General features: G+C 62.8%; 104 protein-coding genes and 1 tRNA gene (2 of these 105 cut by a window edge). 46 read left to right on the top strand and 59 right to left on the bottom strand.

All coding sequences use genetic code 11. From position 1 onward, the window contains the following. From NKJ26_RS03865 to NKJ26_RS03855, 3 genes are all read left to right on the top strand, one after another. On the top strand, positions 1-1,067 hold the 3' portion of the coding sequence (locus NKJ26_RS03865; protein WP_352693811.1) for a carboxyl transferase domain-containing protein. 541 nt of this gene lie to the left of the window's left edge; 1,067 of the gene's 1,608 nt are visible here — the last part of the coding sequence; its start codon lies off the left edge, out of view; its stop codon occupies positions 1,065-1,067. A 1-nt stretch (position 1,068) separates the two neighbouring features. Beyond that, the gene (locus tag NKJ26_RS03860; RefSeq protein ID WP_352693809.1) at positions 1,069-1,596 is read left to right on the top strand and encodes an O-acetyl-ADP-ribose deacetylase; all 528 of its coding nucleotides are present in this window, start codon (positions 1,069-1,071) and stop codon (positions 1,594-1,596) included. Between the two features lie 126 nt (positions 1,597-1,722). Beyond that, positions 1,723-3,705 carry an acetyl/propionyl/methylcrotonyl-CoA carboxylase subunit alpha gene (locus tag NKJ26_RS03855; protein ID WP_352693807.1) on the top strand — a complete coding sequence of 661 codons (1,983 nt, stop codon included), beginning with the start codon at positions 1,723-1,725 and terminating at the stop codon, positions 3,703-3,705. Positions 3,706-3,787: 82 nt separating this feature from the next. Here NKJ26_RS03855 and NKJ26_RS03850 read toward each other — a convergent pair whose 3' ends face one another. Further along, positions 3,788-4,909 (bottom strand): branched-chain amino acid ABC transporter substrate-binding protein, encoded by a 1,122-nt coding sequence (locus tag NKJ26_RS03850; RefSeq protein WP_352599640.1) that lies wholly within the window; start codon positions 4,907-4,909, stop codon positions 3,788-3,790. A 391-nt stretch (positions 4,910-5,300) separates the two neighbouring features. Then, complete coding sequence (locus NKJ26_RS03845; protein ID WP_027026420.1) at positions 5,301-5,567, bottom strand: SEL1-like repeat protein; 267 nt, start codon at positions 5,565-5,567, stop codon at positions 5,301-5,303. A 453-nt stretch (positions 5,568-6,020) separates the two neighbouring features. Between NKJ26_RS03845 and NKJ26_RS03840 the strand changes: the two genes are divergently transcribed. The 5 genes from NKJ26_RS03840 (at position 6,021) to NKJ26_RS03820 (ending at position 9,720) form a co-directional block, all read left to right on the top strand. Then, on the top strand, positions 6,021-6,362 hold the full coding sequence (locus tag NKJ26_RS03840; protein ID WP_027026421.1) for a DUF2147 domain-containing protein: 342 nt from the start codon (positions 6,021-6,023) through the stop codon (positions 6,360-6,362). Positions 6,363-6,588: 226 nt separating this feature from the next. Then, complete coding sequence (locus tag NKJ26_RS03835) at positions 6,589-6,744, top strand: hypothetical protein (protein ID WP_352693804.1); 156 nt, start codon at positions 6,589-6,591, stop codon at positions 6,742-6,744. A gap of 40 nt (positions 6,745-6,784) precedes the next feature. Further along, positions 6,785-6,979, top strand: a complete 195-nt coding sequence (locus NKJ26_RS03830) for a hypothetical protein (protein WP_352693802.1) — start codon at positions 6,785-6,787, stop codon at positions 6,977-6,979. A 116-nt stretch (positions 6,980-7,095) separates the two neighbouring features. Continuing rightward, positions 7,096-8,556: an AMP nucleosidase gene (locus NKJ26_RS03825; protein WP_352693800.1), complete on the top strand. Its 1,461-nt coding sequence runs from the start codon at positions 7,096-7,098 to the stop codon at positions 8,554-8,556. 153 nt (positions 8,557-8,709) lie between these two features. Continuing rightward, a complete protein-coding gene (locus tag NKJ26_RS03820; protein ID WP_352693798.1) occupies positions 8,710-9,720 on the top strand; it encodes an endonuclease/exonuclease/phosphatase family protein in 1,011 nt (336 codons plus the stop codon). Positions 9,721-9,740: 20 nt separating this feature from the next. Here the strand turns inward: NKJ26_RS03820 and NKJ26_RS03815 are convergent, their stop codons facing one another. Beyond that, positions 9,741-10,337, bottom strand: coding sequence for a DUF922 domain-containing Zn-dependent protease (locus NKJ26_RS03815; RefSeq protein ID WP_352599630.1), 597 nt, complete (start codon positions 10,335-10,337; stop codon positions 9,741-9,743). A 214-nt stretch (positions 10,338-10,551) separates the two neighbouring features. Next, on the bottom strand, positions 10,552-12,231 hold the full coding sequence (locus NKJ26_RS03810; RefSeq protein ID WP_352693796.1) for an electron transfer flavoprotein-ubiquinone oxidoreductase: 1,680 nt from the start codon (positions 12,229-12,231) through the stop codon (positions 10,552-10,554). A gap of 219 nt (positions 12,232-12,450) precedes the next feature. Between NKJ26_RS03810 and NKJ26_RS03805 the strand changes: the two genes are divergently transcribed. The 3 genes from NKJ26_RS03805 to NKJ26_RS03795 all read left to right on the top strand — a co-directional run bounded on the left by NKJ26_RS03805 (position 12,451) and on the right by NKJ26_RS03795 (position 15,068). Beyond that, complete coding sequence (locus tag NKJ26_RS03805; RefSeq protein ID WP_352693794.1) at positions 12,451-13,095, top strand: hypothetical protein; 645 nt, start codon at positions 12,451-12,453, stop codon at positions 13,093-13,095. 173 nt (positions 13,096-13,268) lie between these two features. Further along, positions 13,269-14,150, top strand: coding sequence for a uracil-DNA glycosylase (locus NKJ26_RS03800; RefSeq protein WP_352693792.1), 882 nt, complete (start codon positions 13,269-13,271; stop codon positions 14,148-14,150). A 99-nt stretch (positions 14,151-14,249) separates the two neighbouring features. Beyond that, positions 14,250-15,068 (top strand): helix-turn-helix domain-containing protein, encoded by an 819-nt coding sequence (locus NKJ26_RS03795; RefSeq protein ID WP_352693790.1) that lies wholly within the window; start codon positions 14,250-14,252, stop codon positions 15,066-15,068. Positions 15,069-15,084: 16 nt separating this feature from the next. Here the strand turns inward: NKJ26_RS03795 and NKJ26_RS03790 are convergent, their stop codons facing one another. Both NKJ26_RS03790 and NKJ26_RS03785 read right to left on the bottom strand, forming a co-directional pair. After that, positions 15,085-15,987, bottom strand: a complete 903-nt coding sequence (locus NKJ26_RS03790; protein ID WP_352693855.1) for a DMT family transporter — start codon at positions 15,985-15,987, stop codon at positions 15,085-15,087. Between the two features lie 71 nt (positions 15,988-16,058). Then, complete coding sequence (locus NKJ26_RS03785) at positions 16,059-18,365, bottom strand: xanthine dehydrogenase family protein molybdopterin-binding subunit (protein ID WP_352693788.1); 2,307 nt, start codon at positions 18,363-18,365, stop codon at positions 16,059-16,061. 150 nt (positions 18,366-18,515) lie between these two features. Here NKJ26_RS03785 and pepN point away from each other — a divergent pair, with 150 nt between their 5' ends. Both pepN and NKJ26_RS03775 read left to right on the top strand, forming a co-directional pair. Next, positions 18,516-21,161, top strand: coding sequence for an aminopeptidase N (gene pepN / locus NKJ26_RS03780; protein ID WP_352693786.1), 2,646 nt, complete (start codon positions 18,516-18,518; stop codon positions 21,159-21,161). Between the two features lie 194 nt (positions 21,162-21,355). After that, a complete protein-coding gene (locus NKJ26_RS03775; RefSeq protein ID WP_352599612.1) occupies positions 21,356-23,677 on the top strand; it encodes a PAS domain-containing sensor histidine kinase in 2,322 nt (773 codons plus the stop codon). A 43-nt stretch (positions 23,678-23,720) separates the two neighbouring features. On the opposite strand, the gene NKJ26_RS03770 is transcribed toward NKJ26_RS03775, so the two are convergent. The 19 genes from NKJ26_RS03770 to NKJ26_RS03680 form a co-directional block, all read right to left on the bottom strand. Then, positions 23,721-24,209, bottom strand: coding sequence for an EF-hand domain-containing protein (locus NKJ26_RS03770; RefSeq protein WP_352693784.1), 489 nt, complete (start codon positions 24,207-24,209; stop codon positions 23,721-23,723). Positions 24,210-24,359: 150 nt separating this feature from the next. Further along, positions 24,360-27,314 carry a bifunctional [glutamine synthetase] adenylyltransferase/[glutamine synthetase]-adenylyl-L-tyrosine phosphorylase gene (locus NKJ26_RS03765; RefSeq protein WP_352693783.1) on the bottom strand — a complete coding sequence of 985 codons (2,955 nt, stop codon included), beginning with the start codon at positions 27,312-27,314 and terminating at the stop codon, positions 24,360-24,362. Next, the gene (locus tag NKJ26_RS03760; RefSeq protein ID WP_352693781.1) at positions 27,314-28,789 is read right to left on the bottom strand and encodes a sensor histidine kinase; all 1,476 of its coding nucleotides are present in this window, start codon (positions 28,787-28,789) and stop codon (positions 27,314-27,316) included. Before NKJ26_RS03760 ends, NKJ26_RS03765 begins: the two co-directional genes overlap by 1 nt. Before the next feature lie 8 nt (positions 28,790-28,797). Continuing rightward, on the bottom strand, positions 28,798-29,472 hold the full coding sequence (locus NKJ26_RS03755) for a response regulator transcription factor (RefSeq protein WP_352599604.1): 675 nt from the start codon (positions 29,470-29,472) through the stop codon (positions 28,798-28,800). A 352-nt stretch (positions 29,473-29,824) separates the two neighbouring features. Further along, complete coding sequence (locus NKJ26_RS03750) at positions 29,825-31,372, bottom strand: Do family serine endopeptidase (RefSeq protein ID WP_352693778.1); 1,548 nt, start codon at positions 31,370-31,372, stop codon at positions 29,825-29,827. Positions 31,373-31,503: 131 nt separating this feature from the next. Further along, a complete protein-coding gene (locus NKJ26_RS03745) occupies positions 31,504-31,971 on the bottom strand; it encodes a cytochrome c-type biogenesis protein (protein ID WP_352599600.1) in 468 nt (155 codons plus the stop codon). After that, complete coding sequence (locus NKJ26_RS03740; RefSeq protein WP_352693776.1) at positions 31,968-33,959, bottom strand: heme lyase CcmF/NrfE family subunit; 1,992 nt, start codon at positions 33,957-33,959, stop codon at positions 31,968-31,970. Before NKJ26_RS03740 ends, NKJ26_RS03745 begins: the two co-directional genes overlap by 4 nt. Positions 33,960-33,991: 32 nt before the next feature. Continuing rightward, entirely contained in the window at positions 33,992-34,435 is a 444-nt protein-coding gene (gene ccmE, locus NKJ26_RS03735; protein WP_352693774.1) for a cytochrome c maturation protein CcmE, read from the bottom strand. Positions 34,436-34,443: 8 nt separating this feature from the next. Continuing rightward, entirely contained in the window at positions 34,444-35,580 is a 1,137-nt protein-coding gene (ccmI, locus tag NKJ26_RS03730) for a c-type cytochrome biogenesis protein CcmI (RefSeq protein WP_352693772.1), read from the bottom strand. A gap of 129 nt (positions 35,581-35,709) precedes the next feature. After that, entirely contained in the window at positions 35,710-36,147 is a 438-nt protein-coding gene (locus tag NKJ26_RS03725) for an RT0821/Lpp0805 family surface protein (RefSeq protein ID WP_352599759.1), read from the bottom strand. A gap of 187 nt (positions 36,148-36,334) precedes the next feature. Then, positions 36,335-37,768: an ATP-binding protein gene (locus NKJ26_RS03720; RefSeq protein ID WP_352599590.1), complete on the bottom strand. Its 1,434-nt coding sequence runs from the start codon at positions 37,766-37,768 to the stop codon at positions 36,335-36,337. After that, positions 37,752-38,417, bottom strand: a complete 666-nt coding sequence (locus NKJ26_RS03715; protein ID WP_027022797.1) for a response regulator transcription factor — start codon at positions 38,415-38,417, stop codon at positions 37,752-37,754. The genes NKJ26_RS03720 and NKJ26_RS03715 overlap by 17 nt, the downstream gene beginning before the upstream one ends. 69 nt (positions 38,418-38,486) lie before the next feature. Continuing rightward, a complete protein-coding gene (locus NKJ26_RS03710; protein ID WP_352599587.1) occupies positions 38,487-38,786 on the bottom strand; it encodes a hypothetical protein in 300 nt (99 codons plus the stop codon). Between the two features lie 266 nt (positions 38,787-39,052). Then, a complete protein-coding gene (locus NKJ26_RS03705; RefSeq protein WP_352599585.1) occupies positions 39,053-39,460 on the bottom strand; it encodes a DUF3168 domain-containing protein in 408 nt (135 codons plus the stop codon). Positions 39,461-39,598: 138 nt separating this feature from the next. Next, positions 39,599-40,405, bottom strand: coding sequence for an ABC transporter permease (locus NKJ26_RS03700; protein ID WP_352599583.1), 807 nt, complete (start codon positions 40,403-40,405; stop codon positions 39,599-39,601). Between the two features lie 2 nt (positions 40,406-40,407). Continuing rightward, the gene (locus NKJ26_RS03695) at positions 40,408-41,241 is read right to left on the bottom strand and encodes an ABC transporter permease (RefSeq protein WP_352693769.1); all 834 of its coding nucleotides are present in this window, start codon (positions 41,239-41,241) and stop codon (positions 40,408-40,410) included. A gap of 22 nt (positions 41,242-41,263) precedes the next feature. Further along, entirely contained in the window at positions 41,264-42,379 is a 1,116-nt protein-coding gene (locus tag NKJ26_RS03690) for an ABC transporter substrate-binding protein (protein ID WP_352599578.1), read from the bottom strand. A 72-nt stretch (positions 42,380-42,451) separates the two neighbouring features. Further along, the gene (locus tag NKJ26_RS03685; RefSeq protein WP_352599575.1) at positions 42,452-43,546 is read right to left on the bottom strand and encodes an ABC transporter ATP-binding protein; all 1,095 of its coding nucleotides are present in this window, start codon (positions 43,544-43,546) and stop codon (positions 42,452-42,454) included. 119 nt (positions 43,547-43,665) lie between these two features. Beyond that, positions 43,666-44,562, bottom strand: coding sequence for a LysR substrate-binding domain-containing protein (locus NKJ26_RS03680; protein ID WP_352599573.1), 897 nt, complete (start codon positions 44,560-44,562; stop codon positions 43,666-43,668). Between the two features lie 77 nt (positions 44,563-44,639). Between NKJ26_RS03680 and NKJ26_RS03675 the strand changes: the two genes are divergently transcribed. The 14 genes from NKJ26_RS03675 (at position 44,640) to NKJ26_RS03610 (ending at position 59,501) form a co-directional block, all read left to right on the top strand. Beyond that, complete coding sequence (locus NKJ26_RS03675) at positions 44,640-46,268, top strand: zinc-binding metallopeptidase family protein (protein WP_352693766.1); 1,629 nt, start codon at positions 44,640-44,642, stop codon at positions 46,266-46,268. Further along, a complete protein-coding gene (locus tag NKJ26_RS03670) occupies positions 46,255-47,187 on the top strand; it encodes a dimethylarginine dimethylaminohydrolase family protein (protein WP_352693764.1) in 933 nt (310 codons plus the stop codon). Before NKJ26_RS03675 ends, NKJ26_RS03670 begins: the two co-directional genes overlap by 14 nt. A 160-nt stretch (positions 47,188-47,347) precedes the next feature. Beyond that, a complete protein-coding gene (locus tag NKJ26_RS03665) occupies positions 47,348-47,965 on the top strand; it encodes a cupin domain-containing protein (RefSeq protein ID WP_352693762.1) in 618 nt (205 codons plus the stop codon). 138 nt (positions 47,966-48,103) lie between these two features. Next, the gene (locus NKJ26_RS03660) at positions 48,104-49,045 is read left to right on the top strand and encodes an ABC transporter substrate-binding protein (RefSeq protein WP_352693760.1); all 942 of its coding nucleotides are present in this window, start codon (positions 48,104-48,106) and stop codon (positions 49,043-49,045) included. A gap of 98 nt (positions 49,046-49,143) precedes the next feature. After that, positions 49,144-49,944, top strand: a complete 801-nt coding sequence (locus NKJ26_RS03655) for an ATP-binding cassette domain-containing protein (RefSeq protein WP_502903078.1) — start codon at positions 49,144-49,146, stop codon at positions 49,942-49,944. Continuing rightward, positions 49,941-50,954 (top strand): ABC transporter permease, encoded by a 1,014-nt coding sequence (locus NKJ26_RS03650; RefSeq protein WP_352693756.1) that lies wholly within the window; start codon positions 49,941-49,943, stop codon positions 50,952-50,954. The genes NKJ26_RS03655 and NKJ26_RS03650 overlap by 4 nt, the downstream gene beginning before the upstream one ends. Position 50,955: 1 nt before the next feature. After that, complete coding sequence (locus NKJ26_RS03645) at positions 50,956-52,044, top strand: phosphotriesterase family protein (protein WP_352693754.1); 1,089 nt, start codon at positions 50,956-50,958, stop codon at positions 52,042-52,044. A 30-nt stretch (positions 52,045-52,074) separates the two neighbouring features. Next, complete coding sequence (locus NKJ26_RS03640) at positions 52,075-52,845, top strand: glutamine amidotransferase (protein WP_027022812.1); 771 nt, start codon at positions 52,075-52,077, stop codon at positions 52,843-52,845. 2 nt (positions 52,846-52,847) lie between these two features. Further along, complete coding sequence (locus NKJ26_RS03635) at positions 52,848-53,759, top strand: ribokinase (RefSeq protein ID WP_352693752.1); 912 nt, start codon at positions 52,848-52,850, stop codon at positions 53,757-53,759. Beyond that, positions 53,756-54,604 carry a BtpA/SgcQ family protein gene (locus tag NKJ26_RS03630; protein WP_027022814.1) on the top strand — a complete coding sequence of 283 codons (849 nt, stop codon included), beginning with the start codon at positions 53,756-53,758 and terminating at the stop codon, positions 54,602-54,604. The genes NKJ26_RS03635 and NKJ26_RS03630 overlap by 4 nt, the downstream gene beginning before the upstream one ends. Further along, positions 54,601-55,845: a Zn-dependent hydrolase gene (locus tag NKJ26_RS03625; RefSeq protein WP_352693750.1), complete on the top strand. Its 1,245-nt coding sequence runs from the start codon at positions 54,601-54,603 to the stop codon at positions 55,843-55,845. The genes NKJ26_RS03630 and NKJ26_RS03625 overlap by 4 nt, the downstream gene beginning before the upstream one ends. Before the next feature lie 252 nt (positions 55,846-56,097). Further along, positions 56,098-58,251 carry a transglycosylase domain-containing protein gene (locus NKJ26_RS03620; RefSeq protein WP_352693749.1) on the top strand — a complete coding sequence of 718 codons (2,154 nt, stop codon included), beginning with the start codon at positions 56,098-56,100 and terminating at the stop codon, positions 58,249-58,251. Between the two features lie 103 nt (positions 58,252-58,354). Next, positions 58,355-58,939, top strand: coding sequence for a DUF1214 domain-containing protein (locus NKJ26_RS03615; RefSeq protein ID WP_352693747.1), 585 nt, complete (start codon positions 58,355-58,357; stop codon positions 58,937-58,939). Beyond that, positions 58,932-59,501 carry a DUF1254 domain-containing protein gene (locus tag NKJ26_RS03610; RefSeq protein WP_352693745.1) on the top strand — a complete coding sequence of 190 codons (570 nt, stop codon included), beginning with the start codon at positions 58,932-58,934 and terminating at the stop codon, positions 59,499-59,501. The genes NKJ26_RS03615 and NKJ26_RS03610 overlap by 8 nt, the downstream gene beginning before the upstream one ends. Positions 59,502-59,617: 116 nt before the next feature. Here the strand turns inward: NKJ26_RS03610 and NKJ26_RS03605 are convergent, their stop codons facing one another. Beyond that, positions 59,618-59,803 (bottom strand): hypothetical protein, encoded by a 186-nt coding sequence (locus tag NKJ26_RS03605; RefSeq protein WP_352599542.1) that lies wholly within the window; start codon positions 59,801-59,803, stop codon positions 59,618-59,620. 211 nt (positions 59,804-60,014) lie between these two features. Here NKJ26_RS03605 and NKJ26_RS03600 point away from each other — a divergent pair, with 211 nt between their 5' ends. Then, a complete protein-coding gene (locus NKJ26_RS03600; protein ID WP_352693743.1) occupies positions 60,015-61,043 on the top strand; it encodes a hypothetical protein in 1,029 nt (342 codons plus the stop codon). Here the strand turns inward: NKJ26_RS03600 and NKJ26_RS03595 are convergent. From NKJ26_RS03595 to NKJ26_RS03585, 3 genes are all read right to left on the bottom strand, one after another. Continuing rightward, on the bottom strand, positions 61,021-61,368 hold the full coding sequence (locus tag NKJ26_RS03595) for a DUF1491 family protein (RefSeq protein ID WP_352693741.1): 348 nt from the start codon (positions 61,366-61,368) through the stop codon (positions 61,021-61,023). The genes NKJ26_RS03600 and NKJ26_RS03595 overlap by 23 nt on opposite strands. Before the next feature lie 72 nt (positions 61,369-61,440). Continuing rightward, complete coding sequence (locus tag NKJ26_RS03590) at positions 61,441-62,202, bottom strand: peptidoglycan-binding domain-containing protein (RefSeq protein ID WP_352693739.1); 762 nt, start codon at positions 62,200-62,202, stop codon at positions 61,441-61,443. Further along, a complete protein-coding gene (locus NKJ26_RS03585) occupies positions 62,177-63,925 on the bottom strand; it encodes a sensor histidine kinase (protein WP_352693853.1) in 1,749 nt (582 codons plus the stop codon). The genes NKJ26_RS03590 and NKJ26_RS03585 overlap by 26 nt, the downstream gene beginning before the upstream one ends. Before the next feature lie 535 nt (positions 63,926-64,460). Here NKJ26_RS03585 and NKJ26_RS03580 point away from each other — a divergent pair. Further along, the gene (locus NKJ26_RS03580; RefSeq protein ID WP_027022824.1) at positions 64,461-64,814 is read left to right on the top strand and encodes a DUF5330 domain-containing protein; all 354 of its coding nucleotides are present in this window, start codon (positions 64,461-64,463) and stop codon (positions 64,812-64,814) included. 101 nt (positions 64,815-64,915) lie between these two features. Then, complete coding sequence (locus NKJ26_RS03575; protein WP_352599532.1) at positions 64,916-65,344, top strand: SufE family protein; 429 nt, start codon at positions 64,916-64,918, stop codon at positions 65,342-65,344. Between the two features lie 128 nt (positions 65,345-65,472). Here the strand turns inward: NKJ26_RS03575 and NKJ26_RS03570 are convergent, their stop codons facing one another. Together NKJ26_RS03570 and NKJ26_RS03565 are read right to left on the bottom strand one after the other, a co-directional pair. Beyond that, entirely contained in the window at positions 65,473-65,898 is a 426-nt protein-coding gene (locus NKJ26_RS03570) for a Ros/MucR family transcriptional regulator (RefSeq protein ID WP_352599530.1), read from the bottom strand. Between the two features lie 416 nt (positions 65,899-66,314). Further along, positions 66,315-66,683 (bottom strand): SH3 domain-containing protein, encoded by a 369-nt coding sequence (locus NKJ26_RS03565; RefSeq protein WP_352693851.1) that lies wholly within the window; start codon positions 66,681-66,683, stop codon positions 66,315-66,317. A gap of 116 nt (positions 66,684-66,799) precedes the next feature. Here NKJ26_RS03565 and NKJ26_RS03560 point away from each other — a divergent pair, with 116 nt between their 5' ends. From NKJ26_RS03560 to NKJ26_RS03550, 3 genes are all read left to right on the top strand, one after another. Further along, a complete protein-coding gene (locus tag NKJ26_RS03560; protein WP_352693736.1) occupies positions 66,800-68,923 on the top strand; it encodes a S9 family peptidase in 2,124 nt (707 codons plus the stop codon). After that, a complete protein-coding gene (locus NKJ26_RS03555) occupies positions 68,920-69,546 on the top strand; it encodes a LysE family translocator (protein ID WP_352599526.1) in 627 nt (208 codons plus the stop codon). The genes NKJ26_RS03560 and NKJ26_RS03555 overlap by 4 nt, the downstream gene beginning before the upstream one ends. A gap of 150 nt (positions 69,547-69,696) precedes the next feature. Next, complete coding sequence (locus NKJ26_RS03550; protein ID WP_352599524.1) at positions 69,697-70,098, top strand: SET domain-containing protein; 402 nt, start codon at positions 69,697-69,699, stop codon at positions 70,096-70,098. On the opposite strand, the gene NKJ26_RS03545 is transcribed toward NKJ26_RS03550, so the two are convergent. The 4 genes from NKJ26_RS03545 to NKJ26_RS03530 all read right to left on the bottom strand — a co-directional run bounded on the left by NKJ26_RS03545 (position 70,095) and on the right by NKJ26_RS03530 (position 73,652). After that, the gene (locus NKJ26_RS03545; RefSeq protein WP_352693733.1) at positions 70,095-71,051 is read right to left on the bottom strand and encodes a cytochrome c; all 957 of its coding nucleotides are present in this window, start codon (positions 71,049-71,051) and stop codon (positions 70,095-70,097) included. The two genes, NKJ26_RS03550 and NKJ26_RS03545, sit on opposite strands and share 4 nt — an antisense overlap. A gap of 14 nt (positions 71,052-71,065) precedes the next feature. After that, positions 71,066-71,503 (bottom strand): c-type cytochrome, encoded by a 438-nt coding sequence (locus NKJ26_RS03540; RefSeq protein WP_352599520.1) that lies wholly within the window; start codon positions 71,501-71,503, stop codon positions 71,066-71,068. Positions 71,504-71,751: 248 nt separating this feature from the next. Further along, positions 71,752-72,354, bottom strand: a complete 603-nt coding sequence (locus NKJ26_RS03535; protein ID WP_352693731.1) for a superoxide dismutase — start codon at positions 72,352-72,354, stop codon at positions 71,752-71,754. Positions 72,355-72,773: 419 nt separating this feature from the next. Continuing rightward, complete coding sequence (locus NKJ26_RS03530; protein WP_352693729.1) at positions 72,774-73,652, bottom strand: branched-chain amino acid aminotransferase; 879 nt, start codon at positions 73,650-73,652, stop codon at positions 72,774-72,776. A 156-nt stretch (positions 73,653-73,808) separates the two neighbouring features. Here NKJ26_RS03530 and NKJ26_RS03525 point away from each other — a divergent pair, with 156 nt between their 5' ends. Next, complete coding sequence (locus NKJ26_RS03525) at positions 73,809-74,471, top strand: haloacid dehalogenase type II (protein WP_352693849.1); 663 nt, start codon at positions 73,809-73,811, stop codon at positions 74,469-74,471. Between the two features lie 224 nt (positions 74,472-74,695). Next, positions 74,696-75,526 (top strand): L,D-transpeptidase, encoded by an 831-nt coding sequence (locus NKJ26_RS03520; protein ID WP_352693727.1) that lies wholly within the window; start codon positions 74,696-74,698, stop codon positions 75,524-75,526. A gap of 140 nt (positions 75,527-75,666) precedes the next feature. On the opposite strand, the gene NKJ26_RS03515 is transcribed toward NKJ26_RS03520, so the two are convergent. Next, positions 75,667-77,214: a helicase HerA-like C-terminal domain-containing protein gene (locus NKJ26_RS03515; protein WP_352599514.1), complete on the bottom strand. Its 1,548-nt coding sequence runs from the start codon at positions 77,212-77,214 to the stop codon at positions 75,667-75,669. A gap of 279 nt (positions 77,215-77,493) precedes the next feature. Here NKJ26_RS03515 and NKJ26_RS03510 point away from each other — a divergent pair, with 279 nt between their 5' ends. The 4 genes from NKJ26_RS03510 (at position 77,494) to NKJ26_RS03495 (ending at position 81,735) form a co-directional block, all read left to right on the top strand. After that, positions 77,494-78,936 carry a methylmalonyl-CoA mutase subunit beta gene (locus NKJ26_RS03510; protein ID WP_352693725.1) on the top strand — a complete coding sequence of 481 codons (1,443 nt, stop codon included), beginning with the start codon at positions 77,494-77,496 and terminating at the stop codon, positions 78,934-78,936. Next, positions 78,933-81,053 carry a methylmalonyl-CoA mutase gene (gene scpA / locus NKJ26_RS03505; RefSeq protein ID WP_352693723.1) on the top strand — a complete coding sequence of 707 codons (2,121 nt, stop codon included), beginning with the start codon at positions 78,933-78,935 and terminating at the stop codon, positions 81,051-81,053. The genes NKJ26_RS03510 and scpA overlap by 4 nt, the downstream gene beginning before the upstream one ends. Positions 81,054-81,127: 74 nt before the next feature. After that, a complete protein-coding gene (locus NKJ26_RS03500; protein WP_352693721.1) occupies positions 81,128-81,349 on the top strand; it encodes an AbrB/MazE/SpoVT family DNA-binding domain-containing protein in 222 nt (73 codons plus the stop codon). Beyond that, positions 81,346-81,735: a type II toxin-antitoxin system death-on-curing family toxin gene (locus NKJ26_RS03495; protein WP_352693719.1), complete on the top strand. Its 390-nt coding sequence runs from the start codon at positions 81,346-81,348 to the stop codon at positions 81,733-81,735. Before NKJ26_RS03500 ends, NKJ26_RS03495 begins: the two co-directional genes overlap by 4 nt. Here NKJ26_RS03495 and greA read toward each other — a convergent pair. Next, on the bottom strand, positions 81,732-82,205 hold the full coding sequence (gene greA, locus NKJ26_RS03490; protein ID WP_352693717.1) for a transcription elongation factor GreA: 474 nt from the start codon (positions 82,203-82,205) through the stop codon (positions 81,732-81,734). The two genes, NKJ26_RS03495 and greA, sit on opposite strands and share 4 nt — an antisense overlap. Positions 82,206-82,323: 118 nt before the next feature. Between greA and NKJ26_RS03485 the strand changes: the two genes are divergently transcribed. Next, on the top strand, positions 82,324-83,700 hold the full coding sequence (locus NKJ26_RS03485; protein ID WP_352693715.1) for a TIGR03808 family TAT-translocated repetitive protein: 1,377 nt from the start codon (positions 82,324-82,326) through the stop codon (positions 83,698-83,700). A gap of 10 nt (positions 83,701-83,710) precedes the next feature. On the opposite strand, the gene NKJ26_RS03480 is transcribed toward NKJ26_RS03485, so the two are convergent. Further along, the gene (locus NKJ26_RS03480; protein WP_352693713.1) at positions 83,711-84,715 is read right to left on the bottom strand and encodes an asparaginase; all 1,005 of its coding nucleotides are present in this window, start codon (positions 84,713-84,715) and stop codon (positions 83,711-83,713) included. Positions 84,716-84,839: 124 nt separating this feature from the next. Beyond that, positions 84,840-86,006: an acetyl-CoA acetyltransferase gene (locus NKJ26_RS03475; RefSeq protein WP_352693711.1), complete on the bottom strand. Its 1,167-nt coding sequence runs from the start codon at positions 86,004-86,006 to the stop codon at positions 84,840-84,842. 198 nt (positions 86,007-86,204) lie between these two features. Between NKJ26_RS03475 and betI the strand changes: the two genes are divergently transcribed. Genes betI through betB form a run of 5 tightly spaced genes read left to right on the top strand, consistent with a single transcriptional unit; the run spans position 86,205 to position 92,506 of the window. Then, positions 86,205-86,795, top strand: coding sequence for a choline-binding transcriptional repressor BetI (gene betI / locus NKJ26_RS03470; RefSeq protein ID WP_352693709.1), 591 nt, complete (start codon positions 86,205-86,207; stop codon positions 86,793-86,795). Further along, complete coding sequence (betC, locus tag NKJ26_RS03465; protein ID WP_352693708.1) at positions 86,792-88,321, top strand: choline-sulfatase; 1,530 nt, start codon at positions 86,792-86,794, stop codon at positions 88,319-88,321. Before betI ends, betC begins: the two co-directional genes overlap by 4 nt. Further along, positions 88,318-89,328, top strand: coding sequence for a threonine/serine dehydratase family protein (locus NKJ26_RS03460; protein WP_352693706.1), 1,011 nt, complete (start codon positions 88,318-88,320; stop codon positions 89,326-89,328). The genes betC and NKJ26_RS03460 overlap by 4 nt, the downstream gene beginning before the upstream one ends. Positions 89,329-89,331: 3 nt before the next feature. Further along, a complete protein-coding gene (gene betA / locus NKJ26_RS03455; RefSeq protein WP_352693704.1) occupies positions 89,332-90,984 on the top strand; it encodes a choline dehydrogenase in 1,653 nt (550 codons plus the stop codon). Between the two features lie 58 nt (positions 90,985-91,042). After that, complete coding sequence (gene betB, locus NKJ26_RS03450; protein ID WP_352693703.1) at positions 91,043-92,506, top strand: betaine-aldehyde dehydrogenase; 1,464 nt, start codon at positions 91,043-91,045, stop codon at positions 92,504-92,506. 190 nt (positions 92,507-92,696) lie between these two features. On the opposite strand, the gene NKJ26_RS03445 is transcribed toward betB, so the two are convergent. Next, positions 92,697-94,937 carry an AGE family epimerase/isomerase gene (locus tag NKJ26_RS03445; RefSeq protein ID WP_352693701.1) on the bottom strand — a complete coding sequence of 747 codons (2,241 nt, stop codon included), beginning with the start codon at positions 94,935-94,937 and terminating at the stop codon, positions 92,697-92,699. An 11-nt stretch (positions 94,938-94,948) separates the two neighbouring features. Next, entirely contained in the window at positions 94,949-96,469 is a 1,521-nt protein-coding gene (locus tag NKJ26_RS03440) for a phosphomannomutase/phosphoglucomutase (RefSeq protein ID WP_352693700.1), read from the bottom strand. A gap of 198 nt (positions 96,470-96,667) precedes the next feature. Here NKJ26_RS03440 and NKJ26_RS03435 point away from each other — a divergent pair. Beyond that, a tRNA-Pro gene (locus NKJ26_RS03435) sits at positions 96,668-96,744 on the top strand. A gap of 60 nt (positions 96,745-96,804) precedes the next feature. Here NKJ26_RS03435 and NKJ26_RS03430 read toward each other — a convergent pair. The 18 genes from NKJ26_RS03430 to NKJ26_RS03345 all read right to left on the bottom strand — a co-directional run. Beyond that, the gene (locus NKJ26_RS03430) at positions 96,805-97,179 is read right to left on the bottom strand and encodes a hypothetical protein (RefSeq protein ID WP_352693699.1); all 375 of its coding nucleotides are present in this window, start codon (positions 97,177-97,179) and stop codon (positions 96,805-96,807) included. Continuing rightward, complete coding sequence (locus NKJ26_RS03425; RefSeq protein WP_352693697.1) at positions 97,176-97,544, bottom strand: hypothetical protein; 369 nt, start codon at positions 97,542-97,544, stop codon at positions 97,176-97,178. Before NKJ26_RS03425 ends, NKJ26_RS03430 begins: the two co-directional genes overlap by 4 nt. 271 nt (positions 97,545-97,815) lie before the next feature. Next, complete coding sequence (locus NKJ26_RS03420; RefSeq protein WP_352693695.1) at positions 97,816-98,970, bottom strand: phage late control D family protein; 1,155 nt, start codon at positions 98,968-98,970, stop codon at positions 97,816-97,818. Positions 98,971-98,973: 3 nt separating this feature from the next. Continuing rightward, positions 98,974-99,189: a tail protein X gene (locus NKJ26_RS03415; RefSeq protein WP_352693693.1), complete on the bottom strand. Its 216-nt coding sequence runs from the start codon at positions 99,187-99,189 to the stop codon at positions 98,974-98,976. Between the two features lies 1 nt (position 99,190). Next, complete coding sequence (locus tag NKJ26_RS03410) at positions 99,191-99,634, bottom strand: phage tail protein (RefSeq protein WP_352693692.1); 444 nt, start codon at positions 99,632-99,634, stop codon at positions 99,191-99,193. Then, positions 99,634-101,808, bottom strand: a complete 2,175-nt coding sequence (locus tag NKJ26_RS03405) for a phage tail tape measure protein (protein ID WP_352693691.1) — start codon at positions 101,806-101,808, stop codon at positions 99,634-99,636. The genes NKJ26_RS03410 and NKJ26_RS03405 overlap by 1 nt, the downstream gene beginning before the upstream one ends. Positions 101,809-101,916: 108 nt before the next feature. Beyond that, a complete protein-coding gene (locus NKJ26_RS03400; protein WP_352693689.1) occupies positions 101,917-102,222 on the bottom strand; it encodes a phage tail assembly protein in 306 nt (101 codons plus the stop codon). Positions 102,223-102,238: 16 nt separating this feature from the next. Next, positions 102,239-102,742: a phage major tail tube protein gene (locus NKJ26_RS03395; RefSeq protein ID WP_352693687.1), complete on the bottom strand. Its 504-nt coding sequence runs from the start codon at positions 102,740-102,742 to the stop codon at positions 102,239-102,241. Positions 102,743-102,813: 71 nt separating this feature from the next. Next, positions 102,814-104,262, bottom strand: coding sequence for a phage tail sheath subtilisin-like domain-containing protein (locus tag NKJ26_RS03390; protein ID WP_352693685.1), 1,449 nt, complete (start codon positions 104,260-104,262; stop codon positions 102,814-102,816). A gap of 132 nt (positions 104,263-104,394) precedes the next feature. Continuing rightward, positions 104,395-104,820 (bottom strand): hypothetical protein, encoded by a 426-nt coding sequence (locus tag NKJ26_RS03385; protein ID WP_352693684.1) that lies wholly within the window; start codon positions 104,818-104,820, stop codon positions 104,395-104,397. A 1-nt stretch (position 104,821) separates the two neighbouring features. Next, positions 104,822-106,207, bottom strand: a complete 1,386-nt coding sequence (locus NKJ26_RS03380; RefSeq protein ID WP_352693682.1) for a pyocin knob domain-containing protein — start codon at positions 106,205-106,207, stop codon at positions 104,822-104,824. Positions 106,208-106,280: 73 nt separating this feature from the next. After that, complete coding sequence (locus tag NKJ26_RS03375; protein WP_352693680.1) at positions 106,281-109,556, bottom strand: DUF4815 domain-containing protein; 3,276 nt, start codon at positions 109,554-109,556, stop codon at positions 106,281-106,283. 8 nt (positions 109,557-109,564) lie between these two features. Continuing rightward, the gene (locus tag NKJ26_RS03370; RefSeq protein ID WP_352693678.1) at positions 109,565-110,689 is read right to left on the bottom strand and encodes a phage tail protein; all 1,125 of its coding nucleotides are present in this window, start codon (positions 110,687-110,689) and stop codon (positions 109,565-109,567) included. Continuing rightward, positions 110,689-111,468 (bottom strand): baseplate J/gp47 family protein, encoded by a 780-nt coding sequence (locus tag NKJ26_RS03365; RefSeq protein ID WP_352693676.1) that lies wholly within the window; start codon positions 111,466-111,468, stop codon positions 110,689-110,691. Before NKJ26_RS03365 ends, NKJ26_RS03370 begins: the two co-directional genes overlap by 1 nt. A 93-nt stretch (positions 111,469-111,561) precedes the next feature. After that, a complete protein-coding gene (locus tag NKJ26_RS03360; RefSeq protein WP_352693674.1) occupies positions 111,562-111,927 on the bottom strand; it encodes a GPW/gp25 family protein in 366 nt (121 codons plus the stop codon). Next, entirely contained in the window at positions 111,920-112,105 is a 186-nt protein-coding gene (locus NKJ26_RS03355; RefSeq protein ID WP_352693672.1) for a hypothetical protein, read from the bottom strand. The genes NKJ26_RS03360 and NKJ26_RS03355 overlap by 8 nt, the downstream gene beginning before the upstream one ends. A 10-nt stretch (positions 112,106-112,115) precedes the next feature. After that, the gene (locus NKJ26_RS03350; RefSeq protein WP_352693670.1) at positions 112,116-112,673 is read right to left on the bottom strand and encodes a phage baseplate assembly protein V; all 558 of its coding nucleotides are present in this window, start codon (positions 112,671-112,673) and stop codon (positions 112,116-112,118) included. Positions 112,674-112,686: 13 nt separating this feature from the next. Beyond that, on the bottom strand, positions 112,687-113,632 hold the 3' portion of the coding sequence (locus NKJ26_RS03345; RefSeq protein ID WP_352693668.1) for an SGNH/GDSL hydrolase family protein. It continues 311 nt past the right edge of the window; 946 of the gene's 1,257 nt are visible here — the last part of the coding sequence; its start codon lies off the right edge, out of view; its stop codon occupies positions 112,687-112,689.

Genomic DNA, 113,632 nt, shown 5'->3' with positions numbered 1-113,632 from the left:
TCGCCTGCGTCATGGGCTCCTGCACGGCGGGCGGCGCCTATGTGCCGGCGATGTCGGACGAGACGATCATGGTGCGCAACCAGGCGACCATCTTTCTCGGCGGGCCGCCGCTGGTGAAGGCAGCCACCGGCGAGGACGTCAGCGCCGAAGACCTTGGCGGCGCGGATGTGCATACCAGGCTGTCCGGCGTCGCCGACTACTATGCGCTGGACGACGAGCATGCCCTGGCCATTTGCCGACGCATCGTCAAAAATCTGAATCGGAACAAGACTGTGAACCTGGCCTTGCAGAAATCGATTCCGCCGCTTCATCAAGCGGACGAGCTCTACGGCATCGTGCCGACTGATCTGCGCCAGCCCTACGACGTGCGCGAAGTGATCGCGCGTATTGTCGACGGCTCCGAATTCGACGAGTTCAAGCAGAACTACGGCACGACGCTGGTCACCGGCTTTGCCCACCTCCACGGCATGCCGGTCGGCATCATCGCCAATAGCGGCGTGCTGTTTTCCGAAAGCGCGTTGAAGGGCGCGCACTTCATCGAGTTGTGCTGCCAGCGCAGGATTCCGCTGGTCTTCCTGCAGAACATCACCGGCTTCATGGTCGGCCGAAAATACGAGGCCGGCGGCATCGCCAAGGACGGCGCCAAGCTGGTGATGGCCGTTGCCACCGCCAAGGTGCCGAAGGTGACCGTCATCATCGGCGGTTCGTTCGGCGCCGGCAATTACGGCATGTGCGGCCGCGCCTACTCGCCGCGCTTCCTGTGGATGTGGCCAAATGCGCGCATCTCGGTGATGGGCGGTGAGCAGGCGGCGACGGTGCTTGCCATGGTCAAGCGCGAAGGCATCGAACGCAAGGGCGGAGAATGGAGCGCCGAGGAGGAAGCCAAGTTCAAGAAGCCGATCCTGATGAAATACGAGCATGAAGGCCATCCGCTCTACTCGTCCGCCCGTCTTTGGGACGACGGCATCATCGATCCGGCGAAGACGCGCGAGGTGCTGGCACTCAGCCTGTCCGCCGCGCTCAACACCGAGATCGAGGAGACACGCTTCGGCGTGTTCCGGATGTGAGATGAGCGCGGCGCAGGACAGGATTCGCATCCACACCGGCGACATCACGAAGCTGGATGTCGACGCCATCGTCAACGCCGCCAACACCTCGCTGCTCGGTGGCGGCGGGGTCGATGGCGCCATTCACAGGGCAGCAGGACCGGAGCTCCTGGACGAATGCCGGATGCTGAATGGGTGCAAGGTCGGCGAAGCCAAGATCACCGACGGGTACAGGCTGCCCGCACGCCACGTCATCCACACGGTCGGACCGGTCTGGCAAGGTGGCAACGAGGGCGAAGCCGAACTACTGGCCTCCTGCTATGTCAAGTCGCTTGAACTCGCCGCTGCCAATGACTGCCGCACGGTGGCGTTTCCGGCAATTTCGACCGGTGTTTACCGCTACCCGAAAGATGAGGCGACGAAGATCGCCGTCCGTACGGTCAGCACGTTCATCGAAGAGCAAAACATGCCGGAAACTGTCATTTTCTGCTGCTTCGACGAGCCAATGGCGCAACTATATCGTGCCGTTGCTTCCGGTGGTGGAGGCTAGACTTATGGACAGGAGCGCTATTTCAGTCATCGCAGGTAAGGTTCGTGACATCGGACAGCTAGGCTGGCGGGACAGCGCGAAGGAACGTCTCCCTAACCTGAAGCACTCTCTGGCTGCGGAGGCACCATGTTCGCCAAGATCCTGATCGCCAATCGGGGCGAGATCGCTTGCCGTGTCATCCGCACGGCCCGCAAGCTCGGCGTGCGCACCGTGGCCGTCTATTCGGATGCCGACACGAAATCCCTGCATGTCGAGATGGCTGACGAGGCGGTGCATATCGGCCCCTCGCCCGTCGGCGAAAGCTATTTGCGCGGCGACAGGATTGTCGCTGCTGCCCTGGCGACGGGCGCCGAAGCGATCCATCCGGGTTATGGCTTCCTGTCGGAAAACCCCGATTTCGTCGGCCAGGTGGTGGCGGCGGGGCTGATTTTCATTGGTCCGTCAGCGGCCTCGATCCGTGCCATGGGGCTCAAGGATGCCGCCAAGCGGCTGATGGAGAAGGCCGGGGTACCAGTTGTACCGGGCTATCACGGCGAGGCGCAGGAGATCGTGTTGCTTGCCTCCAAGGCGCGCGAGATCGGCTATCCCGTACTGATCAAGGCACGCGCTGGCGGCGGCGGCAAGGGCATGCGGCGCGTCGAGCATCCAGATAATTTTTCCGAAGCATTGTCCAGCGCGCGGCGCGAGGCGAAGGCCGCCTTTGGCGACGACCATGTGCTGGTCGAGAAATATGTCGACAAGCCACGACATATCGAAGTGCAGGTCTTCGGCGACAGCTTCGGCAATGTGGTGCATCTCTTTGAGCGCGACTGCTCGGCGCAGCGCCGCCATCAGAAGGTGATCGAGGAGGCGCCTGCCCCCGGCATGACACCGGCACTGCGCAAGGCGATGACCGACGCGGCAGTGAAGGCCGCCAAGGCCATAAACTATTCCGGCGCCGGCACGATCGAGTTCATCGTCGATGCCTCGCAGGGCCTGCAGGCCGACCGCTTCTGGTTCATGGAAATGAACACCCGTCTGCAGGTCGAGCACCCAGTCACCGAGATGGTCACCGGCACCGATCTTGTCGAGTGGCAGTTACGGGTCGCCAGCGGCGAAAAGCTGCCGAAGACGCAGAGCGAGATCGCGCTTGGCGGTCATGCCTTCGAGGCGCGCATCTATGCCGAGGATGCGGCAAGGGGCTTCCTGCCGGCGACCGGCACGCTGCACCATCTCAAATTTCCCGAAACGGCCCCCGAAGGTGCGTCTATTCGCATCGAGACTGGCGTGCGGGCCGGCGATGCCATTTCGCCCTACTACGATCCGATGATCGCAAAACTGGTCGTGCACGCAAAGGACAGGAAGGCGGCACTGGAAGCGCTCGGCGAAGCGTTGTCACGAACCGAGATCGCCGGCTCCACCGTCAACACCGCTTTTCTCGCAGCTCTTGCCGCCGATCCGGATTTTTGCGCGGGCAATGTCGATACCGGCCTGATCGGCAGGCACCAGCCAGCGCTGACCGAGGTCGCGCCACCGAATGGAGAAACCGTTGCTGCAGCCGCCGTTGCAGCGTCGAGTGCCGGAGTATCGCCGCCAACCGACGATCCCTGGTCATCCCTTGCCGGCTATGCGCATTTCCACAGCGTGGCGCGGCGTACGCGGCTGAAGTTCGGCGAAGACGACATTTTGGCAAAGGTGTCGGTGCGGCCGGACGGACATTTCCAAGTGGCGCTGGACACACCATATGACAGCGCCAATTCGCATGATTTGCGCGCAGCGCCACGCCTCGCCCACTGGCCAGGCCACATCACCGTATTCGAAGGCGCCGTTGGCTATACTTTCGCCGTACCGGACCCGCTGGCCAGAACCGACGAGGCCGCGGCAGCCTCCGGCAGCCTGCGCGCGCCGATGCCAGGGCTGGTCAAACTAGTCCGCGCGGCAAAGGGCGACGCCGTGATCAGGGGGCAGCCGCTGCTGATCCTCGAGGCGATGAAGATGGAGCATACCATCGCCGCTCCGCATGACGGGGTGATCGCCGAAATCGCCACGGAAGGAGCGCAGGTCACTGACGGAACGGTGCTGGTGCGGTTCGTCGAGGAACAGGGTGCCTCGACCGCGGTTGCGGGCTGACAGCCGGAACGGACGGTCGGCCGCAAAGAAAATGGCCGGGACGAACCCGGCCATTTCTCAAGCTGTTTGGTCGCCGGAGCGACTACTGCGCGATCGGCGCGTACTTGCCGTCATGCCACTGGTTGATGTCGTAGCTGGCATTCTTGAGGTCACCCTTCTCGTCGAAGGTGACATCGCCAACAACGGTGCTGATCGGCGTGCCGTTCTTCAACGCTTCGGCAACCTTGGCCGGATCGTCACTGCCCGCGCGCTTGATGCCCTCGGCGAAAGCCTGGATGGTGGCGTAGGAGAACAGCGTGAAGCCTTCCGGCACGAAGCCGCCCGCCTTGATCTTCTCGACAGCCGCCTTGGCTTCGGGCTTTGCCTGCGGATCCGACGGGAACACGAACATCGTGCCCTCACCGGCCGGGCCGGCAACCTGCCAGAATTCCGGCGAAGCGATGGAGTCCGGCATGATCAGCTGGAACTTGAGGTTCTGTTCCGCCGACTGACGCAGGATCAGGCCAGCTTCAGGGTGGTAGCCGCCGAAATAGACGACGTCGGCCTTGAGATCCTTGAGCTTTGTGACGAGCGCCGAATAGTCCTTCTCGCCAGGATTGATGGCGTCATAATACACTTCCTTGAGGCCGCCGGCGTTCATGGTTGCCCTTACGGCATCCGCCACGCCCTGACCGTAAGCGCTCTTGTCGTGCAGGACGACGACGTTCTTGCCGGCATATTTCTTGGCGATCCACGGGCCGATGAATGCGCCTTGTGCATCGTCACGCGTGTAGAGACGCATGATTGTCGCCCAGCCGGCCTTGGCCGCGGCATCGGTCAGCACCGGGTTCGAGGAAGCGGGGCTCATCATCAGGGCACCGGCTTCGGCATAGACAGCCGAGGCTGGGATGCTCGAGCCCGAGCAGGCATGTCCGTCGATGAACTTGACGCCGTTGGCGACGATGCGGTTGGCGACCGATACGGCCTGCTTGGGATCACACTGATCATCCTCGATATCGAGCTTGACCTGGCGCCCTTCGATGCCGCCCGCCGCGTTGATGGCGTCCGCAGCAGCCTGTGCGCCCTGCTTGAACTGATCGCCGATTGTGGCGAGCTGTCCGGTCATCGGGCCGACCACCGAGAAAGTAATGTCCTCGGCGAATGCGGCCGGCGCACTCATCATCAGGCCGAAAACGGCCGCGCTCAAAATACTCAATTTTTTCATTGTGGTGTAACTCCTCCACTCACGCGCGGCCGCCCCGGCCACGCTTCTTCCAGAGAGGCGGGACAATTTCATCGTTCATTGGGCCTGTCTAGGCGCATTGGCGCCGCTCGATTGGGCCTGCAAAAGACGTTTCAGCAAAGCAAAAGCCGCGCCAGTCTTGTTTCGGCTGGTCGCGGCCTTGCCTGTCGAGCCGTTTCCCAAGTGCCCCCGCACCCAGACCCCAACTCGCCTTCCCTGTCTTCCCGGCCGGCTGGAAGCCGGATTGTTGCACGGCTTGGATTCTACCTGCCGCGTTCTCGTTTTTGTAGTCGACTGTCTTACGCAGCCTATCCCTGTTCTGGCCCGACCGTCTGGTGCGGCCTTGGCCAAGCCTTCCCTATCCTGGCGGAACTCAGTGCATGGTCATCCATTCGCGGGCTTCGCGCAGCGCCTTGGCGATCTCGATCTTCGACATGGCCGCCGACAGTTCCGAGCGCAGTTCCGCGGCGCGCGCCGAGCCCTTGATGGCGGCGATGTTGAACCATTTGTGGGCCGCGACGACGTCGGTCTCGCAATCGCGGCCGGTCGCATACATCATGCCCAATTCGAAAAGAATGTCGGCCTGGGCAGTTGCCCCCATGGCGCCGAAGCCTGCTTCAAGCATTTCAAAACGTGCCATTTTTCAATCCCCTTGTTCTGGCCCTGTCCGGCTCCCGAGAGCTGCCTCCGTTTGTCTGTCCGGGCCGCTCCTTCGATGCTTTCGAGAATGCCGGCTAGGCTTGAATCCGTCGTTAAATGGCGTGCTTAATTTGGAGAAAACAAAGCTAAAACAATAGGTAAACGTCGAAATTCGTTAAGGATACGAAGCCAGCAATTCAGCTGGTTTTCGCCAAATTTGACGAAAATTTTCGCGCCCGGAAGCAACACTCTGCTAACCACGGGAAACAAACGGCATGCAGGGATCGTTTCATATCCGCGCTGGCGTGGCGCATTCAGGCCGCTTCAGAAATCCCCAACTCTTCCCCTGCGGCACCCGCTTTTGTTTTGCCGGGAGCTGGATTAGCTTACGTTTGCGTAAGCGGCAGACCGGCGAGGCGGAGCATCCTGCCGGATATCCAAAGGGAGGAAGATCATGTTGCGAAAAGTGAGGCTGGCCCTTGCGGCCACCTTCATCATGACCGGTGCGGCGTGGGCCGATCCGATCGAAGGCAATTGGAAGACGCAAGCGGGCGATACCGCGGCCATTGCTGGCGGCGGCGCGTTTTCCATCACCCTCAAATCCGGCAAATATGCCGGCAAGACCATCGGCTCGCTCAAGGCGGCCGGCGACAACAAATATGCCGGCAGCATCACCGACCCGGCAAACGACAAGACCTATTCGGGCAAGGCAACCCTGTCGGGCACCTCGCTCAAGATGAGCGGCTGCGTGCTCGGCGGACTGATCTGCAAGAGCCAGACTTGGCACAAGCTCTGATCGACCCTATCTCTGCGACCTGACGACGGGGCTCCTTGCGGGGCCCCGTTTTCGTTTCATCGACATGTGATGCACTGGTGTTCGATGTTCCGGCCGGAGGATGTCCAGACCGACCCCGGCCATTCGGATCCCGTCAATCAATTTGAACCGCAGATGAACGCCGGCATCAGAGCCGGTTCAGAGGCGTTAGGGCATTCTCCGGCGTGTTGAAGGAGACACGAACCCAATGCTCGCCCGCCGCTTCACCATCGTCTGCCTGTTGATGAGCCTGTTTGGAATATTCTTCGCCATCCTCGTCGCCGAAGCGGGCCGTCCGGCCCGCTCCTGGGACGGGGCCACAGGGATCTGCCGCTTCGCCTGCCCTGCCAGCCTTCGCCACTGAAACAGAGAACTGAGACCTCGAAAAGAAAAGCTAAGACATCATGGACCGCATCGCCGCCAACGCCCTCAAGACCCTCCGGCTCCTGCCGCGGGCGGCGCTTATCCTGATGCTCTTGGCAGCTCCGGTCCTGGCCGTGCCGATGATGCGCGCCGATGCCGGCTCGACGATCGAGGCGCCGGCCCTTAGGAAGTCCGGCGTCGGCTTCGTGCTGCTGGTCAGCCTGCGGCGGGGATAAAGAAAAATGGCACTTTGGGCGCCTTCGGCCGCCGGCCCCCTCCCAACGGCCCGTCCAAGTCTCTATATTGGGCCATGGAAAAGCGAATCTACCCACAAGCCATCGAATCCGTCGTCATGCCGGAGCCATTTGGCCGGCAGAGCTACAACAGCGCCGAAAAGGCCGTCGCCGCGCTGCAGGCGCTCTACGATCGCAACACCAAGTTCCTGCGCGACTCCTTCGCAGCACTTGCCGCTGGCGGCGACAGCAGCAAGCGCTACCGGGCGTTCTATCCCGAGATCGGCGTCACCACGAGTTCGTTCACCCAGGTCGACTCGCGCCAGGCTTATGGCCATATGCCGACGCCCGGTCATTTCGCCACCACGATCACCCAGCCCCAACTGTTCTCGACCTATCTCGTGGAGCAGCTTCGCCTGATCATGCGCAATCACGGCGTGCCGGTGACGGTCTCGGAATCGACCACGCCGATCCCGCTGCATTTCGCCTTCCTGGAGGGCACCTACGTCGACGGCGCCGCGGCCGAACGCATAAAGCGGCCGATCCGCGATTTGTTCGACGTGCCGGATCTCGACGGCACCGACGATCAGATCGCCAACGGCACGTTCGAAGTCGCGTTCGGCGAACCCCGGCCGCTGGCGCCGTTCACGGCGCAGCGCATCGACTACTCGCTGCACCGCATGACACATTATACGGCCACCAGCCCGCAGCATTTCCAGAACTTCGTGCTGTTCACCAACTACCAGTTCTACATCGACGAGTTCGTCGCCCGTGCGCGCGCACTGATGGAGAATGGCGGCGACGGCTATGTGGAATTCGTCGAACCGGGCAATGTCGTGACCTGCGCCGGCGGCGGCATGGCAAGCGAGGGCACCCCGCCCGCCCGACTGCCGCAAATGCCGGCCTACCACCTGAAGAAGCCGAACCATGGCGGTATCACCATGGTCAACATCGGCGTCGGCCCCTCCAACGCCAAGACGATCACCGATCATATCGCGGTGCTGAGGCCGCATGCCTGGGTGATGCTCGGCCATTGCGCGGGGCTGCGCAACACACAGGCGCTGGGCGACTATGTGCTGGCGCATGCCTATGTACGCGAGGACCACGTGCTTGACGACGATCTCCCGGTCTGGGTGCCGATCCCGCCGCTGGCCGAGATCCAGGTGGCGCTGCAGGAAGCGGTCGCCGAGGTCACCGGCCTGTCCGGCTATGATCTGAAGCGCATCATGCGTACCGGCACGGTCGCCACCATCGACAACCGCAACTGGGAACTGCGCGACCAGCGTGGACCGGTGCAGCGCCTGTCGCAGTCGCGCGCCATCGCGCTCGACATGGAATCGGCGACCATCGCCGCCAATGGCTTCCGCTTCCGTGTCCCCTACGGCACGCTGCTGTGCGTTTCCGACAAGCCGCTGCATGGCGAGTTGAAGCTGCCAGGCATGGCGACCGAGTTCTACAAACGGCAGGTGGCGCAGCACCTGACGATCGGCATCAAGGCGATGGAGAAACTTGCCGAGATGCCGATGGAGCGGCTGCATTCGCGCAAGCTCAGAAGCTTTTCGGAGACGGCGTTCCAGTAAGAGGTGGCGTTCCAGTAAGAGGTGCTGTGCACTTTGGCCGAGATCGCATTGGGCTTTTGGCCATCTTGATTGAGCCGCATTTTTGCCGATAACCGAGCCAGGACCATCTCCAGCACCGCGTGCAGACCTGACCCGATGAGACGCAGTCGATACATGGCGGCTTCACTGGCATTCATCGCGATGATGATGTTCTCGGTTGCGCTGGTGGCCGGGTTCTTCGGCACGCTGCATCACGCACTCGATTCCTTCGCCCATTTCCGCATCCATCTCGCCGTGCTGATGGCGCTTTGCGCGCTGCCGCTGCTGGCGACGTCGTTTCGCCTTCAGGCGGCCGCGGCTCTGGTCTTTGCCGTGGCAGCTCTTGCCACGACCTCGAACGCGCTGCCTCGTCTATGGCCGGTTCAAGCGGTCGCCAAACCCGCAGACCAGATCGTCTACAGCCTGCTCCAGATGAATCTGCGCTACGACAATCCGACGCCAAAGAAGGTGCTGTCGCTGATCGGCCGGACCAATCCCGACGTGATCACCCTCGACGAGGTCTCGGCGATGTGGACGACCGAGCTTGGTTATATCAGCAGCGCCTATCCATACCGAATCCTCTGTCCCTATCCGAACGGCATATTCGGCGTCGCACTGCTCTCGCGACGGCCGTTTGCCGCCGGAACAGAACCGCGATGCGAGTGGCGCGGCGCGATGGCGATCGCGACCGTCGATTTCGGCGGCACGGGTGTCGACGTTGCCGCCATCCATCTCAGCTGGCCGTGGCCTCGCGAGCAATATTGGCAGATCGGCGAGTTGGCGGGAACACTCTCTTCCCTCGGCGAAACGGCGATCATGGCCGGCGACTGCAACGCCGTGCCGTGGAGCGCGGCGGTGCGCCGTGTCGCTTCGCTCGGCGGGCTGACAATCATGCCGTCAGCGGGACCGACCTGGACCTACATCAAGTTTCCGGATTTCCTGCGGCGTTTCGCCGGCCTGCCTATCGACCAGGTGTTCAGCAAGGGAGCGGTGCTGATCCACGGCGCATCCAGGCTCGAGGAGACCGGCTCCGACCATCTGCCGGTCCTGGTAGAATTCTCACTGCGGCCCGCTGACAAGCAGCCCGAGGATGAAGGCGCGACAGCACTCGCGGCGCGCGACCTGCCCGGCGCGCCGCGCGGCTGACGCACGAACGGATCGCTCCTTCAGCGCTTGCCCACCAGGGCCGCGATCAGATGCTCGACATGCCCGTCGTCCCGATGCTCGCGCGCGTCGAAAGCGTTCTGCCTGGCCTCGTATTTGGCATAGACCGCCCGAATGCGTCGCTGTGCCTCGCGACGTACCTTGTAGCAGGACGGATCCTCGGTGATCTTGAGGCTGGCGAGCGACCTTTCCGTGGCGCGCATCATCTCTCCGGCGATGCGGCCATGCGTTTCCTCATGAGCGCGTACACCGGCGAAAAACCGGTTCCAGCGTCTCTTCAGCACCGGCGTCGTCGACGAAGCAATACGAGGGAAGGTGTAGAGGAGATTGAGCGTGCCGTTGGCCCGCCGAACCCGGCAGAGGCCATTGTCTTGGCCGGTGTCGAGAGTCCAGTCGACGGTATAGGCGGTCTGAGCGATGGCATGCGTCATGAAGCCGTGCTTGGGGCCCTTGCTGTCCATGGCCTCGACGAGGGCAGCGCCCGAGTTTCCCATGATGTCGTAGGTCCGCGTCTGGACCACAGCCTTGGTGCCGGCCAGCGCCTCCGGTGCGCCCAGCGCACCGATGGCGGCAAGACATGTTAGAATTGTCCGGCGCATGGGCCTTCTCCCTATCTGGAGAGGGAACCATAGACCGGCGACCGTTTCAACGGTGCTGCTGTCCTACATGGCGAGATGGACAGGTGCCTTCGCTCGCATTTTTGCTGCCAGCAGTGGAGACAGCCCGGTCGGTGCGGGCTTACATGTTCTGGTAGACCGGGCCTTCGCCGGCTTTTTTGTTGCCGGCGGTCGAGACGGCCCGGTCGGTGGAGGCCTACATGTTCTGGTAGACCGGGCCTTCGCCGCCTTGTGGCGGCACCCAGTTGATGTTCTGGTTCGGGTCCTTGATGTCGCAGGTCTTGCAGTGGACGCAGTTCTGCGCGTTGATGACGAAGCGCACGTCCTTCGCCGCCGGATCCGCGGCGGCATTGCCGTCCTTGTCGACCCACTCGTAGACGCCGGCCGGACAATAACGCGTCGACGGCCCGGCGAAGACATCGTGTTCCGACCGTTTCTGTAGGTCCATGTCGCCAACCAGCAGGTGGACCGGCTCGTTTTCCTCGTGATTGGTGTTGGACAGGAACACCGAGGACAGGCGATCGAAGGTTAGCACGCCGTCTGCTTTCGGATAGGTGATCTTCTTGTGCCGGGCGGCAGGTTCGAGCGTGGCAAAATCGGCCTTGCCGTGTTTCAGCGTGCCGAAGGGCGAGACGCCGAACAGCGTGTTCAGCCACATGTCGAGCCCGCCGAGGCCGACGCCGACAATGGTGCCGAAGCGCGACCATAGCGGCTTGACGTTGCGCACCTTCTTCAAATCCTTGCCGATGTCGGTCGCACGCCACGCCGCTTCGTAGGAGGAAAGCTCGTCATTGGCGCGGCCGGCACCGATCGCCTCGGCGACATGTTCGGCCGCCAGCATTCCGGAAAGCACCGCATTATGCGAACCCTTGATACGCGGCACGTTGACGAAGCCCGCCGCGCAGCCCATCAGCGCACCGCCGGGGAACGACAGTTTCGGCACCGATTGCCAGCCGCCCTCGGTGATGGCGCGAGCGCCATAGCCCAGCCGCTTGGCACCTTCGAACGTGCCTGCGATCGCCGGATGCGTCTTGAAGCGCTGGAATTCCTCGAACGGCGACAGATACGGGTTCTTGTAATTGAGGTGGAGGACGAAGCCGACCGCCACCTGATTGTCCTCCAGATGATAGAGGAACGAGCCGCCGCCGGTCTTCATGTCGAGCGGCCAGCCGAAGGAATGCTGGACAAGGCCCGGCCGGTGGTTCTCCGGCTTGACCTGCCAGAGCTCCTTGAGGCCGAGACCGTACTTGCCGGGCTCGCGGCCATCCGAAAGCTTGTATTTCGCGATCAGTTGCTTGGCGAGCGAGCCGCGGGCGCCCTCGCCGATCAGGACATATTTGCCCATCAGTGCCATGCCCGGCGCGAAGCCGGGGCCATGCGTGCCATCCTTCTCGACGCCCATGTCGCCGGTGATGACACCGGTGACGGCGCCCTCTTCGTTGTACAGCAGGCCGGCGGCGGCAAAGCCCGGATAGATCTCGACGCCAAGCGCCTCCGCCTTGGTCGCCAGCCAGCGGCAGACATTGCCGAGCGAGACGATGTAATTGCCGTGATTGTTCATCAATGGCGGCATCAGGAAGTTGGGCAGCCGGAACGATCCGGCAGGGCCAAGAACGAGGAAGTGATCCTCGGTGACCGGCGTCTTGAATGGATGGCCCTCCTCCTCGCGCCAGCCGGGCAAGAGGCGATCGATGCCGATCGGATCGACGACAGCGCCCGAAAGGATGTGGGCGCCGACTTCGCCCCCCTTTTCCAGCACCACGACGGAAAGCTCGGGATTGACCTGTTTGAGGCGAATGGCGGCGGCGAGGCCGGCCGGGCCGGCGCCGACGACGACCACGTCGAATTCCATGCTTTCGCGTTCGATGTCGCTCATCAACCCCTCCGCACTGGCTTATCCCATTCGGGCATCTTGCTGGCTCCTGCGCTGCATAGCGCATCAATTGGCGACAGGAAACCGGCGCATACGTGACAATGCGGATTTGGCCAAAAAGTCGCGCACCCGAGCGGCACCACGGCTGTTTTGCCCAGCGGGCCCGGTTTCGCTCACGTTTTTAAGTGTTCGGCGGCTTGCTTATCGGCCATACTTCGCGCCATGCGCATTCCTGGGCCAGCCGGCTTCACATCGACGCGCTTTCCATCGACGCCCGGCCGGGCCTGCCGGGCGCTTCTTTTGGCTCTTCTGATGGCGGCACCGACCAGCGTTGCGGCGGACGAGGTGAAGGTCTGGGCGACCGGCGCTTATTCGTTTTCCGACGAGCTCGGCGGCTTCCGCATCACCAGTGTGTCCGGTATCGGGACCAAGGATGATCCGCTGGTCGTCACCGAAGAGCTGAATTCGGCGACGCCGGTCACTTTGACCATCCGCACGGCAAAGCCGATACAGGCCTTTGGCAAGGCCAGCGAGTTCGCCAATGGCATCATGTATATGCGCATCGACGTGCTCAACAACAGCGGCCAGGCCTGGATCGAATTCCAGTTCGAGCTGCAAGAGATACTCGATCGGCCGAGCGTGTTCGGCGACGGGCTGTCATTCGACCAGCGCAACAAGACGCCCGACAACATCCAGTCCAGCAACTTCGCCGATTTCGGCCGCGATTTCGAGCCGTATGATCGTCTGCTGTTCAGGAACGGCAAGGTCGATCCGCTGAAAACCGTCAGTTTCGAATTTCTGATCACCGACTACACGCCGCGTTGGACCTTCTATCTCGTGCAGGATCCGCGCATACCGACGGGGTAAAGCCCGCTCTGAGTGGAAAGCGAATTGGCGAAAGTCGCCGAGGAGAGGCTGGACGCGCAAAGCCCCGCTCCGACCCGCTGGCCATTTCCTCTTCAAGGAGAAGATTGGCTGTCACCACCGCTTTCGCCAATCACAAACTTGCAAATGAGGCTCGCCCGGACGAATGTGCGGACATGACTGCCGCCTCCCCAAACAACAGACCGGACCTTGCCGACCTTTTGGCTTTCTACGCCAGCGCGGGTGTCGATGAGGCGCTTGAAGACCAGCCTGTCAACAGGTTCGCCGAGGCAGCGCCAAGGCCAGCGGAGCGCGCGCCGAGGACGGCGCCCTCGACTGACACCACCGAACCGCCGCCTCGCTCGACGAGCTTGTCCCGCGCCGAGGCCAGCGACAGAGCAAATGCGCCGCCGGCAGCGCGCGTGCTCTCTGCCACAACGGTTCCCGACGAAGCGCAGGCAGCGCTGGCGCGCCAGCTGGCGGCAACGGCTGTGACCCTGGACCAGCTTCGCCAGCACATGGCGGCATTCGACGGCTGCAATCTCAAAGCCACCGCCAAGAACCTCGTATTCGCCGACGGCAATCCGGAGGCCGCCGTGATGCTGGTCGGCGAGGCGCCCGGCCGCGACGAGGACATCGAGGGCCTGCCCTTCGTCGGACGCTCGGGCCGGCTGCTCGACCGCATGCTGGCGGCGATCGGGCTAGATCGGACATCCGTCTACATTGCCAATGTCATTCCCTGGCGACCACCTGGCAATCGCACGCCGACGCCGCACGAAACCGAAATCTGCCGGCCGTTCATCGAGCGGCAAATCGAACTGGTCAATCCCAAGGTGCTGATCAATCTCGGCGGCCCGTCGGCCAAGACCTTGCTCAACACCTCGGAAGGCATCTTGCGGCTACGTGGCAATTGGCGCGTCCATACGACAATGTCCGGCATCGCCATCCCCGCCATGCCGACGCTGCATCCTGCCTATCTGCTCAGGACGCCTGCGCACAAGAAGCTGGCGTGGCGGGACTTTCTTGAGGTGAAGGCGAAGTTGCGAACGCTGGGTTGAAGGCGCGCGAGTAGCCGATCTCCAAAGTTATGAAAATGTCCGCTCCCATGACCTCGCAGGTAATTGAAGTGCCGCCCCTGCCGGCTTAGTCATCCCATCATGACAACCATCCAAACCTCCGCCGGCAGCCTCATTCGCGAATGGCGTACGCGGCGTCGCATGAGCCAGCTCGATCTCGCCATGGAGGCCGAGATCTCGCAGCGGCATCTGAGCTTCGTCGAAAGCGGACGTGCGGCGCCCTCACGCGACATGGTGCTGCATCTGGCCGAGCAACTGGCGATCCCACTCAGGCAACGCAACCAGTTGCTGCTCGCCGCGGGCTTTGCGCCGAGCTTCGGTGAACGGCCCCTCACCGACCCGACGCTGGCGCCAGCGATGGTGGCGGTGGAGATGGTGCTGAAGGGACATGAACCGTTCCCGGCGCTTGCTGTCGACCGGCACTGGAACCTGGTTTCGGCCAATGCCGCCATCGCGCCTTTTCTTGCGGACGTCAGCGAAACTTCGCTGCTGACGGCACCAGTCAACGTGCTGCGCCTCAGCCTGCATCCAGGCGGCATCGCGCCGCGCATCGTCAATCTCGGCGAATGGCGGACGCATCTGCTCGAGCGTCTCAGGCACCAGAATGACGCCACGGGCGATCCGGTGCTGGTCGAACTGGAGCGAGAGCTGCGCAGCTATCCTTCCGGTCTCAAGGGCAGCCGGCCGGCGCCGGTCGAGCCGGACGCCATCGTCCACCCGCTCAGGCTTGCCCATGGTGACCAGGTGCTGTCGTTCATCAGCACCATCACTGTCTTCGGCACACCGCTCGACGTGACGCTGTCGGAACTGGCGATCGAATCCTTTTTCCCGGCCGACGAGCAGACACGGGCGGTGCTGGTGCGGCTGGCGAGCGAGCGTGGCACCATTTGGCCTCGTTGAATCTGGCTCGGCTAGATCAGCCCTGCGGCGGGGCCGCCTTGCGTGTGCGAGTGCGTTCCAAACCCAGCTGGCGTTCGCGCCAGATTATGAAGATGCCGGCGGCAACGACGATCAGGCCACCGGCCAGCGTGTTGAGCGTGGCGATGTCGCCGAAGACGAGATAGCCGACGACGACGCCGAGGATCATCGAGGTATATTCGAAGGGCGCCACCACCGATGCCTCGGCGTGACGATAGGCCGATGTCATCAGGATCTGGCCAAGGCCACCGCAGAAGCCGGCGGCGACAAGAAGAACCGCTTGCACCGACGTCAGCGCCTGCCAGCCGAAGGGCAGCGACAGCAGCGCCATGGCGCTCGCCGTCACCGAGAACCACAATACAATGGTCGCGGTGCGCTCGCTTTGAACGAGGTTGCGCACGAGCAGCATCGCGACGGCCGAGATCGCCGCCGCGACAAGAGCTGCAACGACACCGAGCACTTCCTGATCGTCGAGCGCCTCGTGCGAACTCAGCAGCGTCAGTTCGGGCCAGGAGATGATCAGCACGCCGACCAGACCGACGGCGACCGCGCTCCAGCGGTAAACGCGGATGGCTTCGCCGAGGAACATCGAGCTGAACACCACCACCAGCAGCGGCTGCGCATAGTTCAGCGTGATCGCCTCGGGCAGCGGCAGCCGGGTCAGCGCGAAGAAGCCAAGGCCCATCGCGCAGACACCGACGACACCACGCGCGATGTGGTTGAGCGGGCGCTTGGTAGAAAAGGCCGTGCCAAGGTTCCCCTTGAGGGCGAGGAAGCCGATGATCGGAAAGATGGCGAAAAAGGAGCGGAAGAACACGATCTGGCCCGCCGGCACCGTACCCGCCGCCTTGATGCAGGTGGACATGCAGACGAAGACCGCGACCGAGACGATCTTGAGCATGATGCCGGTGAGCGTGTCGTGCCCGACGGCATGATCGCTGGGCGCGACCGATGAGCTGACCGGACCTGCGGTCACGCTCCCGTGGCTTCCCGGATCGCGGCCCAGATTCGCGCCGGTGTTGCCGGCATCTCGATATGCCGGATGCCATAGGCGCGCCAGAGTGCGTCGGTCACGGCATTGAGGGCCGCCGGTGTCGCGCCGATCGTGCCCGCCTCGCCTGCCCCCTTGATGCCCAGCGCATTGGTTGTGGAAGGCACGTTGCGGGTCTCGAAATGGAAAAACGGGAAATCGTCGGCGCGAGGCATGGCGTAGTCCATGAAACTCGCCGTCAGCAGCTGCCCATCCTCGCCATAGACGGTGTCCTCGGTCAGCGCCTGGCCGATGCCTTGCACGACGCCGCCATGCACCTGACCGGCAAGCAGGAGCGGATTCACGGTGACGCCGAAATCGTCGACGATGGTGTAGCGGACGATCTCGGTGGCGCCGGTATCGGGATCGATCTCGACCTCGCAGATGTGGGTGCCGTTCGGATAAGTGCACTCGTCCTGGACGAACTCGCCGAACCCTTTGAGATCGTCCGGCGTCTTGGCGGCCTTGGCGATGGTTGAAAAATCGATCGTACGGTCGGTGCCGACGATGCGGGCAACTCCATCAGACAATTCGATATCGCCGGCCGAAGCTTCCAGCTCATCGGCGGCGATGCGCTTGATCTTGTTGGCCAGGTCCTCGCCGGCGCGCGAAGCCGAGACGCCGCCGAGCGGGATCGAACGCGAGCCTCCGGTGCCGCCGCCTGCCTTCAATTCGTCGGTGTCGCCCTGGCGGACATGGATCTTGTCGATGTCGAGGTTGAGCTTTTCCGACAGGAACTGCGCGTAGGCGGTGGCGTGTCCCTGCCCGTTGGTCTGGGTGCCGATCTTGAGCGTCACCGTGCCGTCGCCGTTAAGTTCGACAAAGGCTGGTTCGGAGCCGGGAAACGCGCAGGCCTCGATATAGGTCGCCATGCCGATGCCACGGATCTTTCCGCCTGCCTTCGCCTGCTCGAGGCGGTTAGGAAATGCCTTCCATTCCGCCTGTTCGATGGCGCGGTCCATATGGCCGACGAATTCGCCGGTGTCGTACAGGCGGCCGGTCTGGGTGCGGTAGGGAAACTGCTCGGGCCGGATGAAATTGCGGCGGCGGATCTCTTCGACGGGCAGGCCGAGATCATGGGCGCAGGCATCGACCAGCTTTTCGAGCAGGAACGCCGCTTCCGGCCGGCCGGCGCCGCGATAGGCATCGACCGGGCAGGTGTTGGTGTAGAGGCCGGTCACCGAAACGTCGAGCGCCTGGATATCATAGACCCCGGTCGACATGGTGACGCCGATGTAGGGAATAAAAGGGCCGTATTGCGAGACATAGGCGCCGATATTGGCGAGCAGGTTCACCCTCATGCCAAGGAAGCGGCCATCCTTGTCCAGCGCCATTTCGGCCGTCACCGCATTGTCGCGGCCTTGCGCGTCGGTCAAGAAGTGCTCCGTGCGGTCGCCGGCCCATTTCACCGGACGGCCGAGCCGTTTCGCCGCTTCGAGCACCAGGGGATGTTCGCGGTAGACGAAGCTTTTTGGCCCGAAACCGCCGCCGACATCCGGCGTGATGACGCGAATCTGACCCTTTTTGATCTTGAACAGGCCGGCCAGGATATACTGCATGGAATGCACGCCCTGCGACCCCGTGGTCAGCACGAAGCGGTTCTCCTGCGTGTTCCATTCGCCGATCGCCGAGCGCGGCTCCATGTAGTTGCAGACCAGCCGGTTGTTGACGAATTCGATACGGGTGACATGAGCGGCCTTGGCAAAAGCCGCCTCGGTCTTGGCTTTGTCGCCCATGTGGTAGGTAAATGCGCGGTTCGAGCCGAGTTCCGGCCAGACCAGCGGCGTGCCTTCCGCAAGCGCCGTCGCCGTGCCGGATGCGGCGTCCTCGGAGTCGTAGTCGACGTCGATCAGTTCGGCGGCATCCTGCGCCAAAGCGCGGCTGTCGGCGACGACGAAGGCAACGGCGTCGCCGACATAGTTGACACGGTCACGGCAGAGGATCGGAATGTCGCGGGTCGGCGCCTTGGTCCCGTCCGGCTGGTCCTGCATGACGCCGGACCTGAGGTCGCCAAGGTGCGCGAGGTCCTTGCCGGTCAACACCAGATGAACGCCGGGTGCCGCCTTTGCCGCATCGGTCGAACCGATGGTGAAACTTGCCTTGGCGACCGGCGAGCGCAGGACATAACCATGCAGGACGCCGGCTGGCTGAATGTCGTCGGTGTAGCGGCCCTGCCCCTGGATGAAGGCCGTATCCTCGCGCCGCAGCACGGATGCACCCATCCCGAATTTCGGAGTGACGATGGTCATGGATGCCTCGCGATGATGGAAAGGAAGGCCTGAAATAGGCTCTGCCGCAGTTTTGTCGAGGGACCGTTTCGTGTAAAGAGCGCGGGCTTCAAATTTTTTGGATCAGGCCCAACATGCCCGGTCGCTGGAAAAGACAGGAAAAGCCAGGGAATGCGTACCGACACCGGCCAGGTCTTCAAACTCGAGGACTATCGCCCCAGCGACTACCTCATTCCGGAAACGAACCTTGAATTCCGTCTTTCGCCAGACGCCACGATCGTCACCGCAACACTGACGGTCGAGCGTCGTGACGGCATAGCGGCATCGGCGCCGCTGGTACTTGACGGTGACGGGCTGGCGCTCAAGCGCGTCGAAATCGATGGCAGGAAAGCGAAGCCCGCGGATTTGCTGGCGACATCAGACCAACTGACCATCCTCACGCCGCCTGCCGCGAAACGCTTCCAATTGCTGATCGAGACCGAGTTGGCGCCGGCGGGCAACGAAGCGCTGATGGGCCTCTATCGCTCCAGCAACGTTTATTGCACGCAATGCGAGGCCGAGGGCTTTCGCCGCATCACCTATTTCCTCGATCGCCCCGATATCCTATCCGTCTACACCGTGCGGATCGAGGCGCGGCGCAACGAGGCGCCGCTGCTCCTGTCCAACGGCAACCCCGTCGACGGTGGGGACCTCGGCGATGGCTGGCACTTCGCGGTCTGGCATGACCCCTTCCCCAAGCCCTCCTATTTGTTCGCGCTGGTGGCCGGCAATCTCGGCAAGGTCGCCGACAGCTTCGTCACCCTGTCCGGCCGCAAGGTCGAGCTCGGCATCTATGTCGAGCCCGGCAAGGAGAAGCTGGCCGGCTATGCCATGGACGCCCTGAAACGATCAATGAAGTGGGATGAGGAGGCGTTTGGCCGTGAATACGACCTCGACGTCTTCAACATCGTCGCCGTCTCCGACTTCAACATGGGCGCGATGGAGAACAAGGGTCTCAACATCTTCAACGACAAATATGTGCTGGCTGATCAGGAGACCGCGACCGACGCTGATTTCGCCAACATCGAAGCGATCATCGCGCATGAGTATTTCCACAATTGGACAGGCAACAGAATCACTTGCCGCGACTGGTTTCAGCTTTGCCTGAAGGAAGGGCTGACGGTCTTCCGCGACCACGAATTCTCCGCCGACCAGCGCTCGCGGGCGGTCAAGCGCATCGCAGAAGTGCGCACGCTGCGCGCGCATCAGTTTCCCGAGGATCAGGGCCCGCTGGCGCATCCGGTGCGACCGCGCCGCTACCGCGAGATCAACAATTTCTACACGGCGACGGTCTACGAGAAAGGCTCCGAAGTGGTGCGCATGATCCGCACCATTCTTGGGCCGGATGCGTTTCGTGCCGGCATGGACCTCTATTTCGAGCGCCATGACGGCGACGCGGCGACAATCGAAGATTTCATGAAGGTGTTCGAGGATGCGTCGGGTCGCGACCTGTCGCAGTTCGCGCTCTGGTACCAGCAGGCAGGCACGCCAAACCTGACGGTCAGTTCGACGCACAATCCGGCTGCGCAGGAATTCACGCTCGAAATCGAGCAGTCGGTGCCGCCGACGCCCTCCGAAAGCCGCAAGCGGCTGATGCATATCCCGCTCGCCTTCGGCCTGATCGGCGCGAGCGGCAAGCCGGTCGAGTATAGCGGCGTCGAGGGCGCCAGCGTGGAGAACGGCGTCATCCATGTCCGCAAGCGCCGCCACATGGTGCGCTTTTCGGGCGTTGCCGAACGGCCGGTCGTGTCGCTCAATCGCGGTTTTTCGGCGCCGGTAACGCTTTCCATCGAACAGAAGGCCGACGACCAGTTCTTCCTCGCTCGCCATGACAGCGACGCCTTCTCACGCTGGCAGGCTTTCAACACGCTTCTAACCGATGCGCTGATCGCCGCGTTCCGCGAGATTCTCGGCGGTAAACGACCAGTGTTCGCGTCGCGACTGACCGAGCTTGCCGGCGGCATCGCCGGCGACGAAACGCTCGAGCCGGCCTATCGGGCACTGGCGCTGGCGCTACCCGGTGAAGCCGACATTGCCCGCGACATCGGCAGGAATATCGACCCTGATGCCATCCACACGGCCCGCGAGGCGCTGGCATTGGCGATCGGCAGCGCAAATCGCGACGTCTTTTCCAGCCTCCATGACGGCCTCGCCGACAAGGAAGCGTTCAGTCCTGACGCGGCAAGCGCCGGACGGCGTGCTCTTCGCAACGTCCTGCTGGACTATCTCTCACTGCAGCCGGGCGGTGCGGCACTTGCCACCGCGCATTTCCAGTCGGCGAGCAATATGACCGACCGCGCGGCAGCACTCGCCGCACTCGCGCACCGCCATCACGGCTCGTCCGAGGCCATCAAGGCATTGGCGACTTTCGAGACGCAATATGGGGCCGACCCGCTGGTCATGGACAAATGGTTCCAGATCCGGGCGAGCGTGCCTGGGCCGCAAACGGTCGAGACGGTGCGCGCGCTGACCAATCATCCGGCCTTCTCGATGGGCAATCCCAACCGGGTGCGCTCGTTGATCGGCACATTCTCCAGCGCCAACCAGACCGGTTTCCATCGCGCCGACGGCGAAGGCTACCGGTTCTTCGCGCAGACGGTGCTCGAGGTCGAAAAACGCAACCCGCAAGTGGCGGCGAGGCTGGCGACAGCGCTGCGGTCATGGCGTTCGCTCGAACCTGGCCGGCAAGCCAAGGCCAGGGAGGCTCTGCTTTCGATCGGCAATGCAGAAAACCTGTCGGCGGATCTGCGTGATATCGTCGAGCGAACGCTGGCTTAGCCCTTCCCTTTCTCTTTGCGGTAGGAAGGGAAAGGCGCGGCACCTTCGAAAGCGCGTTATTTTAGTCGATTTTTAATCTTTTTTGGCCGGACCACTGGACAAGGCGAATCACCTTTGATTCTTTACTGACGATTCGGAAGTGCGGTGTTTGCCGGATCACCAGACAGCATAGGCAAATTCGGGGAGTGCCATTTATGGCGAAGGCGGACGCGTGGGGCGCGCCCGGTGGGATAGCTTTTACGCGTCGCGAGACGCGAAGCGACGGCCTTGCCGGAAACACGCGGCTCATCGCCGAACCGGCCTACAAGCGGCTTCTGGCCGCCGAGCCGCTGCTGCGCCGATCGATACCGGCTCTCATCATCATCTTCCTGATGGTCATCGCGGCGCTGCGCGTCCTGTCGCTGATGAACGAGCGCGACGACGTGGAGCGCGATGCCAAGGCGATCCTCACTCTGGCGGCTGGCCAGCTGGCCAGTTCGCTTGCCACCACGTCGGATACGCTGCCAGGAGCCATACAGGATCTGCTGGAGACCACCAGCCGCCAAGGCGCTATGGGTCGCAGCCACGTGCTTGTCATCACCGACGACGCCTTCAAGATCACCGCAGTGACCCCGCGCTCGGTGCCCTGGCAGGGCCATTCGCTGGACGGCCTCGTCCAGGGCGGTCAGCCCCTGTTCATGTTCGGTGATCGCGCAGGCGTCATGGAGGTCAACATAGGCGGCCAGGACTGGTATGCGGCCGTCAGCCTGGCCAAGGACAGGAAGGGAGCCGCAGCAGCGCTGGTGCCGCAGGAAGCGGTCTTCGACGCATGGCGAAAAACCGTCTCGCTGAACGTCACGCTGTTCGTGCTGACAGCCGGCGTTCTGATCATCATTCTCTACGCCTATTTCGGACAGGCGGCACGCGCGCAGGCGGCCGACCGCATCTACCTTGAAGCGCATCAGCGCATCGACATGGCACTGGTTCGCGGCCGCTGCGGCCTGTGGGATTGGGACATGGTGCGCGGCAAGATGTACTGGTCGCGCTCGATGTACGACATGCTGGGCTACGAGCCATGCGACACGATGCTGTCCTTCGGCGAGGTCGACGAGATCATCCACCCCGAGGACGGCGACCTGTTCCAGATCGCCAACCGAATAGTCGCACGCGAGATCGACCAGATCGACCAGGTGTTCCGGATGCGGCATGCCGACGGTCAATGGGTTTGGATGCGTGCCCGCGCACAGGTCATGGATCCGGAGGCACCGGAGATCCAGTTGATCGGCATCGCCGTCGACGTCACCGAACAGCGCCATCTGGCGCTGCGTTCGGAGGCGGCCGATCTTCGGCTGAGGACCGCGATCGAGAACATCAACGAATCCTTCGTGCTCTGGGATTCGGCCCAGCGCCTGATCATGTGCAACTCCAAGTACCAGCAGGACAACGGGCTTTCGGATCGCGATGTGATGCCGGGTGTAACGCGCGCGGCCTTGGAAGAACGCATGCTGGCCTTTGCTTCGGAACGGCGCCTCGCCAACACCAATGGGTTGCAAGGCGGCGCCACTTTCGAGCGGCAGCTGTCCGACGGCCGCTGGCTGCAGGTCAATGAACTGAAGACCAGGGACGGCGGCATCGTCTCGGTCGGCTCCGACATCACCCAGATCAAGCTGCACCAGGAAAAGCTGGTCGACAGCGAACGCCGGCTGATGGCGACGATCCATGATCTCAGCCTCGCCCGCCGGGCCGAGGAGGAGCGCTCGCGCGAACTGGTCGACCTCAACCGCAAATACATGAAGGAAACCGAGCGCGCCGAGGCGGCAAATCGGGCCAAATCCGAATTCCTGGCCAACATGTCGCATGAACTGCGCACGCCGCTGAACGCCATTATCGGCTTCTCCGAGCTGATGGAGCAGGGTCTGTTCGGTCCGCTGGGATCGGCACGCTATGAGGAATATGCCACCGACATCAACAGCAGCGGCAAATATCTGCTGGGCGTCATCAACGACATTCTCGATATGTCCAAGATCGAGGCCGGCCAGTTCTCGCTGGACCGCGAACAGATCGATCTCGGCCCGCTGATCAGCGAAACGGTCCGCGTCGTCTCGCTTCAGGCGGCCCAGAAGGCGATCGCCGTGGAGACACGCATCGCCGACGCGTTGACGCTGTTCGCCGATCGCCGCGCGATCAAGCAGATCGTCATCAATCTTCTGTCCAACGCGGTGAAATTCACCGGTCAAGGCGGCCACATATCGGTCAGGGCCCGCAACACATCCGCGGCGCTGGTGCTGACGATCGAAGACAATGGCTGCGGCATCCCGAAGGAGGCGCTCGGCAAGCTCGGGCGTCCCTTCGAGCAGGTGCAGAACCAGTTCTCCAAAAACCATGCCGGATCCGGACTCGGCCTCGCCATCTCCCGCTCACTGGCTGAACTGCAAGGTGGCGCGCTGAAGATCCGCTCGACCGAAGGTGTCGGCACGATCGTGTCGGTGCGCATTCCAGTGAGAAAGCCGCAACCGGCGATCAGGGAAGCAGCCTGAACCAGGCTCCGGTTGACGTTGCCGGAGCCCGGGTCAGCCAATCTCACTGCATGCCGTCGTCGTCGTTGTCGTTGCCTTCGTCGCTCCACTGGCGGTGACGGCCAAAGCGGCGGCCCTTTGGCAGTTCGCCCTTCTCGATCTTGCCGTCATTGTTCCTGTCGATCATGGCGAATATCTTCTTCTCACGACCGGCAATGTCCTCGGTGGTCAGCGTGCCGTCGCCCTTGGTGTCGTAGCGGGCGATGATACGTTTTGCCATCCGCTCGAAACGCGCCTTCTCCAGCGCGTCGGCGAGTTGGGCGACGGTCAGCTTGCCGCCATTGTCGGCAACGAGCTTTTTCAGCCGTGCGTTCATGGCATCGGAAAACTGGTCGAAAGTGATGGTGCCGTTCGAATTCTTCATCGCTTTGTCGAGGCGCATCATCATGCCATCGCGCATTTTCGCGCTGGCATTGTTTTCGGCATAGGCGGTGGTGCCAACGGCGCCGGCAAGGGCTACGAAGGCAAGGGCAAGTTTGGTCGACTTTCTCATGGTCTTCCCCTGTTGCATCGTCACCCCCGATGCCAGAGCGGCGGATCTTCGATCCTGTCGCCGCTCCGTCTCTTTGTTCGAGCATCGGATTTCCCAAAACCGGTTCACACTTTCGGGTCCGATGCTCTGGCCGGAACAACCGCGTCGCGGTCATCCCGTGCGAAGCAAAAGATCAAAATCCTTCCTGACCTTTCGCGACGTCTCTTTGAGGTGTGCCTCCAGCACACCGAAATCCGGCAGGTCGGTGACGGCCAGAAGCAGATCCGAAAGCCCCGGCGGAACGTCGTCGCGTTCGAAGGCGCCGGTCAGGCACAGCCGTGTCATCTGGGTCAGCGCCAGATAAAGCGCATAGGCGTCGCCAAGCTCCTGCCTGACTCCGGCACCGGCAAAGCCAGGCGCGAGACGAGACAGGACCTCGGCCGTGCCGGTGGCACGCGGCCCGGCTTCGATCTGCCCGGTTATGACAGCCACCTGGGCGATGAATTCGAGGTCGATCAGCCCGCCGGGGATCAGCTTGATGTCCCACAGGTCGCGCGGCGGCTTTTCCTTCTCGATCATGGCGCGCATGTCCGAGGCCTCGGAGATCACCTTTGCCGCGTCGCGCGGCTGGCCGAGCAGTGTCGCGACCTCCGTTTCAACTTCGGTGCAAAGCCCGGCATCGCCTGCAACGGCGCGCGCCCGCGACAGTGCCATATGCTCCCAGGTCCAAGCCTCCTGGCGCTGGTATTTTTTGAAGGCATCTATATGGGTGGCCACCGGCCCCTTGTTGCCGGACGGCCGCAGCCGCAGGTCGAGTTCGTAAAGCACCCCCTCCGCGGTCGGCGCGGATACGGCCGATATCAGCCGCTGCGTCATGCGGCTGTAGTAGTGCGACGGCGCCAGCGGCTTTTCGCCATCGGACTCCTCGACGTCCGGATCGTGGTCGTAGAGCAGGATGAGGTCGACATCCGATCCGGCGGTCAGTTCACGGCTGCCGAGCTTGCCCATGCCGAGCAGCGAAACCACACCGCCGGCAACCCTGCCATGCCGGTTTTCGAACTCGGTCATCACGGCCTGCAACGCGGCCTCGATGGTGAGATCGGCCAGATCGGAAAAGGCGCGGCCGGCCCGGGCCGGGTCGATCGAGCCGGCAAGCAGCCGCACACCGATCAGGAATTTCTGCTCGGAGGCAAAGATGCGCAGCCGGTCAAGCACGTCCTCATAGGCTTTGTCGCCTTCGAGGAAGGCGGAAAGCCGTGCCGAGAGATAGGCTCGGTCCGGCAATTCGCTCAGCAAGGCCGGGTCGAGCAGGCCGTCAAAAACGTGCGGCCGGCGCGTGATGATCGCCGCCAGCCGAGGTGCGGCGCCCATGATCGTCGCCATCAGCTTGAGCAATGCCGGGTTCGATTGCAGCAATGAGAACAGCTGGATGCCGGCCGGCAGGCCGGCAAGAAACTCGTCGAAGCGGATCACGGCCTCGTCGGCCCGGCGCGTCTGGCCAAAAGAGCGCAGCAGCGCCGGCGTCAATTCCGTCAGCCGTTCGCGCGCCTCCGCCGACTGGGTGACGCGGTAGCGCCCGAAATGCCAGCCGCGGATGACGCGGCAGATGTCGCTTGGCCGCTGGAAGCCGAGACCATGCAAGGTCCGCAAGGTGTCGGGGTCGTCGACATCGCCGGTGAAGACCAGATTGCCGATGCCCGCCGAAAGCTCCGGCGCTGTTTCGAACAGCGCGGCATAGTGCCGTTCGACCTGCTGCAACGAGGCACGGAACGCTCCGGCAAAGCCTGCCGCATCGGCAAAGCCGAGCATGCGGGCGATGCGCTCCAGCCCTTCGTCGTCTTCCGGCAACGTATGCGTCTGCTCGTCGGCCACCATCTGCACGGCGTGTTCGACGCGGCGCAGGAACCAATACTGGCGGGCGAGCGCATCGCATGCGTCGGCGGTGATCCAGCCACGTGCCGCAAGCTGGCCGAGCATCGGCACGGTCTCGCGGCCGCGCAGTTCCGGGAAGCGGCCGCCGGCGATCAGCTGCTGGGTCTGGACGAAGAACTCGATCTCACGGATGCCACCGCGCCCGAGCTTGACGTTGTGGCCCTTGACGGCGATCTCGCCATGACCCTTGTGAGCGTGGATCTGACGCTTGATCGAGTGGACGTCAGCAATCGCCGCGTAGTCCATGTATTTGCGCCAGATATAGGGCTGGAGTTCCTTGAGGAAGGCAGTACCCGCGGCCAGATCGCCAGCCACCGGCCGCGCCTTGATCATTGCGGCGCGCTCCCAGTTCTGGCCCCGCGCCTCATAGTAGCGTAGCGCGGCTTCGACCGGGATCGCCAGCGGAGTCGAACCTGGATCTGGGCGCAACCTGAGATCGGTGCGGAAGACATAACCGTGCTCTGTGCGGTCCTGCAGAATACGCACCAGGCGTCGCGTCAGGCGCGAAAACAATTCGGTGGCATCGAGCGGGTCGACGACAGCAGGCGCTTCCGGATCGAAGAACACCACGAGATCGATGTCGGAGGAGAAGTTCAGTTCGTGCGCGCCGAGCTTGCCCATGCCGAGCAGGATCCAGCCCGATTGTCGGGACGGATTGTCGAGGTCGGGCAGCTTAAGCTTGCCCTGACCGTGGGCGTCACGCAGCAGGAAGTCGACGGCGGCGCGGGTGCAGGCGTCGGCAAGGTCGCTCAACCGCCGCACAGTCAGCGACGGTTCGGCCTCGCCTGCGAGATCGGCCAGCGCGACCAGGAAATGCGCCTCGGCCTTGCATTGGCGCAGCTCCATCATCAGGCCGGGTTCAGAGACCGCCTTGACCAGCGGCGACTGATCGACCGCAGCGCAGATCGCTTTCAGCCGAGCCTCAATTCCCTGGTCGAAAAGCCTGTCCAGGATCGCGGGCCGGCGACGTGCAATATCGCGCAGGAACGGCGACAGGTCGAAGACCGCGGCCAGGAAATCCTGGCGCTCCCCCTTGCCGGACAGGAATTTGCCCAACCGCGCCAACCCTTCTTCGCGGGCAACGGCAGCGATTTCGGCCAGTTCCTGGCGTGCCCGGCCTTCGTCGAGAGGGGCAAGCGTGGTCGCCGGCTTCAGCAGCCAGTCCGTCGCTGTCCGCTTGGCAACCGCCGCCATCAATGATCCTCCCGTGCGGGGAAACTCATGACCACGGACAGTCCAGGATTGCCCGGCAAGAGATCAAGCCGTCCGTAATGGAACGTCATGACCGCCTTGGCGAGGCTAAGACCAAGACCGGAACCCGGCTGTGAGCGGCTCTTCTCCAGGCGCACGAAACGTTCGGTCACCCGGGCGCGATCGGCATCGTCCGGGATACCCTGGCCGTTATCGGTGACGGAAAGCCTGATCTCTCCATTTGTGCGCTCGAGCGTCACCCGGACCGAGGGCTTGGAAGTCGAATCGGTGGAATATTTGATCGCATTGTCGACGATGTTGGACAGCGCCTGACCGATCAGCTCGCGGTTGCCGTCGACAACGAAGGCGCCGTTCACCTCGGCTTCCAACGAAACGCCAGCCTCTTCCGCCGCCGGCTCGTAGAGTTCGACGACATCGCGCACCGCCACGGCCAGATCGACGCGGCTGGTGCTCTCGGAAGAATATCCAGCCTCCAGCCGAGAGATCATCAGGATGGCGTTGAAGGTCTTTATGAGCTGGTCGGACTCGGTGATCGTGCCTTCCAGCGCCTGGCGGTAGTCGGTGATCCTGTGTTTTCCGGAAAGGGTTGCTTCGGCCCGGTTTCGCAGCCGGGTCAGCGGCGTCTTCAAATCATGCGCTATATTGTCGGAAACCTGCTTCAGACCTTCATTGAGCGTTGCGATCCTCGCCAGCATGGCATTGAGGTTCTCCGAAAGCCGGTCGAACTCGTCACCGGTCCCGGTAACCGGCAGCCTGCCGGAAAGATCCCCGCCCATGATGCGACGACTCGCCTCCGACACGCCGTCGATGCGCTTCAGAGCTGCGCGGCCGACGAAGAACCAGATCAGCAGCCCGCCGAGCCCCATCATGCCGAGCGCCAGCGTCAGGGCGCGGCGGATCACGGCGCGGAACCGTTCAGGCTCGCCCAGATCGCGGCCTACCAGCATGATCATCTGGTTCGGCAGCCGAAGCACCAGGGCAATGGCATTGTGGCCTTTCTCGCCCTGCGCCTGCGTTTCGTTCTGCTCGGGCTGCGTGGTTCCCTGCTCGGCGGACAGGTTGCGCTGGCGCTCGAGTTCTCCCTCGCCAAACCGCTGGTAGGAGAACGGATTGCTGGTCCAGCCTTCATCGTCGAGAACGCCCGGCTCCAGGCTCTGCACGTTGCCGGTCAGGACCTGGCCGTTGGCATCGGCAATCAGATAGAGATTGGCGCCGGGCTGGCGCGAGCGCTGCTCGACCACGCGCACCAGCACCGGCAGGCCGCCGCGCTGGTAGGCCCGGGCCAGACCGAGCACTTCGTCGTTGATGGTCTCTTGCGTCTGCGCGGTCAGCATGCGCGCCGACAGCGAGGTCATGTAGAAGACAAGCAGCACCGCGCAGAGCGCGAATAGCAGCAGATAGAGCGCCGAAAGCCGCGCAGCCGTCGTCTTCATGATGGCGGGCACGGAAAGGGCCATGCCGCCGCCTAGCCGCCCTTCAGCATGTAACCGGCACCACGAATCGTATGCAGGATGGGCTTGTCGAAACCTTTTTCGATCTTGCCGCGCAGCCGCGAGATGTGGACGTCAATGACATTGGTCTGGGGATCGAAATGATAGTCCCAGACGTTTTCCAGCAGCATGGTGCGCGTCACCACCTGGCCGGCATGGCGCATCAGATATTCGAGCAGGCGGAATTCACGCGGCTGCAGCGTGATCTCGCGCGACGCGCGTCGCACCGAATGCGACAGCCTGTCGAGCTCGAGATCGCCAACCCTGTAGACGGTTTCGGCCTCTTTGGCGCTGGCGCGGCGGTTCAGCACCTCGACACGTGCCAGAAGTTCGGAAAAGGCATAGGGCTTGGTCAGATAGTCGTCACCACCGGCGCGCAGGCCGGTGACCCGGTCGTCGACTTCGCCCAGCGCCGACAGGATCAGCACCGGCGTGGTGTTGCCCCTGGAGCGGAGACCGGCAATGACCGACAGGCCGTCGCGGCGCGGCATCATCCGGTCGATGACCATCACGTCATAGTCGCCGGTGTCGGCAAGCGCGAATCCGGTCTCGCCGTCACCGGCGACATGCGCGGTATGACCGGCTTCGGTGAAGGCTTTCTGCAGATAATCCGCAGCTTCGCGATCGTCTTCCATGACGAGAATCTTCATAGGGCCGTTATACGCGATTTCGCTGGAAGGTTGAGTGGCTAGCATCTGCATTTAGCCTTTGCCAAAGCGCATCGCGATCAAGATGATCCGGACCATGCGCGACAAAATCTTTGTTCTCCGGTGTCGTTACGCCGGGCATTTCCAATTCCGGGGCATGCCGCCATCCCGAAATCACCGCGATCCTCGGTCAGCCCCGAGGCGGCTTGGCCGGATCATTGATGTGCGGCAGCGGGCGATGGGAAGCCCGCTGCCGTCGGAGGAGAGCACGATGACTGACTAACGTGCCCGGCTCCATGCTCTTCCATGCGGCGGCTCGGGGGTGTTCAAACCGCCGCATCGGAAAACTCGCTGGTCACCCCTTGGCGACGGGCAGTGCGACGAAGCGATTGGTGTCGTCGCGGGTTATCTGCATCAGCACGGCCTTGCGCCCTGATTTCACCGCTTCGGTCATTGCCTTGGAGACATCGTCGGTGCCGTTGATTTCCATCGAATTGACAGCGGTGATGACGTCGCCCGGCTGGATACCGCGATCGGCGGCATCGCTGTCGGGATCGACATCGGTCACCACCAACCCCTTGCCGTTTTCGGACTTGGTGACGGTGAGACCGAGATCGGCCAGCGTGTCGGGCTTTGCCGGAGCGGCGGGCTGCTGCTGCTCGGACGACGCCTGCTTGTCGCTCGAGGGCAGTTTGCCGAGATCGACCTTGACCGTCTGGCTCTTGCCGTCCCGCCACACGGTGACATCGACCGACTTGCCAGGCGAGTAGGCGCCGATCAGCCGAGCCAGTTCCTTCGGTGAGGCAACATCCTTGCCGTCGACCTGGGTGATCACGTCACCGGCTACGATACCGGCCTTCTTGCCGGGACCATCGTCCTGTGCACTGGACACCAGTGCGCCGTTCTGGGACTTCAGGCCAAGCGATTCGGCAATGTCCGACGTGACCGGCTGGATCTCCACGCCAAGCCAGCCGCGCTGCACGGCGCCGTTCTTCGTCAGGTCCTCCACGACCTGCTTGGCGGTCGAGGCAGGAATGTCGAAGGCGATACCGACGCTGCCGCCGGAAGGCGAGAAGATCGCGGTGTTGATGCCGACCACCTGACCGTTGAGGTTGAAGGTCGGGCCGCCCGAGTTGCCGCGGTTGACCGAGGCGTCGATCTGGAGGAAATCGTCATACGGGCCGGCGCCGATGTCACGGCCGCGCGCCGACACGATGCCGGCGGTTACGGTGCCACCGAGACCGAACGGGTTGCCGACGGCCACCACCCAGTCGCCGACGCGAACCTTGGAATCGTCGGCGAAATCGACATAGGTGAACTTGCCGCCACCCTCGACCTTGAGCACGGCGAGGTCGGTGCGCGGATCGGTGCCGACCAGCTTGGCGTCGAGTTCCTTGCCGTCATTGGTAACCACGGTGAAGGCGCTGCCCTCTTCGACGACGTGGTTGTTGGTTACGAGATAGCCGTCTTCCGAAATGAAGAAGCCGGATCCCTGTGCCACCGGGCGCGGCTGATCGTTGTTGTGGTCGCGGCGTCCAAACCGGCGGTGACCATCATCGTTCTGGCCGCCTTGATCGCCAAAGCCGCGGAATTCCTTGAAGAAGCGGCGCAGCTGCGGATTGTTGGGAAGATTGTCGAGACCGTCCTGATCGTCGGAGCCGTCATCGGCCGTCGGCTGCATCTTGGCCTTCACCTTGACACTGACCACGGCGGGCGAAACCCGCTCGACGACGTCGGCGAAACCAGGAACCTGCGGAGCCTCGACACGCACAGCATCGGCCAGAACAGGGCCTGTCCCACTGGTCAGCGCGCCAACGCCGATCGCGCCGGCGACGGCGACGGAAGCGGCGGCGGCCAGGAGACGCTTGCGGGTGCGGGAATATGAATTGGGGGCGATATTCATGGGTCTCGTATCCTCTTGCAAAGGGACGCGCCTTAATCGGCATCCTCGGAAGAGAGAATTAGAGAGGCGTACATTACGGCGCCATTTCCGATACATGAAACTTTGGTAATGTTTGCAGGCCACCGCAGCCGTCAGTCACGGTGCAGGATCGCGTCCAACGCCGTCTGTTCTTCGGCCGACAGGGATTTTGTCGCCAGATTCCGGCGCGATCGCGCGCCCAGCAAAATAAACGCGCCACCCACCAAAAGCAGCAGGACAGGCGTGCCCCAAAGCAGCGCGTTGCGCAGATCGAAACGGGGCTTCAGCAGCACGAACTCGCCGTAGCGCGAAACCACATAGTCCATCACCTGCTGATCAGTGTCACCGGCGGCGAGGCGCTGACGCACCAGGATACGCAGGTCGCGAGCGAGGTCGGCGTCGGATTCGTCGATCGACTGGTTCTGGCAGACCATGCAGCGCAGGCCTTCGGACAGCGCGCGAGCCCTCGCCTCCAGCGCCGGGTCGGCCAGCATCTCGTCGGGCTTCACCGCTTGCGCCGCGCCGGAGAAGAGCAGCGCCAGCAACAGGACAAGCGAGGTCAGCGAAAGCCTTGCGTTCATGACGTGCCCGCGGGTGTAACGGCGCTCGCCTGCTTGCGGCGGCGCGATGGCGCGCCGACGCGCAGGCGCCTGTCCATCAGCGACATGGCCGCGCCGGCCATCATCATCAGGCCACCGCCCCAGATCAGCGTCACCAACGGTTTCCACCACAAACGCACCACGACCGAGCCATCCTTGCCCTCGTCGCCCAGCGAAATATAAAGCTGGGAAAGGCCAAGGGTCTTGATGCCGGACTCCGTCGTCGTCGTCTGGCGCACCGGATAGAAACGCTTGGCGGAGCTGATTTCGCCGACAGCATTGCCGCTGACACCAATCAGTTCGAAGCGGCCGCGATCCTCGCTGTAGTTCGGTCCCTGGGCAGGATAGAGCCCGACGAAACGTATCGTGCGGCCGGACAGTTCCACCGTCTCGCCGGCACGCATCGAGAGGATCCTTTCGGTGCCGAAGCAAAGCGTGCCGACGATGCCGAGCACGGTCAGGCCGAGGCCAAGATGAGCCAAAGCAGTGCCGAAGACCGAGCGCGGCAAGCCGAGCAGGCGCCGCAACATGACCTTCGCCGCAACATTGCCGAAGCCGGATTTGACCGCAAGATCGGTGAGCGCGCCAAGAATCAGCCAGACGGCAAGGCCCACGCCAAGCGCCGCGAACACCGAAGCACCATCGATCAAAAGGGCAGTGACCAGCGTCGCCAGCAAGGCGGCCCCGAACGCCACCATCAATCGTTGCGCGACAGCGAAGACATCGCCGCGTTTCCAGGCGAGCAGCGGTCCGAACGGAACCACAATCAGCAGCGGCACCATCAGCGGCCCGAAGGTCAGGTTGAAAAACGGCGCGCCGACCGAGATCTTGTCGGCGGAGAAGGCCTCGACTGCGAGCGGATAGAGCGTGCCGACGAGCACGGTGGCGGTAGCCGTGGTCAGGAACAGATTGTTGAGGACAAGCGCGCCTTCGCGCGAAATCGGGTGGAACAGGCCGCCGGCGGCCAGCCGCGAGGCGCGCAGCGCAAACAGCGCCAGCGAGCCGCCGATGAACAGCATCAATATGCACAGGATGAAAATGCCGCGCGTCGGATCGGTGGCGAAGGCATGGACGGAGGTCAGGACGCCCGAGCGCACCAGGAAGGTGCCGAGCAGCGACAGTGAAAAGGTAAGGATGGCGAGCAGCAGCGTCCAGATCTTCAGCGCCGAGCGCTTTTCCATGACGATCGCGGAATGCAGCAGCGCGGTGCCCGCCAACCACGGCATGAACGAAGCGTTCTCGACCGGATCCCAGAACCAGAAACCACCCCAGCCAAGCTCATAGTAAGCCCAGTACGATCCCATGGCGATGCCGCCGGTCAGGAACATCCAGGCGACCAATGTCCATGGCCGCACCCAGCGCGCCCAGGACGCGTCGATGCGGCCTTCGATGAGGGCGGCGACCGAGAAGGAAAAGCAGATCGAAAAGCCGACATAGCCGAGATAGAGCAGCGGCGGATGGACGGCGAGGCCGAGATCCTGCAGGACAGGGTTGAGATCGCGGCCTTCGATCGGTGCCGGATTGAGCCGTACGAAGGGATTGGAGGTTACCAGGATGAACAGGAAAAAAGCGGCGCCGATGGCGCCTTGCACGGCAAGCACATTGGCGCGCAGCGTCGCCGGGAGGTTGGAGCCGAAAGCAGCGACAAGCGCGCCGAAGAAGGTCAGGATCAGCACCCAAAGCAGCATCGAGCCTTCGTGATTGCCCCAGGTTCCGGTGATCTTGTAGATCAGCGGCTGCAGCGAATGCGAGTTCTCCCAGACGTTTTCCAGCGAGAAATCGGAGCTCGCATAAGCACTCGCAAGCGCGGCAAAGGACAGTGCCGTCAGGGCAAAGCCGGTCACGGCGACGGGGCCGCCGACGGCCATCAGGCGCTGGTTGTTCAAGCGCGCGCCAAACAGCGGCACGATCGTCTGCACCAGCGAGAGCGCAAACGCCAGAACCAGGGCGAAATGTCCGGTTTCAACCATGCCCGTAATTCACTCCTATTTCCCTGCCGCGGCTACTCACTCTTGCTCTCCTGCCAGACACCCTTGGCCTTCAGGCCGTCGGCCACCTCCTTGGGCATATAGCGCTCGTCGTGCTTGGCCAGGACGCTGTCGGCAACGAAAACCCCGTCCGGGCCGAAGGTGCCTTCGGTGATGACGCCCTGCTCCTCGCGAAAAAGGTCGGGCAAGATCCCGGTATAGGTGACCTTGACCGTTTTGTGCGTGTCGGTGACCGAAAAGGCGACCGTCGCCCCCTGCCCGCGCTGGATGGTGCCTTTTTCGACCAGACCACCGAGCCGGATGCGCTGGCCGGGCTGGACGCTGGCGGTAGTGAGATCGGCCGGCATGTAGAAATAAGACGCTTTCTGGCCGAGCGCGTAGAAGGTCAGCCCGGTGGCGGCGCCGAGGAAAGCCAGCCCACCCGCGATCACCGACAGCCGTTTCTGCTTGCGCGTCATGTCAGGTCCTACTCCGTCGCCGTCAGGCCGAGCGAGGCGGCGAACGCGGTGAATTTCTTTGCTTCGTCACTGTCGGCTCCGAAGACGGCAATAGCGCGACCCAGTGCGTCACGCGCCTGATCGGGCTTGCCCAGCACGACATAGGAACGAACGAGCCGCATCCATCCTTCCGGATCGCGTGGATTTTGCCGAAGTTTCTCGCCGAGACCAGCCACCATTGTGTTGATCATGGCCTCCCGATCTTGCGGCGACATGGAGGACGCGGCGTCGATATCCGCGGCATCGGGCCCTTTCGCTGCTTCGCCGGCGGCCATTTCGGGGTTGCCGGACTTGGCCAACGCCTGCTCGACAGCCCCGCGCCATGGCGAATCTGGCGGCAGCTTGCCCAGCATTGCCTGCCAGGCGGCAACCGCTTCCTTGACGCGGCCTTCCTGTGCCAAGGCGACAGCCAGGTAGAAGCTGGCTTTCGCATTGGCCGGATCGAGCTTTTGCGCCGCTTCGAAGGCCTTCTGTGCATCGGCCGAAACAATGCCCCCTGCCGCACCGGCAATCGCCTCGCCAAGACCGGCCTGGCGGACGGAGCTGTCGCCGTCGAGGCGAATAGCGTTGCGATAGGCGGCCACCGCGTCGGAGAAGCGCTGCATGCGCAGATAGACCGGCGCCAGTACGTCCCAGCCCCTGCCATCGGAAGGATTGGCGGCGAGATGGGCTTCCGCGCGCGCCACCAATTCGTCGACCGAACTGTCGGCTGGATTCTTGGCCAGCCGCTCGCTCAGCGGCTGTGACGGCAGATCAGGCGAGCCAATCTTGGCGTAGAGACCCCAGCTGACCAGCGGCACCACGAGCACCGCCATCGTCGCGACAAGCTTTGCCGCGACCGACGCCCGGCTGGTGGATGTCTTGCCGGCCGAACCGCTATCGAGGCGAAGGATGCGGCGGGCGATCTCGGCGCGTGCCTCGGTCGCTTCCGCCGGTTGGATCAGGCCACGCGCGGCGTCGCGGTCGAGCTCGGACAATTGATCACGATAGACTTCGAGATCGTGATCGCGGCTCGACGACAAGCCCTTCGCGCCGCCGGCCAGCGGCAGCAGCACCGCCAGGCTCGCACCCAGCGTGAGAATTGCGGCTATGACCCAGAACAGCATGGTTATTCCAATAACGGCAGAGCTCTGCCCTGCCAACACGGGCGTCCTGCGACGCTTTGACGGCAGCCACGCCTGATGTCCTTGATCGACGTCAACCCGGGCCGATCTCGGCTGGATCCGGCCAGAGCGTCAGGTCAACGGCGTCCAGCTGCCGTCGGCGTTGCGGCAAGCGGTTCCGCGGGCCGTCACCCCGGCCCCGCCGGTGAATACGGTCTGCGTGTACTGGCGGCAATCCTGCGAACCGACGCGGTAGGGCTGGGCCGGAACCACCTCGCCATAACGCGAGGCCTGGGCGCCCTTCCACGTCACCTTCTGACCGCTCGTCGTGTATTCGAGCGCCTTGTATTCAGCCTCGAGCGCGCTTCGCTTCTCAGCATCGCTGAGGCCGCTGCCAATCGATCCGCTAACGAGGCCACCGCCCATCGCGGAAATGATCGACGTGGCAACCTTGCCACCGGAAGGAGGCGTCGAGGCCGGCGTCGGCGCAATCGTGGGGCCCTTGCCGCTCAAGGTGGTGCAGCCGGACACGGCCAGCAATGCGGAAATAAGCGCGACGCGAATCTTCATGCCAACAACCGGTTTTCTTGAGTTGAAGCCTGCCATGGATGAGCCGGGTGCCGCGTCATCGGGGAAGTGGGCGTGGCCATAGTGTTGATATTTGTCGGAAATTTGGCCGCTGACAGCCGATCATGGACCAATCGAAATGCCGCCATAACACGCGCCATGCATCGATGTCGATTGGCTTGGGAAAGCATCATTGAAGGCTCCGCAGCCGCACCACGGCCTTCAATCCGCCCATGCCGGACCGTTCGAGCGCCAGAACGCCCCCATATTCGTTGACGAGGTCGGCCACGATGGCAAGTCCCAGGCCCGTTCCCGGCTTTGTCTCGTCCAGGCGCCGTCCCCGCTTCAGCGCTTCGCGCGCCTTGTCCTCGGGAATGCCCGGGCCGTCGTCCTCGATGCTGATCTCGAACAGGCTGGCGGGGTCGTCCTTGCCGGTCGAAGGTACGACCGACACCGACACCGCGCCTTTTGCCCATTTCATCGCGTTTTCGAGCAGATTGCCAAGCAGTTCCTCCAGGTCCTCGCGCTCACCAGCAAAGACGATCTCGCTGGGCGGCAGCGACAGCGACAGACTGGTCTGCGGGTTGAGCTTTTGCAAAACCCGCACCATGCGCTGCACCAGCGGCGCCACAGGCGTGCGGTAGACGACGCTGTCGCGTTGCGCCGCGACGCGGGCACGTTGCAGATAATGATCCACCTGTTTCTGCATGGAAGCAGCCTGATCGGCGATCAATTGCCCCTTGGCGCCGCCAAGCGCGCGGCCCTCGTTGAGCAGCACCGCGAGCGGTGTCTTCAACGAATGGGCGAGATTGCCCACCTGGGTCCGGGAACGCTCGACGATGCGTTTGTTGTTTTCGATCAATGCGTTGGTTTCATTGGCTAATGGTTCTATCTCGGCCGGAAACCGCCCATCGAGTCTTTGCGCGGTACCCTCGCGTACCATGGCGAGTGCGTTCCTCACCCTGCGCAGAGGCTGCAGGCCAAGCAGGATAGCGATCGCGTTGATGGCGATCATGCCGACGCCGAACAGGGACAGATAAGTCAGCAGCCGGCCCTGAAAGGTGGCGATCTCCTGTTCGAGTTCGCTCTGGTTGCCCATGACGCGAAAACGGGCGGCGCGGTTCTTGGCGTCGAGAACGAATTCGCTTTCGAACACTTCGAGTTGCTCGCCGTCGATGCCTTCGGCCGCATAGCTGCGCTGGAAGCTGGAGTTGAAAGGCACCTCGGCAACGCTTGGCGAAGGGATGGTTTTGGTCATCGAGGATGAATGAAGATCGCCATGCACGCCTTCCGAGGCGGGTTCCACCGACCAATACCAGCCCGAACCCGGCTCCGAGAACCGCAGGTCGCCCAGATCGGGCGCGCCGGTGAGCGCTCCCGTGTCGGAAATGCCGATGGAGCCGATCAGGTTGAACAGATGTGCCGAAAGCAGGCTGTCGAAGCCCCGCTCGCTGGCCTGACGGTAGAGCGTGGTGATCAGGGTGAAAATAACCACCAGGGTCAGGATCGCCCAGACCGTGGAAAAGGCGATCACGCGGAACGTCAGCGAACGCGGCCACGAACGCAGCGAAAGCAACGTCCTTACGGTTGGTTTGAGCGGTTCCGAGTTACGCCTCCGGCTCACGCATGCGGTAGCCCATGCCGCGCACGGTTTCGATCATGTCGATGCCCATCTTCTTACGCAGCCGCCCGACAAAGACCTCGATGGTATTGGAATCGCGGTCGAAATCCTGATCGTAGAGATGCTCGACCAGTTCAGTCCGCGAGACGACCTCGCCCATATGGTGCATCAAATAGGCAAGCAGGCGGAATTCATGCGACGTCAGCTTCAGCGGCATGCCATCGACATCGGCCTTCGATGCCTTGGTGTCGAGACGCAGCGGTCCGCAGGTCAGTTCGGACGAGGCATGGCCGGCGGCGCGCCTGATCAGGGCCCTGAGCCTCGCCAACACCTCCTCGATGTGGAACGGTTTGGTGACGTAGTCATCGGCGCCGGCGTCGATGCCGGAGACCTTGTCGCTCCAGCGGTCGCGCGCCGTCAAGATCAGCACAGGCATCTTGCGACCGCCGCGCCGCCAGCGTTCGACCACGCTGATGCCGTCCATCTGCGGCAGGCCGATGTCGAGCACGACGGCGTCGTAGGGCTCGGTGTCGCCGAGGAAATGGCCTTCCTCGCCATCGAAGGCGCGGTCGACGACATAGCCGGCATCGACCAGCGCATCCGCTATCTGCCGGTTGAGATCCTTGTCATCCTCGACGACGAGTACGCGCATGCGGAGTTCGATACCTGTTGAAGAGCTAGGCAGATATAGGCCGATTCCAGCCGCTGGGAAACGGCAGGGTCAGTTCTGCGGAACGACGATTTCGGTACGGCGCGGGCGTTGTCCGTCCTTACCCGGGACAAGCACGACAATGACGCAGACCGGCTGGCCGCCGCGTGTCGACTGCGAGGCCTTGGCCAGCGTTCCGCCATTCTGTTCGGCTACCTGTTGGCCGATGGCATAACAATCGGACGCAGCCAATACGACCGGGCTCGACTGGTCGGGCGCGATGACCGGCATCGCCATCGCCTGCGACGCGAACAGCCCGGCAGCACAGAGCGCCAGTGTCGCGGTTCGGAAGTGGGAGCGAAGCGTTTTCATGTCCGGCGTTGTAACGCATCGGTGCTGAACGTGAAATGAACGGTGAACGCCATCAATAACATGCCCGCTACACCCCTGAAACGCGAGACAATCGATCGGAATCCGCCGCCCACCCGGCGAAACCCGAAGACGGCAGTCTAGATCAATTCCGGGAAAAGTGTGAAGCGGTTTTCCGTCCGGAATTGCGTCGAAACAAAGAGATAGAGTGTTCGGCGTTTCGTGAAACGTGAACCGCTCTGGACCCCATTCCGGCAACATTGACAGCGTCAGGCGCTTTCCTGCGTCAATGCACGAAAGCGCAGCATCCCATGGTGGACGAGGAGCTCCTCGTCGTAACGGGCCTCGGTGAATTCCAGCGACAGACGCGTCTGACCGCGAGGACCTATCACCAACACCGCGTCGGCGAGGCGAGCCTCGATGGCGTCCATTATGGCAAGCGTTTCGTCCTCGCCCTGGGCTTTCGACCAGACATGCAGCGTGATCAGCTGATCGTCGCTGTTCTCGGCACCCGTATCCCAGTCAAAGGCGCTGGTCTGGCCGCAAGTCACGTAGGGAAAGGCGGCATTGTCGGTTACCCGTTCGAGCAACCCAGCGCCACTCAGCAGCGCCGACAGCGGTGCATCGCTTTTGAGCCTCAAAAACAGTGCCTGCTGCAAATCGCCGGGCGCGGTCATCGTCCTTGTCCTCTTGCCAGTGCGGTGGCGACCGGTGCTGCCTTGCCAGATACAGCCATTCGCCGCACGCAGGCGGTGGCGATCATCGGAAGGAGGAATGCCGACGATCTCGAAAATACGAATTCGCCGACAGGCTCTTCAGCTGATGTCGCGCAGCCTAACGATGAAGCTGCGAAGCGCAAGCACCAGCACCGTGATGATGATCAAGATCACCGAAAGGGCTGCGATCGCAGGATCGATGTTGTCGCGCAGGCCCATCCACATCAGCCGTGGCAGCGTGATGGCATTGACCGAGGTGATGAACAGGGTGACGCCAATCTCTTCCCAGGAGAGCACGAAGGACAGCAACGCCGCGGTGACGATGCCGAACTTGATGTTGGGCATGATGACGCGCGTGGCGCGCTCCCATACCGTGGCGCCGAGGCCCCGCGCGGCGAGGTCGATGCGCCGGTCGAGCTGGCTGAGCGAGACCAGGATCAGCACGGTGGCGAAAGGCACCGTCATCACCGAATGCGCCATGGCGACGCCGAGCCAGGTGTCGTAGCCGAAGAAGGAGCTGACGCCGGAGATCGAGGTGAGCAGAAAATAGAGCGTCACCGCCGAGACCACCGGCGGCACCACCATCGGCAACAATACGAAGCCGACCAGAGCGGCTGTGAAGCGCGGCTGGAACATCCACACGCCGAGGCTGAAGCATAGCGCCAGCACGGTGGAGATGGCACTGCTGAGGATGCCTATCCGGATCGAGAGCAGGATGGACTGGAGCCAGCGCGGATCCTCGATCAGCGACCGGTAGTGGCGCAGCGACAGCTCGCCCGACGGCATCGCCAGCATGCGGCTCGGCGTCAGCGAGACCGGGATGACGGCCAGCAGCGGCAACAGCAGGAACAGCGCCACCAGCACGGCGAGGATCAGCGAGACGGGTCCAGGGCGATAAGTCGGCATCGCTACACCAGTTGCTTCGGTCTGACATAGCGGAACAGCAGCGCCATCAGCGCGCCCACGAACAGCACCAGCACGACGCTGATCGCCGCGCCCAGCCCCCAGTCAGGGCTCTGGAATATCCTGAGATAGATCAATTCGGCGATCATCACGCTGCGGCCGCCGCCAAGGATCGCCGGCGTGACGAAGAAGCCGAGCGAAAAGACGAAGACGATCAGCGCCGAGCCAATGATGCCGGAGCGCGTCATCGGCACGAATACCGTCCAGAAGGTGCGCATGCGGCTGGCGCCCAGCCCGCGCGCTGCGAGCAGCACGCGCTCGTCAAGGCTGCGCATGGCGGATGCCAGCGGAAAGACAGCGAAGGGAATGAGGAAGTGCGTCATACCGACGATGACGCCGAACTCGTTGCGCACCAGGGTCAACGGCTCGGAGACGAAGCCGATCGATTGCAGCCAAGTGTTGATCAGGCCGCGATTGGACAACAGCGCCACCCAGCCGAAAGCCCGCGTCAGCACCGAAATCCAGAACGGCACCAAGATACAGAATTCGGCAACGAGGCGCTGGGCCGGCGTGCCGCGCACCCAGACCACGGTGATGGCATAGGCAGCGGCGACCGAGCCGATGGTAACGATGGCGGCAATGCGCAGCGTGCGTATGAACACTGACTGCACGAGGCTATCGGTGAGCAACGCCCGATACTGGCCCAGCCCCGGCGTCGGCAGCGTGAAGCTCCATTTGACGACGCCGAGGAACGGCCAGGCATAGGCCAGCACGAGGAACAGGAGCAGCGGCGCCATCAACAGCGCCGCGCCCATCCTGTTGGAGAGAACGCCTCTCATATCAGGTCAATATCCCCGTCGGTCAGGCGGAGATTATCTTGGTGTATTCGTCGAGCGCGGCGCCGTAGTTCTTGGCATACCAATCCATGTCGAGCGCGATCTGCTTCTTCATGTTCTCGGGGTCGACCGGGTTGATACGCTTCTTGTCGGCCGGGATCAGCGCGTCGGTCGCCGGATTGGCCGGGCCCTGTCCGAGCTTGTCGAACATGACCAGCTGCTTTTGCGGGTCCTGTGCGCTGGCGATGAACTTCATCGCCGCGTCCTTGCCGCCGGGGTTGTTCTTGAGTACGGCAAGCGCACCGGGCGAGATCAGGCCCTGGTCCCAGATGAACTTGATCTTGCCGCCCGAATCCTGCTCGATCAGCGAGGCGCGGGTCGACCAGACGATGGCCATCGAAGCTTCACCGTTGAGCAGCACGCTCTGGCTCTCGGCGCCACCGCCCCAATAGGCGACGATGTTCTCCTTGAAAGCGGCGATCTTGTCATGCGCGCGCTTCAGGTCGAGCGGGTAGAGCGATGCCGGTGCGATGCCGTCGGCCAGCAGGGCGACTTCCCAGCTCGATACGCCCCATTTGTAGAGAGAACGCTTGCCGGGAAACTTCTTCACGTCGAAGAAATCGGCCATGCCGGTAGGTGCATTGCTGCCATATTTTTCGGAATCATACGCGATCACATAGGAGAAGAAATAGGTCGAGGCGGCATAGTCCCAGCCGAAGCCGGGGCGCATCTTCTTCTTGTCGACGATTGTGTAGTCGATCGGCTCGAGCATGCCTTGCGCACCGAGCGTGATGGCCGAGAACGGGTCGACGTCGACCAGGTCCCAGGTGGGCGCGCCGCTCTTGAACTGCGCCGCAATGGCGCCTTCGGTCGGGCCCGAGCCGTCCATCTTGACGGTGATGCCGGTATCCTTGGTGAAGGCCTGGCCGTAGGCGGCGTCGTAAGCCGTGATGGCGTCGCCGCCCCAGTTCACCAGCACCAGTTCTTTTGCCGCGGCAAAAGATCCGGTCGAGCGCAACAGCATCGGCGTGCCGGCCAGTGCGAGTGCCGCCAACTGCGTGAATTGCCGGCGAGAGATCTCACCGCGAACCGCCCTGGCGGACAGGCTCTCGATGGCTTCTTTCTTGGTATCTTTTGTCATGTCAGTTCCCCTTTTTTGTTGTTGATCATTTCCGGAAAGCCGGTGCGGCGGATATCAGGCCGCGCCAGCCGCTCATTGTCCTCCGTCCGGAAGGAGGAAACCTTTTTCCGCCGGCCACGTCAGCCAGACGGAATTGCCGTTGCTGAGTGCGGCGGCCGCGACTTCATTCGGCACCGAGACAGTCACTCTGGCACCCTGCCGCGTCGTCAGGTCGAGCTTGGTCGCGGCACCCATGTAGGTCGAGGCTATGGCGGTCGCGGCGATGCCGTTCTCGCCGACGGCCGCCTCGCGCGCAATCGACATATGTTCGGGCCGGACCGCGAGAATGGCGTCACCACGGACTTTCTCGGCCTTGCAGTGCATGTTGACGGCGCGATCCTCACAGAGTCCCGTCGAGCCATTGTCGGCCGGGCGTACCCCTTTGAGCGGCAGCATGTTGATCTCGCCGAGGAACTCGGCGACGAAGCGGTTGTCCGGCCTGTCATAGACCTCGTCCGGCGCGCCGACCTGCAGCAGCTTGCCGTGATTGAAGATGGCGACGCGCGACGACAACGCCAGCGCCTCGCTCTGGTCGTGGGTGACGAAGACGAAGGTGGTGCCGGTCTCCTGATGCAGCCGCTTCATCTCGGCCTGCATCTGGCCTCGCAGGCTCTTGTCCAGCGCCGAGAATGGCTCGTCGAGCAGGAGTACGCCGGGTTCGAACACCAAGGCGCGGGCGAGCGCCACGCGTTGCTGCTGGCCGCCGGAAAGCTGCGCCGGCAATTTCTTCTCGTGACCGATCAGGCCGACACGCTCGATCATTTCCCCGACCCGGCGCTTGACCTCGGCGGCTGACTTCTTGCGCACCTTGAGCGGGAAGGCGATGTTAGCCTCCACGCTCATATGCGGAAACAATGCATAGCCCTGGAACACCATGCCGGCGGCGCGCTGCTCGGCCGGACGATCGGTGATGTCGGTGCCGTCGCTGAAGAGCCTGCCCTCGGTCGGCTGTATGAAACCGGCCAAGATCATCAGGAAAGTGGTCTTGCCCGAGCCGGAGGGGCCGAGCAGCGTCAGGAACTCGCCACGGCCTATATTGAGCGTCAGATCGTCCAGCGCACGGAACGAGCCGAAGCTCTTGCCGATCCCGATTGCCTTGATCTCTGCGGCCCGGCCGGGTTGCTGCATTCTGCCTCTTCCTCAGTCCAAGATGAAATCGTAGGCAGGCCGGCGGCTCACCGCAACCGAATAGTTTTCGCCTGATCGGCAAATTTCATTCATCTATGGTGCGTTGCGAGATCGAACTCTCAATACGGCCGAACGCGGTTCTCCGACAGCTTCGACCTCAGCCATCCGCCAAACGCTTCCAGCACCGGGTGGCTCGCCTTGGCATGCTCGGACACCAGGAAATAGGAGCGCGGCGATTTGATCGCTATGTCGAAGGGTTTGACCAGCCGGCCCTCGCTCAGCGCCTTGCGGCTGGTCAGTTCGTCTCCCATGGCGATGCCCTGGCCGGCAATCGCCGCCGAGAAGACGAGGTTCATGTCGGAAAAAAAGATGCCGCCTTCGGTATCCGGGTTCTCGACCTTGGACAACGCCAGCCAGCGCGCCCAGTCCTCGGTATCGCCAAGGTGGAGGAGATTGGCGCGCAGGACATCGGCGGGCCTGGAAAAGCCACCGACCTTGTTGAGCAGCGTCGGGCTGCAGAGCGGCGTGAACGAGATTTCGCACAGCAGCTCGACCGCACGGTTCGGCCAGTTGCCGACACCGAAGGCGATGAAGGCGTCGGCCTCGGCGTTGCTGACGTCGTCGAGCCGCCTGGGCGTCAGTATATGCAGCGCCACATCCGGATACATCTGCCGGAACTCGGCGATATGGGTGCACAAAAACAGCGAGGCGAAGCCCGGCGTGCAACTGACGGCGAACGAACCGCCGACGCCAGTACCTGCATCGCGCGTCACCGCATCGCCGAGCACGGTCAGCGCCTTGCGCACGTCGCTGGCATAGCGTTGGCCGCGTGGCGTCAGGGCCACGCCCTTGCCGATGCGCTCCAGGAGGTCGAAGCCGAGATCGCGTTCGAGCAGGCGAAGTTGATGGCTCACCGCGCTGCGGGTCAGGTGCAGTTCGTCGGCGGCGCGCCAAACGCTGCCATGGCGGGCGAAACTGTCGAGGGCGCGCAGCGCCTGTGTGGAGGGAATTCTCAAGAGGTGAACCGAATTTGCATGAACCGGGAAAACATATCACTTTTTGGCGAGCCGCTTCACTGCTTTCTTCTCTCGCCATGGAGAAAGCGGTCACCACACCGGCGCAAGCGACCGCGCTTGCCTGCCTCGATGGCATCCAGCCATCGCTGTCGCAATGGACGCGCACGATTTTCGACTATGGCGAGACCGCCTGGCGTGAATATCAGTCGGCCGCCTGGTATGTGGCGCGGCTGAGGCATGAGGGCTTTTCGGTCGAGGAGGGCTCGGGCGGGATGCCGACCGCGTTTTGCGCCCACTGGACGAACGGCGCGGGACCAACCATCGGCATGTATGCCGAGTACGACGCGGTGCCCGGAAACTGCCAGGACGCGGTGACGGTGAAGCAGGCACGCCCCGGTCTCGGTTTCGAAGCGGGCGGACATACCGATCCGCATTCGGGATTGGGCATGGCGGGCCTCGGCGGTCTGCTCGCCACCAAGGCTGCCATGCAGCGACACGGCATTCCTGGCACGTTGCGCTTTACCGGTGAACCCGCGGAAAAGGTGCGCGGGTCGAAGCCTATTCATGCGGCCAAGGGCTATTATGACGGCCTCGCCGGCATGATCTCCTTCCATCCCTTCTACATGCTGCCGCTCTGCAACACGGCGCGCTGGGACACGCATTGCGGCGCGGCTTACGCCATGATCTACCGCTTCATCTGCGACGAGCCGGAGAGCTGGATACTGGCGGGCGACGGCGCGCCGATCCCGCAGGCGCACTCGGCGGTCCGCGCGCCCGGCGCCAACGACGCGCTGATGACGATGTACATGGCCTCCAAGGCGCTACGTGACTCCATGCTGCCGCACCAGGGCGGCTGGTCGATCAGTGAGGCGATCCTGACTGCCGGCCAGGCCACCGCCGACAATCTGCCGGCCGGACTGGCGGAAATCCAGTACATGATCCGCGTGCCGACGCTTGCCATGGCCGAACAGGTCACCGCAGCGCTCGATCGCAATGCCGCCGCCGCCGCCGCGATCAGCGGCTGCCGCTACGAACGGCATTGGGTATCGAAGTCGCGGCCGGGGCTGGCCAACCACGCCATGGCCGAGATCGCTTATGAGGCTCTGTCGACGGTAGGCCCGCCCCAATGGGACGAATCCGCGAAGGCGATCGCCCGCGAGATCCAGGTCCATGCCGGCGGCGTGGCGACCGAAAATCCGTTCATCGACGAGTTGGAGCAACTGATCGACCCCAAGCAAGCCGAGGCGATCCTGCGGCGTGACCTGCCGCCCTCGCAGGTGAATTCGACCTCGGACGACTACACGGACATGAGCTGGCACGCGCCGACGGCGCGCTTCTATGTCGCCCGTCCGGCGCTGCGCTCCACAAGCGGCCGTGCCTACCCTGCCTGGGCGATGAACGCGCTGGGCGGCATTCCGGCGACGATCGATCCGATGGTCGCCTGCGCGGCAAAAACGATCGCGTGCTCCGCCCTTCGCCTGCTGGAGGACAAGACGGCCCGCGATGCGGCGATGGCCGAATTCATTGCCCGAACCGGGGGCGGCATTGGCGGCTCAAACTGGATCGCGCCGCTCTGCGACTACGAACCGCCGATCGGTTTTCGCTGGCCGGAATATGTCACCACGCCGCGCGGCCGCGACTGGTGGATCCCAAGCAACCAATCCCTCCAAACCGCCTCACGAGGAGAACTCCATGACCGTTCATGACCGCATCGTCGCCGAGCCGTTTTCGCTGCAGCGCCGCAATCCGGCCGGCGGCACCAAGCCATTGACCGCCTGGGGTTTTGCCAATGAAACCGACGTGCTCACCGATGTGCTGCTCGGCTCGCCCAATTTCCTGCGCCATCTGTCGACCAGCTCGCTGTCGCGCAAGCACCTGCGCGAGGCGCCCTGCAACGTCCAGATCGCGCAGGCGCAGCACAAGGACCTTGTCGCCGCCTATGAGCATTTCGGTGTCAATATCCACTGGCACGAGCCAACGCCGGAGCTGCCGATGCAGGTCTATTCCCGTGATTCCAGCGTCATGACGCCTTATGGCGCCGTGATCACCGCCATGGCCAACTGGTGGCGGCGCGGCGAGAATTATGCCGCGATCCGTACCTACGAAAAACTCGGCATTCCAATCTATGACATGGTTACTGCTGGCACGTTCGAAGGCGGCGACTTCAACGTCATCGAGGATGGCGTGGTGCTGATCGGCTGCGGCGGCGCCCGCACCCAGGAAGAAGGCGCGCGCCAGGTGCAGGGCTGGTTCGAGAAGGAGGGCTGGGAGACCCGCATCGCCTTCATCGACGAATATTACGTTCACATCGACCTGATGGTGGTGCCGATCGCCGAAAAACTGACCGCCGTCTGCCTCGCCTGCACCGAGCCCGACATCGTCGACTGGCTGAAGGGCAAGGGCCACGAAATCATCGACGTGCCGTTCCAGGACACGATGGCGCTCGGCTGCAACTTCATGTCGCTCGGCAAGGACAGGGTGATCGCGCCGACCTCCAGCCAGACGCTCATCGGCCAGCTCAAGGCGCGTGGGTTCGAGGTCGCAGCGGTCGACATGAGCGAAATCTCCAAGACCGGCGGCGGCATTCATTGCATGGCGCAGGCGCTGAAGCGCGAAGCGGCGTAAGGGACCGCCGCTCTCGCCGGCATCGAAACGGCGAGCGCGGCGCCTACCCTGGATGGGTCCTCGGCACCCGTCCGGCGCGTTGTCCGATTTTCACGGGATGGACAACGCCCGGGATCGGTTTTACGAGTCGGCCCAACCAGCGGAGTTGTTCGCGTCCCCGATGAACAAGATCGATACCCACAACAGCAAGGGCAGCGACGAGCGATCGACCGCCACCAGCCTCTTGCGGCTCGGCACCCGGTTGAAGCTCTCCCGGCAGACGCGTGGGCTGACCTTGAAGGCGCTCGCTGCCGCCGCGAACTGCTCTGAAAGCCTGCTTTCCAAGGTCGAAAACGGCAAAGTCTCGCCCTCCCTTCCCATGCTTCACCGGCTTGTCGAGGTGCTCGGTACGAACATCGGCTGGATGTTCGAGGAGTCCGATGGCGAGGAAGGCATCGTCTTTCGGGCTGGAGCGCGGCCGTTGATCGCACTCGATCCGCTTCGGCGCGGCGAAGGCATCTCGCTGGAGCGTGTCATTCCTTATTCGCCAGGCCATCTCCTGCAGTGCAACATCCATCATATCGAGGCAGGCGGGGAAAGCGCGGGTCCGATCCAGCATGCCGGCGAGGAAGTCGGCTATCTCCTGGAAGGCGCCATCGAACTGATGGTCGGTGAAAAGACGTTTCGCCTGTCCGCCGGCGATTCCTTCGTTTTCAACTCCGAACTGCCGCACTGGTACCGCAATGTCGGCGATGAGCGCGCCAGCATTTTCTGGGTGAACACGCCGGCGACATTCTGATCCGCCGCGCTCCATTTCCTTTCGTTGACACTAATTCAAGTGACTTGACAATAAATCAAGCATCTTGAATTATGGCTGTGCGCCAAGGCGCCAGGTGAGCCCGATCAAGGGCCTTTCGCAAAACCAAGGGGAACCGGAATGCGTCTTACCAAGATACTTTCAGGCTGCGTCGCAGCCATCGCCATGACCCTCGCGCTTGGCTCTGTTTCCGCCATGGCCGAGACCTATGCGCTGGTGACCATCAACCAGCAGGCTCTGTTCTTCAACCAGATCAATGACGGTGCGACAGCGGCGGCAAAAGCTGCCGGCGTCGACCTCGTCATCTTCAACGCCAACAATGTGCCGAGCGCGCAGAACGACGCGATCGAGAACTACATTACCCAAAAGGTCGACGGCATCATTCTCGTCGCCATCGATGTCAACGGTGTGAAGCCGGCAATCACCGCGGCCAAGGCCGCCGGCATTCCCGTCATCGCCATCGACGCGCAGATCCCGAATGGCGACAACATCGCCTTCGTCGGTGTCGACAACACCAAGGCCGGCGAGGATATCGGCAAGTTCTACGCCGAATACGTCAAGGCCAAGCTGAACGGAACCGCCAAGATCGGCGTCGTCGGCGCGCTCAATTCGTTCATCCAGAACCAGCGTCTCGACGGCTTCAAGAAGGCCGTCACCGACAGCGGCCAGAAGGTCACCTTCCTCGACACCGTCGATGGTCAGAACGTGCAGGACGTAGCACTCTCCGCCTCCGAAAACCTGATGACCGCCAATCCCGACATGACGACGCTTTACGCGACCGGCGAGCCGGCTCTGCTCGGCGCGGTTTCCGCCGTCACCAGCCAGGCTCGCACTGGCGACGTCAAGGTGTTCGGCTGGGACCTGACCAAGTCGGCCGTGCAAGGTCTCGAAGAGGGCTGGGTGGTCGCCGTCGTCCAGCAGGATCCGGCCGGTGAAGGCAAGGCTGCCATCGAAGCCTTCGTCAAGCTCAAGAAGGGCGAGAAGATCGAACCGATCATCAATGTTCCGATCACCATCGTGACCAAGGAAAATGTCGGCCAGTTCAAGGACATGTTCAAGTAAGATCCTCCCCGGACGGCCGGGCTGCGCATCGATCTCATGGATTGCGTGCGCAGCCCGGCAGCCTATCATTCGAACATGCCGCGCAGAGAACTGGAACCATGATGAGCGATGGCGAGACCTACCGCGTCAGGATGACCGGTATTTCCAAACGATACGGCCCTATCCAGACGCTGGACGATGTCTCACTGAACCTGAAGCCTGGCGAGGTGCTCGGTCTGGTCGGCGACAATGGCGCCGGCAAATCCACCCTGAGCAAGGTTCTGTCCGGTGCGGTCATTCCGGATTCCGGCACGATCGAGATCGATGGCAAACCTGTAGCCTTTTCGTCACCGGCCGATGCCCGCGCCGCACGGGTGGAGATGGTCTACCAGGACCTTTCGCTCTGCGACACGGTGGATGTGGCGGGCAACCTCTTCCTTGGCCGTGAACCGCGCCGCCACGTTCTCGGCGTTCCCTTTCTCGACAACAAGCGCATGCATGACGAGACCCGCGAGATGCTCGAGCGGCTCGGCATCGTCATCGCCGACACGACGCTCAAGGTCGAAAACCTCTCCGGCGGGCAGCGCCAGTCGATCGCCATCGGTCGCGCCGCTTCCTTCGACCCGTCGGTGCTGATCATGGACGAGCCAACCGCCGCCCTTGCGGTGGCGGAAGTCGAGGCGGTTCTGGAACTCATCCGCGCCGTCAGCGCCCGCGGTGTCAGCGTTATCCTCATCACTCATCGGCTGCAGGACCTGTTCCTGGTCTGTGACCGCATCCAGGTCATGTATGAGGGCCGCAACGTCGCCGAACGAAAGATCGGCGACACCAGCATCGAGGAGGTCGTCAACCTGATCGTCGGCCGGAAATTCATGGCGCGTTCGGCCCGCGCCAGCCGCGACGAGGAGGTACAGCCATGAACGTCACCTCCGCCGATGTTGGCGCCCCGCCGGCCAAGCGCGCCCACAACGGCACTTGGAAGGATGTGGCGATAGCCAATGGCAGCGTCGTATCCATTGCGCTGTTCTTCATCGTCGTCTGCGTGGTCTTCTCGCTGATCACCGGCTCCTTCCTGACGGCGCCCAACCTGCTCAACATCGTGCGCCAGTCAGCGCCGCTGCTGATCGTCGCGGCAGCGATGACCTTCGTCATCACCACCGGCGGCATCGATCTTTCGGTCGGTTCGGTGCTGGCCCTGACGGCGACACTGTCGGCCGTCTTGCTTCAGGCTGGCCTGCCATGGCCGCTCGTCATCATCGCCATGCTGGCGCTCGGCGCGGCGATCGGCGCCTTGCAGGGCTTCTTCATTGCCTATGAGCGGATACCGGCTTTCATCGTCACGCTCGCCGGGCTCTCGGTCATTCGCGGGGTGGCGCTGCTGATCACCGGCGGCTACTCGATCCCGGTCGAGCCGACGAGTTTCTTCGTCAACATCGGCAGGGCCTGGTTTCTCGGTGTTCCCGTACCCGCACTGCTCGCCCTTGTCGTCCTGATCGTCGCCTATCTCGCCTTCAACCAGACGCCGTTCGGCCGCTACGTCACCGGCATCGGGGCCAATGCCGAAGCCGTGCGCCGCGCCGGCGTCGATACACGCTTCACGACGCTCTTCGTCTATGTCCTGTCGGGCACGGCGGCGGCGGCGGCCGGTATTGTTCTTGCCGCCCGGCTGGGTTCCGGCTCGTCGAATTCCGGCCAGGGTTTCGAACTCGATGTCATCGCCGCCGTAGTGCTTGGCGGCACCAGCCTGTTCGGCGGGCGCGGCACGATCATCGGCACCGTGCTTGGCGCGTTGACCGTCGCGGTCATCGGCAACGGCCTGATCCTCGCCCACATGTCGCCCTTCCTGACGCCGATCGTCACCGGCACAATCATCCTCGTTGCCATCTGGCTGAATTTCCGCCTGTTCAAGGGCGCCGCGCGGAGCCGCTGACATGGATCACCTGTTCGACAACACGCCGAAACAACGGGTGCCGATCGGTGTTGGCTCTGGCACCGTGATCACCGTTACCGGCCCGGTCGCGATCGCCGACATGGGCGTGACGCTGATGCACGAGCATATCCTTCTGGATGGCTCGACATCGTGGAAATGCCCATGCCATCCCGACGAGAAGAAGATCGCCGAACAGCCGGTCAGTATGGAGATCATCGGCGAGCTGCGGATGAACCCCTACATGAACCGCGACAACGTCTCGCTCGACGACAGCGACCTGGCGCTTTCGGAACTGGCGAAGTACCGGGCGCTCGGCGGCCATACCGTGGTCGATGCCACCAATATCGGTATTGGCCGCGATCCGGTGAAGCTGGCTCGCATCGCCCGCGCCTCCGGACTGCGCATAGTCATGGGAACAGGCTTTTACCTGCAGCACACCCACCCCGAATGGCTGAAGGCGATGGACGTCGACGACGTCACCGAATTCCTCGTCAACGATGTCGGCGGCGGGTCGACACAGCCCGAAATCATGGCCGGCATCATCGGCGAGGTCGGCGTCAGCAAGGACTTTACCGACGAGGAGCGCAAGTCGCTGCGGGCTTCGGCCCGCGCCGCCAAGATCACCGGCGTGCCGCTGACCATCCATCTGCCGGGCTGGGAACGGCTGGCGCATGACGTGCTCGACATGGTGGAGGCCGAAGGCGCCGATCTCAGGCATACGGTGCTTTGCCACATGAATCCGAGCCACAACGATCTCGCCTACCAGAAAAGCCTCGCCGCACGCGGCGCTTTTCTGGAATACGACATGATCGGCATGGATTTCTATTATGCCGACCAGGACGCGCAGTCGCCTTCCGACGAGCAGAATGCGCAGGCGATCCGCTCGCTGATCGACATGGGGCTGGTCGACCGGATTCTGCTGTCGCAGGACGTCTTTCTCAAGATCATGCTGACGCGCTTTGGCGGCTTCGGCTACAGCTTCATTCTCAAGCATTTCGTGCCGAGGCTGAGACGCCATGGCGTCGAGCAGTCGGCAATCGACCGCATGCTCATCGACAATCCAATGACCGTGTTCGGCGAAGGCCCCTGAGCCGCGGCTCCAAGCAACAAGGGAATATACATGTCCAGGAAGAAGGTTCTTCTCGCAGGCGAGTCCTGGGTCTCGACCGCGACCCATATCAAAGGCTTCGACCAGTTTCCGACCGTGACCTATCACACCGGCGCCGATGAACTGCTGACAGCGCTGAAGGATGGTCCGTTCGACGTCACCTTCATGCCGGCGCATGAGGCACAGCGAAATTTCCCGCAGACGATGGAAACGCTTTCGGCCTATGACGCGGTCGTACTTTCCGATCTTGGCGCCAACACGCTGTTGCTTCACCCCGACACCTGGATCCATTCCAAACCAACACCGAACCGGCTGCGCCTGCTGCGCGACTATGTCGGCAATGGCGGCGGCCTGTTGATGTTCGGCGGCTATTACAGTTTCCAGGGCATCAATGGCGGCGCGCGCTATCACAAGACGCCCGTCGAGGAGGTTCTACCGGTCACCTGCCTGCCGGTGGACGACCGCGTCGAGGTTCCCGAAGGCTATGCGCCAGTCGTTGTCGGCCCGCAGACCCATCCGATCCTCAAGGGCATCGGGAAGGATTGGCCAATCCTGCTCGGCTTCAACGAGGTCGCCGTCAAGGACGGCGCGGAGGTTCTCGCCACGGTGTCGTCCGACTACCGTTCCCTGCCACTGCTGGTTACCGGCAAATATGGCAAGGGCCGTACCGTTGCCTGGACTTCGGATGTCGGCCCGCACTGGCTGCCGCCGGGCTTCATCGCCTGGAATGGCTACAAGACGCTGTTCGAACAGATGCTGGGCTGGGCAACGGCCAGGGATTAGCCATGCGCGTCCATGTCGTCGGCAATGTCTGCGTCGATACGACGTTTCGGCTGGACCGGTTTCCGCGGCCTGGCGAGACGCTGAGCGCATCGGAACATGGCGACGGACTTGGCGGCAAGGGGGCGAACCAGGCGGTGGCCGCCGCGCGTACGGGAGCCGACGTCCGCTTCCATGCGGCGATCGGCAACGATGCCGCCGGAGCATGGATAAGCGAGCAGTTGCGCCGCGATCTCGATGCCAGCCATCTGACGATGCTGGCGCTGCCCAGCGACCGGTCGACGATCCTGGTCGATGTGCGGGGCGAGAACCTCATCGTCACCGGCGCCAGTTGCGCCGCCGCCTTCGATCCCGTGGCTGACGGCGGCTTTATCCGATCGGTCGAGCACGGCGATATCTTGATGATGCAGGGCAACCTTGGTGCGGATGTGACGGCGGCTTGCCTCAGGGCGGGGTGCGATGCGGGAGCCGTTACTATCTTCAATCCCAGCCCGCTTGTTGCCAGCCGTGCACCCAGTTTGAGCGCCGTCGGCCTTGCAATCGTCAATGCGGGCGAAGCGGAGCAATTGACCGGAGCCAGCGACCCTGCCGCGGCAACCCGCGAATTGATCCGCCGGGGCGCCGACACCGTGATCGTGACGCTTGGCGCGGGTGGCTGTCTGGTGGCCGATGGCGAAGGACGGATCGACCGGTTCGCGGCGCCGAGCGTGGCCGTGCTAGACACCAGCGGCGCGGGCGATGTCTTTTGCGGCTGCCTCGCCGGCTGCCTTGCAGGCGGCATGGACCTCGCCACGGCGGTGCGGATCGCGGTACGCGCCGCGGCGATCTCGGTCGGACGCGCCGGAACGCTCGAATCCTGCCCCGACAGACGCGAGATGAAAATACTCATGGAAACGACGGAAGCGGAAACCGCATGACAAAATCCACAAAATCCATCGGTTCCAAACAGGTCGCCAATGACGCGCTGCGGTCGATCTTCGGCAGAAGCAAAGTGGTGATCGGCGTCGTTCACCTGGCACCCCTGCCAGGCGCGCCACGCTACGATGGCGAGGCGGTCGAGGCCATCTACCAGCGGGGCCTCGACGACGCCAAAGCCTATCTCGATGGCGGTTGCGACGGCGTGATCGTCGAAAACCACGGCGACGTGCCGTTCGCCAAGCCGGACGACATCGGGCCCGAAACCTCCGCCTATATGTCCGTCGTCTCCGATCGGATCCGCAGGGAACTCGGCCGGCCGATCGGCATCAACGTGCTCGCCAATGCCTCCATTCCCGCGCTGTCGATCGCCAGTGCCTCCGGCGCGGCCTTTGTCCGCGTCAATCAATGGGCCAATGCCTATGTCGCCAATGAGGGCTTTATCGAAGGCGAAGCGGCGCGGGCCATGCGTTTCCGCGCCAGACTTCGGGCCAACGGCATCCGCATCTTCGCCGATGCGCATGTCAAGCATGGCGCCCATGCGATCGTCGCCGACCGGCCGGTCGAGGAACAGGTCAAGGACCTGGTCTTCTTCGACGCCGACGCGGTGATCGCCACCGGCCAACGCACCGGCCACGCCGCCGACCTCGGCTACATCAGGATGATCAAGGACGCCGCTGGACTGCCGACGCTTGTCGGCAGCGGCGTGACGCCCGAAAACGCCAACGATATCCTCGACATCGTCGACGGCGTCATTGTCGCCAGTTCGCTGAAACATGATGGCGTCTGGTGGAACCAGGTCGATAAGCAACGGGTAAACGCCTTCATCCGCGGCCTCAAGCGGTGACTTTGGTGCCGGAGATCGACGGCGAGCGGCTGCTCGGACGGCTCGACGCGTTCGCCCGGATCGGCGCGACTCCCGCCGGGGGCGTCAACCGGCAGGCGTTCAGTGCGGAGGACCGCGGCGCACGGCGCCTGCTGGCGGAACTCGCGAAGGAGCGCGGCTTCGCCGTTTTTCAGGATGGCATCGCGAACCTCTTCATCCGCCGCGATGGCGTGGATGCCAGGCTGCCGCCGCTGTTGATCGGCAGTCATCTCGACAGCCAGCCGACCGGCGGACGCTTCGACGGTGCGCTCGGTACGCTTTCCGCCTTCGAGGCGTTGGAGGCGCTGGAGGACGCGCAGGCCGAAACCCGAATGCCAATCGAGGTCGTTGCCTGGGCCAATGAAGAGGGCAGCCGCTTCGCGCCGGGTGCGATGGGCTCCATGGCCTTCGCCGGCACCGACGTCGCCGCATGGAAATCGATAGTCGGTAGCGACGGCGCGTGCCTCGGGACGGAGATCGAGGCAACGATCGCTGCCTTGCCGGAGGCGGGCCTTCGTCCGCTCGGCATGTCGATATCAGGCTATATCGAGCTGCATATCGAACAGGGACCGTCCCTGGAACAGGAGCGATTGCCGATCGGTGTCGTCACCGCCGTTCAGGGCACGCGCTGGCTGGAAGTTTCCATTGAGGGCGCTGCGGGTCACGCCGGTACGACCGCCCTCGCCTACCGCAGGGATCCGATGGTCGCCGCCGTTGCCGCAATGCGCAGGCTGCAGACGACTATCATGCCGCTCGATAGCCGCGCGCGGTTCACGGTGGGCCGGGTAGCCGCTCAGCCGGGATCGATCAACGCCATACCGCAATCCGTGATCTTCACCGTCGACATCAGGCATCCGCAGCCGGAGCGGCTCGAGGCCATCGAGGCCGAGGTGCGCCAGGTCTGCGCGGCGGAGGCAGGAGCCCAGCATTGCTCGGCAGTGATCGGACGGTCGTTCGACATGCCGGGGGCGGCATTCTCTCCCGACATGGTGAAAATAGTCGAGGAGGCAGTCCGTTCGCTGCGGCTACCGCACAAGCAGATAATATCGGGCGCATTCCATGACGCGCTGTTCCTCGCTCGGGTGGCGCCCGCCGCGATGATTTTCGTGCCCTGCCGTGACGGGCTTAGCCACAACGAAGCGGAATATGTAGAGCCCGCCCACGCGGTCATCGGCGCGCGGGTTCTGCTGCAGGCAGCAATCGCGGCGGCCTCGCCGCGATGATCGTTTGAAGCACTGCCTTCTGGCAGGATGATCGCTCCGACCTTGGGCCAGCCAGATCAAGACGCGCGGCTTCGAGGCGGCGGCGGTCGCCATCCATGCCTGCCCCCGCCCTTTGCGCCAACAAACCGTGCGCTGTGCCCTGGCCGCCCTTGTGAGTGCCCGCAAAATGGATGAATAGTCGGGGCGGAGCGCTGCCCTGAAATTGTCTGCTTGCGGTTTTCAGGTCATGCCACAGCCGAGCCGGGTTTTTGAATGGTCAGCCCTGAACCGCGCAAGAGAAGAGGTCCGATCGCCTCCCGCCTGCTGGCGCTGGATGCCTGGATCGATTCCTCGCTCTACGAGATCGGCTTCAAGGCGCGCCAGTTCTGGGAAGCGGCGACGATCTTCTCCCGGCACTTCCGCTTCACCGGCTGGCGTCGCGGCATCATCGAACTGCTGAGCGAAGGCTTTACGCTGGGTGCCGGCGGTATCGTGGTGATGCTGGCATTGGCCATTCCGGCCTTCCAGGATACGGCAGGCGACTGGCGCGCGCAGGGCGACTTCGCCGTCACTTTCCTCGATCGCTATGGCAACGAGATAGGCCAACGCGGCATCATCCAACGCGACTCGGTGCCGGTCGACGAGATGCCTGATCATGTCATCAAGGCGGTGCTCGCCACTGAAGATCGCCGTTTCTTCGATCACTACGGCATCGACGTGCTGGGCCTTTCGCGCGCAATCTTCGAGAATGTGCGGGCGAACTCCGTCGTCCAGGGCGGCTCCAGCATCACCCAGCAACTGGCCAAGAACCTGTTCCTCACCAATGAGCGCACGTTCGAACGCAAGATCAAGGAAGCCTTCCTGTCGCTGTGGCTCGAGGCCAATCTGTCGAAGAAGGAGATCCTGCAGCTCTATCTCGATCGCGCCTATATGGGCGGCGGCACGTTCGGCATCGAGGCGGCCGCCGACTTCTATTTCGGCAAGAGCGTCAAGGACCTGAACCTTGCCGAGGCGGCGATGCTTGCCGGCCTGTTCAAGGCGCCGACCAAATACGCTCCCCACATCAACCTGCCGGCGGCGCGCGCGCGCGCCAATGTGGTGCTGTCCAATCTTGTCGATTCCGGTTTCATGACCGAGGGCCAGGTGCTGCAAGCAAGATTGCACCCAGCCGATGTGGTCGACCGCGGCGAGCAGAAAAGCCCCGATTACTTTCTCGATTGGGCCTTCGACGAGGTCAAGAAAATTGCCAAACCCGGGCAGCATTCACTGGTTGCCCACACCACTTTCGACGCCAACATCCAGAAGGCGGCGGAGGAGTCGGTGGAATTCCATCTGCGCCAGTTCGGCAAGGAATACAATGTCACCGAAGGCGCTGTCGTCGTCATCGAGACGAACGGCGCGGTGCGGGCCATCGTCGGCGGCCGCGACTACGGCACCAGCCAGTTCAACCGCGCCACCAAGGCGTTGCGCCAGACCGGCTCGTCGTTCAAGCCCTATGTCTACGCAACCGCGATGGAACACGGCTTCACACCGAACTCGGTCATTTCGGGTGGTCCGATCAGCTGGGGCGCCTGGTCGCCGCACAATTACAGTGGCGGATCGGCCGGCAACGTCACGCTGCTGATGGCGATGGCCAAATCGATCAACACCGTGCCGGTTCGGCTGGCCAAGGACTACCTCGGCATTCCCCCGATCAAGGCGATGGCGGAGTCGTTTGGCGTGGAATCGCCACTCGAGGGGCACAAGACCATGGTGCTCGGCACCTCGGGCATGACGGTGATGGATCAGGCGACGGGCTACAGCGTGTTCGCCCAGAACGGCTTCGTCGGCTCCCGGCACGGCATCGCGCAACTCGTCACCCGCACCGGCGAAGTGGTCTACGATTTCGCCAAGGACGCGCCGCCGCCGCACCGCGTTCTGTCCGAGCAAGCGCTGAAATCGATGAACACGATGCTGACGGCGGTTCCTGTGATAGGCACAGCGAGACGCGCCCAGTTGCCCAATATCGTCGTGGCCGGCAAGACCGGCACGACACAATCCTACCGCGATGCCTGGTTTGTCGGCTTCACCGGCAACTACACCGCGGCCGTGTGGCTGGGCAATGACGATTTCACCCCGACCAAGAAGATGACGGGCGGCTCGCTGCCGGCGATGGTGTGGCAGCGCCTGATGGTCTACGCACACCAGAATATCGACCTGAAGCCGATCCCCGGGATCGACAAACCCTTTGTCGACGAGGAGATCGCGGCCAAGGCCGCGGACGCGCAGAACAAGAACGACGAGCAGGCCGCGACCGATGCCGCCGCCGAACGGCCGGCGGTACTGTCCGGCCGGACCACGCAGACTTTGAGGGACATGACCAAGCTGTTCCTCTCGGCACCTGCCATAGATCCACCAGCATCGCCCGAGACGCTGTCGGCGCTGTGATTCTTTCTGAGTGGCTCAAGCGGGCAAATCCATCGGCCCGCTTGCCATGAGGCCCCGCGCCGCGATATCCCCGAGCGGCAATTCTTCATGTACCGGCCCCTTCATGCTCAAGAATGCCTTCCTGACGCTGCTTTCGCTTGCCATAGCCATTGGCGGCGGCGGCGCCAGCGTCTGGTACGCGCTGAAAATCCAGGATGGCGTCGGCGCGATCAGGATCGGCCAATGGACCGCCTTTCCCGATATCGGCACACCGGGCGCGGACCCCTATTCCAAGGCTCGCGTGGCGCGCGAGGGCGTGCTTGCGCTCGGCCGCGCCGAAGGGCTGTCCTTCGTCGCCGAAAATGACGCTGCCGGCGACCAGCTCAAGCGCGAATGCACCTACACGATCGAGGGCGGATTTCCGACCGCCCGGTTCTGGACGCTTTACGCCGCCGATCAATCGCTTGGCGTGGTCGAAACCGGCAAATCGCGGCTTGCGGCGCTTCAATCCTATGAGGTTCTGCGCCAATCCGACAATTCGGTGATCATTTCCGTCGGCCATCACCCGATGCCCGGCAACTGGCTTTTGACCGACGGCTTCGGCAGGATGTATTTCGTGCTGACATTCTACGATACGCCGATCGCCAGCAGCACCGGCCTGTCCGACGTTTCGCTGCCCAGGATCGCGAAGGTCGGCTGCGATGCGTAGTTTCAACACCGCGATGCGCAGGCTTCTGCATGCCGTCCTGCTCGGCCTCGTCGGCGCCGGCATCGTGCATATCGTCGTGCTTCTTCTTGTGCCTGAATTTTCAGAACGCGACGCCTGGTCGCGGCTGTCCATGGTCTCGGATCTCTATCGGATGAACCGGCTCGATGCCGAGGCCGGCGGCGCGCCGGTGGTGAAATCGGTCGACCCGCTGTTCTACGCCACTGCCTGCCGGTTCGACCTGGACGAGGGAATGGTCCGGATCAAAGCGCCGGGGAACGTGCCGTTCTGGTCGGTATCGGTCTATGACCGCGGCGGCCACAACATCTATTCCTTCAACGATCGCACCGCGACCGGCGGCGTGCTGGATGCCGTGGTGCTGACGCCGGCGCAGATGATCGACGTGCGCAAGGATCTTCCCGAGGACCTGCAAGGTGCGATCTTCGTCGAAGCGCCGATCGACGAAGGTATTTTCGTCATCCGCAGCTTCGTGCCGGACGACAGCTGGAAGCCCATCGTGTCGCGCTTTCTCGATCAGAGTTCCTGCGAGCTGCAGGATTTCTAACTGTCGGCTGCGCAATTCCGGACGGAAAACCGCCGCGCACTTTTCCTGGAATTGCTTCAGTATGGTTTCGCGCAATTCCGGACGGAAAACCGCTGCGCACTTTTCCTGGAATTGCTTCAGTGATGCGGCATCGGCGTTCGTGGCGATCCCGGCTTGTCGGGCCCGGCGGGCCGCGCTTCGCCGGTGTTGGACCGCTCGTAGCGGATGCCGGGAAAGATGATCACCGCCGCCGGTATTTCGGTCGCTTGCTTTGCTCGATTGCTCGGTGCCGTTCTCGGCACGAAAGACAGTACCATGCCCATGGTTCGCGCATTCCTCTCGGTTTCCCCGGAGCACAACGCAACGCCTCCAAATATCATTAAGGCCGGCAGAGGGTTAACGGATCGCTAACGGATCGTCGCTACTTTGATCTTTGTTCTGAGGTCAGGACGTTCTGGCCTGAGGCAATCGCGAAACCGACATGATCCCGGTCAAGCGTAGTCAAGTGTGTGTCTGTTATCGGGCGTATCCTTCGTGTCATCTTCGGACTTCAGGCAAATCGCGGCACGGACGGAATCGGGAAAGGCCGAAAGGCTGTTTCGCGCCTCGGTGTCGGCGTTCTGCTCGCTCACCCGTCCGTCGCGCCGTGAGATCGGCCAGCTTGAGGACCTGACGCTGCCGCTGTTCGACCATGTATCCGTCGAATCGCGACGCTATGTGGCAGCCGCGCTTTCGGAATGTGAATATGCGCCTGCCGCGCTGGTGCGCCGTCTCTGCGAGGAACCGGTCGACATTGCCGCGCCGCTGCTCATCCGCTCGCGCGCGGTCAGCGATATCGACCTGATTGCGTTGATTGGCCGGCATGGGCTGCCGCACGCGCGCGCCATCGCGCGCCGCAAGGATTTGAACCCGACCATCGCCGATCTGATCAGGGCACTCGAAAGACCGACCCTGGTGCGGGTGCGGGACCCGGAGACGGAGAACCCCGCTGAACAAGCCATCGCACCCGTGAAGGCGGAAGCGGCCGCAAGCGGCACCACAAAGCAACAGGCGCCCGGGATTGCCGCCGAAGACGCGCGGCACAGACTGCGTTCCATGATGCGCACCGGCGATCAAGCGTTGGCGGCGAAGGTCGATGCGTTCTCCGGCGCGGACATCTACGTCAAACTGCGCGAGACAGCGCTGACGGGAAACGCAGCGTTCTTCCAGACGGCGCTCGCGGACGTCCTCGACATCGATTTTTCAACCGCGCGATCATTGGTCGCCAGCCAGAACTATGCCTCGCTGCTTGCGGCGCTGCGGTCGCTCGACCTGAGCGAGGACCGGGCGTTCCTGATCACGGTTGCCGTCTATCCCGGCCAGTTTCCACACCCGCAGGCGATCCGCACCTTCCTCGACCGCTACCGTCTCCTGCACCGCGATGTGGCTCTGCAGAGAGTGCGGGGATGGAAAGCCGAGCCCGTGCCGACGCCGGTTAGCGAAGCCGCGGCCGCGAACAGCGATAGCCGCAAGGCATCGACCGGCGACGATACCACCCGCCTCAGGGCGTCTTCACGGAAATAAGCTCCTCGACGAGAACGGTGCCGGCCTCGATCTCGACCACCCAGATGTCGGGATCGAACTTCTTTTCCCTCTCCAGTCGCGCGTCCAGGACGGCGGCGTCGTCGCCGGCGGCGAGAAGGCTGAAGAAGCGGTCGTCGGGCTTGGCTGAATCGTAGCTTGTCTGCGGCGCCGGTCCGTAGAGGGCCATTTCGCCCAGCCTGCCTCGCGCCAGAACGAAAACAGCACCGGCTTCTGTCGCGCCGCGCTTGACCACGGCGGCAAATCCGCTGGCGCCGAAAACCCGTCGCAACAGGGCTGAAACCCACAGGTCCGTGGTGACGCGCATGACAAAACTCCGGAAAGCGTGCGGGCTATCTACCGATATTTCCGCCGCCCGGCGAGGCGTCGTTTTCAGCCGTCAGTTAGTCAGGCCGATCTCACGCATCTTGACGTAGACGATCTCATCGGGCTCTCCGGTTTGCGGTAGCCCGAACAGGGACTGGAATTCCTTGATCGCTGCCTTGGTGCGGGCGCCGACGACGCCGTCCAGTTGCATGTCGTCATTGCCGAACGCCTTGAGTCCGGCCTGTATCTTGACGATGCGGGGATCGGGCCCCTCGGGTGCCGCGCTTGTCTGCAGGGACACCGGAACCGCCGGCGATATTTCGGGACGAGCCTGCGGCTTCGGCACGGCGGCCGTCTTTGGCGTTGCGCCGAGCTGATCCAGCAGAAGTGCATCGATATCCCCGGAGGCGTCGAGGCCGACCTTCTGCTGATAGGCCTGTATGGCCTTGCGCGTGTTAGGGCCCGAAATGCCGTCGACCGTGCCGGCGTAGAAATCGAGGTCCTTCAAAATGCCTTGCACCTGCTCGACCACCGGATCGCCCTTGATCGGTGCCGGCGCTGCATTCGGCCGCACGATGTTGAACGTCGTCTCAGGCTCGTCAGCGGCAGTGTGCGGGAAACCCTGGAAGCTGCGGGTGGCGAAAAACGCCCCGGCATGCGGGAAAGGCTGATACCACAGCGCATTCGCCGAGACATAGAACAGCGTCACCAGAAAGGCCGTCGACCCACCCACCAGGACAGGATTGCGCGAAATCATGCCGCCGACGGCGACGGCTCCGTCCTGAAAGGTACTACGGCGCTTGACCGCCTTACGCTGTTTTGCGGAGCGAGCCATTTCCGTCCCCTTTCGCCCTCGTCAACGGCATCGGCAGCACCCCTGCCTGGCTGGCCGGGCGCCCCTTCGGCCCATTGACCGGCAGACTGATGGTCACCGTGGTGCCCTCGCCCGGCATGCTTTCGATCGTCATGGTGCCTTCGTGCAACGCCACAAGGCCCTTCACCAGTGAAAGGCCGAGACCCGTCCCCTCGAAACGGCGGGTATAGTCGTTCTGGATCTGCATAAAGGGCTTGCCGAGATTGGCGAAATCCTCCTCGGCGATGCCGATGCCGGTGTCCCTGACCCAGAAATGCAGACGGGAGCCGATCCGCTTGGCGCCGACGACGACATCGCCGCCATCGGGCGTGAACTTGATCGCATTGGAGACGAGATTGATGAGTATCTGCTGCACGGCACGGCGATCGGCATTGATGTCGCCTGCGTCCGGCGCGATCTGCGCCTGCAGGTCGATGTTCTTGGCCTGCGCCTGCAGCCGCATCATGGACTGGCACATTTCGACGGCTTCCATGAACCGGAACGGCTCCGGTTCCGTCGCGTAGACACCCGATTCGATCCTCGACACGTCAAGTATGGACGTCACGACGGCAAGCAGATGCTGGCCCGAATCCCGCACCAGAGCGACGTATTCCTTCTGGCGCGGGTCCTTGAAGGCACCGAACATCTCGTGCAGCAGCATGTCCGAGAAGCCGATGATGGCGTTCAACGGCGTGCGCAGTTCGTGGCTCACCACCGCCAGGAACCGGCCCTTTGCCACTTCGGCGGACGCGGCCGCCTCTTTGGCTCCCGCGAGCTCTTCGCGCAGCCCGGCGATCTCGTCATTCTCGCGCAGGACAAGCATGAAGACATCGCCGTGATCTTCACCACGCACCAGTTCGAGCGAGAATGGCCGATAATTGTCGGCGGCCAAGCGATTTTCATTCTGCCCGTTGCCATTCTGCGGCAGCCTGATGCGCAGATCGAGCCGCCGCGACAGTGCGCCATCGCGCATATCGGCCAACGCGCTGAGATAGGAGACGCGATCGGAAAGATGGATCCGGTCGAAGAAGCCGGTTCCGAAAAGCAGCTCCGGCGGTAATTTCAAAAGCGTGCGCGCCCTTGCGGAAGCATCCAGGACCTCGCCATGGCGAGCGACGCGCAAGACCACCGCGTCGATGATGTCTTCCAGCCGATCCCCGGTATCCACGATATCGGTCGTAACGGAGCTGTCGCGAAACGCCGATACGCGCGGGATGAGCGTGAGCGCCCAGGCCAGCGGCACCAGCCAATGCCAGGCCGCGATCTGCGCACCCGCGAATGGAAAGAAAGCCGGGGCCAGGGGCTGAAGCGCAATGGCGGTGACGGCTGAAACGGCGCCCCAGAGCGCGGCACGCCGCGAGCCGCCAATCCACCAGGCTTCGTATGGAAGCGCCACGACCAGCATGGCGACAGGAGAGCCCAGCCCGCCGGCGGCGGCGATGAGAGCGCCAAGGGCAAAGCCTGCCATGGCCAGCGCGATCTGGCCCGCCAAAGCCATCTTGCCGGTCGCAGCCACCAGCAGGGCGACGAACCAGCACAGACCGAATGCGGCGAAGATCGCGGCCACGGTGACCGCGGCGCCCATGCCAGAAGTGACAAGCGTGACCGCGGTTCCGGCAGCAAAGAATGGAGCGGCCAGCATGACGCCGATGAAGCGGCGCTGGCGCTCGCGGTCGTTCCGCCCAACGATGGACGGATGGACCATCCGTTCGCAGCCGGCGGCCATCGCGCCAGGCAATTCTGCGTATCTGGCCTTGATCGGCATCAACTCAACGCACCCGCACTCGTCGTGAACAGCTCTGCTTTGCAGATTGTTTTGGTTGGCTTTGAAACTCGCATCCAGCGTTTAAAGAATGGATAAGGCTGAGCCGACCAAAGCCCGACCTGCGGCGAATATCGGGATGGCGGCGGCCAAAAACCCCGGGCAAATGCAGCCATAGTAAACGGAGGGTTATCCGGGAACGCTTCCCGTCGGCGGACGAGGCGCCGCGGCCGAACCGCGCAATTTTACAGAAACTGCAATGAAACCAGCGGGATAAGTGGTTGTCAGGCGGCAACGAAAATCGTCACGATTTGAAATAAATCGATTAGAAAAACGCTTCGTTTCGAATTTGCCTAAAATTTGCGGAAAATTCTCGCTTTGCCCGCAAGCCGTCCTTTGTGCCTATGTGCCAATATCCTGCCCACAAAAGAGGTCATGCCAAATGGATGCATGATCCGGTCACGACGAGAGGCAAGGCATGTTCTTCCTGATGAGAATGGCTTTCTGGTTTTCGCTGGTGCTGCTGGCGCTGCCGCTGAGCGTCGGTTCCGACGAGCCAGGTCGGGAAAGCGTCGGGCCGATCCAGGCTCTGTTCGCGGCACGCGACGCCGTCGGCGACATTGCCGGCATCTGCGAACGCAAACCCGATGTGTGTGAAACCGGCAAGTCGGCGATGCATACCATCACCGCCCGGGCCAAGGAGACCGCCAAGATTGCGGCCGCCATGCTGGACGACAAGTCCGCTGCTGGGCCAGACACTTCGACGACCACCGGCAGCGTGCCGGAAGAAATCGTCCTGCCCGAGACCGTCAACCTGCCGGTGCGGAATTAGGCCGTTTCGACGGCGCACCGCGGGTCTGTCGGCCCTCTCGACGCCCGCAGTGTCCTTGTTTTTTCCGTGACGCGGCGCCGCCGCGTCACTATATCCGGGTCATGACGACCACGATCCAGACGATCCGCGACGATTTCTCGTTCCTCGACGAATGGGACGACCGCTATCGCTACGTCATTGAACTCGGTGAAGCGCTGCCGCCATTTCCCGATCAGGAACGCAACGCCGCCAACAAGGTGCCCGGCTGCGTCAGCCAGGTTTGGCTGACCACGGAACGTGGCCCCGGTGCGGACCCGGTGATCACCTTCAAGGGCGATTCCGACGCCCACATCGTGCGCGGGTTGGTGGCGATCATGCTGGCGCTGTTTTCCGGAAGGACCGCCAGCGAAATCCAGAAAACCGATGCGGAAGCGACGCTGAAGGCACTCGGGTTGAACGAGCACCTGTCGCCGCAGCGCGCCAATGGCCTTCGCTCCATGGTCAAGCGCATCAAACGCGACGCAGAGATGGCACTCGCGCAGACAGCCTGAGCATGCGTCGGCCAGCCATCCCGCTGGCCATTTCAGAACGTCAGCGCGCCACGATTGACCACACCCTGCCCTTGAAAAATCAAACGGCGCCCGAAGGCGCCGTTCATGCCGGTGTGGTCCGACAGCGATCAGCGCGATTTGCGCTTGCGGCCGAGCCCCATCTTCTTGGCAAGCTGCGACCGGGCAGCGGCATAATTCGGCGCAACCATCGGATAGCTCGGATCGAGATTCCACTTCTCGCGATACTGGTCGGGCGTGAGATCATAATGGGTCATCAGGTGGCGCTTGAGCGACTTGAACTTCTTGCCGTCTTCAAGACAGACGATGTAGTCGTCATGAACCGAGCGCTTCGGGTTTACAGCCGGCTTCTGCTTATCGGCAGGAGGCTGTTCGGCGGTTCCGCCCACACGCCCGAGAGCGGCATGGACATCAGAGATCAGGCTAGGCAGTTCGCCGACCGGAACGGGATTGTTGCTGACATAGGCAGCCACCACATCGGCGGTCAGTTCGATCAGCGCGTCATTGCTCGTGGAAGGTGTTTCGGCAATATCCATGGTCTTCAGGCCCCAACAAGAGTTACGTCCGTCTGCGCCCTTTTTTACAAGCAGGGCACTGCACGAATTTATGCAGATAGAGCTTCTGCGATTCGTGTCACGTGGACATCAATGCGTCCATAGGTCAAGTAAGTCAATTCGCGTCCCGCATTATATTTATGGATGTTGATCAACTATTCCCGGATCAGCTTCAACCTTTCGTGCATTTTGTAATTTTTCGATATTTCGCTCGCCAAATCGGCAAAAGCCGACGCGGCGTCAGTTTGTCGTTACATTCGCGCTAACTCACAAAGCAGATGTAAATGCTCCAGTTTGCTTAGCCAAGGGCGCCGGCGACCTTGGTTGTTCACATCTGTTCACAAAACCAGAGGTTGCCGCACGTCTTCGCGCAAGCAACCACGATCGATGCGAGTCAATCAATATGGAGTGATGTATTTGCCATAGGCCCAACCGGTGACGAAGCTGCCGTCGTTGGCGGGATCGTGCCAGACTTGGCACCAGCGGTAGCGAACCGCCTGCCGCTGCTGCCATGCCGGCCGATTGGCGATGTCGAGCAGATTTATCCCACCGGTGCATCGTCCGGTCATCTGCAAAACCGTCCCGTTCGGGTACGCCGCCTGTTTCTGGGATGTGCCAGACGGATATTTGCGGACGTTGAGCGTGTCGCCGAACGGCACATTGGCCACTTGCCAAGCCGCGAATACGGTCGCATGAGACTGGCCGGTAGAAGCCAGACTTAGTGAAGCAACGGCGAAAGCCGTGGCAGTCCAAGAACGAATATCCATCATTTCTCCCCCCGGCCCATCTCCTGGAGCCACGTGACTTCTACGCTGCGGCTCTTGAACCCGCCCTGATCGGCGTGTTCATTCGCCATTCAAGATCATCCCCGAAGCGAGACGCAATGACCAAGACTTCCGCATTTCCGATCCTCAGCCCGCCAACGCCCGAAAAGCGGCCGGTGTCCGACACTCATCACGGCGTCACGCGAACCGACGAATATGCCTGGCTGCGCGCCGACAACTGGCAGGAGATGTTCAGGGATCCGTCACTGCTCGATGCGGGCATCCGCGCGGAGCTTGATGCCGAGAATGCCTATCAGTCAAAATTGATGGCCGACACGGTCGGGCTGCAGAAGCAGCTGTTCAAGGAGATGAAGGGCCGCATCAAGGAAGACGATTCTTCCGTGCCTATGAAGGATGGACCCTATGCCTACGGCTCTTCCTTCAAACTCGGCGGCGAGCAGCCGCGCTATTTCCGCACGCCGCGCGATGGCGGCGCCGAGCAGATCCTGCTCGATGGTGACGCGGAGGCCGAAGGCAAGGCCTATTTCCGGCTCGGCGGCGTCGATCATTCGACCGATCATCGCAAGCTCTTGTGGGCATTCGACGACAAGGGTTCCGAATTCTACACGCTGCGCGTGCGTGACCTTGCCGACGGCAGGGAACTGGCGGACCAAATTCCCGCCACCGGCGGGTCGGGTGTATGGGATGCGGGCAATGACGGCTTCTTCTACACCCGCCTCGATCCCAATCACCGGCCGTCGAAGGTGCTGTTTCATGCGCTCGGCGACAGCCATGAAAACGACCGGCTGATCTACGAGGAAACCGATCCCGGTTTCTTCATGGATGTCGGCGGCACCCGTTCCAACGAGTGGATCATGATCGGTATCAACGATCACGAGACGTCGGAATACCGACTGTTGAGCGCCAGCGACCCGTTCGGCGAACCCAGGCTGGTCTCGCCGCGCGAAATTGGCCTTCAATATGACCTGGAAGAGGGCGGCGACATCTTCTTCATCCTGACCAATGCCGACGGCGCCAAGGATTTCAAGATCATGACGGCGCCGGCGAGCGACCCGGTGCGCGCAAACTGGCAGGAGTTGGTGCCGCACGAGCCGGGCCGGCTGATCCTGTCGGTGATCGGCTTCAAGGACCACATGGTGCGGCTCGAACGCAAGGAGGGCCTGCCGCGTATCGTCGTGCGCGACCGCATGAGCGGCGAGGAACATCTCCTGTCTCTCGACGAGGAGGCCTTCTCGCTCGGCCTGTCGGGCTCCTATGAATACGACACCGAGATCATGCGCTTTTCCTACTCGTCGATGACGACGCCGGCGCAAGTGTGCGACTACAATATGTGCACCCGCGAGCGGGTGCTGCTGAAGACCCAGGAAGTGCCATCCGGACACGATCCGGACCACTACGTCACCAGGCGGCTGATGGCGCCCGCAGCCGATGGCGAGCTGGTGCCGATCTCGCTTCTGCACCACCGCGACACGCCCCTGGATGGTTCCGCACCTTGCCTGCTTTACGGCTACGGCTCCTATGGCATCACCGTGCCGGCCGCGTTCAACACCAACTGGTTCTCCCTGGTCGACCGCGGATTCGTCTTTGCCATCGCTCACGTCCGCGGCGGCAAGGACAAGGGCTATGGCTGGTACGACGACGGCAAGCGAGCACACAAGATGAATACGTTCACCGATTTCATCGCCTGTGCGCGCCACCTTGTCGCCGAGCGCTACACGACGCATGACCGCATCATCGCGCAAGGCGGCTCGGCCGGCGGCATGCTGATGGGCGCGATTGCCAACATGGCTCCGGAATGCTTCGGCGGCATCGTCGCCGAGGTCCCTTTCGTCGACGTGCTCACCACCATGCTCGATGCCAGCCTGCCGCTGACGCCGCCGGAATGGCCGGAATGGGGCAATCCGATCGCTTCAGCGGAAGATTACCGGACGATCGCCGCCTATTCGCCCTATGACAATGTCGCAGCGCTCGATTATCCGCCGATCCTGGCGCTCGCCGGTCTCACCGACCCGCGCGTCACCTATTGGGAGCCGGCGAAATGGGTGGCGCGGCTGCGCGACCGCAAGAGCGGCGACAATCCGGTGCTGTTCAAGATCAACATGGATTCTGGCCATGCCGGCGCATCCGGCCGATTTTCCAGGCTGGAGGAAATCGCTTATACCTACGCCTTCGCGCTGAAGGTCGCAGGCAAGGCGCAGCTCACGGGAGAAACCAGCCAATGATCGATCCGGCCACCTTGATCACCTACATCGCGGTGGTGCTTGGCTTCGTCTTTATTCCCGGTCCCGCCACGCTGCTGACGATCGCCCGGGCGACGAGCTCGGGAACGAAGGTCGGGATCGCCACCGGTGCGGGGATCGCGGCCGGCGACGTGTTTCATACAGTGATGGCGATGGTCGGCATCTCGGCCATCATCGCCACGTCGGCGACGCTGTTTAGCATCATAAAGTATATAGGGGCGGCCTATCTCGTTTATCTCGGCATTCGGGCGATCCTCGAGAAAGCGCCGGTGGATCCGGCGGCCGGATCGCTGGCGATCTCTACCGGCAAGGCTTTTCGGCAAGCCGTCCTCACCGAGATGCTCAACCCCAAGACCGCGCTTTTCTTCCTCGCGTTCCTGCCACAGTTCGTGCGGACCGAGAGCGGATCGGTGGTTCTCCAGTTGACCACACTGGGAATCATCTTCGTCGTGCTGGGGCTTTTCAGCACGGTCGTGTTTGCCGTGAGCGCCGGTCGGCTCGGCACTTTCCTGCGCCGAAATCCGACGGTGTTGCGGTGGCAGGGCAAGGTCGTCGGCGGCATCTATTGCGCCTTGGGCGTCCGTCTGGCCTTGCAGCAACGCTGACGCCGGTAGGCCCCAGTCCCCGCGCGAGCCTGACAAGCAGGTTTTTTGAATTCCGCGTTGCTCATTTTCACTCGCAATTGCGACGGTCGCGCGCTACCCAAAGCACGATTTTCCCGGGCCACGACGCCCACAATCGCACAAGGTTCCATTATGCTGCTCGTCGACGTCTATCTCGACAAATCGCCAATCCAGGGCATCGGCGTCTTTGCCAAGAACGCTATTTCCCGCGGCACGCTGATCTGGAAGCTGGATCCGAGATTCGACCGGCTGATCGCGGTCGAGACCTATGAGCGCGAGACCGGACCGGTGAAGAATTACCTCGACCGCTACTCCTACCCGGACCGGCGAGATCCGAACTATATCGTCTTCGAGGCCGACGACGCGCGCTACATGAACCATGCCGACGAGCCGAACTGCGACGTCTCATCGCCCGAGGAGACCTTTGCATTGCGCGACATCGCGCCCGGCGAGGAATTGACCTGCAACTACAATCATTTCTTCGAGACGGGCTTCGACTTTCTGGGCGACCGCCACTTGTCATCGGACAATTAGTTCGCGGCCTTCTTGCGCGCCGGATAGCCGTTCGGATGCGGCGGAACCGCCTTCAGATAGGCGGCGATGGCCGCACGATCATCCGGCGTCAGTTCGGCCATGTTCCGCTGCACGTCGACCATGGCGCCGCCGACGGAATCGAAATCGGGCGTGAAGCCGGTTTCGAGGTAGTTGGCGATGTCGGCTTGCGACCAGTCGCCGATACCGCCCTCGCCCGAGGTGACGTTCGGCACGATGCCGCTGCCTTCGGCGGCCACGGCGCCCGCCAGCCACTGGTTCTTCTTCGTGCCGCCCGCAAGGTCGCGCGGCGTGTGGCATTCGCCGCAATGACCCGGCCCTTCGACCAGATAGCGACCGGCCCTCACGGCATCAGGCGCGCCATCGGGCAAGGAGACAACAGGTTGGTCGCTGAGATAGAGCAGCTTCCACAGGCCGATGCCGCGACGGATGTCGAAGGGGAAACCGAGCGAATTGTCCGGCGCCTTGCCGGTAACCGCGGGCAGCGTCTTCAGGAACGCGTAAAGGTCGGCGATGTCGCCCGGCTTCATGCGGGCGTAGGACGCATAGGGAAACGCCGGATAAAAATGCTCGCCTGAAGGCGACACGCCCTTCAGCATGGCGTTGGCCAGGTCCTCCACCGACCATGCACCGATGCCGTCCTTGGCGTCCTGCGAGATATTGGGCGGCACGAAGGTGCCGAACGGCGTCTTGAGCTTGAGTCCCCCAGTGAGTTCAAGCCGCGCCTCGCCCTGCGAACCGGGCTTGGCGTGGCAGGAGGTGCAGCCACCGGCATAGAAGATGCGCTTGCCCCTGGCGACGTCGCCTGGCCCAAGTTCAGCCACCGTCGCGGCGTCGAGCCGGACCGGTGCCGACAGAAACCATGCGGCAATCGCGCCGACGCCGCCCAGGACAAAGGCGGCGCCGACGAGCCTTCCAAGCAAGGGCCCAAGCAAGGGCATCGCCTGGATCAGCCCTTTTTTACCCGATAGGTCTGGTGGCAGGTGCCGCAATCACCACCGATAATATTGATCTGTGATTTCAGCGCGTCGATGTCCGCGGGCGCGGCGGCGACAGCGGCCTTGACGTCGGCGAGATATTTGTCCGCGGTGGCCTTGAAGCCGGCCATGTCCTGCCAGATCTTCGGCGACGCTGTGGTGTCGCCGGTGTCGCTGCCTGCCGGAAACAACGCGTCGGCGTCGAATTTCTCGGCATTCGCCTGGAGCGCCTGCAATGTCGTCAGCACGGCAGCGGCGTCAAAAGGCTCCTCGCCCTTGACCACTTTCGACAGGCCGCCGACGATCTTTCCACGTTCCTTCATCAGGGCTTGCCGATCGAGCATCGGGTCGGCAAAGGCCGCCGAACCGGCAAGCGCGAGCATAGAGATGGCGATGACAAGCTTTCTCATTCATTGGCTCCATAATGAAGGCATTTCGGGATGGAACGTTAACGGATGTGACGGGTGGAATATTCCCTTTTCCCGCATGATTTTTGCGGGACCTGCGGGACTTCGATGCGGAAAAAAGAAAAGCCCCGGCGGGGCTTTTCTGGACGATCGATCAGGCTACAGCGCCGCATGCCTTTCTGGCGCGCAAAGGACGCTGTGTTTTGACCAAGCGCATGATCCTTGCCGAAAATCGGATCCGATTTTCGGGGTCATGCGCGGGCCTTCTCGTACAATTCGAGGACATGGTCCCAGTTGATCAGGCTGTCTACGAACGCCTCCAGATATTTCGGGCGGGCATTGCGATAGTCGATGTAATAGGAGTGTTCCCAGACGTCGACGCCAAGGATCGGCGACGCGCCATGAACGAGCGGGTTCTCGCCGTTCGGGGTCTTCGAGATCGCCAGCTTGCCGTCCTTGACCGAAACCCAGGCCCAGCCCGAACCGAATTGCGTCGTTCCAGCGGCGATGAAGTCGGCCTTGAATTTGTCGTAGCCGCCGAGATCGCTGTCGACCGCCTTCTGCAAGGCATCCGGCAGCTTGTTGCCGCCTCCGCCCTTCTTCATCCACTTCCAAAAATGGATGTGATTGTAGTGCTGGGCGGCATTGTTGAAGAGGCCGGCATTCTTGCCGAAGGACTGCTTGACCACCTCTTCGACCGACAGATCGCCCAGTCCGGCCTCGGCGGCCAGCTTGTTGCCGTTGTCGACATAGGCCTTGTGGTGCTTGTCGTGGTGATATTCCAGCGTCTCTTTCGACATGTAAGGCTGCAAGGCCTCATAGTCGTAAGGCAGAGCGGGCAATTCAAAAGCCATGGATGGTACTCCCTCGTGGAAAAATCCGGTGTGGATACCGGACTAACATAGGTCTGGATTGAGCTGGAACAACTCCGGAATGAAGCGCCAGTTCCCTTCTAATCAGGTTCCGGAAAACTGTCACATGGTTTTCCCAGGAGCAACGGATCCGGGTTAACGGGACCGTTCGGAGCGTTCGCCGGCGCTCCTCTGGAGCGTTCGCCGGCGCGTTGGTTGAGAAGCATCACACGAAAAACCCGCCTGTGCGGCGGGTCATCGGCGCAAATCTGCACCATAGATAAATACCTACCATAGCTGCACTCACCCTGTCAAGAAAAAATTCCTATCATGAGAGCCGCCGGTACCGCCGATGTTGGCCGTTCGGAGTCCCGCGGTTTCCCACGATGCACCGCGTAGCGATAAAAAGTCTGGCGGAGGCGTCAGCCCGTCGACGTCGAATGTGCCCAATCCCAATAGAGCTCGCGCGCCTTCTTGGCCACCGGCCCGGGTTGCAGGTTGCGGTCCTCGATACGGATGATCGGCACCACCTTGGAATGATTTCCGGTCGAAAAGATCTCGTCCGCCTCGAGGAAATCCCGCACCGACAGCGTCTTTTCCGTGGTCCTGAACCCATACTCGCCAAGCAGCGTCATCGTGCGCGAGCGCGTGATGCCGGAGAGGAAGGTGCCGTTCGGCGCCGGCGTCAGCACATGGCCGTCCTTGACCAGGAAAATGTTCGAGGTTCCGGTCTCGGCGACGTTGCCCAGCATGTCGAGCACCATCGCATTGTCGAAGCCGCGCATCTTGGCTTCAAGGATGGCACGGCCATTGTTGGGATAGAGGCAGCCGGCCTTGGCATTGGTCGGCATGGTTTCGATGGTCGGGCGCCGGAACGGCGACACGGTCACCGAGAAGCCGGTGGGCGGGATCATCGGCGATTCGTAGAGGCAGAGGCAAAAGCGGGTCGAGGCGGGATCGGCCGGCACGCCCATATAGCCGCCGTGCTCGGCCCAGTACATCGGCCTGATGTAAACCGCGGTCTTGCCGTCGAATTTCTTCAAACCATCCCAGGTCAATCCGACGATCTGTTCAGGCGTCATGTTCGGCTTGAGGCCGAGCGCGATCGCCGAGGCATTCACCCTTCCGGCATGGAGTTCCAGGTCCGGCGCCACACCCTCGAACCATCGAGCGCCGTCGAACACGCTGGTGCCAAGCCACGTTGCGTGGCTGCGCGGCCCCAGAATGGCGACATTGCCCTCATACCAATCGCCATCCACGAAAGTCCATGTCGCGGATTGCGCCGCAGCCGCCAGTGTCATCGCCTTGTCCCGCTTCAATCGACATCGTCCAGGCGCCATTGGATGACGCTTGGCGGGCGCCGTCAACCGGCATCAGCGGAGTTTTGTTGAGGCCAGCGGCAGGCATGATGCAATCAAGGCTTGCACCTTGTGGCGGCTCGCCTCAAAACTGTCGTCATGCATTATGCCGCCTATGTTTTCGACGCCTATGGCACGCTCTTCGATGTGCACGCCGCGGTGCGCCGGCATGCCGACGAGATCGGCCCGGACGGTCAGCTCCTGTCCGAGATCTGGCGCGCCAAGCAGCTCGAATATTCCTGGGTGCGCACGCTGATGGGCGCCTATGCCGATTTCTGGCAATTGACCGAGCAAGCGCTCGATTTCGCCTTGCGCAAGGTTCCCTCGGCCGATCCCGGCATCAAGGCGAAATTGCTGGACGCCTATTGGCGGTTGGACTGCTATCCGGAAGTGCCGGCCGTTCTCAAGGCGCTCAAGGCTTCGGGTGCAAGACTGGCGATCCTGTCCAACGGCTCGCCGGAAATGCTCGAGGCGGCGGTGAAATCCGCCGCGCTCGACCATGTTCTGGACGACGTCTATTCCGTCGATGCCGTGCGGCGCTTCAAGACCGATCCCGCGGTCTACGACATGGTCGCCACCGGCTGGCGGCTCTATCCCGGCGCGGTTTCCTTTCAGTCCTCCAATCGCTGGGACATTGCCGGGGCGACCAAATTCGGCTTCCGCACAGTCTGGATCAACCGATCCGACCAGCCGGAGGAATACCGGGATTTTCCACCGGCCCTGATCCTGCCGTCGCTCGAAGCGCTGGTGTCCGGCGCCTAATGCACGTCGCCCAAAAAGTGGCCTCGGGTTTGGACGCGACGTGCTTCAGGTCGCCACCCTGTGTCCCCGGCGCCACAGTGACGATGCTGTCACAGCTTCGCCTTTCTTTGTCCACGTTCGGGCCAGAATCGGAACCGCCTATCGCGCCGGCTGTTGGTCAGACATCCACGCAGCAGGTGGTGCATTCACGCTTTGTTGCTATTTGAGTTCTAAAGAAGGCAACCATGTCCATAACCGAAATCGAATCCTATCGCCTGAGCCGTCGCGGCTTCCTCAACGCCGCTGCATTGGGCGCCGCCTCGATCGCGGTTTCCGCATGCGCCACCACCGGGCCGGGACCGGTCGAGCCGCCGCCGCCGGCCTATGTCGAGCCGCCGCTTGCCGACTATGCAGCCATGTACGCGGCCGTCAGCGATGGCGGCTTCGATCTGCCGGCCATCCCGGTCGACAGGATCGACCCGCAGTTCCTGCGTCAGATCGTTCCTGATCCGACCGGGCAGAAACCGGGAACCATCGTCGTCGATACAACCGGCCATTTCCTTTATCTGGTCCGTCCGGGCGGCCAGGCGATCCGCTACGGCGTCGGTCTCGGCCGTGCCGGCTTCGAATGGTCGGGCGACGCCGTCGTCCAATGGAAGCAGAAATGGCCGAAGTGGACGCCGCCGGATGACATGATCGCCCGCCAGCCGGAACTGAGGCAATACAGCGCCGACAATGGCGGCATGCCCGGAGGGCTGAAGAACCCGCTTGGCGCGCGCGCGCTCTATCTCTTCCAGGGCAATGTGGACACGCTATACCGCCTGCACGGTTCGCCGGAATGGCGTTCGATCGGCAAGTCGGTCTCGTCCGGCTGCGTGCGCCTGATGAACCAGGACATCATCGATCTCTATGATCGCGTGCCTACGAAGAGCCCGGTCATCGTGACCAGCGACGCCAGCCAGCCGATGGTGGCCGCGGCGACGGCCAACCACAAGGCCATTCCGATCGACGCCGGTGTACCGGACGGATCGGTGCTGCTTGGCCCGGTGAAGGCGATCACCGACTCGATCTTCTGATCTCGAACAGAACGCTGCACGACCCGGAAATCGGATTCGATTTTCGGGTCGTGCACAAAATCAAATTGCTATGGCGTCCTTTGCACACCAAAGGGCGCTGGCCTGGAGCGGCGATCGCGCCGCTCTGCTTTGGTCGACGCTCAGCGTCCTCGCGACAGGCTGCCCAAAATCCCGCGCACGATCGCCCGGCCCACCGACGAGCCGACGGAGCGAACCACCGACTTGATCGCCGCCTCGGCTACCGTCTGGCGATTGGACGGACGCGGTCCGGGGGCGCGACGGCCGCCTGATGGCGGCGCGGGATCGTCATTGCCAAAGCCTGGAATGGTCCAGCGTGAACCGCCGCTGCCTGCCTGCTGCGCCTGTTGTTCGGCGTCCTGCGCCTCCTTGGCTTTCTTCTGCAGCATCTCGAATGCGGATTCGCGGTCGATGACCTGGTCGTACTGGCCGGCGACCGGGCTCTCCGCGATCAGCTGGCGGCGCTCGTCGGGCGTGATCGGGCCAAGGCGCGACGATGGCGGGCGGATCAGCGTTCGCTGCACCATGGACGGGACGCCCTTGGCTTCCAGCGTCGAGACCAGCGCCTCGCCAGTGGCGAGCTGGGTAATGGCGGTCATGCAGTCGAAATCGGGATTCGGCCGGAACGTCTCGGCCGCCGTCCTCACCGCCTGCTGCTCACGCGGCGTATAGGCGCGCAGCGCGTGCTGTACGCGGTTGCCGAGCTGAGCCAGGACCTTTTCAGGAATATCCAAAGGGTTCTGCGTGACGAAATAGACGCCGACGCCTTTCGAGCGGATCAGGCGGACCACTTGTTCGACGCGATCGATCAGCACCTTGGGCGCTTCGTCGAAAAGCAGGTGCGCTTCGTCGAAGAAGAACACCAGCTTCGGCTTGTCGGGGTCGCCGACTTCCGGCAGCACCTCGAACAGTTCCGACATCAGCCACAACAGGAAGGTCGCGTATAGCCGCGGGTTCATCATCAGCTTGTCGGCGGCAAGCACACTGATGGCGCCGCGCCCGTCGCGGGTGGTGCGCATGATGTCGGAGATCCGCAAGGCCGGCTCGCCGAAGAAATTTGCCGCACCCTGCTGCTCCAGAACCAGCAAGGTGCGCTGGATGGCGCCGACCGACGGCTTCGTGACGTTGCCGTAGCGGGCGCCGATCTCGTCGGCGCGCTCCGCGATGTTGGCGAGCAGCGCCTGCAGGTCCTTCATGTCGAGCAGCAGCAGGCCTTCCTCGTCGGCCAGACGGAAGGCGATGTTCATGATGCCTTCCTGGGCCTCGGAGAGATTCATCAGGCGCGACAAGAGCAGCGGCCCCATTTCCGAAACCGTCGCGCGGATGGGATGGCCCTGCTCGCCGAACAGATCCCAGAAGATGACAGGAAACTCCTGGAAGTCGTAAGGGTCGAGCTTGATCTGTTGGGCGCGCTTGACCAGGAAGTCCTGGGCCGTGCCCATCATGGCGATGCCTGACAAGTCGCCCTTGATATCGGCGCAGAACACCGGCACGCCGGCGTTGGAAAAACCTTCGGCCAGTATCTGCAAGGTAACTGTCTTGCCGGTGCCGGTGGCGCCGGTTACCAGGCCGTGGCGATTTCCATATTGCAGCAGCAGGTTCTCGGCACGCTGATAGCTGTCGTCCGGCTTGCGGCTGGCGCCGATAAAAATACTGGTGTCGTCAGCCATATGTCCGGTCTCCGCAAACTGATGTGTCTAAAGCCAGCCCTTGCCCGAAGGTATAGTGAGGCCGTCGCACAGCGACAATGCCAATCGTCGAAATCGGGTTTTTGGAGCTTGCGGATTTTGCCGGTGTTTGGCAATCGTTCATGGTTCGTCCTCTCGGGCCGGTGCACGCCTGGCGGATCGAATCCTGGTCTCGGAAGGCATTGCATTGCGATATCGCACCGGGGCTCGTAGACTGAAGTGCTCCAAGCTGATGCGGCCAAATGACAAAGAGGAAAACGGATGGGCGCCGGAGCCTCGACCAGGGATACCGAAGTTGAGAACGCCGACCGGCAGCGATGGCTCGGGCTGGCCGAAAAGGCGCTTGCCGGTGCATCCTTCGAGGAAAAACTGGTCTCGCACACGGATGACGCGATCCGCGTCGAACCGCTCTATGACCGATCGGTCGGGGCAGAACCGATTGTGCGCGCCAATCCCAAATCGCCATGGATCGTGAGCCAGCGCGTCGACGATCCCGACGTCGGCCGCGCCAAGGCCCAGGTGCAGGAGGATATCGAACAGGGCGCGACGGGACTGTCGCTCGTCTTCGAAGGTGCGCCGAATGCATTCGGCTATGGCCTGCCGCGGACTGCGCAGGCGCTGGAGGCGGTGCTGGATGGCGTGCCCCTCAACCGTATCCAGATCCGCATCGACGCGCACCCGTGGAGCCGCCCGATGGCCGACTGGCTGGTGGCGTTCCTGGGCAAGCGCCGCTCGGATCCGGCAAAGCTCAACCTCTCCTTCGGCATCGATCCAGCCGCGATCTTCGCCGGCACCGGCCGCTTGCGCATGTCGATCGAGGCTTTGCAGGAATCGATGCCGCAATCGCTGGCGCATTTCTTCTCGATGGGCGTTCCGGGCGTGCTGCTCGAGGCGGACGGGCGCGTTTTCCACAATGCCGGCGCCACGGAAGCGCAGGAACTCGGCACTATGCTCGCTTCGGCTGTCTCCTATCTCAGAATGTTCGAAAAGGCACGGCAGCCGCTTGTCTACGCCGCCCCTCATATCGGGTTCGCGCTCAGCGTCGATCAGGACCAATTCCTGTCAATTGCCAAGGTGCGGGCGCTGCGCAGGCTTTGGGCACGGGTGCAGGAAGCCTGCTCGATCCCGAATTCCACTGCCAGTATCCATGCCGAGACATCGTTTCGGATGATGACGGCATTGGACCCGGAAACCAATATCCTGCGCACGACGATCGGCTGCTTCGCAGCGGCCGCGGGGGGAGCCGATTCCATCTCCATTCTGCCGCATACCATCGCGCACGGCCTGCCGGCGGCCTTTGCCCGCCGCGTCGCCCGCAATGCTCAGTTGATCATGGCCCATGAAAGCCATATCGACCATGTCGCCGATCCTGCCTGCGGTTCTGGAGCGGTCGAAGCGCTGACCGGCAACCTGTGCGAAGCGGCATGGGCGGAGTTGCAGGCGATCGAGGCCGAGGGAGGTGTGTTGTCCAGCCTTCAGGATGGACATATCCAGCAGCGCGTTCGCGCAGCCTCCGCTCGACGTGACGCCGCCTTCAAGGCAGGCGAGCGGGCTATCGTCGGCACCACGCTCTATCCGCAGCAGACCGAGCGGCCGGTCGAGACGCTGGACGCGGAGCGGCGGACTGCCTTCACCGAGGGCGCCACCACATGCGAACCGCTGTTTCCGGTCCGCATCGATCAATCAGTCGGGGTTGCTCCTTGATACCGGATTTCAGCCAGATCGGCTGGGTGTCGCCGCGCCGTGCGCCCGTCGAGGTGAAGGGCCAGCGGATGACGCCCGAAGGGCTTGTCGTCAAGCATCTCTACGGTCCGGGCGACCTCAAGGGCGTGCCGCATCTCGATACATATCCGGGCCTGCCGCCCTTTGTGCGCGGCCCCTACCCGACCATGTATGTCCAGCAACCCTGGACGATCCGCCAATATGCCGGCTTCTCCACGGCCGAGGAATCCAACGCTTTCTACCGGCGCAATCTTGCAGCCGGCCAGAAAGGGCTGTCCGTTGCCTTCGATCTCGCCACGCATCGCGGCTATGACAGCGACCATCCCCGCGTTGCCGGCGATGTCGGTATGGCGGGCGTCGCCATCGATTCCATTCTCGACATGCGGCAGCTCTTCGACGGGATTCCGCTCGGCGACATGACGGTGTCGATGACGATGAACGGCGCGGTGCTGCCGATCATGGCCCTTTACATCGTCGCGGCGGAAGAACAGGGGGTCGCGCAGAAGGATCTGGCCGGCACCATTCAGAACGACATTCTGAAGGAGTTCATGGTCCGCAATACCTACATCTATCCGCCAAAACCTTCGATGCGGATCGTTTCGGACATCTTCTCCTATACGTCGAAGAACATGCCGAAGTTCAATTCGATATCCATCTCCGGCTACCACATGCAGGAGGCCGGTGCGACGGCCGACCTGGAGCTTGCCTATACGATCGCCGACGGCATCGAATATGCCCGCGCCGGCGTTGCGGCGGGCCTCGACATCGACCGCTTCGCGCCGCGCCTGTCCTTTTTCTGGGCGATCGGCATGAACTTCTTCATGGAGGTGGCCAAACTCAGGGCCGCGCGCCTGTTGTGGGCGACCCTGATGAAGAAGAACTTCGCGCCGAAGGACGAGCGCTCGCTGTCGCTGCGCACTCACTGCCAGACCTCGGGTTGGTCGCTGACGGCGCAAGACCCTTACAACAACATTATCCGCACCATGATCGAGGCGATGGCGGCGACGCAGGGCCACACCCAATCGCTCCACACCAACTCGTTCGACGAGGCGATGGCGCTGCCGACAGACCACTCGGCGCGCATCGCCCGCAATACGCAGCTCATCCTGCAGAAGGAATCCGGCACCACGCGCATCATCGATCCGTGGGGCGGCTCCGGCTATCTCGAACGGCTGACGCACGACCTGGCGGCGCGTGCGCTTACCCATATCGAGGAGGTGGAGGCCCTCGGCGGCATGGCCGCCGCGACCGAGAAGGGCATTCCAAAGCTGCGCATCGAGGAAGCGGCGGCGCGCACGCAGGCGCGCATCGATTCCGGCGAGCAGATGCTGGTCGGCGTCAACGCGCATCGCCCGGAGACCGACATCGAGGTCGACGTGCTGAAGATCGACAATGCCGAGGTCAGGGCCCGGCAATTGTCGAAGTTGCAGCGGCTGAAGGGCACGCGCGATGTCGCCGCCGTCGAAGACGCGCTCAATGCGCTGACCCGTGCCGCGCAGGGCAATGAGAACCTGCTGGAGTTCGCCATTCGCGCCGCGCGCGCCAATGCCACGGTCGGCGAAATCTCGTTGGCGTTGGAAAAAACCTTTGGCCGCCACGTCGCGACGGTGCAGACCATTTCCGGTGTCTACCGCAAGACGCTTGGCGACAACCCCGTGGTCGACGGGTTGAAGGACAAGCTTGACGTCTTCGAGAAGAAATTCAGCGGCAAGCCACGCATCCTCGTCGCCAAGATGGGACAGGATGGTCATGACCGTGGGCAGAAAGTCATCGCCACGGCCTTCGCCGATCTTGGCTTCGACGTCACCGTCGGTGCGATGTTCCAGACACCGGAGGAGATCGCAAGGCTGGCGGTCGAGCATGACGTTCATATCGTTGGCGCCTCGTCGCTGGCGGCGGGGCATCTGACGCTGATCCCCGAGTTGCGCGATGCGCTGAAAAAGCTGGGCCGCGGCGACATGCTGATCGTCGCCGGCGGCGTCATCCCGCCACAGGACTACCAAGCGGTGCGAGAAGCCGGCGCGGCGGAAATCTTCCCGCCGGGCACAGTCATTCCAGAAGCAGCGGATCGGCTTATGGAGCGGCTGCTGGCGGGCTGATAGCCTTGTTATAATTTCTGTTGCAACAGCGCGCCTCGGGCGTTATAATAGGTGTTGCAACAGGATAATTCGTCATGAACACGACCATTCGCAAGATCGGCAATTCCGAAGGTGTGATCCTGCCGAAGGAAATTCTCGACCGTATGAACATGAAGACAGGTGATCAGCTCCAGATCGTCGAAACGGACAAGGGTATTGCCCTTGAGCCGGTCGACGATAGCTTCGAGCGCCAGATGGAAGCCGCTCGCAAGGTCATGGACAAGTACAAGGTCGCACTTCAGAAACTCGCGGAATGACCTGGGAGTTTCTGTCACGTCGCGCGGTCGAAGCGATGCATGCCGAGCAATTGCGCAGGCACGGCGGGGCGCAGGGTCTAAGAGATGAAAATGCTCTTGAATCGGCGCTCGCCCGGGCCGAGAACAAGGCCAACTATGGAGACCCTTCGGTTGAAGATCTCGCAGCCGCCTATGTCTTCGGCATTGCGAGGAACCATGCCTTTGTCGACGGCAACAAACGGACTGCCATCGTGGCCGCCGGCGCATTTTTGATCGTAAACGGCCACGTCCTGACAGCCGATAACGGGACGCTTTACGAATTCACCATGGCCGTAGCTTCAGGTGATATCGATGAAGCCGGAGCCGCGGCTTTCTTCCGCGACCATGTCGCCAAGCTTGAAGACTAATTGTCGGAGAGCTTGACGATTTCCCATTCCTTGCCGTTGACCACGGCAATTTCGCCGACCTTCTTGCCGAACAGGGCGACCGCCATGGGCGACACGTGCGAAATCGTGCCTTTGGCCGGATCGGCTTCGTCCTCGCCGACGATTTTCCAGTGCACTTTCCTGCCGTCGTCGCCCTCGAGCGTGACGCCCATGCCGAAGCGTACCAAGTCGCTGCCCGGCCCCGGCACGGAAAGCTCCGCGTTTTCCCGCCGCGCGGTCCAGTAGCGGAGGTCGCGCGAAACGACCGCTATGCGCTCGCGGTCGCTCCGCCTCTCGGCCTTTGCCAGTATGTCGCGCAGATCGGCCAGGTTGTCCTCGATCATCGCCAGGCCGCGCTCCGTCACCAGATTGCGATGGTGGCTGATCGGCCGCTCGCCGACGCCGGCGATGGCGTTTTCGCTGTCTTCCTCGCGAGTGAAAGCTCTGCTCATCCCATGAACTTAGGCGCCTAAAGGCTACTCCACAAGCCATTGTCGTTGCCTCCAGGGCGAAGCACAGCGTCTGGCACGATTCCTGCGAAGCCAACATTGAACACCAGGACCTGTGCCGATGTTGAACAGACGAACGCTGCTGACGCAGACCGCCGGCTTTGCCGTAATGGGCCTCTCTCTTGGCAGGGCGGCGGCCGCCAGCCTGACCGGCATCGAGAAAGCCTCGATGCGTGGTTCGATCAACGCCACCGAACTTGGCGTCCAACCCGGCACCTTCGACGATCAGAGCAAGGCCTTCGCCAGGCTGCTGCGTGACGCGAGCGGCCGCGACATGCCAGTGTTCCTGCCGCCGGGCACCTATGTGGTGTCAAACCTCTCGCTGCCCAGCCGTGTGCGGCTTTCCGGCGTGCCGGGCGCGACGCGGATCGTCTATGGCGGCGATGGCCACCTCTTGATGGCCGAACAGGCCGAGCATATCGAACTCAACGGACTGGTCTTCGATGGCGCGAACCGCTCGATAGGCGACTACGCGCAAGGGCTGCTCGACCTGCGCCGCGTCGCGCACCTGGCGATAGACAATTGCCAGATAACCGGCAGCGGCAAGAACGGACTGGCGCTGGAACATGCGGCGGGTCGCGTCGAGCGTTCGGAAATATCGGGGGCCGCCGATGCCGGCATCTATTCGGTCGAGGCCGGCGGACTGACGATATCAGGCAATACCGTCTCCGATTGCGCCAATGGCGGCATCCTCGTGCACCGCTGGCAGGCGGCGGAAGACGGCACCATGGTCACCGACAACCGCGTCCAGCGCATTACGGCGCGCAGTGGCGGAACCGGCCAGAACGGCAATGGCATCAATGCTTTCCGGGCCGGGAATGTCGTCATTTCGGGCAACATCGTCGAGGATTGCGCCTTCTCCGCCATCCGCGCCAACAGTGCCAGCAATCTCCAGATTTCAGGCAATACCTGCTCGCGTTCGGGGGAGACCGCAGTCTATTCCGAATTCTCGTTCGAGGGCGCGATCATCAGCAGCAACATCGTCGATGGCGCCGCCAACGGCATCTCGATCGTCAACTTCAACGAAGGCGGCCGCATGGGTGTCTGCTCCGGCAACATCGTGCGCAATCTGTCGACCAGCGGCCCCTACCCCGCAGATTCGCCCGGATTTGGCGTTGGCATCGGCGTCGAGGCCGACACGACCGTCTCCAACAACGTCATCGAGAACGCGCCACTCTACGGCATGTCGATCGGCTGGGGGCCTTATTTGCGCAACGTCGTGGCCACCGGGAACATCATCCGCAAGGCTGGAACGGGCATTGTCGTGTCCGTGGTCGAGGGCGCCGGCACGGCGGTCATATCGGACAATGTCATCGACGGCGCACTGAACGGCGCCATTGTCGGCCATCGCTGGGCCGAGCCGGCAACCGGTGACCTGACGTCATCGGACGATACCGGCTTTGCGCATCTGAGCGTCGAGCGCAATCACGTCAGTTGAGTGCCGACTTTCAATTCAAGGCTGCGGTCGGCCTGAGGCCTCCGACCTTGGCGCCGATCCGGCTTGCGATCGGTGCGTTTGCCAGTTCGAGCAGCTTCGCCGCCAAGGCCTGGTCCGCGCGCAACAGCTTGGCTAGGACAGCGGCAACGATGGCTTCGCCGGCGCGGCCGGCGCCATCGTCGCATTTGAGCGCGATGCCGAGGCCAAGTTCCGGAATTGCGGCACAGTGGACGCCCTCGGCGCCGCCCTTGACAAAAATCCGCCCAGGCGCGGCTTCCATCAAAGCGACGTCGGCGCGGCCGGTGCCGGCGACAAAGAACGGCTCGGCCATGCAGGCCGCCAGCAGACGCTTCGCGGCCTTGGCCCTCTCCGGGCCGAAGCCTCGTGCCGTGGCCATGCGGGCAAAGCCGAGTGCAAAGCTCTTCAGCGGCACCGCATAGGTCGGGATCGAACAGCCATCGGTCGCCCGCTCGTCGGGGCCATGAATGGCACCGGTTACCGCCTGCATCGCGTCGCGCACCATGTCCTGCAAGGCGTGATCCGCCTTGACATAGCCGCGATGCGCAATGCCGGAATGAACGCAGGTGCAGAGGAAACCGGAATGTTTGCCGGAGCAATTGTTGTGCAGCGCGTTCGGCAACTCGCCGGCGCGGGCGAGTGCGATCTCCGCGCCATGGTTGGACGGCCAATGCGCGCCGCATTCGAGCGCCGACCCGTCCAGCCCGGCCCTGGCCAGCATGGATCGCGCCAGTTCAACATGCGCCGGCTCGCCCGAATGGGATGCGCAGGCGAGCGCCAGTTCGCGGTTTCCGAAGCCATACGCATCGGCCGCGCCGCTTTCGACCAGCGGCAGCGCCTGGATCGCCTTGACGGCGGAGCGCGGAAACACCGGCTTCGAGGTATCGCCGATCTCCCAGACCGACTTGCCGTCGGCATCGAAGACCGCGACGGCACCACGGTGTGCGCTCTCGACGATCGCGCCGCGCAGAACCTCGATCAGTACCGGATCTGTCATGTCACCTCCCGATGGCGCACGATCTCGAAAATCGGAACCGACTTTGGAGAGCGTGCGCCGAATCAAAGCGTTACAACGTCCTTTGCGTCCGCTAAAAGGCGCGCTGCGCGGTAATTCGGGCGGTTTATCTGATCCGGTCGAGAATGGAAACGTAGTTGGCGACCGCCGCGCCACCCATGTTGAAGATGCCGCCGAGTTTCGCGCCCGGTATCTGGATGCCGCCGGCTTCGCCGACAAGCTGCATGGCGGTCAGGACATGCATCGACACTCCGGTGGCACCGATCGGATGGCCCTTGGCCTTCAGGCCGCCGGAGGGATTGACCGGCAGGCGGCCATCCTTGGCCGTCGTGCCGTCCAGGGCCAGTTTTGCGCCCTCACCCGGCTTTGCCAGGCCCATCGCCTCATATTCGATCAGTTCGGCGATGGTGAAGCAGTCATGCGTCTCGACGAAGGAGAGATCGTCGAGGGTCACGCCGGCGTTCTTCAGCGCGCGAGCCCAGGCCTGTTCGCAGCCCTCGAACGACAGGATGTCGCGTTTCGACATCGGCAGGAAATCCTGCACATGCTCGTTGGCGCGGAAAGCGACGGCGCGGCGCATTTTCAAGGCGGTCGCCGTGTCGGCAAGGACAAGGGCGGCGGCACCGTCGGAGACTAGCGAGCAGTCCGTACGCTTCAACGGGCCGGCAACGAAGGGGTTCTTTTCGCTCTCCTGACGGCAGAATTCATAGCCGAAATCCTTGCGCATCTGCGCATAGGGATTGTCGACGCCGTTCTTGTGGTTCTTGGCGGCGATCATGGCCAGCGCATCGGACTGGTCGCCGTAGCGCTGGAAATAAGCCTGCGCGATCTTGCCGAAAACGCCGGCGAAGCCCGCCGGCGTCTCGCCGTCCTCAGGCAGATAGGAAGCCTTGAGCAGGTTCTTGCCGATCTCGGGACCAGGCGTCGTCGTCATCTGCTCGGCGCCGACCACCAGCACGATGCGGGCGGCGTTTGCATCGATGGCGCGGATGCCTTGCCTGACCGCCGCCGACCCGGTGGCGCAAGCGTTCTCGACGCGCGTCGCCGGCTTGAAGCGGAGCCGGTCGTCTGCCTGAAGAACCAGGCTGGCGGTGAAGTCCTGGGCGGAAAAACCGGCGTTGAAATGGCCAAGCACGATCTCGTCGACCTCGTCAGGACCGACGCCGGCATGATCGAGCGCGTCCGTAGCGACCTTGACGATCAGACTCTCAAGCGTCTCACCTTCGAGCTTGCCGAAGCGCGAATGCGCCCAGCCAACGATGCATGCGGTCATGGCGGTCTCCATGCTTGGCGCCTGCCTAGTAAGTGGCTCACGGCGCATCTCGCCTTTATTGTTCAAATATAAACAATTCGACCCGCCTCGAAAAGGGCCGGAATCAGACAATCGCTTGGTGCAGGTTGCAATCGGGTCGATTCTTTGTTGATTGACCCGTCAATAAAAAATAAACTCGATGCAAACGCCGGGAACAGCATGCCGAAAGTCGGAATGGAGCCAATGCGCCGCAAGGCGCTCATCAACGCGACGATCTCGGCGATCGGCGAGCGCGGTTCGCTCGACGTAACCATGTCCGAAATCGCCGGACGCGCCGGAGTGTCGTCGGCCCTAGCCCATCATTATTTCGGCGCCAAGGACGAGTTGCTGCTGGCGACGATGCGGCACATCCTGGCCGAACTGACCGCCGACACGTTGCGCGCCCTTCAGGCCGCCGGCACGCCACGCGAACGCGTCTCGGCGGTCGTGGCCGTCAACTTCTCGGACATCCAGTTCCGGCCGCAGACCATCGCCGCCTGGCTCGCCTTCTATGTCGAGGCGCAGAAATCGTCCTCGCTGCGCCGATTGCTCAGGGTCTATGCGCGGCGGCTGCATTCGAACCTGATGAGCGGGTTGACCGGGATCCTGCCCAGAGCCGAAGCCGACCGCGTCGCCGAAGCGACGGCGGCGATGATAGATGGGCTCTATATCAGGCGTGCATTGAAGGACGGCGTGCCTGACGCCGCGACCGCGATCGCGCTGGTCGAGGACTATCTCGAAACCAAACTCGGCGAGCGGTGCAGGCAGTGACAACGAAGCGGCCCAATTTCCTGATCGTCATGGTCGACCAGCTCAACGGGACCTTGTTCCCGGACGGGCCGGCAGCCTTCCTGCATGCTCCGCATCTGAAAGCGCTGGCGGCGCGCTCGGCACGATTTGCCAACAACTACACGGCCTCGCCGCTCTGCGCGCCGGGCCGCGCCTCGTTCATGAGCGGCCAATTGCCGTCGCGTACCGAAGTCTATGACAACGCCGCCGAGTTCGCTTCGTCGATCCCGACCTTTGCCCATCATCTGCGCTCCGACGGCTATCACACCTGCCTGTCTGGCAAGATGCACTTCGTCGGCCCGGACCAATTGCACGGCTTCGAGGAGCGACTGACCACCGATATCTATCCGGCCGATTTCGGCTGGACGCCGGATTATCGCAAACCCGGCGAGCGCATCGACTGGTGGTATCACAATCTCGGCTCGGTCACCGGCGCGGGTGTGGCGGAAATTACCAACCAGATGGAGTATGACGACGAGGTCGCCTTCCACGCGGTGCAGAAACTCTATGATTTCGCCCGCGTTTCCGACGAGACCGCGCATCGACCCTGGTGCCTGACCGTCTCTTTCACCCATCCGCACGATCCCTATGTGGCGCGGCGCCAGTATTGGGATCTCTACGAGGACTGCCCCGCGCTCGAACCCGAAGTGGGCTTCATCCCTTACGACAAGCAGGATCCGCATTCGCAGCGGCTCTACAGGGCGTCCGACTACGACAGTTTCGACATCACGGCGGAGCAGGTCCGCCGCTCGCGGCGCGGCTACTTCGCCAACATTTCCTATCTCGACGATAAGGTCGGCGAATTGTTGTCGGTGCTGGAACGCACGAGGATGCTCGACGACACGATCATCCTGTTCTGCTCGGATCACGGCGATATGCTCGGCGAGCGGGGACTGTGGTTCAAGATGTGCTTCTTCGAAGGCTCGGCGCGGGTCCCGCTGATGATCGCCGGAAAGGGCGTGCCGGCCGGCCTGATCGAGGCGCCTGTTTCCAATCTCGACGTGACGCCGACGCTGTGCGATCTCGCCGGCATCGACATGAGCGCGATCGCGCCCTGGACCGATGGCCAGTCGCTGCTGCCGCTATTGGATGGCAAGCAGCGCACCGCGCCCGTGCTGATGGAATATGCCGCCGAAGGCTCGAATGCGCCGTTGGTGGCGATCCGCGACGGCCGCTACAAATTCATCCACTGCGAGATCGATCCGCCGCAACTCTACGATATCGAATCCGACCCCCACGAGCTGTGCAACCTGGCCACCGATCCGGCGCATGCCGATCTGGTGGCGGCTTTCACGGAAAAGGTCCGCACGCGCTGGGACATGGCGGCTTTCGACGCTGCCGTGCGGGCCAGCCAGGCGCGGCGCTGGGTGGTCTATCCAGCGCTGCGCAACGGCACGCACTACCCCTGGGAGTTCCAGCCGCTGCAAAAGGCCTCGGAGCGCTACATGCGCAATCACATGGATCTCAACGTGCTCGAAGAGCAGAAACGTTTCCCGCGAGGCGAATGATGGCAGACCTTCTCGTCCCGTCCCTCGACCATCTCAGGCAGGCCTATGCCGTCACCTCCCGGGCGACGCAGATCACGCCGCTGCTGGAATCGACGGCACTCGCGCGTGAGACCGGTGCGGCCCGAATCTTCATCAAGCCGGAATCTTTGCAATGGGCGGGCTCGTTCAAGGTGCGCGGCGCTTACTGGCGTTTGAAGCAGCTTTCGGCTGACGAGGCCAGGGAAGGCGTCGTCGCCTATTCATCCGGCAATTTCGCGCAAGGGCTGGCCGCCGCCGGCCAGGCGCTCGGCATTCCCGTGACCATCGTCATGCCGATCGATGCGCCGGCCGCCAAGCGCGACGCCACGGCGGGCTACGGAGCCCGCGTCGTGCTGACCGACCACGGCGAGCGTGCGCGTGAGGAAGTCGCGGCCGCCAAGGCGCGCGAGATCGCCGAAACGGAAGGGCTGGCGCTGCTGCATCCCTTCGACGATCCGGAAATCGTCGCCGGCCAGGCCGGTGCCGGGCTGGAAGCGCTCGACCAGCTCGCGGCCAAGGAGGCCAGCGCCGACCTGTTGTTCTGTTCGGTCGGTGGCGGTGGATTGATCGGCGGCGTTTCGCTCGCCTTCCACTACCTGTCTCCCGCTACCGAGATTATCGGCGTCGAGCCGAAAGGTTTCAACGGCATGGGCTCGTCGCTGGCGCGTGGCAGTATCGAGACGATGCCGATCGGCCCAAAATCGATCTGCGACGGACTGATGTCGCGCCGGCCGGGCGATGCACCCTTCGCTGCGGTCAAAACCGCCGGCGTTCGCGGCATCACCGTCGACGATCAATCGGTGCGGCGCGCCATGCGGATCGCTTTCGAGCGCATGAAGCTGGTGCTCGAGCCGTCAGGCGCCGCGTCCCTTGCGGCACTGCTCGGCGGCAAGGTGGATGTGAAGGGCAAGACCGTCCTTGTGGTGGCAACCGGCGGCAATGTCTCGCTCGCCGATTTCATCACGCATATGAACGATGGGCGCATATGAACCATGCTTGAAGCGGATTTCGTCATCATCGGCTCCGGTTCGGCCGGCTCGGCCATGGCCTATCGGCTGTCGGAGGACGGCAAGCATTCGGTCATCGTCATCGAATTCGGCGGGTCGGACATCGGGCCGCTGATCCAGATGCCTTCAGCGCTATCGATCCCGCTCAACATGAGCCTCTACGACTGGGGCTTTGCCAGCGAGCCGGAGCCACATCTCGGCGGCCGCGTGCTGGCGACACCGCGCGGCAAGGTCATCGGCGGCTCGTCCTCGATCAACGGCATGGTCTATGTGCGCGGCCATGCCCGCGACTTCGACCACTGGGTCGAACAGGGCGCGGCCGGTTGGGGCTTTGCCGACGTGCTCCCCTATTTCAAGCGCATGGAAGACGCGAACGGCGGCGAAGATGGCTGGCGCGGTCACGGTGGCCCGCTGCACGTGCAGCGCGGCTCGCGGCGCAATCCGCTCTACGGTGCGTTCGTCGAGGCCGGCCGCCAGGCCGGGTTCGAACTGACCGACGACTACAATGGCGCCAAGCAAGAAGGCTTCGGGCCGATGGAGCAGACCATAAGCGGCGGCCGGCGCTGGTCGGCTGCATCAGCCTATCTGAAGCCGGCCCTCGGGCGCAAAAACGTCAATCTGGTCAAAGGCTTTGCGCGGCGCGTGATCATCGAGAATCAACGCGCCGTCGGCGTCGAGATCGAGGCTCACAAACAGATTCAAGTCGTTAAGGCGCGACGCGAGGTGATCGTCGCCGCGTCGTCGATCAATTCACCCAAGATCCTGATGCTGTCCGGCATCGGCCCGGCCGAGCATTTGCGCGAAAATGGCATCCCTGTCGTGGCCGACCGGCCCGGCGTCGGCCGCAATTTGCAGGACCACATGGAGCTCTATATCCAGCAGGAATCATTGCTGCCGATCACGCTCAATTCGGTGCTGAACCCGTTCTCGAAAGCGCTGATCGGCGCGCAATGGCTGTTCTTCAAGTCCGGTCTCGGCGCCACCAATCACTTCGAGGCGGCGGCCTTCGTGCGCTCGCGCGCCGGCGTCGACTATCCGGACATTCAGTACCATTTCATTCCGGCGGCGGTTCGCTATGACGGCAAGGCGGCGGCGAAGTTGCATGGCTTCCAGGCGCATGTCGGACCGATGCGATCGAAGTCGCGCGGCTCGGTGACGCTGCGCTCGCCGGACCCGAAATCGAAGCCGGTGATCCGCTTCAACTACATGTCGCATCCCGACGACTGGACGGAGTTCCGCCACTGCATAAGGCTGACCCGCGAAATCTTCGGCCAGCCGGCATTCGACGCCTATCGCGGCAAGGAAATCTCGCCGGGCAGCCATGTGCAGTCGGATGACGATCTCGACATCTTCATCAGGGATCATGCCGAGAGCGCCTACCATCCTTGCGGCACCTGCAAGATGGGCCGCGCCGACGATCTGATGAGCGTCGTCGATCCGGAGTGCCGGGTCATCGGCATTGACGGACTGCGGGTCGCCGATTCCTCGATCTTTCCGCGGGTTACCAACGGCAATCTCAACGCGCCGTCGATCATGACCGGCGAGAAGGCATCCGACCACATTCTCGGGCGCACGCCGCCGGCACCGTCCAACCAGGAACCATGGATCAATCCGCGCTGGCGGGTATCGGACAGATAGCGCATGATCGTGTCACCGCACGATCCGCATGCCGCGAAAGACAATTCGGAGACCTCCCATGCGCGCGCAGCCCACGGCATCGCACTATGTCAACGGACGCTACATCGATGATGAGCAAGGCGCGCCGCTGCCGGTCATCTATCCCGCAACCGGCGAGACCATCGCCATGCTGCGCTCGGCGACGCCGAACGTTCTGGAGCTCGCCATCGAGGCGGCACGTGCCGCGCAGCCGCCCTGGGCGCGGCTGAAGCCGGTGGAGCGCGGACGCATCCTGCGCCGCGCCGCCGACATTTTGCGCGCCCGCAACGCCGACCTTGCGCGGATCGAGACACTCGACACCGGCAAGGCAATCCAAGAGACGTTGGTCGCGGACGCACCTTCGGCCGCCGACTGCCTCGAATATTTCGGCGGCGCGGTCGCCACCTACAATGGCGAGGCTGTCGATCTGGGTGGCCCCTTCGCCTACACCAGGCGCGAAGCGCTCGGCGTGTGTGTCGGCATCGGCGCCTGGAACTACCCCATCCAGATCGCCGGCTGGAAATCGGCACCGGCGCTCGCCATGGGCAACGCCATGGTGTTCAAGCCGTCGGAAAACACGCCGCTTTCGGCGCTCGCGCTGGCCGAGATCTACAGCGAAGCCGGGTTGCCCGACGGGCTGTTCAACGTCGTGCAGGGTTACGGCGATGTCGGCGCCGGGCTTGTCGGCCACGACGTCGTCGCCAAGGTCTCGGTGACCGGCTCGGTGCCGACCGGCCGAAAGGTGCTGTCGCTTGCCGGCTCGAAGATGAAGCATGCGACGATGGAGCTTGGCGGCAAGTCGCCGCTGATCGTCTTCGACGATGCCGACATCGAGAACGCCATCGGCGGCGCCATGCTCGGCAATTTCTATTCGACCGGCCAGATCTGTTCCAACGGCACGCGCGTTTTCGTGCAGAGCGGCATCCACGATCGCTTCGTCGACCGTCTGATAGAGCGGACGAAGAAAATCCGCATCGGCGATCCGCTCGACCCCGAGACCCAGATGGGACCGCTGGTCTCGAAAGCGCAGCACGACAAGGTGATCGGCTATATCGAGATCGGCAAGCAGGACGGGGCGACGCTGGCCTGCGGCGGCAACATGCCTTCGCTGCAGGGCTTTGACGGTGGCTTCTTCGTCGAGCCGACGGTGTTCACCGGCGTCACCGACACGATGCGCATTGCCCGCGAGGAAATTTTCGGACCGGTGATGAGCGTGTTGAAGTTCGACGGCGAGGACGAGGTGATCGACCGCGCCAACGATACCGAATTCGGTCTTGCCGCAGGCGTCTTCACCCGCGACCTGCCGCGCGCCCACCGCGTCATCGCCGAATTGCAGGCCGGCACGTGCTGGATCAATGCCTACAACCTGACGCCGGTGGAAATCCCCTTCGGCGGCTTCAAGCAGTCCGGCATCGGCCGGGAGAATTCGCTGGCCGCACTGGCACTCTATTCGCAGTTGAAGTCGGTGTATGTCGAGACGGGGGATGTGGCGAGCCCGTATTGAGTGGCCGGCGCGAAGCACCCCCCTCTGCCCTGCCGGGCATCTCCCCCTCAAGGGGGGAGATCGGCTACTTTGGCGCCAACCCCTCTTTGCAACGTTGAAAATTAGCGAAAGCGTTGAAGCGCGTAATCTCCCCCCTTGAGGGGGAGATGCCCGGCAGGGCAGAGGGGGGCCTGACGGAGTGCAACGGCTCTCAAGTCGCCTTCTCCGCCGTCCCATCTAGATACTGGGTCAGCGCGCAGACCAGATGATAGAAGATGCTGGCCGGCACGTCTGATGCCAGCGAGCGGCCGCGTTCGTCGATGCGGTCGATCCACAAGCCGAGCGGCGCCGGGTCGATGTGCCAGCGGAACAACCGGCCGACACGCGCCTCGATCTCCGGCTTCAGATCGGGACCGCCCGATCCATCGAGCGCGATCGCGGCCTTGATTGCCTCGGCCTGCGGCCAGCTGCGCGAGACGCGATCCAGCGGCAGGCCTTGCCGCGAGACGGCGCCATAAGCGAGACCAGTGGCACGATTCAGGCCATTGGCGATGGCCGAGGCATAGAGCTTCCTGGCGAAGCCGCTCAATTCGGCCTGGCCGCTGCGCCGAGCGAAATCGACCAGCAGCGAGGCCCATTCGAAGTGGTGGCCGGGCTCTGTCCACGTACCTTTCTCACCTGCGGAGGGTTTCCATTCGGCATCGAAATATTCGCCGAGCGTCCAGCTTTCCGGATCGAAGAAATGACTGCGGAAGAGGTCGATAATGCGCGCCGCGCGCCGCAAATGGGCGCGCTCGCCTGTCGCCTGATGCCAGGCCAGAAAGGCCTCGAGCAGATGCATATGCGGGTTGGAGCGCCGCTCGCCCTCGCCGTCCGATGTCTCCAGGAAGCCGGTCATGCGACGATCCTCGAGATGCGCATCGAGAAAGGCGAAGGTCTCTTCGCCGAGCCGCAAGGCGTCTGGGTTGCCGGACATGTGCGCATGCGCCAGCGCCAGGAGCACGCAGGAATGGTCATAGGCGTCTTCGGTGGCGTCGACGACAGAGCCGTCGACATTCAGCGTGCGCACCCAGCCGCCCTTGCCGGTGCGGCCCTTCCCGGCCATGAACCCGATACCGTGGCTGATCAGCCGATCGGCCGGACCGTTCCAGCCGCGCGCCTTGGCGACGGCGAAAGCATAGACCTGCCTGGCCTGGGTGCGCATGCGTTTGGGCTTCATCAGCGGCGAGGCGTCGAGGCCAAGCGCTTCGTGGAACCCGCCATGGCGGTCGTCGACGCCTGAAGTCGACCATAGCGGCAAGGTTTCCTGGAACAGCCAGTGATGCACGCGCCGCCGCCAGGCGCCGCTTTCGATGACGCGATCATGCGCCGGTGTGAACCTGGCCTCCAGCCGACCCGACTTTTCGAGTTGTTCGACGATCTTCTTGACGTGCTGGCTGTGGCTGACCGGGGCGACGAAAGTGGCGTCCGATGTCGAGACGATGGCGACGTCCTTCATGCCGATCGCCGACAGCAAGCGGCCGTCGCCACGGATATAGGAATTCTCGCAATCGATGGCGACGACATCGCCGACGATGACATTGCCCTTGCTGTCGGACGGACCGACATCGAGCAGCGACTGCCAGGAGCCGAGGTCGTTCCAGCGGAAGCCGGCCGGCACCATGGCGATATGCTCCGCCCGCTCCATGATGGCGTAGTCGATCGAGGTAGAGGGAATGGCGGTGTAGAGCTCAATCGGCATGTAGAGGCCGGAAAGATCCGATGTCGCTGCCAAATAGGCGGTTTCGGTCGTCTGCCATATCTTCGGTTCGAAAGCCGCGAAGGCATCGCGCATGGCGCTGGCCCGAAACAGGAAGATGCCGGTGTTCCAATAGAAGTTTCCGGCCTTGAGATAGCCCCGCGCCGTCGCAAGGTCCGGCTTTTCGACGAAACGCGAGACGTCGAAGACACCGGCCCTGTCGGCCGCGACCTCGATATAGCCGTAGCCGGTCTCGGGCTGGGCGGGCTTGATGCCGAACACCACCAACCTGCCGGCGCGCGCCGCCTCGGCACCCGCCTCGACGCTCCGCCAGAATTGGCTCGACGTCGATATCTCGTGATCGGACGGCACCACCAGCACCAGGCTGTCGCCGAACTCCGACAGAGTGCGTAGCGTCGCCAGCGCGACGGCGGCGGCGGTGTTGCGTCCGGTCGGCTCGAACAGCGGACCACCGCCGGCGAGATCGAGGCCAGCAAGGTCGGCATGGACCCGCTCGGCGTGGCGCTCCGAAGCGATCAGGAAGATCGGCGTTTCACCTTCCGGCCGCGCTGCCAGCCGACGCAAGGTCTTGGCCAACATCGAGCCGTCGCCGGACAGATCGTGGAACTGCTTGGGATTGTCCTCGCGCGACAGCGGCCACAGCCGCGAGCCGACGCCGCCGCTCATGACGAAACTGACGATGCGCTCGGTCATTCGACTACCATTCAAAAAATCTGGTTGTAGGCGCCCACTTCCGGGCTGCGCCGCAGCACGGCGTCGACGGCGTCGAACATCTGCCGGCGGCGGTCGGACGATACCGGGCTCTCCACCACCACGACAAGCTCGGGCTTGTTCGACGAGGCGCGCACCAGTCCCCAGGTGCCATCCTCGGCGACGACGCGCACCCCGTTGACGGTGATGAGGTCCGATATTTTCTGCCCGGCGAAAATCGCCCCTTCGCGCTTCATCGCCTGAAAATCCGACACCACGCGCTCGACCACGGCATACTTCACATCATCCCCGCAGTGCGGCGACATGGTCGGCGTGCCGAAGGTCAGCGGCAGCGCATGAAAGAGATCGGCCATCGATCTGCCCGGGTTGCGGTCCAGCATCTGACAGATGGCGATGGCCGTGACCAGGCCGTCGTCATAGCCGCGCCCGATCGGCGCATTGAAGAAGAAGTGGCCTGACTTCTCGAAGCCGGCGACCGCGCCCAGTTCGGCGACACGGCGCTTGATGTGGGAGTGGCCGGTCTTCCAGTAATCGGTGACGGCACCGTTGGCGCGCAACACTGCGTCGGTGTTGAACAGGCCGGTCGACTTGACGTCGACGACGAAGGTCGAGCCGGGATGCTGGCTGGAGATGTCGCGCGCCAGCATCACGCCAACCTTGTCGGCGAAAATCTCGTTGCCTTCATTATCGACGACGCCGCAGCGGTCGCCGTCGCCATCGAAGCCAAGACCGACATCGGCGCCGGTCTCCAGCACCTTGTCCCTGATGGCATGCAGCATCTGCATGTCTTCCGGGTTGGGGTTGTAGTGCGGAAAGGTGTGGTCGAGTTCGACATCGAGCGGAATGACCTCGCAGCCGATACGTTCCAGTGCCTGCGGCGCAAAGGCGCCGGCGGTGCCGTTGCCACAAGCGGCGACCACTTTCAGTTTTCGGGTGATGCGTTTTTCCCGAGTGAGGTCATCGAGATAGGTCGCGCGAAAATCGCGGACGAAATCATACGAGCCGCCGCCAATGAGATCGAAATCGGCGGCGAGCACGATCGCTTTCAGCGCGCTCATTTCTTCCGGACCGAAAGTCAGGGGGCGCGCCGCACCCATCTTGACGCCGGTCCAGCCATTCTCGTTGTGCGAAGCAGTGATCATCGCGACTGAAGTCATGTCGAGAGCGAATTGGGCGAAATAGGCCATCGGCGACAGAGCGAGGCCGATATCCGTTACCCGCGCGCCGGCTGCCATCAGCCCGGACACCAGCGCCAGCTTGATCGAAAGCGAATAGGAACGGAAATCATGCCCGGTGACGATATCGGGGCCGGCGCCAAGGCGGCGGATCAACGTGCCGAGCCCCATGCCGAGTGCCTGGACGCCGACGAGATTGAGCTCCGGCGGCACCGTCGAGCCGGTATGACCGAACCACCAGCGCGCATCGTATTCGCGAAAGCCGGACGGACTGATCAGTGCGGCGGTTTCGAATTCGAAGCTGTTGGGTCGCGCCTCGCCAACGATCCTGGGGGTCAAGACTGGAAAACTCCGAGCGGCTGCATCACAGACTGTCGAGATCTTGGCTACCACACAAAGCATTTAAACCGTGTTTATTCCTGGGAAAATCCTCCCGGCGACGACATGCACGGTGAAAGCTGATGAAATGCGACAGAAGGGCTGCCATTGCCGCTTGCAGGAACGAGGTATGGCGGTTATAAGCCCGCGGTCTGGTCACGGAGTGTAGCGCAGCCTGGTAGCGCACCTCGTTCGGGACGAGGGGGTCGCAGGTTCAAATCCTGCCACTCCGACCAGAAAAAACAATGACTTAGCATTTCCCGAAAATCGCTACCTACCTGAAACCCTACCTGAAACTACCGCCAATCGGCTTTCACGACAAAGCGCGTGAAGGCTCGCTCCACCTGGAAGACCGCTTCGTCCTTGATCTCCGTCTTGCCGCGCGCTCCGTTCTCGAAGCATGACCAGAGCCATATTCCGGCCGAGGGCGGATGCTGCTCTTGTCTTATGCGTCCGACGCTCTCCTGCAAAAAACTCGCCGCATAGTCGAACGGAGCCGTCCGGCCCCCGATCACGGTTCTCCCCCAATCGAGCCAGACGCGCGCGTCACGATCAACGAGGAATTGGAAAGCCTCTTCTTTCGTCGGGAAGGTATTCAAGATCGTGCTGCCATCGACAACCTGAAAGCCTCGCTGGTAAGCCAGGCGGATCTTCAGGCGTGCGCCGGTCACTGACAGTCCCAAATCTTTTGGGCGTTGTCGGGCGCGATCTCTATCCCGTATTGGCCGTCGGCCACTGTGCGGACAGTGAATGGGACGCCCATCGCGGCGCAAGTGTCGCTGATCACGGAACCATTCTTGCGGGCCATGGTGAAATAGCCCTCCCATTGCGAGGCAACCGAGATCGGGAGCGCCATCGAGAGCGGGATCGAGACGCTGGACGGCTTGATGGTGTTGCCGGCGTCGGCCTTGTCAATGATTTTGGTGATATCGGCCGCGAAGCCTTCCGCCATCTGCCCGCGCCGAACAACCGCATCGACGGCGAGAAGCGCTAGCGCCGCACCAATCGCCAAGCCCGCCAGTTTCATATTGCTCATGTTGCCTCCGGAAATTCCATTCGGCGACGAGGTAGCGCAGGCGGGCGGAGGGCGTCAAATGCGCCCCGTACAAAAAAAGAACCCGGCGCGATGGCCGGGTCCGGAGTTGAAACAGGAGGTTGCCTGTAGAAGAGAACACTAGGAGAACATCGACTGATTTGCATAGTCGCAAAAAATTCTGTCCACAGACACAAAAGTCGGGGCGGCGGCGACCTCCCGAAGAGATCAAGCCGCCGCCCTCTTTGCAAGCGCCGGAGAGACGCTTGCTATCCTATTCCGGCCCGTCGCCGCTTATGACGTTGCCACCAATGTCGGCCGGAGCGCCGGAGCCTCCAGTCGAGCCGGAACCGACTGCTGCCGCGCCCGCCTTATCCTTGGCCGCGCGTTCGGTGCCGTTGGTCTTGTCGGCCGCCGTGGCTGATTTTTCGCTATCGCCCGACTTGACCTTGCCTTGAATGGCCGTCTTGTAGCCGTCCGATTTCGAGAAGCTATGCTCCGCCGTTTCGATGATCCACGGAATGCCGTCCACGCCCGGCCGCACGTTGCCGTAGGCGAAGCCGCCGCCCGCGCGGATGGAAGTGTCGCCGAGCGCCGTAACCGCCGTGGTGAGGCCGCCCCGGCTCAAATTCTTCGACTTGGACCTGGCGGCCTTGGTCGCTTCCTCTTCCGACGAGAACGCCTCGCGGAGGCGGTAGACCGCCGGGCTGTCCGACACGTCGCTTTCGACCTCGATCTCTTTTCGCTCCGCGTCGTCTTTGTCCTGATAGTAGCCTACCACCTTGCCGAAACTGCCTCGATCCGACATCGACACCTTGCACGTCCCCTGGACGATCTTGTCCGGCGTCAAGATGAAACCGCCGACAGCCTTTCCAGACGCCGATTTGCCGGCGCCCTTCTCCGCGAAGATCAGCTTGCCGTCCTTAACTGTGAAGAGCGCGTCGTGCCGTGCCGCCAGCCGATCTAAAACGCTCATGTCGCTTTCGTCGACCTGTCCAAACCATTTGTAGTTGTGGTCGCCCACAGCGTCGCTCACGGCCGGAGAAAGGCCATGATCGCCCGCGATCTCGGAAACGATGTCCTTGACCGTCATATCGTCCCAATGCCGGTTCTTGTGCGCCTTCAGCGTTTCGCGCATATCCGCGGCCTTGCCTTGGACATTGATCGCGTAGGGCAGGCATTCAAGCTCGACCTCGTCGACGACGAATTCGCCCATCGACTGCACGCCCGTCTCCCGATAGCCCATCGCCACAGAGATTTTCGCTCCACGGCGCGGGATTTCCGCGAACGGATGGCTGTCATCGAGCTTCAGGTCGATTGTGTCCGACCGCGTCCCTTCCTTGTCCGTGACCCGAATGGAAATCAGGCGCGAGTAGAAGACGCCGGAGACGGGCTTGCCGTCGACTGTGATCTCGATTTGAGGCGTCATGGTCTAATCCCAAAGCCGGACGATTTCGCTCTCGTCGCCAACGTCGGCGGCCGAGATCGAGGGAAGCTTGACGATGGTCCCGGCCGGGAGAACCGGGCCGAGATCGGCGAGGCCGGGATTGGCCTCTAAGACGGCTTCGGTGTAGCCGCTTTCCTCGCCGTAATAGGCGGCGCAGATCGTGTCGACCATGTCGCCCTGGATGCAAGAATAGGTCGCCATGTCAGAGCCCCAAGTTCAAGATGCCGCCGAGCGAGATCGGCGCGTTGCCGCCCGCAATGCCGGGATAGAATTTGAGGCTGATCTCATAGCCGTTCTGGCGCGGCGTGCCGACGCGATCGTGATAGGCGCGATCTTCCTTGACGCCCTCGACCACGTAGTTGCCGAAGATTTGCCCGCCGAGCGAGACGAGCATCAGCGGCGTTCCGGCGATTGCTGCCTTGCGGATGCCCTCCAGCCCGGCCGCCCCGCCAAGAGCGACCGGGAAGAGAACGCCCTTGATCGAGACGCCGTCCGACTTCGGGCCGGTCCATTGCAGCGTGTCGAAGCCGCTGGCGACCGCTATACCTTGCCAGGGCGTTTCAAGGGAACGCGAGACATCGGTATAGCTGAAGCCGAGCGCTTCGAACGCGAACCGGCCGAGAGACATGGTAACGGGTCCGGACATTATTGACCTCCGTCGGCGAGATTTTGCCGAAGTGCGGTGTTGACCTTGCCGCCCACGTTGGCGCTAACGCCAGCCGCCGCCGATCCCGCCGAAGACAGGATCGAGTTAAGGCGGCTCGCTTTCTCAATCGCAGCGTCGATCGAAGACGTGTCGACAACCGGGGCCGCCGTCACGTTCAACGATTGCTGCATGGACGCGCCGGTCTGCTCCGCCTTTGCCTTGACGGCGTCGAGGCCGGCATTGGCTTTCGGCATCGGGGCCATGAGATCGCGCCACAGGCCACCGAAGCTGAAAGGCTCCGGCGTCTGGACTGGCGTCGAAGGCGGGGCCGGCTCCGTCTTCCCGGTGAGCGGGTTTCCGGTGCGCGCCCTGCTTTCATTGTTGGCGTTCGGGTACTGGTCGGGGTGGAAGAGCCGAGTATCGGCCGGCCCCTTCGCCTCCAGCGCCTTGTATGTCGTGACCGCCGCCGCCAGGCCAAGAGCCGGACCCGATCCGGCCAGGCCCGCAAGCCAGCCCAAAGCCCTGCCGCCGCCAGCGGTAGCGGAGCCGCCGCCAGCCAGGCCCGCAATCCACTTCGCCATCCGGAGGCCGGACAGAGTGTAGGCGGTTGCCGCAATGCCCTTCAGGATGCCCAGGATACCGCGAAGCGGTGCAAGCGCGATGCTGGACGCGATCGACAAAGCGCCCATGCCGACCGAGGCTGCAAGCAATCCGCCGCCGAGATCGCCGATGCTGGCGTGCGCCAGGCTGTCAAGGATGGTCGCGATCGGGCTGTCATGCAGGCTCGCCCCGAACGTCTGCCATTGGTGGAACATTTCGCCGAGCTTGTTACCGCTCATGGCGTCGCCCTCGACCCCGAAAATGAGGTCGCGGATCGCCTTCAGATTGGTAGCAACGCCCGACAGCGCTTCAGCCGCGCCGCCCTTGTAGCCGAGGCCGTTGAAGAACCCGTTCGCCGCCGTCGACAGCCGATCGAATACCGAAACCCGGCCCTCCGCCGTGGCAAAGAACGTGTTGAGGTAGTCGAGCGAACCGTTGATGGCCGGGAGAAGGTGCGCTCCCATGGCCGAGGCCGCGAGGCCGACGTTGTTCGTGAAGCGCTTCCACTGCTGCTCCGTCGTGGCCGCGAAGAGTTCAAATGTCTTTTGGACGGAGCCGGCGAATTTCGACGTATCCTTCAGCTTCTCCATAGTCGCGACGACTTTGTCGATGTTGCCCGCCAGAGCGTTCGCCTCGTCTTGCGTCTCCAAGCCGAAAAGATCGGTGAAGAACTTCGCGCGGTCGGGCCGCGACATTTGCGTCGTGAGCTTCAGCATCTTGGTCAGGGCGATCGTAGGGTTCTCGAAAAATTCCTTCTGGAGCTTTTTCGAGTAACCCTTGCCGCCGATCTTATCGAGAACCGCGACCGCGCCCTTTTTCTTTTCGAGGCCCGACATTTTCGTGATCATCGCATTGACCGACGTGCCAGCGCGCCCTGAGGAAATGCCGACTTCAGTCATCGCCGAGCCGATCGCGAGAAGGTCCGTAGGCTTGATGCCAGCCGCCATAGCGCCCGCGCCAGTGCGAAGCACAAAGTCGACTAGCTGCTCTTCGCTAGAGCCGGTGCTGTCCGCGACGTAGTTGATGGCGTCCGCGTACTCCGTAAGCTGATCCATATTCAGCTTCAGAGAATTCTTGATTTGCGACAGGCTGTCGGCAGATTGCGTCGCGCTCATTTCGAACGCGATGGCGGCCTTCGATCCAAGCTGCGCAAAGCGGAGCAAGTCTTCGTTGGCGATGCCGAATTGGCCCGCCTGCGCCACTAGGCCGGCGATCTCCGTTGCGGCGAGCGGCGTTTCGCGGGCAAGCTGCTTGATGTGGTTGGTAAGCTTGGCGAATTCCGCCGGCCCCATGCTGACTTTCTTTTGAACGTCAGTGAGCGCCGCCTCAAGGTCGATGGCTCCGCCGATCATAGCCTTGAAGCCGACGTAGCCGGCCGCCCCGGCGGCGAACGTCGCCATCGTGCGGTTGAGCATCATCATAGCGCCATTCGCGGCGGTCGCGGACATGCCGGCCCCGTCCATGACGTTGCCGTTCTTGCCTTTGCCGCCGAAGAGGCGGGCCATGATGCCCTTAGCCGGGCCGCTTGCCTTGTCGACAAGCGAGAGGATCATTTTAACGTCAAGAGCCGCCATCGTTCCCGCCTGTCAATTGCTGCGCTACCCGACACCAATCGTCGATGTCGGATAGGCTCATGTCCAAAGCGGCCGGAAGGGGCGTGTTGAACGCCCTACAGATGACCGCTACTTTGACGCGCCATCCGTCGATGGCGTCGACGCTTTGGGAAAAAAACCGTCGGCGAACCCCGCCGCCGCCTCATAGTCTTCCGCGTCCAGTTCGGCGGCGACTTCCTGGGGAATGTCGCCAAGCGCCGCGATGATCGCGACCTGTGCAGCGGCAAAGCCGTCCTTGGCCGCTTTCTCGATTGACACCAAGTCCTTCGCCTTGGGGCGACGAAAGGTGATCGAGGTAAGCTGAACGCCGGCCGCCTCCCCCGCCTTTGCAGGCAGGGGGACGGGATGCTTCAGGGTGTAAGTCTTGGTTTCCACGCGGCGAACCCTCCGTTTAGCTCAACAGAGCGGCGCGGATACCGCCGGTCTGCGACTGGTTGCCGACGATGACTTCGAAGTCGTCCATTTCGAGCAACTGCTCGCCGTCGACTTCGATTTTGAGGTAGCTCACGTCGACCGTGTAGTCGGTCGAGGCGAGATCGCCCGGCTTCCAAGAGCCGGCATCCGGCTTGGTCAGCACGCCGCGCATGAAGACCACGGCCGAGTGGATCGTGTCGTCTTCATCGACCAGGGCGCCAGTGACCATGTAGTCTCGTTCGCCGGAGACGGCGAAGAGCTTGATGGTCTGCGGGTCGAAGGCGGTCATCTTGAACGCGAGTTCAAGCGCCTCGAAACCAAGGCCGACCTTGCGCGGCTTGATCATGCCCGCATTGCGGACATCGGCCGTCACGCGCGCCGGGACGGGGATGGTGATCTCCGAAGCCTGCCCGATCTTGTTCACGCGATCGGCGAACACGGTGCAGTTGCGGAGGATATAGCGGGGAAGTTCACTCGCCATTGTCGTTTCTCCAGTTCAAAAAAATAGGGACGCCCGAAGGCGTCCCGCTTGTGGTTTCTGTCGGCCTAGAATTAGGCCGCCGTCAAACTGCCGTTGTTCACTTCCTTCAGAACTTCCTCGATCAAGAGATCGTAGTAGGCGATGTTCCGATAGGTCTTGATCCGAATGTCTTCCATTGGTGCCGGCGGCTCAAACTCGACGGAGATCGTCGGGCTCCCGGATGCCAGATTGGCGGCCGGGTTGTCGTCAGCGCGGATGAAGCAACGACCGCCGAGGATGGCGCCCTCATTCTTCAGCGAGCGAAGGAAGGTGTTCCCGCTCTCGATCATGAACTTCAGGTTCGCCTTGCTGAACGGCTTGTCGACGAATTCGAGATAGGCGTCGGCGAGCGCGCGGTTGATCACGTCGGCGGTGCGGCGGACGGCTTCGAACTTCCAGAGATCGTCGCCGGTCGTGACGCGGTTGCCCCAGGTGCGAAGACCTTCGCCATTGAGGTTGATGATCGTATTGACCGCCCTCTCGTTGAGGTAGTTCGCCTGTGCGCCGTAGGACACCGGGCGCGAGACGCCGACGACGCCGAAGATCGGCTTGTTCGATACCGACCACCAAAAGCCGAAGTCGCGATCGGTGCGCGTACGGACGCCAGCGAAGAACGGTGCGGCCGGGCGAGCGACGTTGCCGAGCGCGTCCGCGTCATAGACCAGAGCCTTCTGATCGATGATGTAGATACGCTGCGAATTGATCAGCGACCGATACTTGACGCCGTCGGCGTCGGTCGTGGCCGGGCCGTCGACATAGGCGATGGCCGCAAGCTGATCGCAAAGGCCCGTAAGCTCCGCGACAACCGGGTCGGTTGCATCGCCGACGGTCGCGGTCGCGGTCGCCGGAGAGGTCGCACCGCCGCCGGACAAGGTCACGTCGGGAGCGTCGATGTAGCCCTTGCCGGGCCGATCGATGACGATCGCCGTCACCTTGCCCTGCGTAACGACAGCATGGCCGAGGGCGGTCACGCCGCCGGCCGGAGCCGCTTCGAAGGTCACGGTCGGAACCGACGTATAGCCGGCGTTGCCCACGCCGCCGATCGCGATCGAGGTCACGCCATTGGTGATCAGCGAGCCGGTGAAGCCGGGGACGATCACGACGACAGGGCGAATGCCGAGAAGGCTTTCGGCCTTCAGGCCAGCCCAAACGCCGGTCATGGCGGTACGGTCGCCCATGACGTTTGCCAGCGTTTCGGCGGCGTCGTCGCCCTCTTCGACGCGAACGGCGATGATGTAGGGACCATCGTTCTTGAAGATGGCGTCGAGGGCGTCCGGAATGGTGCCGGTGTTGCCGAATTCATCGGCGAGCGATGGAAGGCCGGGAATGAGGACCGGCGTGTTGACCGGATATTTCGCCGGGTCGGCGTCGGGCGCGGTGCCGACAAGCAGGATCACGCGGGTCTGATTGGTGCGGACAAGAACCGGCGTTTCCCCGCTTTCGAAAACGCGGGTGCCGTGGTGGAAAGCGAGGTCTGCCATTGGTGTATCTCCAGAAACGAAAAAAGCCGCCAAGCGGCGGCGCAAGACTGATCGACGGTCTTTTCGGGACTGCATTAAGCCCTACCAGAAGACCGCCGGTTTGACAAGTTGTTTTGTTTTTTGCCCGCCCGCTTAGAGGTCTTGGGCGTAAGCCCACAGGCTGTCGATCTGCTCCGGAGTGATGGAGAACCCGATGCCGAGACTATCGACCAAGGGGTGCGCCCGCCGGAAGTATGTCGCATACCTCCACTCGATCAGGCCGGCCGGGTCGCTCGCGAGCCCGGTTTCCACTTCCGCATCCGTGATGCCGATCGACAGGAGAGTGAGCCTTAGCTGTCGCGGGCTGATCGGGGGCATTGACGCCCTGATCTCTTCGATCGTGGGTTCCGGCGGAGCGACATAGGGCGCGGCCGCGACCTTGGCGTCTTCGAACATCTCCCGACCCAATTGCTCCGGGTCATCGGGAGAGGCTGTGAAGGGCACCCACCCAAGCACAGGGTGGTCAAACTCACAATCGATTGTGCCGGATGCGTTGAAAATTGCGTTGCGGAATGCCATTTTAACCTACCCTCAAGAATACAGCGGTTGCTCCGGTAGTTGTTGCGGCTGTGTCGTTGATATAACCCATGCATTTCCATGTGCCGGCAGGTGAACCGCCATTCGCATTGCCGGATGCGTTCGTATATTGGAGGCTGGAACCAGCGACATTGTCTCCGGGGTTTATAGCGAACGCGCCGACACGGCGAAGAAAAGCATAAGAACCGATGCTGCCGATTGACCTATTGACTGTATATTCAACAGACCATGCTTGCGCACGGCTCTCGATTTGCGCCGAAATGGTAGCTTGCGTCCAGCCGCCAACAGAGTTCACGTTAAAATTCGACGGGTTGTAGACGTAGTGATTAATGCCGTCGCTGCCGCCCCACACCCAGGTTGGTTGGCCGCCCTGCCCCGACCAATTGAAGCTCATAGCGGAACCGGTCCCGCCGCCGGCTGCGAGCGTGTTGGCGACACTGGCCCTTGCGGCGGTGCCGCCGATAGCCAAATAGCGAGCGTCTTGTTCGGCCTGACTAAGCTGGAGCCTGTACCAAGTACCCCACGCATTGTTGTCCATTGCTCGACGCATGACCGTTGTGTTCGACGCGCCGTCAGTGGTGAATGCGTGAATAGTCTGTGTTCTCCAGCCGCCGCCGCCATGCGCCTCGACGTTGCCTAACCACCAGCCGGCGTCTGGCGCGTTGGCCGCACCCGTCCCCATATACCAGCCGTTATCGAGGGCGCTGTTCCAATCGGTGATCGTCTTCGCGACAACGCCAAGTCGAGTGGGAAGGAGGGCGTCGGCCAAGGTGCCTGATACGATATCGGCCGCCGTAATCGCGAGCGCCGTTTTCAGCGAGGCGGCGCTGATCGCGCCCTGGAGGCCCGCCACGCTCGCCACTTGGTCGGTGTTGTCGACCTTGTCCCAAACCGTGCCACTGGAAACAATCCAGTCGCCAACCTTCCATTCGTTGACGCCGTCCACCGTCACCGCGCCCGCCGTGGCGACCTTGTAATATTGGCCCTTGTTGGCGGCCGACGCCGCCGGGATGGTCGGCGTGTTAGTGTTGGCGTTCCACGTCCCCTGATAGGACAGGGAGCCGAAGAGAGCGGAAGGCAGTTGTGCGGCCGGAACCTTGCCGGTCCCGTCAAGGGCGGCATAGCCGTTGGCGTTGCCCTTCTCGCTTCCGTTCTGTTTGCTGTCCAGCGCGGCTTGAAGGCCGGTCGTGTCGGCGATGACGTGCGAATGAATGAGAAGCGCCCGCTGGCCGATCGAGACAAGCATAGCGGCAACGTCAACGTCGATCGCGGACAGAGCCGAAATCAGGCGAAGAACGTCGTCGGCAAGCTGATTGTCTTCGAAAGGAAGCTGATAGCCCCTGTTTGCAGTCGTGTTGGTTACGGTCATGTGATCCTCGCGGGCAAAAAGAGTTCGCGCCGGCGTTTCCGCCAGCGCGAATGAGGTCAGGTTGTGTGGTGCTCTACGGCGTCGAGATCGCGCGGAAGTCGTAGGCCATCGGCCGCGCCGCCGGGGTTCCGGTCAAGGTGATCCGGATGCGCCCGACCGGGTTCGCGTTGTAGCCAACGACACTATATTTCCGCTCGACCCATCCCGCTTCCTGAAGCGGCGTTTGCACAGTCTGCGGGACCGAAGTCCAGACATCGTTCGCCGGGTCGACCTCCATTGCTATGGTAGCGCCCGTCGGGATTTTGGTCTTCAGGTAGGCCAGAATGTCGACCCCGGTTCCCATGTCGAACGCGCGACTAACATAGGTTCCCGTCGTCTTCATCTTGCCGTCGATAGCGAGGATCACAGGGAAGACCACCGGCGAGACTTTCGCCGAGCCAGAGAGAACCGCCCTGATCTGGACGTTGCCGGTGTAGAACGCCTGTAGCTCCCAAGCCTGCCCCGGATTGAGCAATGTGATCGAGCCGTCGTCGAGTTGAACTTCGAAATGCATCGAAGCCGCCGCCGTTGGCAACTCTACCTCAGCACGAAGCAAGAGATCGCTCATGTTGACGACGGGGATCGTCGCTACATTGACGGACTTCGTCGTCGGAGCGAACTTGGCCGCGATCAGTTGAAAGCAAATGTCTTCCGCTTGATGCGGCGTCCAAGTCACCGCGTTCGACGACGACAACATGACGCCGACCGAATAAGGCTGCGCCGCCACCGGCTGTTGCGTGACGATGTCGAAATCGCCGAGCTTGGCCGTCGAGATCGAGTGGTTGGCATCATTGGTCTTGACCACGAAGGCATACTCAACACCGCCCGCCAGCCAGACCGGATAGGGGAAGCGGACTTCCGTCCACTGTCCGATAACCGCCGCGTTCATGTTGTAATACGCTTGCGCAATCACATTGACCGTTGGAATGCCGTTGGCGACCTCGACCAGTTCGATGATCAGCGGATTATTGGGATTGCCGATCAAGCAGACTTTCAGATTGACGCCGGCAATGTGCCGCCCTTCCGTCAAGGTGAACGTTTGAGCGAGCGGGTCCGAACGACTTCCACCGTTGCCACCGCCGTTAGGGCGAACCCAAACGGGAGGCTTGTTGGGAACCTGGACAAGGACGGGCGGCGGGCCTTCGCGCGGAGCCGTGACAGAAGTTTCCTGTACCGTGGTTGTGACAACCCGGCGAAGCGTCTCGATGTCGATCGTTCCTTGCCCAACGAAGATCGCTGCAGCATTGGAGCCGCCAGCGCCGATCGCAACCAAACCCTTTGAGCCGGCCGGCACGTTAGCCGGGATCGTGAACGTTCCAACGATCTCGCCGTCAGCGTCGCCCGAAAGGCCGGGAGGCGTCACGTCGATACCGTCGAATTCCAGCTTCGAAAGGTTCTCGCCTACGCCGAAGCCCTTGATCGTAAATTCAAGGGAAATCCGGCGGAGATAGGCGAGCGCATCTTCGCGAGTGGAGCTTTCGACCGTCTCCCGTTGCGTGGTCGTGGTCGTGGTCGTGGTGCGACCCGTCGTCGAGCTTGAAGTCGTCACCACAACCGGAGACGACAGCGCCGCCGCGCTATCAGAAGCCCATTGCGTCGCGTTCTCCGTCCAGTAGTCGACAGGCGGATTGACCGTCATCGACGCAGGAAGCGGCGTGAAGTTCTGATATGGATTGATCTTCATGCACGACGTTGCGAGCGGTTGCTCGACCGCGATCTCTTCCGTCCAGTTCAACAGCGTCACACCGGGAAGGTTCGCCGAGTGGAACGTCGGGTCGATGGCAAGCCGCAACAGGCCGCCAAAGACCGCCGCCGTCTGCGGCTCCCCCGCGTCACGGTAGCGATCGGACGTGAACGGGTCGACGAAGACGCCGTTTTTCGAGATCGGCTCACGGCTGTCGATGTCCCGCTGAAGCCTTTCGAGCGCGATCAAGTCGAGCGCGTTGACCAGGCTGTTGTACATGCGGTCGATCTTATCCATCGTGTAGGCCCGCACGCCGATGTTCGTCACGTTCGGCGTCCCGGTCCAGATGTTCTCGATGAGCGCCAGCGGCAACACGTCGGCCGGGACTTTCGGCGGCAGGGCATTGGTGCGGCTGGAGACGCCCTTCAGGTAGACCGCAAAGCCGTCGCTGTCCAAGCCGATCACGTCAACGCGCGGAAGCTTGAAGTCGTAATCGATCTGGATTTGGCCGCCGGTGACGCCGCCCGCGACCGTGATCGAGGTAGCGGTGACGGCCGACGGGACCACGACGCCGAGATAGCGGTACTTTACCGTATAGCTCGACCCGGTCGCCGGCTCCGCGCCGGCAGGCGCCCACGAGACGAGATCGCCCGCCTTCGTGTAGCTCGTCGTCGCGACATAGGTCGTTGCGCCCTGCTTGACTTCCAGAATGGCCGTGACGCCAGTATTCAGGAGGGCGTCGGTGCCGTTCACCGCGCCGCGCGTGATCGTGTCGGTGACTTCCTTCTCGACCAGAACTTGGCGAATGGTGGCGATCGGACCATGATTGAGGATCACGGTCGTAGGGTTGGCCCCGAACGTCTGGACCTCGACCGGGATGCGGAAGAGATCGAACGTCTCCAATTCGCGATGACGAAGGGCGGCGTACCGCGTGCGCTTCCAACCCTTGATGTTGGCGACGCCTTCCGAGATCGAGAAGACTTGATCGGTCCCATCCTTGCCGATCGCCGAAACGACGCAACCGCTCACGATATAGTTGCCGTTCGCGTCGTTGTCGTAGAGGGCGAGCAAGGCGTTGACGCCCGTCAAGGCCGGCGGCGGCGTCTGATCGATCGCGACCCCATCCTTCAGCAGATAGACGGAATAGAGGTTGCCCTCGATCCCGTCGCCGGAGAAGCCCCACGCGAGCGAAAGCACTACGCGGGCCGCGCCCTTCTCGCCTTCCGAAAGCGCGCCGGGCATGAGGCCGAGCAAAGCCGGCTCTTCAAGCTCCGTCACATAGGTTTCGGTCACGCGCACGCCGATATGAACGGCTCCCGTCATCGGGACGGAAGCCAGCACGACGGCAGGGGCGCTAAGGACGCGGCCGTTGATGTATAGCAAGCCGGCCGTCGCGGTGACGGTCCCGGCTTCGGCGTCGATGATGATATCGCCGCCCTCGATCCGGTCGCCGTCGCGGGCGACCATGTTGCCGATCGAGCGGATTTTACGCTGGAGGATCGATTGAGCCTCAACCATTTCGGCCGCCTGCCCAATATGGCCTTCGCGCGTCAAGACGCTATCCCAAAGCGGGAAAGCAACCGAACGATCGTAAGCGCCGGAAAGGTTCGATTTGTGTTCGTACATGATGGACCTCAAACGATCTTCAGAATGGCGCGAAAGCGTTCGCGTGATGTTTTGCCGAGAACGGCCGGAGCGATGGCAAAGCCGCCGACGATCGACCCGCCCGCAATGCCCGCACCGGGGAGCCATTGGACGCCGGCCGGATGCGCGCCGACAGGCGAGCCGCCGAGGGTGATGCTCCACGAATGGATTTCGTCGCCCTGGCTCTCGCCGAATTCCATGAGCGCTTCGGCATAGATATTCGAGCCGGCCGAGCTTGCGGCGACATAGCCTTGCCCGCCGGCCTCATAGTAGCCACCGAAGAGCGGATCGACGGCGCGGTAAACGCGGGCCTTGCGGAAGCCGATCGGCGTTCCATCCTCGCGATAGACGCCAATCCAACAAGACTTGGTCAGAAGGGCCGTCGCGATGATTTGAGCGCGCGACGCGGCGGCATCCGAAACCCATTGCAAGGCCGCCGTACTCCAAGGGATCGGCCCCCATGCGATCGAGCCGTTTTCCACTGGCGCGACCCAAGCGCCGAGCGGCGTAAGTTCCGCTTGCGTCAATTCGTGGCGACCGGCGTCGAAGGTGCGGCCGAAAGACCACTTCACGCCGCCGTCGTGCAGAAACACGCCGGAGTTATCGCCCCAAATGCCGTCTCCCCACCGCGAGTAGGCCCAATCATGCTCTCGCACGTTGTAGCCGTTCCAGGCGCGGTAGAATTCCGAGCGAACCGGGTCGGACAGCCGAACAACCGCCTCGATCGTGCCGAGGTCGCCCTCGTTGTCGCGGAAGCGGTCGATCTCCAGTTCGTAAAGATGCCAGCGCGCGCGGCGCACCGGAGCCTCGTAGAGCGTCGAGAACGCGTAGCCGACCCAAGTCAGGCTTTCGGCGATGCCTTGCGGCGTCCCCTTCACCCTTTGCCAGCGCAAGCCATACGCAATCGTCGAGGCAAGATCGGGAAGGTATTGCGAGATCGTGCCGAGGCCGTACTCGACGACAAGCCAAGGCAGGATTGAGGGCTGCACCGTCTCCAGCTTGAACGAATGCAACTCCGCCGGGCCTGGAGCCAGTTCGGGGAAGCGATCGAGCGTTTCCGACACCGCGTTTTCGAATGGCGTCGCGTTCGCCGGGAGAAGGTGTTGCCGTGCCATTACCGATCTCGCCCCTGGAAGGTGAGCGTCACGGTTCCGACCTTGACCGCCGAGTTGTCGTCGACCACTACGTCGGCGACCGGCGACAAGAGCGAAACCTTTTCGACGCCGGGTTGATGAAGCTTGGCAGTCAGCCAAGAGCGGGTCACGTTGAAGCCAAGCCCGCCCTCCGCGACAAGTGCGGCTCGGAGCGTGGCCTCCAGATTGTCGAAGACCGTCATCGGGGCGCCCGGCAGAAGCCAGATTTCAGCCGCGACGTTCACGGTCGCGCTCGTCGCCGAAATGACAGTCACTCGATCCGAGATCACGCGCACGGCGTCTTTCTGGACCTCCGCGTCAACCGCCGCCAGCAAGGCCGCATCCGGTTCGCCGAAGTTGTCGGTTGCCAGAACCGCGATGCGGAGGTCAGGGCCGGTCCCTACGCGATAGATCGATACGTCGCGGACCCGAACACTCGCACGAAGCGCGGCGCTCCTATACCAGTCCGCCCCGCCCGCTGGAGAGCGGCCGGTAATCGCGATGATCACGCGCTTGCGGAGGGCGTCATCGCGTTCGCCAGCCAGGCGCACCACGTCGTAGAACGCCGCCAGATGGTCGAGATCGGTCCCGCCCGAAAAGGCGACAAGGTTTGCTTTGGCCGCATCGTTGACGCGAGCGCGGAGGAACGTCTCGCGATAGGCCGCGACCTCCAGCACGATCTTAACCGGGTCGGTTTCGAGGCCGCCCACGTCGTAGGTGACGCCGGCCGCCGCGAAGCGCGCATTCACGTCGACCATCATGTCGGCGAGGATGGCTTCGAAGCTTATCTCTTCGATGACCGCAGGGCGACCAAGCAGAGCGATTTCGGCTTGTGTGACCATTTTGGACCCGCCTTACAGTGTGATTTCAGCAAGCCGCGCGGAGCTTTCGGAAAAGTCGCCAAGATGGCCGCGCGGGAAGTAGGTTCCGGAGAGCCGGAAGGTGATCGCGCCGCCGGCTCCGGCGACCTCGACGTTGACAGTGTCGAGCCGGTAGCGCGGCTCCCATCGGGCGATAGCCTCCGCGACCGCTGAATAGACAGCGAGCAAGACGCGATCGTTCATTGGAGCATCGGTCAAGGCCATGAGCCGGGAGCCGAATTCGCGGCGCATGACGCGCGTCCCGATCAGCGTCGTGAGGATGACGCCGATCGATTGCTGGACGTGCGCCCATCCCGTCAGAATAGCCCCTGTCTGGCGATTGACGCCGACGCTACTCATTGACCGCCGCCTTGCGACGCCGCGCCGCCTTCGGCTTTTTCTCAACGACTGGCGAGAGCCGATCGCCATAGGGAGGCGCAAGATATTTGGCCTCGCGTTTGCCCATCGTGACTTCGTCGCCTTTGCGACGATAGGTCATGTTGAGAAAGCCTTCGTGATTGACCCTGAAGCGTATCATGTTCGTCCCCTTAGACTGGCACGTCCGTATCCGAACCGCCCGGCACGACGCCGCCGTGAAGGTGAGTGTCGCCGACTTCCTTGGCATTGTGCCGAAGGCTCTCGCCGTTCACCTGAAGCTTGCTGTCGAGCGTGGTTTGCGTCGCCCCGACCTTGAAGTCGGTGCATGTGATCGTGAGCTTCCCGCCAGAGACGGAGACGCGCACGCCGCCGTTGTCGATCAGGACGAATTCATCCCCGGCCTTGGAAGGCCGAGGGTTTTGATTGGAGGGGATCGATTGCTCAATCACGCCGTCCGCCAGGTCGCCCGTCTCGCTGGACAGCGTGACTTGCTGTCCGACCGAAGGCGGGAAATGCGTCTTGGCAAGACCAGCGGCTTGCTCCGCCCACGGAACCCAGGGCGACAGGAACGGCTTGCCGTTTGACCCTTTCGCCAGTAGCTCAATGCGGGCAAGGCCCTTGGCAGGATCGACCTCGACCACCTTGCCGGTGCGTTTCGAGGCTCGATCGCGCCTTTCCAGATCCTTTATTCGGTTGGCGAGGCCAATGATGATGTCCGCAAGCTCCATTGGCCTAGCCTCTTTACAGGCCCGCCCTCGAGAACCGGGTCGGGTCGACAGCGCCGCTACTTTGAATGGATTGGTAGCCAAAGGCCGATGCGTGCAGGCCGTCGGCCGTCCATTTGCTCGCGGTGCCGTCGAACTTCCACTTATTCGAGTTGCGGGCCGTCATCACTTGGTCGGCAATCTCGAAATAGCCGACCACGCCCTGCACCCCGGCGCGGATCGCGTCGTTGAACAAGGTGAATTGCGCGGCATTCGAGTTGAGCGTTTGCGTCGTATCGATCCAGCTATTCGCGCTCGTCGTCGAAGGCGCTGTCGTCGAGACGAAGCGGCGCTTATCGGCGAACATGCCAAGAATGGTTTGCTGTTCGGCAAGCACCGCCGCCGCCGTCTTATTTTGGCCGGTGCCAGAGCGGAGGGCATTGATTGCCGTCTCGACAACGACGTGCGAGCAATACGCCTTCAGCGCTTGCCGGCGCGTGCTGGACGCGATGAATTCCGACAGACTGTCGCCAGATGACCCGGCATTAATATAGGCCAGTGACGGGCCGATGGAGCGGGCAAACTCTCCCATGTCGCCAGCGACGTTAAAGAAATCGCCAAACCCATACATTCGGCTGTCGCCGATCAGCAACACCGAAGGCAGGCGGGTCATTGCGACGATCGCCGTCGGGAAGCAAATCGCCGCGTCGTTCGTCGTCTTGTTCGGGACAAGCGCACCGCCCATCGTTTTGTCAACGATGCCCGACACGCCATACTCGTAAGCCTCGCCATTGGCGAAGTCGCAAGACCAGCAATTCGAGCCTGCCGTCGCATCGGTGAAGACGATCGAATGCGTCGCCACCGCATAGGTGCGAACCCAAAACGCCGCGCCCTTCGGAATGGTGACATTCACGAAGTCGGACAACAGCGGAACCGCGCCAGTCGAGAGGCCGGACACCGCGCCCGCAAACTTGACTTGCGTG

This window comes from Mesorhizobium sp. M0152 (genome assembly GCF_040322415.1).
Taxonomy (GTDB): domain Bacteria; phylum Pseudomonadota; class Alphaproteobacteria; order Rhizobiales; family Rhizobiaceae; genus Mesorhizobium.
The sequence above is the reverse complement of the archived record's forward strand: the minus strand, read 5'-3'. Positions and strand labels throughout refer to the sequence as shown.

Bases quoted from the DNA above. Each gene is read 5' to 3' on its own strand.
- NKJ26_RS03500 (WP_352693721.1), top strand. From the start codon at position 81,128: ATGAACACGACCATTCGCAAGATCGGCAATTCCGAAGGTGTGATCCTG.
- NKJ26_RS03860 (WP_352693809.1), top strand. From the start codon at position 1,069: ATGAGCGCGGCGCAGGACAGGATTCGCATCCACACCGGCGACATCACG.
- NKJ26_RS03790 (WP_352693855.1), bottom strand. From the start codon at position 15,987: ATGCTCAAGATCGTCTCGGTCGCGGTCTTCGTCTGCATGTCCACCTGC.
- NKJ26_RS03700 (WP_352599583.1), bottom strand. From the start codon at position 40,405: ATGCCGACTTATCGCCCTGGACCCGTCTCGCTGATCCTCGCCGTGCTG.
- NKJ26_RS03705 (WP_352599585.1), bottom strand. From the start codon at position 39,460: ATGACCGCGCCCGGCGATTTGCAGCAGGCACTGTTTTTGAGGCTCAAA.
- NKJ26_RS03835 (WP_352693804.1), top strand. From the start codon at position 6,589: ATGCTCGCCCGCCGCTTCACCATCGTCTGCCTGTTGATGAGCCTGTTT.
- NKJ26_RS03550 (WP_352599524.1), top strand. From the start codon at position 69,697: ATGCTGCTCGTCGACGTCTATCTCGACAAATCGCCAATCCAGGGCATC.
- ccmI (WP_352693772.1), bottom strand. From the start codon at position 35,580: ATGCTGTTCTGGGTCATAGCCGCAATTCTCACGCTGGGTGCGAGCCTG.
- NKJ26_RS03530 (WP_352693729.1), bottom strand. From the start codon at position 73,652: ATGACACTGGCGGCTGCGGCGCAATCCGCGACATGGACTTTCGTGGAT.
- NKJ26_RS03685 (WP_352599575.1), bottom strand. From the start codon at position 43,546: ATGCAGCAACCCGGCCGGGCCGCAGAGATCAAGGCAATCGGGATCGGC.
- NKJ26_RS03395 (WP_352693687.1), bottom strand. From the start codon at position 102,742: ATGGCGAGTGAACTTCCCCGCTATATCCTCCGCAACTGCACCGTGTTC.
- NKJ26_RS03670 (WP_352693764.1), top strand. From the start codon at position 46,255: ATGACCGTTCATGACCGCATCGTCGCCGAGCCGTTTTCGCTGCAGCGC.
- NKJ26_RS03425 (WP_352693697.1), bottom strand. From the start codon at position 97,544: ATGAGCAATATGAAACTGGCGGGCTTGGCGATTGGTGCGGCGCTAGCG.
- NKJ26_RS03775 (WP_352599612.1), top strand. From the start codon at position 21,356: ATGGCGAAGGCGGACGCGTGGGGCGCGCCCGGTGGGATAGCTTTTACG.
- NKJ26_RS03695 (WP_352693769.1), bottom strand. From the start codon at position 41,241: ATGAGAGGCGTTCTCTCCAACAGGATGGGCGCGGCGCTGTTGATGGCG.
- NKJ26_RS03665 (WP_352693762.1), top strand. From the start codon at position 47,348: ATGAACAAGATCGATACCCACAACAGCAAGGGCAGCGACGAGCGATCG.
- NKJ26_RS03480 (WP_352693713.1), bottom strand. From the start codon at position 84,715: ATGACAGATCCGGTACTGATCGAGGTTCTGCGCGGCGCGATCGTCGAG.
- NKJ26_RS03410 (WP_352693692.1), bottom strand. From the start codon at position 99,634: ATGTCCGGACCCGTTACCATGTCTCTCGGCCGGTTCGCGTTCGAAGCG.
- NKJ26_RS03715 (WP_027022797.1), bottom strand. From the start codon at position 38,417: ATGCGCGTACTCGTCGTCGAGGATGACAAGGATCTCAACCGGCAGATA.
- NKJ26_RS03515 (WP_352599514.1), bottom strand. From the start codon at position 77,214: ATGGCTGACGACACCAGTATTTTTATCGGCGCCAGCCGCAAGCCGGAC.
- NKJ26_RS03675 (WP_352693766.1), top strand. From the start codon at position 44,640: ATGGAGAAAGCGGTCACCACACCGGCGCAAGCGACCGCGCTTGCCTGC.
- NKJ26_RS03855 (WP_352693807.1), top strand. From the start codon at position 1,723: ATGTTCGCCAAGATCCTGATCGCCAATCGGGGCGAGATCGCTTGCCGT.
- NKJ26_RS03460 (WP_352693706.1), top strand. From the start codon at position 88,318: ATGATGGCAGACCTTCTCGTCCCGTCCCTCGACCATCTCAGGCAGGCC.
- NKJ26_RS03825 (WP_352693800.1), top strand. From the start codon at position 7,096: ATGCCGGAGCCATTTGGCCGGCAGAGCTACAACAGCGCCGAAAAGGCC.
- NKJ26_RS03750 (WP_352693778.1), bottom strand. From the start codon at position 31,372: ATGAATATCGCCCCCAATTCATATTCCCGCACCCGCAAGCGTCTCCTG.
- NKJ26_RS03580 (WP_027022824.1), top strand. From the start codon at position 64,461: ATGTTCTTCCTGATGAGAATGGCTTTCTGGTTTTCGCTGGTGCTGCTG.
- NKJ26_RS03390 (WP_352693685.1), bottom strand. From the start codon at position 104,262: ATGGCAGACCTCGCTTTCCACCACGGCACCCGCGTTTTCGAAAGCGGG.
- NKJ26_RS03350 (WP_352693670.1), bottom strand. From the start codon at position 112,673: ATGGAGCTTGCGGACATCATCATTGGCCTCGCCAACCGAATAAAGGAT.
- NKJ26_RS03525 (WP_352693849.1), top strand. From the start codon at position 73,809: ATGCATTATGCCGCCTATGTTTTCGACGCCTATGGCACGCTCTTCGAT.
- NKJ26_RS03710 (WP_352599587.1), bottom strand. From the start codon at position 38,786: ATGAAAACGCTTCGCTCCCACTTCCGAACCGCGACACTGGCGCTCTGT.
- betA (WP_352693704.1), top strand. From the start codon at position 89,332: ATGCTTGAAGCGGATTTCGTCATCATCGGCTCCGGTTCGGCCGGCTCG.
- NKJ26_RS03520 (WP_352693727.1), top strand. From the start codon at position 74,696: ATGTCCATAACCGAAATCGAATCCTATCGCCTGAGCCGTCGCGGCTTC.
- NKJ26_RS03565 (WP_352693851.1), bottom strand. From the start codon at position 66,683: ATGGATATTCGTTCTTGGACTGCCACGGCTTTCGCCGTTGCTTCACTA.
- NKJ26_RS03770 (WP_352693784.1), bottom strand. From the start codon at position 24,209: ATGAGAAAGTCGACCAAACTTGCCCTTGCCTTCGTAGCCCTTGCCGGC.
- NKJ26_RS03850 (WP_352599640.1), bottom strand. From the start codon at position 4,909: ATGAAAAAATTGAGTATTTTGAGCGCGGCCGTTTTCGGCCTGATGATG.
- NKJ26_RS03560 (WP_352693736.1), top strand. From the start codon at position 66,800: ATGACCAAGACTTCCGCATTTCCGATCCTCAGCCCGCCAACGCCCGAA.
- NKJ26_RS03510 (WP_352693725.1), top strand. From the start codon at position 77,494: ATGGGCGCCGGAGCCTCGACCAGGGATACCGAAGTTGAGAACGCCGAC.
- NKJ26_RS03640 (WP_027022812.1), top strand. From the start codon at position 52,075: ATGTCCAGGAAGAAGGTTCTTCTCGCAGGCGAGTCCTGGGTCTCGACC.
- NKJ26_RS03820 (WP_352693798.1), top strand. From the start codon at position 8,710: ATGGCGGCTTCACTGGCATTCATCGCGATGATGATGTTCTCGGTTGCG.
- NKJ26_RS03635 (WP_352693752.1), top strand. From the start codon at position 52,848: ATGCGCGTCCATGTCGTCGGCAATGTCTGCGTCGATACGACGTTTCGG.
- NKJ26_RS03405 (WP_352693691.1), bottom strand. From the start codon at position 101,808: ATGGCGGCTCTTGACGTTAAAATGATCCTCTCGCTTGTCGACAAGGCA.
- NKJ26_RS03810 (WP_352693796.1), bottom strand. From the start codon at position 12,231: ATGAGCGACATCGAACGCGAAAGCATGGAATTCGACGTGGTCGTCGTC.
- NKJ26_RS03765 (WP_352693783.1), bottom strand. From the start codon at position 27,314: ATGGCGGCGGTTGCCAAGCGGACAGCGACGGACTGGCTGCTGAAGCCG.
- NKJ26_RS03805 (WP_352693794.1), top strand. From the start codon at position 12,451: ATGCGCATTCCTGGGCCAGCCGGCTTCACATCGACGCGCTTTCCATCG.
- NKJ26_RS03840 (WP_027026421.1), top strand. From the start codon at position 6,021: ATGTTGCGAAAAGTGAGGCTGGCCCTTGCGGCCACCTTCATCATGACC.
- NKJ26_RS03690 (WP_352599578.1), bottom strand. From the start codon at position 42,379: ATGACAAAAGATACCAAGAAAGAAGCCATCGAGAGCCTGTCCGCCAGG.
- NKJ26_RS03660 (WP_352693760.1), top strand. From the start codon at position 48,104: ATGCGTCTTACCAAGATACTTTCAGGCTGCGTCGCAGCCATCGCCATG.
- NKJ26_RS03475 (WP_352693711.1), bottom strand. From the start codon at position 86,006: ATGACCGCATGCATCGTTGGCTGGGCGCATTCGCGCTTCGGCAAGCTC.
- NKJ26_RS03375 (WP_352693680.1), bottom strand. From the start codon at position 109,556: ATGTACGAACACAAATCGAACCTTTCCGGCGCTTACGATCGTTCGGTT.
- NKJ26_RS03620 (WP_352693749.1), top strand. From the start codon at position 56,098: ATGGTCAGCCCTGAACCGCGCAAGAGAAGAGGTCCGATCGCCTCCCGC.
- NKJ26_RS03595 (WP_352693741.1), bottom strand. From the start codon at position 61,368: ATGCGCGTCACCACGGACCTGTGGGTTTCAGCCCTGTTGCGACGGGTT.
- greA (WP_352693717.1), bottom strand. From the start codon at position 82,205: ATGAGCAGAGCTTTCACTCGCGAGGAAGACAGCGAAAACGCCATCGCC.
- NKJ26_RS03385 (WP_352693684.1), bottom strand. From the start codon at position 104,820: ATGGCATTCCGCAACGCAATTTTCAACGCATCCGGCACAATCGATTGT.
- NKJ26_RS03605 (WP_352599542.1), bottom strand. From the start codon at position 59,803: ATGGGCATGGTACTGTCTTTCGTGCCGAGAACGGCACCGAGCAATCGA.
- NKJ26_RS03800 (WP_352693792.1), top strand. From the start codon at position 13,269: ATGACTGCCGCCTCCCCAAACAACAGACCGGACCTTGCCGACCTTTTG.
- NKJ26_RS03585 (WP_352693853.1), bottom strand. From the start codon at position 63,925: ATGGTCCATCCGTCCATCGTTGGGCGGAACGACCGCGAGCGCCAGCGC.
- pepN (WP_352693786.1), top strand. From the start codon at position 18,516: ATGCGTACCGACACCGGCCAGGTCTTCAAACTCGAGGACTATCGCCCC.
- NKJ26_RS03610 (WP_352693745.1), top strand. From the start codon at position 58,932: ATGCGTAGTTTCAACACCGCGATGCGCAGGCTTCTGCATGCCGTCCTG.
- NKJ26_RS03535 (WP_352693731.1), bottom strand. From the start codon at position 72,354: ATGGCTTTTGAATTGCCCGCTCTGCCTTACGACTATGAGGCCTTGCAG.
- NKJ26_RS03815 (WP_352599630.1), bottom strand. From the start codon at position 10,337: ATGCGCCGGACAATTCTAACATGTCTTGCCGCCATCGGTGCGCTGGGC.
- NKJ26_RS03365 (WP_352693676.1), bottom strand. From the start codon at position 111,468: ATGATGGTCGACGTGAATGCGCGCTTCGCGGCGGCCGGCGTCACCTAC.
- NKJ26_RS03615 (WP_352693747.1), top strand. From the start codon at position 58,355: ATGCTCAAGAATGCCTTCCTGACGCTGCTTTCGCTTGCCATAGCCATT.
- NKJ26_RS03795 (WP_352693790.1), top strand. From the start codon at position 14,250: ATGACAACCATCCAAACCTCCGCCGGCAGCCTCATTCGCGAATGGCGT.
- NKJ26_RS03540 (WP_352599520.1), bottom strand. From the start codon at position 71,503: ATGAGAAAGCTTGTCATCGCCATCTCTATGCTCGCGCTTGCCGGTTCG.
- NKJ26_RS03745 (WP_352599600.1), bottom strand. From the start codon at position 31,971: ATGAACGCAAGGCTTTCGCTGACCTCGCTTGTCCTGTTGCTGGCGCTG.
- NKJ26_RS03570 (WP_352599530.1), bottom strand. From the start codon at position 65,898: ATGGATATTGCCGAAACACCTTCCACGAGCAATGACGCGCTGATCGAA.
- NKJ26_RS03575 (WP_352599532.1), top strand. From the start codon at position 64,916: ATGACGACCACGATCCAGACGATCCGCGACGATTTCTCGTTCCTCGAC.
- NKJ26_RS03650 (WP_352693756.1), top strand. From the start codon at position 49,941: ATGAACGTCACCTCCGCCGATGTTGGCGCCCCGCCGGCCAAGCGCGCC.
- NKJ26_RS03645 (WP_352693754.1), top strand. From the start codon at position 50,956: ATGGATCACCTGTTCGACAACACGCCGAAACAACGGGTGCCGATCGGT.
- NKJ26_RS03845 (WP_027026420.1), bottom strand. From the start codon at position 5,567: ATGGCACGTTTTGAAATGCTTGAAGCAGGCTTCGGCGCCATGGGGGCA.
- betB (WP_352693703.1), top strand. From the start codon at position 91,043: ATGCGCGCGCAGCCCACGGCATCGCACTATGTCAACGGACGCTACATC.
- NKJ26_RS03370 (WP_352693678.1), bottom strand. From the start codon at position 110,689: ATGGCACGGCAACACCTTCTCCCGGCGAACGCGACGCCATTCGAAAAC.
- NKJ26_RS03495 (WP_352693719.1), top strand. From the start codon at position 81,346: ATGACCTGGGAGTTTCTGTCACGTCGCGCGGTCGAAGCGATGCATGCC.
- NKJ26_RS03420 (WP_352693695.1), bottom strand. From the start codon at position 98,970: ATGACGCCTCAAATCGAGATCACAGTCGACGGCAAGCCCGTCTCCGGC.
- NKJ26_RS03415 (WP_352693693.1), bottom strand. From the start codon at position 99,189: ATGGCGACCTATTCTTGCATCCAGGGCGACATGGTCGACACGATCTGC.
- NKJ26_RS03760 (WP_352693781.1), bottom strand. From the start codon at position 28,789: ATGGCCCTTTCCGTGCCCGCCATCATGAAGACGACGGCTGCGCGGCTT.
- NKJ26_RS03630 (WP_027022814.1), top strand. From the start codon at position 53,756: ATGACAAAATCCACAAAATCCATCGGTTCCAAACAGGTCGCCAATGAC.
- NKJ26_RS03830 (WP_352693802.1), top strand. From the start codon at position 6,785: ATGGACCGCATCGCCGCCAACGCCCTCAAGACCCTCCGGCTCCTGCCG.
- NKJ26_RS03485 (WP_352693715.1), top strand. From the start codon at position 82,324: ATGTTGAACAGACGAACGCTGCTGACGCAGACCGCCGGCTTTGCCGTA.
- NKJ26_RS03785 (WP_352693788.1), bottom strand. From the start codon at position 18,365: ATGACCATCGTCACTCCGAAATTCGGGATGGGTGCATCCGTGCTGCGG.
- NKJ26_RS03590 (WP_352693739.1), bottom strand. From the start codon at position 62,202: ATGGCTCGCTCCGCAAAACAGCGTAAGGCGGTCAAGCGCCGTAGTACC.
- ccmE (WP_352693774.1), bottom strand. From the start codon at position 34,435: ATGACGCGCAAGCAGAAACGGCTGTCGGTGATCGCGGGTGGGCTGGCT.
- NKJ26_RS03740 (WP_352693776.1), bottom strand. From the start codon at position 33,959: ATGGTTGAAACCGGACATTTCGCCCTGGTTCTGGCGTTTGCGCTCTCG.
- NKJ26_RS03555 (WP_352599526.1), top strand. From the start codon at position 68,920: ATGATCGATCCGGCCACCTTGATCACCTACATCGCGGTGGTGCTTGGC.
- NKJ26_RS03360 (WP_352693674.1), bottom strand. From the start codon at position 111,927: ATGAGTAGCGTCGGCGTCAATCGCCAGACAGGGGCTATTCTGACGGGA.
- NKJ26_RS03655 (WP_502903078.1), top strand. From the start codon at position 49,144: ATGATGAGCGATGGCGAGACCTACCGCGTCAGGATGACCGGTATTTCC.
- NKJ26_RS03755 (WP_352599604.1), bottom strand. From the start codon at position 29,472: ATGAAGATTCTCGTCATGGAAGACGATCGCGAAGCTGCGGATTATCTG.
- betI (WP_352693709.1), top strand. From the start codon at position 86,205: ATGCCGAAAGTCGGAATGGAGCCAATGCGCCGCAAGGCGCTCATCAAC.
- NKJ26_RS03355 (WP_352693672.1), bottom strand. From the start codon at position 112,105: ATGATACGCTTCAGGGTCAATCACGAAGGCTTTCTCAACATGACCTAT.
- NKJ26_RS03380 (WP_352693682.1), bottom strand. From the start codon at position 106,207: ATGACCGTAACCAACACGACTGCAAACAGGGGCTATCAGCTTCCTTTC.
- NKJ26_RS03725 (WP_352599759.1), bottom strand. From the start codon at position 36,147: ATGAAGATTCGCGTCGCGCTTATTTCCGCATTGCTGGCCGTGTCCGGC.
- NKJ26_RS03445 (WP_352693701.1), bottom strand. From the start codon at position 94,937: ATGACCGAGCGCATCGTCAGTTTCGTCATGAGCGGCGGCGTCGGCTCG.